The sequence below is a fragment of the Rhodobacteraceae bacterium S2214 genome (genome assembly GCA_025141675.1).
Taxonomy (GTDB): domain Bacteria; phylum Pseudomonadota; class Alphaproteobacteria; order Rhodobacterales; family Rhodobacteraceae; genus Yoonia.
In genome coordinates, this window is record CP081161.1 from 780001 (window position 1) to 895343 (window position 115343).

At 55.4% G+C, this 115343-nt stretch carries 110 protein-coding genes, 2 tRNA genes, 2 rRNA genes, 1 pseudogene and 1 riboswitch (2 of these 116 only partly in view); of the genes and pseudogenes, 65 read left to right on the forward strand and 50 right to left on the reverse strand.

Annotated features, from left to right (window positions below; all coding sequences use genetic code 11):
- From K3729_03795 to K3729_03825, 7 genes are all read left to right on the forward strand, one after another.
- Positions 1–2445: ribosomal RNA gene (locus K3729_03795) — 23S ribosomal RNA — on the forward strand; it begins 395 nt to the left of the window's first position.
- A gap of 129 nt (positions 2446–2574) precedes the next feature.
- A 5S ribosomal RNA gene (gene rrf / locus K3729_03800) occupies positions 2575–2689 on the forward strand.
- A gap of 778 nt (positions 2690–3467) precedes the next feature.
- Positions 3468–3544: transfer RNA gene (locus K3729_03805), tRNA-Arg, on the forward strand.
- Positions 3545–3702: 158 nt separating this feature from the next.
- Complete coding sequence (locus tag K3729_03810; GenBank protein UWQ99923.1) at positions 3703–5412, forward strand: hypothetical protein; 1710 nt, start codon at positions 3703–3705, stop codon at positions 5410–5412.
- A gap of 300 nt (positions 5413–5712) precedes the next feature.
- On the forward strand, positions 5713–7131 hold the full coding sequence (locus K3729_03815) for an alkaline phosphatase D family protein (protein ID UWR00930.1): 1419 nt from the start codon (positions 5713–5715) through the stop codon (positions 7129–7131).
- A 200-nt stretch (positions 7132–7331) separates the two neighbouring features.
- Complete coding sequence (locus K3729_03820) at positions 7332–7829, forward strand: CAP domain-containing protein (GenBank protein UWQ99924.1); 498 nt, start codon at positions 7332–7334, stop codon at positions 7827–7829.
- Positions 7830–7904: 75 nt separating this feature from the next.
- On the forward strand, positions 7905–8453 hold the full coding sequence (locus K3729_03825; protein ID UWQ99925.1) for a CAP domain-containing protein: 549 nt from the start codon (positions 7905–7907) through the stop codon (positions 8451–8453).
- A 4-nt stretch (positions 8454–8457) separates the two neighbouring features.
- Here K3729_03825 and K3729_03830 read toward each other — a convergent pair whose 3' ends face one another.
- The 12 genes from K3729_03830 to K3729_03885 form a co-directional block, all read right to left on the reverse strand.
- Entirely contained in the window at positions 8458–9402 is a 945-nt protein-coding gene (locus K3729_03830) for a phosphatidate cytidylyltransferase (GenBank protein UWR00931.1), read from the reverse strand.
- Positions 9403–9425: 23 nt separating this feature from the next.
- Positions 9426–10091, reverse strand: coding sequence for a 1-acyl-sn-glycerol-3-phosphate acyltransferase (locus K3729_03835; GenBank protein UWQ99926.1), 666 nt, complete (start codon positions 10089–10091; stop codon positions 9426–9428).
- A 76-nt stretch (positions 10092–10167) separates the two neighbouring features.
- Positions 10168–11394, reverse strand: a complete 1227-nt coding sequence (locus tag K3729_03840) for a mandelate racemase/muconate lactonizing enzyme family protein (protein ID UWQ99927.1) — start codon at positions 11392–11394, stop codon at positions 10168–10170.
- Between the two features lie 43 nt (positions 11395–11437).
- Positions 11438–12523: a Zn-dependent alcohol dehydrogenase gene (locus K3729_03845; GenBank protein UWQ99928.1), complete on the reverse strand. Its 1086-nt coding sequence runs from the start codon at positions 12521–12523 to the stop codon at positions 11438–11440.
- 58 nt (positions 12524–12581) lie between these two features.
- Positions 12582–13787: a TCR/Tet family MFS transporter gene (locus K3729_03850; protein ID UWQ99929.1), complete on the reverse strand. Its 1206-nt coding sequence runs from the start codon at positions 13785–13787 to the stop codon at positions 12582–12584.
- A gap of 22 nt (positions 13788–13809) precedes the next feature.
- On the reverse strand, positions 13810–14520 hold the full coding sequence (locus tag K3729_03855; GenBank protein UWQ99930.1) for a hypothetical protein: 711 nt from the start codon (positions 14518–14520) through the stop codon (positions 13810–13812).
- A 3-nt stretch (positions 14521–14523) separates the two neighbouring features.
- Positions 14524–15228, reverse strand: coding sequence for an alpha/beta fold hydrolase (locus K3729_03860; GenBank protein UWQ99931.1), 705 nt, complete (start codon positions 15226–15228; stop codon positions 14524–14526).
- Positions 15225–16022, reverse strand: a complete 798-nt coding sequence (gene pcaD / locus K3729_03865; protein UWR00932.1) for a 3-oxoadipate enol-lactonase — start codon at positions 16020–16022, stop codon at positions 15225–15227. The genes K3729_03860 and pcaD overlap by 4 nt, the downstream gene beginning before the upstream one ends.
- Before the next feature lie 261 nt (positions 16023–16283).
- The gene (locus K3729_03870) at positions 16284–17483 is read right to left on the reverse strand and encodes an endonuclease/exonuclease/phosphatase family protein (GenBank protein ID UWQ99932.1); all 1200 of its coding nucleotides are present in this window, start codon (positions 17481–17483) and stop codon (positions 16284–16286) included.
- A gap of 9 nt (positions 17484–17492) precedes the next feature.
- Positions 17493–18464, reverse strand: coding sequence for a threonine/serine dehydratase (locus K3729_03875; GenBank protein ID UWQ99933.1), 972 nt, complete (start codon positions 18462–18464; stop codon positions 17493–17495).
- Positions 18461–19291 carry an alpha/beta hydrolase gene (locus tag K3729_03880; GenBank protein UWQ99934.1) on the reverse strand — a complete coding sequence of 277 codons (831 nt, stop codon included), beginning with the start codon at positions 19289–19291 and terminating at the stop codon, positions 18461–18463. Before K3729_03880 ends, K3729_03875 begins: the two co-directional genes overlap by 4 nt.
- Position 19292: 1 nt before the next feature.
- On the reverse strand, positions 19293–19970 hold the full coding sequence (locus K3729_03885) for a haloacid dehalogenase type II (protein ID UWQ99935.1): 678 nt from the start codon (positions 19968–19970) through the stop codon (positions 19293–19295).
- Positions 19971–20097: 127 nt separating this feature from the next.
- On the opposite strand from K3729_03885, the gene K3729_03890 reads away from it, so the two are divergent.
- Positions 20098–20532 carry a peptidylprolyl isomerase gene (locus K3729_03890; GenBank protein ID UWQ99936.1) on the forward strand — a complete coding sequence of 145 codons (435 nt, stop codon included), beginning with the start codon at positions 20098–20100 and terminating at the stop codon, positions 20530–20532.
- A gap of 246 nt (positions 20533–20778) precedes the next feature.
- Here the strand turns inward: K3729_03890 and K3729_03895 are convergent, their stop codons facing one another.
- The gene (locus K3729_03895; protein UWQ99937.1) at positions 20779–21567 is read right to left on the reverse strand and encodes an enoyl-ACP reductase; all 789 of its coding nucleotides are present in this window, start codon (positions 21565–21567) and stop codon (positions 20779–20781) included.
- A gap of 432 nt (positions 21568–21999) precedes the next feature.
- Between K3729_03895 and K3729_03900 the strand changes: the two genes are divergently transcribed.
- Entirely contained in the window at positions 22000–23076 is a 1077-nt protein-coding gene (locus K3729_03900) for a LysM peptidoglycan-binding domain-containing protein (GenBank protein ID UWQ99938.1), read from the forward strand.
- An 84-nt stretch (positions 23077–23160) separates the two neighbouring features.
- Positions 23161–23799, forward strand: a complete 639-nt coding sequence (locus K3729_03905; protein ID UWQ99939.1) for a hypothetical protein — start codon at positions 23161–23163, stop codon at positions 23797–23799.
- A gap of 88 nt (positions 23800–23887) precedes the next feature.
- Here the strand turns inward: K3729_03905 and K3729_03910 are convergent, their stop codons facing one another.
- On the reverse strand, positions 23888–25117 hold the full coding sequence (locus tag K3729_03910) for a beta-ketoacyl-ACP synthase I (GenBank protein ID UWQ99940.1): 1230 nt from the start codon (positions 25115–25117) through the stop codon (positions 23888–23890).
- A 161-nt stretch (positions 25118–25278) separates the two neighbouring features.
- Here K3729_03910 and K3729_03915 point away from each other — a divergent pair, with 161 nt between their 5' ends.
- Both K3729_03915 and K3729_03920 read left to right on the forward strand, forming a co-directional pair.
- Entirely contained in the window at positions 25279–25911 is a 633-nt protein-coding gene (locus K3729_03915; GenBank protein UWQ99941.1) for a MarC family protein, read from the forward strand.
- 60 nt (positions 25912–25971) lie between these two features.
- Positions 25972–26724 carry an SDR family oxidoreductase gene (locus K3729_03920; protein ID UWQ99942.1) on the forward strand — a complete coding sequence of 251 codons (753 nt, stop codon included), beginning with the start codon at positions 25972–25974 and terminating at the stop codon, positions 26722–26724.
- 11 nt (positions 26725–26735) lie between these two features.
- On the opposite strand, the gene K3729_03925 is transcribed toward K3729_03920, so the two are convergent.
- Both K3729_03925 and fabA read right to left on the reverse strand, forming a co-directional pair.
- Complete coding sequence (locus tag K3729_03925; protein UWQ99943.1) at positions 26736–27089, reverse strand: hypothetical protein; 354 nt, start codon at positions 27087–27089, stop codon at positions 26736–26738.
- 5 nt (positions 27090–27094) lie between these two features.
- On the reverse strand, positions 27095–27604 hold the full coding sequence (fabA, locus tag K3729_03930; GenBank protein ID UWQ99944.1) for a bifunctional 3-hydroxydecanoyl-ACP dehydratase/trans-2-decenoyl-ACP isomerase: 510 nt from the start codon (positions 27602–27604) through the stop codon (positions 27095–27097).
- Between the two features lie 177 nt (positions 27605–27781).
- Between fabA and K3729_03935 the strand changes: the two genes are divergently transcribed.
- The 3 genes from K3729_03935 (at position 27782) to K3729_03945 (ending at position 29677) form a co-directional block, all read left to right on the forward strand.
- Positions 27782–28198 (forward strand): transcriptional repressor, encoded by a 417-nt coding sequence (locus K3729_03935; GenBank protein UWQ99945.1) that lies wholly within the window; start codon positions 27782–27784, stop codon positions 28196–28198.
- A gap of 116 nt (positions 28199–28314) precedes the next feature.
- Positions 28315–29073 (forward strand): hypothetical protein, encoded by a 759-nt coding sequence (locus tag K3729_03940; protein ID UWQ99946.1) that lies wholly within the window; start codon positions 28315–28317, stop codon positions 29071–29073.
- Positions 29074–29131: 58 nt separating this feature from the next.
- Positions 29132–29677, forward strand: a complete 546-nt coding sequence (locus tag K3729_03945) for a transposase (protein UWQ99947.1) — start codon at positions 29132–29134, stop codon at positions 29675–29677.
- On the opposite strand, the gene K3729_03950 is transcribed toward K3729_03945, so the two are convergent.
- Positions 29674–30534 (reverse strand): glycosyltransferase family 2 protein, encoded by an 861-nt coding sequence (locus K3729_03950; protein UWQ99948.1) that lies wholly within the window; start codon positions 30532–30534, stop codon positions 29674–29676. The genes K3729_03945 and K3729_03950 overlap by 4 nt on opposite strands.
- Before the next feature lie 127 nt (positions 30535–30661).
- On the opposite strand from K3729_03950, the gene miaB reads away from it, so the two are divergent.
- The 12 genes from miaB to K3729_04010 all read left to right on the forward strand — a co-directional run bounded on the left by miaB (position 30662) and on the right by K3729_04010 (position 41963).
- The gene (gene miaB, locus K3729_03955) at positions 30662–31990 is read left to right on the forward strand and encodes a tRNA (N6-isopentenyl adenosine(37)-C2)-methylthiotransferase MiaB (GenBank protein UWQ99949.1); all 1329 of its coding nucleotides are present in this window, start codon (positions 30662–30664) and stop codon (positions 31988–31990) included.
- A gap of 186 nt (positions 31991–32176) precedes the next feature.
- Positions 32177–32785, forward strand: a complete 609-nt coding sequence (locus K3729_03960) for an OmpA family protein (GenBank protein ID UWQ99950.1) — start codon at positions 32177–32179, stop codon at positions 32783–32785.
- Positions 32786–32796: 11 nt separating this feature from the next.
- Positions 32797–33129 carry a hypothetical protein gene (locus K3729_03965; protein ID UWR00933.1) on the forward strand — a complete coding sequence of 111 codons (333 nt, stop codon included), beginning with the start codon at positions 32797–32799 and terminating at the stop codon, positions 33127–33129.
- A gap of 154 nt (positions 33130–33283) precedes the next feature.
- On the forward strand, positions 33284–34312 hold the full coding sequence (locus K3729_03970) for a PhoH family protein (GenBank protein UWQ99951.1): 1029 nt from the start codon (positions 33284–33286) through the stop codon (positions 34310–34312).
- A 33-nt stretch (positions 34313–34345) separates the two neighbouring features.
- Positions 34346–34834: an rRNA maturation RNase YbeY gene (gene ybeY / locus K3729_03975; GenBank protein UWQ99952.1), complete on the forward strand. Its 489-nt coding sequence runs from the start codon at positions 34346–34348 to the stop codon at positions 34832–34834.
- Between the two features lie 34 nt (positions 34835–34868).
- Complete coding sequence (locus K3729_03980; protein ID UWQ99953.1) at positions 34869–35759, forward strand: hemolysin family protein; 891 nt, start codon at positions 34869–34871, stop codon at positions 35757–35759.
- A gap of 10 nt (positions 35760–35769) precedes the next feature.
- Entirely contained in the window at positions 35770–37251 is a 1482-nt protein-coding gene (gene lnt, locus K3729_03985; GenBank protein ID UWR00934.1) for an apolipoprotein N-acyltransferase, read from the forward strand.
- Positions 37252–37287: 36 nt separating this feature from the next.
- Positions 37288–37335, forward strand: a riboswitch (SAM riboswitch).
- A 7-nt stretch (positions 37336–37342) separates the two neighbouring features.
- On the forward strand, positions 37343–38524 hold the full coding sequence (gene metK / locus K3729_03990) for a methionine adenosyltransferase (protein UWQ99954.1): 1182 nt from the start codon (positions 37343–37345) through the stop codon (positions 38522–38524).
- 69 nt (positions 38525–38593) lie between these two features.
- Positions 38594–39307, forward strand: a complete 714-nt coding sequence (gene trmB, locus K3729_03995; protein ID UWQ99955.1) for a tRNA (guanosine(46)-N7)-methyltransferase TrmB — start codon at positions 38594–38596, stop codon at positions 39305–39307.
- A 107-nt stretch (positions 39308–39414) separates the two neighbouring features.
- The gene (gene aroA, locus K3729_04000; protein ID UWR00935.1) at positions 39415–40767 is read left to right on the forward strand and encodes a 3-phosphoshikimate 1-carboxyvinyltransferase; all 1353 of its coding nucleotides are present in this window, start codon (positions 39415–39417) and stop codon (positions 40765–40767) included.
- Complete coding sequence (locus tag K3729_04005) at positions 40764–41375, forward strand: cytidylate kinase (protein ID UWQ99956.1); 612 nt, start codon at positions 40764–40766, stop codon at positions 41373–41375. Before aroA ends, K3729_04005 begins: the two co-directional genes overlap by 4 nt.
- Before the next feature lie 69 nt (positions 41376–41444).
- Complete coding sequence (locus K3729_04010; protein ID UWQ99957.1) at positions 41445–41963, forward strand: hypothetical protein; 519 nt, start codon at positions 41445–41447, stop codon at positions 41961–41963.
- On the opposite strand, the gene K3729_04015 is transcribed toward K3729_04010, so the two are convergent.
- Complete coding sequence (locus K3729_04015) at positions 41960–42544, reverse strand: hypothetical protein (protein ID UWQ99958.1); 585 nt, start codon at positions 42542–42544, stop codon at positions 41960–41962. The two genes, K3729_04010 and K3729_04015, sit on opposite strands and share 4 nt — an antisense overlap.
- Positions 42541–42954, reverse strand: coding sequence for a hypothetical protein (locus K3729_04020; GenBank protein ID UWQ99959.1), 414 nt, complete (start codon positions 42952–42954; stop codon positions 42541–42543). Before K3729_04020 ends, K3729_04015 begins: the two co-directional genes overlap by 4 nt.
- Before the next feature lie 157 nt (positions 42955–43111).
- On the opposite strand from K3729_04020, the gene K3729_04025 reads away from it, so the two are divergent.
- Positions 43112–43420 (forward strand): hypothetical protein, encoded by a 309-nt coding sequence (locus K3729_04025; GenBank protein ID UWQ99960.1) that lies wholly within the window; start codon positions 43112–43114, stop codon positions 43418–43420.
- Positions 43421–43476: 56 nt separating this feature from the next.
- Here the strand turns inward: K3729_04025 and K3729_04030 are convergent, their stop codons facing one another.
- Positions 43477–44682 (reverse strand): hypothetical protein, encoded by a 1206-nt coding sequence (locus tag K3729_04030; GenBank protein ID UWQ99961.1) that lies wholly within the window; start codon positions 44680–44682, stop codon positions 43477–43479.
- Between the two features lie 204 nt (positions 44683–44886).
- On the opposite strand from K3729_04030, the gene K3729_04035 reads away from it, so the two are divergent.
- Positions 44887–45549 carry a hypothetical protein gene (locus K3729_04035; GenBank protein ID UWQ99962.1) on the forward strand — a complete coding sequence of 221 codons (663 nt, stop codon included), beginning with the start codon at positions 44887–44889 and terminating at the stop codon, positions 45547–45549.
- A 38-nt stretch (positions 45550–45587) separates the two neighbouring features.
- Here the strand turns inward: K3729_04035 and K3729_04040 are convergent, their stop codons facing one another.
- Complete coding sequence (locus K3729_04040; GenBank protein ID UWQ99963.1) at positions 45588–46808, reverse strand: hypothetical protein; 1221 nt, start codon at positions 46806–46808, stop codon at positions 45588–45590.
- A 338-nt stretch (positions 46809–47146) separates the two neighbouring features.
- Between K3729_04040 and rpsA the strand changes: the two genes are divergently transcribed.
- Positions 47147–48811, forward strand: coding sequence for a 30S ribosomal protein S1 (gene rpsA / locus K3729_04045; GenBank protein ID UWR00936.1), 1665 nt, complete (start codon positions 47147–47149; stop codon positions 48809–48811).
- Positions 48812–48949: 138 nt separating this feature from the next.
- On the forward strand, positions 48950–49993 hold the full coding sequence (locus tag K3729_04050; protein UWQ99964.1) for an alcohol dehydrogenase family protein: 1044 nt from the start codon (positions 48950–48952) through the stop codon (positions 49991–49993).
- Positions 49994–50032: 39 nt separating this feature from the next.
- On the opposite strand, the gene K3729_04055 is transcribed toward K3729_04050, so the two are convergent.
- Positions 50033–50293: a hypothetical protein gene (locus K3729_04055; protein UWQ99965.1), complete on the reverse strand. Its 261-nt coding sequence runs from the start codon at positions 50291–50293 to the stop codon at positions 50033–50035.
- A gap of 647 nt (positions 50294–50940) precedes the next feature.
- On the opposite strand from K3729_04055, the gene ihfB reads away from it, so the two are divergent.
- Genes ihfB through K3729_04070 form a run of 3 tightly spaced genes read left to right on the forward strand, consistent with a single transcriptional unit; the run spans position 50941 to position 52242 of the window.
- A complete protein-coding gene (gene ihfB, locus K3729_04060; protein UWQ99966.1) occupies positions 50941–51222 on the forward strand; it encodes an integration host factor subunit beta in 282 nt (93 codons plus the stop codon).
- A 13-nt stretch (positions 51223–51235) separates the two neighbouring features.
- Positions 51236–51598, forward strand: a complete 363-nt coding sequence (locus K3729_04065; GenBank protein ID UWQ99967.1) for a LapA family protein — start codon at positions 51236–51238, stop codon at positions 51596–51598.
- Positions 51598–52242, forward strand: a complete 645-nt coding sequence (locus K3729_04070; protein UWQ99968.1) for a phosphoribosylanthranilate isomerase — start codon at positions 51598–51600, stop codon at positions 52240–52242. Before K3729_04065 ends, K3729_04070 begins: the two co-directional genes overlap by 1 nt.
- Here K3729_04070 and K3729_04075 read toward each other — a convergent pair.
- From K3729_04075 to K3729_04090, 4 genes are all read right to left on the reverse strand, one after another.
- Entirely contained in the window at positions 52232–52615 is a 384-nt protein-coding gene (locus K3729_04075; protein ID UWQ99969.1) for a DUF2237 domain-containing protein, read from the reverse strand. The genes K3729_04070 and K3729_04075 overlap by 11 nt on opposite strands.
- A 1-nt stretch (position 52616) precedes the next feature.
- The gene (locus K3729_04080; GenBank protein ID UWQ99970.1) at positions 52617–53768 is read right to left on the reverse strand and encodes a beta-lactamase family protein; all 1152 of its coding nucleotides are present in this window, start codon (positions 53766–53768) and stop codon (positions 52617–52619) included.
- Positions 53765–54442 carry an aminoacyl-tRNA hydrolase gene (gene pth / locus K3729_04085; protein UWQ99971.1) on the reverse strand — a complete coding sequence of 226 codons (678 nt, stop codon included), beginning with the start codon at positions 54440–54442 and terminating at the stop codon, positions 53765–53767. Before pth ends, K3729_04080 begins: the two co-directional genes overlap by 4 nt.
- Positions 54443–54583: 141 nt before the next feature.
- The gene (locus tag K3729_04090) at positions 54584–55225 is read right to left on the reverse strand and encodes a 50S ribosomal protein L25/general stress protein Ctc (GenBank protein UWQ99972.1); all 642 of its coding nucleotides are present in this window, start codon (positions 55223–55225) and stop codon (positions 54584–54586) included.
- Between the two features lie 192 nt (positions 55226–55417).
- Between K3729_04090 and K3729_04095 the strand changes: the two genes are divergently transcribed.
- Complete coding sequence (locus K3729_04095; protein ID UWQ99973.1) at positions 55418–56569, forward strand: MFS transporter; 1152 nt, start codon at positions 55418–55420, stop codon at positions 56567–56569.
- Here the strand turns inward: K3729_04095 and K3729_04100 are convergent.
- Complete coding sequence (locus K3729_04100; GenBank protein ID UWQ99974.1) at positions 56566–57729, reverse strand: alpha-hydroxy-acid oxidizing protein; 1164 nt, start codon at positions 57727–57729, stop codon at positions 56566–56568. The two genes, K3729_04095 and K3729_04100, sit on opposite strands and share 4 nt — an antisense overlap.
- A 76-nt stretch (positions 57730–57805) precedes the next feature.
- Positions 57806–58213, reverse strand: coding sequence for a VOC family protein (locus K3729_04105; protein ID UWQ99975.1), 408 nt, complete (start codon positions 58211–58213; stop codon positions 57806–57808).
- 102 nt (positions 58214–58315) lie between these two features.
- On the opposite strand from K3729_04105, the gene ychF reads away from it, so the two are divergent.
- Entirely contained in the window at positions 58316–59413 is a 1098-nt protein-coding gene (gene ychF, locus K3729_04110) for a redox-regulated ATPase YchF (protein ID UWQ99976.1), read from the forward strand.
- A 6-nt stretch (positions 59414–59419) separates the two neighbouring features.
- Here the strand turns inward: ychF and K3729_04115 are convergent, their stop codons facing one another.
- Complete coding sequence (locus K3729_04115) at positions 59420–60901, reverse strand: UdgX family uracil-DNA binding protein (GenBank protein UWQ99977.1); 1482 nt, start codon at positions 60899–60901, stop codon at positions 59420–59422.
- On the reverse strand, positions 60901–62133 hold the full coding sequence (locus K3729_04120) for a putative DNA modification/repair radical SAM protein (protein ID UWQ99978.1): 1233 nt from the start codon (positions 62131–62133) through the stop codon (positions 60901–60903). Before K3729_04120 ends, K3729_04115 begins: the two co-directional genes overlap by 1 nt.
- A 1115-nt stretch (positions 62134–63248) precedes the next feature.
- Here K3729_04120 and K3729_04125 point away from each other — a divergent pair.
- Together K3729_04125 and K3729_04130 are read left to right on the forward strand one after the other, a co-directional pair.
- A complete protein-coding gene (locus tag K3729_04125; GenBank protein UWQ99979.1) occupies positions 63249–64067 on the forward strand; it encodes an HNH endonuclease in 819 nt (272 codons plus the stop codon).
- 210 nt (positions 64068–64277) lie between these two features.
- Positions 64278–65885 (forward strand): DUF2326 domain-containing protein, encoded by a 1608-nt coding sequence (locus tag K3729_04130; protein UWQ99980.1) that lies wholly within the window; start codon positions 64278–64280, stop codon positions 65883–65885.
- 94 nt (positions 65886–65979) lie between these two features.
- Here the strand turns inward: K3729_04130 and K3729_04135 are convergent, their stop codons facing one another.
- Positions 65980–66588 (reverse strand): hypothetical protein, encoded by a 609-nt coding sequence (locus K3729_04135; GenBank protein UWQ99981.1) that lies wholly within the window; start codon positions 66586–66588, stop codon positions 65980–65982.
- A gap of 216 nt (positions 66589–66804) precedes the next feature.
- On the reverse strand, positions 66805–67806 hold the full coding sequence (locus K3729_04140) for a tyrosine-type recombinase/integrase (GenBank protein UWQ99982.1): 1002 nt from the start codon (positions 67804–67806) through the stop codon (positions 66805–66807).
- Positions 67807–69359: 1553 nt separating this feature from the next.
- On the opposite strand from K3729_04140, the gene K3729_04145 reads away from it, so the two are divergent.
- Both K3729_04145 and K3729_04150 read left to right on the forward strand, forming a co-directional pair.
- Positions 69360–69449, forward strand: a tRNA-Ser gene (locus K3729_04145).
- A gap of 192 nt (positions 69450–69641) precedes the next feature.
- A pseudogene (locus K3729_04150) lies at positions 69642–71025 on the forward strand (IS3 family transposase).
- 420 nt (positions 71026–71445) lie between these two features.
- Here K3729_04150 and K3729_04155 read toward each other — a convergent pair.
- From K3729_04155 to K3729_04175, 5 genes are all read right to left on the reverse strand, one after another.
- Complete coding sequence (locus K3729_04155; protein ID UWQ99983.1) at positions 71446–71937, reverse strand: hypothetical protein; 492 nt, start codon at positions 71935–71937, stop codon at positions 71446–71448.
- Positions 71934–72101, reverse strand: a complete 168-nt coding sequence (locus K3729_04160; GenBank protein ID UWR00937.1) for a hemin uptake protein HemP — start codon at positions 72099–72101, stop codon at positions 71934–71936. The genes K3729_04155 and K3729_04160 overlap by 4 nt, the downstream gene beginning before the upstream one ends.
- A gap of 196 nt (positions 72102–72297) precedes the next feature.
- Positions 72298–73320: an AbrB family transcriptional regulator gene (locus K3729_04165; GenBank protein ID UWQ99984.1), complete on the reverse strand. Its 1023-nt coding sequence runs from the start codon at positions 73318–73320 to the stop codon at positions 72298–72300.
- Positions 73317–73967, reverse strand: a complete 651-nt coding sequence (locus K3729_04170; GenBank protein UWQ99985.1) for a GntR family transcriptional regulator — start codon at positions 73965–73967, stop codon at positions 73317–73319. The genes K3729_04165 and K3729_04170 overlap by 4 nt, the downstream gene beginning before the upstream one ends.
- A 65-nt stretch (positions 73968–74032) precedes the next feature.
- A complete protein-coding gene (locus tag K3729_04175; GenBank protein ID UWQ99986.1) occupies positions 74033–74986 on the reverse strand; it encodes an alpha/beta hydrolase in 954 nt (317 codons plus the stop codon).
- Between the two features lie 87 nt (positions 74987–75073).
- On the opposite strand from K3729_04175, the gene K3729_04180 reads away from it, so the two are divergent.
- On the forward strand, positions 75074–75793 hold the full coding sequence (locus K3729_04180; GenBank protein ID UWQ99987.1) for a WYL domain-containing protein: 720 nt from the start codon (positions 75074–75076) through the stop codon (positions 75791–75793).
- 6 nt (positions 75794–75799) lie between these two features.
- Here K3729_04180 and K3729_04185 read toward each other — a convergent pair whose 3' ends face one another.
- Entirely contained in the window at positions 75800–77035 is a 1236-nt protein-coding gene (locus K3729_04185) for a flavin-dependent oxidoreductase (protein ID UWR00938.1), read from the reverse strand.
- A gap of 666 nt (positions 77036–77701) precedes the next feature.
- On the opposite strand from K3729_04185, the gene K3729_04190 reads away from it, so the two are divergent.
- On the forward strand, positions 77702–78037 hold the full coding sequence (locus tag K3729_04190) for a helix-turn-helix transcriptional regulator (protein UWR00939.1): 336 nt from the start codon (positions 77702–77704) through the stop codon (positions 78035–78037).
- Between the two features lie 26 nt (positions 78038–78063).
- Here K3729_04190 and K3729_04195 read toward each other — a convergent pair whose 3' ends face one another.
- Complete coding sequence (locus K3729_04195) at positions 78064–78465, reverse strand: rhodanese-like domain-containing protein (GenBank protein ID UWQ99988.1); 402 nt, start codon at positions 78463–78465, stop codon at positions 78064–78066.
- Positions 78466–78725: 260 nt separating this feature from the next.
- Between K3729_04195 and cysE the strand changes: the two genes are divergently transcribed.
- The 7 genes from cysE to ugpC all read left to right on the forward strand — a co-directional run bounded on the left by cysE (position 78726) and on the right by ugpC (position 86601).
- On the forward strand, positions 78726–79523 hold the full coding sequence (cysE, locus tag K3729_04200) for a serine O-acetyltransferase (protein UWR00940.1): 798 nt from the start codon (positions 78726–78728) through the stop codon (positions 79521–79523).
- A 338-nt stretch (positions 79524–79861) separates the two neighbouring features.
- Entirely contained in the window at positions 79862–81157 is a 1296-nt protein-coding gene (locus tag K3729_04205) for a sugar ABC transporter substrate-binding protein (protein UWQ99989.1), read from the forward strand.
- Positions 81158–81475: 318 nt separating this feature from the next.
- The gene (locus tag K3729_04210; GenBank protein ID UWR00941.1) at positions 81476–82351 is read left to right on the forward strand and encodes a sugar ABC transporter permease; all 876 of its coding nucleotides are present in this window, start codon (positions 81476–81478) and stop codon (positions 82349–82351) included.
- Between the two features lie 11 nt (positions 82352–82362).
- The gene (locus tag K3729_04215) at positions 82363–83199 is read left to right on the forward strand and encodes a carbohydrate ABC transporter permease (GenBank protein ID UWQ99990.1); all 837 of its coding nucleotides are present in this window, start codon (positions 82363–82365) and stop codon (positions 83197–83199) included.
- 65 nt (positions 83200–83264) lie between these two features.
- A complete protein-coding gene (locus tag K3729_04220; protein ID UWQ99991.1) occupies positions 83265–84158 on the forward strand; it encodes an AraC family transcriptional regulator in 894 nt (297 codons plus the stop codon).
- Complete coding sequence (locus K3729_04225) at positions 84155–85576, forward strand: mannitol dehydrogenase family protein (GenBank protein ID UWQ99992.1); 1422 nt, start codon at positions 84155–84157, stop codon at positions 85574–85576. Before K3729_04220 ends, K3729_04225 begins: the two co-directional genes overlap by 4 nt.
- Positions 85564–86601, forward strand: a complete 1038-nt coding sequence (gene ugpC, locus K3729_04230; GenBank protein ID UWQ99993.1) for a sn-glycerol-3-phosphate ABC transporter ATP-binding protein UgpC — start codon at positions 85564–85566, stop codon at positions 86599–86601. The genes K3729_04225 and ugpC overlap by 13 nt, the downstream gene beginning before the upstream one ends.
- 29 nt (positions 86602–86630) lie before the next feature.
- On the opposite strand, the gene K3729_04235 is transcribed toward ugpC, so the two are convergent.
- The 3 genes from K3729_04235 to K3729_04245 all read right to left on the reverse strand — a co-directional run bounded on the left by K3729_04235 (position 86631) and on the right by K3729_04245 (position 90283).
- Positions 86631–88868 carry an aminomethyltransferase family protein gene (locus K3729_04235; GenBank protein UWQ99994.1) on the reverse strand — a complete coding sequence of 746 codons (2238 nt, stop codon included), beginning with the start codon at positions 88866–88868 and terminating at the stop codon, positions 86631–86633.
- 177 nt (positions 88869–89045) lie between these two features.
- Positions 89046–89339 (reverse strand): hypothetical protein, encoded by a 294-nt coding sequence (locus K3729_04240; GenBank protein ID UWQ99995.1) that lies wholly within the window; start codon positions 89337–89339, stop codon positions 89046–89048.
- Positions 89336–90283, reverse strand: a complete 948-nt coding sequence (locus K3729_04245) for an FAD/NAD(P)-binding protein (GenBank protein UWQ99996.1) — start codon at positions 90281–90283, stop codon at positions 89336–89338. The genes K3729_04240 and K3729_04245 overlap by 4 nt, the downstream gene beginning before the upstream one ends.
- Before the next feature lie 365 nt (positions 90284–90648).
- On the opposite strand from K3729_04245, the gene K3729_04250 reads away from it, so the two are divergent.
- The 5 genes from K3729_04250 to K3729_04270 all read left to right on the forward strand — a co-directional run bounded on the left by K3729_04250 (position 90649) and on the right by K3729_04270 (position 96870).
- Positions 90649–91983 (forward strand): insulinase family protein, encoded by a 1335-nt coding sequence (locus tag K3729_04250; protein UWQ99997.1) that lies wholly within the window; start codon positions 90649–90651, stop codon positions 91981–91983.
- Positions 91983–93293: an insulinase family protein gene (locus K3729_04255; protein UWQ99998.1), complete on the forward strand. Its 1311-nt coding sequence runs from the start codon at positions 91983–91985 to the stop codon at positions 93291–93293. The genes K3729_04250 and K3729_04255 overlap by 1 nt, the downstream gene beginning before the upstream one ends.
- A gap of 86 nt (positions 93294–93379) precedes the next feature.
- Entirely contained in the window at positions 93380–95209 is a 1830-nt protein-coding gene (mutL, locus tag K3729_04260; GenBank protein UWQ99999.1) for a DNA mismatch repair endonuclease MutL, read from the forward strand.
- On the forward strand, positions 95206–96444 hold the full coding sequence (rmuC, locus tag K3729_04265) for a DNA recombination protein RmuC (GenBank protein UWR00001.1): 1239 nt from the start codon (positions 95206–95208) through the stop codon (positions 96442–96444). Before mutL ends, rmuC begins: the two co-directional genes overlap by 4 nt.
- Positions 96445–96549: 105 nt before the next feature.
- Entirely contained in the window at positions 96550–96870 is a 321-nt protein-coding gene (locus tag K3729_04270; protein ID UWR00942.1) for a hypothetical protein, read from the forward strand.
- A gap of 3 nt (positions 96871–96873) precedes the next feature.
- Here K3729_04270 and K3729_04275 read toward each other — a convergent pair whose 3' ends face one another.
- Both K3729_04275 and K3729_04280 read right to left on the reverse strand, forming a co-directional pair.
- Positions 96874–97527 (reverse strand): ChrR family anti-sigma-E factor, encoded by a 654-nt coding sequence (locus K3729_04275; GenBank protein UWR00002.1) that lies wholly within the window; start codon positions 97525–97527, stop codon positions 96874–96876.
- An 11-nt stretch (positions 97528–97538) separates the two neighbouring features.
- Complete coding sequence (locus K3729_04280) at positions 97539–98192, reverse strand: sigma-70 family RNA polymerase sigma factor (GenBank protein ID UWR00003.1); 654 nt, start codon at positions 98190–98192, stop codon at positions 97539–97541.
- A gap of 203 nt (positions 98193–98395) precedes the next feature.
- Here K3729_04280 and K3729_04285 point away from each other — a divergent pair, with 203 nt between their 5' ends.
- The 6 genes from K3729_04285 to K3729_04310 all read left to right on the forward strand — a co-directional run bounded on the left by K3729_04285 (position 98396) and on the right by K3729_04310 (position 103353).
- Positions 98396–99694: an FAD-dependent oxidoreductase gene (locus K3729_04285; protein UWR00004.1), complete on the forward strand. Its 1299-nt coding sequence runs from the start codon at positions 98396–98398 to the stop codon at positions 99692–99694.
- Entirely contained in the window at positions 99691–100446 is a 756-nt protein-coding gene (locus tag K3729_04290; GenBank protein UWR00005.1) for a DUF1365 domain-containing protein, read from the forward strand. The genes K3729_04285 and K3729_04290 overlap by 4 nt, the downstream gene beginning before the upstream one ends.
- On the forward strand, positions 100443–101657 hold the full coding sequence (locus K3729_04295) for an MFS transporter (protein UWR00006.1): 1215 nt from the start codon (positions 100443–100445) through the stop codon (positions 101655–101657). The genes K3729_04290 and K3729_04295 overlap by 4 nt, the downstream gene beginning before the upstream one ends.
- A 3-nt stretch (positions 101658–101660) precedes the next feature.
- Positions 101661–102245 carry a DUF3833 domain-containing protein gene (locus K3729_04300; GenBank protein ID UWR00007.1) on the forward strand — a complete coding sequence of 195 codons (585 nt, stop codon included), beginning with the start codon at positions 101661–101663 and terminating at the stop codon, positions 102243–102245.
- A 3-nt stretch (positions 102246–102248) separates the two neighbouring features.
- Positions 102249–102986 (forward strand): SDR family NAD(P)-dependent oxidoreductase, encoded by a 738-nt coding sequence (locus tag K3729_04305; GenBank protein UWR00008.1) that lies wholly within the window; start codon positions 102249–102251, stop codon positions 102984–102986.
- Between the two features lie 94 nt (positions 102987–103080).
- Positions 103081–103353: a hypothetical protein gene (locus K3729_04310; GenBank protein ID UWR00009.1), complete on the forward strand. Its 273-nt coding sequence runs from the start codon at positions 103081–103083 to the stop codon at positions 103351–103353.
- A gap of 30 nt (positions 103354–103383) precedes the next feature.
- Here K3729_04310 and K3729_04315 read toward each other — a convergent pair whose 3' ends face one another.
- From K3729_04315 to yaaA, 4 genes are all read right to left on the reverse strand, one after another.
- Positions 103384–104424 carry a saccharopine dehydrogenase gene (locus K3729_04315; GenBank protein UWR00010.1) on the reverse strand — a complete coding sequence of 347 codons (1041 nt, stop codon included), beginning with the start codon at positions 104422–104424 and terminating at the stop codon, positions 103384–103386.
- Positions 104421–105029, reverse strand: a complete 609-nt coding sequence (locus tag K3729_04320; protein ID UWR00011.1) for a glutathione S-transferase family protein — start codon at positions 105027–105029, stop codon at positions 104421–104423. Before K3729_04320 ends, K3729_04315 begins: the two co-directional genes overlap by 4 nt.
- A gap of 11 nt (positions 105030–105040) precedes the next feature.
- On the reverse strand, positions 105041–105688 hold the full coding sequence (locus tag K3729_04325; protein UWR00012.1) for a histidine phosphatase family protein: 648 nt from the start codon (positions 105686–105688) through the stop codon (positions 105041–105043).
- 69 nt (positions 105689–105757) lie between these two features.
- Positions 105758–106537, reverse strand: coding sequence for a peroxide stress protein YaaA (gene yaaA / locus K3729_04330; protein UWR00013.1), 780 nt, complete (start codon positions 106535–106537; stop codon positions 105758–105760).
- Positions 106538–106729: 192 nt separating this feature from the next.
- Here yaaA and K3729_04335 point away from each other — a divergent pair, with 192 nt between their 5' ends.
- Complete coding sequence (locus tag K3729_04335; GenBank protein UWR00014.1) at positions 106730–107266, forward strand: sigma-70 family RNA polymerase sigma factor; 537 nt, start codon at positions 106730–106732, stop codon at positions 107264–107266.
- Complete coding sequence (locus K3729_04340) at positions 107266–107958, forward strand: anti-sigma factor (protein UWR00015.1); 693 nt, start codon at positions 107266–107268, stop codon at positions 107956–107958. The genes K3729_04335 and K3729_04340 overlap by 1 nt, the downstream gene beginning before the upstream one ends.
- 3 nt (positions 107959–107961) lie before the next feature.
- On the opposite strand, the gene recQ is transcribed toward K3729_04340, so the two are convergent.
- A complete protein-coding gene (gene recQ, locus K3729_04345; protein UWR00016.1) occupies positions 107962–109998 on the reverse strand; it encodes a DNA helicase RecQ in 2037 nt (678 codons plus the stop codon).
- 227 nt (positions 109999–110225) lie between these two features.
- Positions 110226–111401 (reverse strand): acetyl-CoA C-acyltransferase family protein, encoded by a 1176-nt coding sequence (locus tag K3729_04350; GenBank protein UWR00017.1) that lies wholly within the window; start codon positions 111399–111401, stop codon positions 110226–110228.
- A gap of 144 nt (positions 111402–111545) precedes the next feature.
- Between K3729_04350 and K3729_04355 the strand changes: the two genes are divergently transcribed.
- The 3 genes in view from K3729_04355 to K3729_04365 are tightly spaced (each overlapping or abutting the next) and all read left to right on the forward strand, a layout consistent with a single transcriptional unit that may run on beyond the window.
- Entirely contained in the window at positions 111546–112202 is a 657-nt protein-coding gene (locus K3729_04355) for an ABC transporter ATP-binding protein (GenBank protein UWR00018.1), read from the forward strand.
- A complete protein-coding gene (locus K3729_04360) occupies positions 112199–114589 on the forward strand; it encodes an FtsX-like permease family protein (GenBank protein UWR00019.1) in 2391 nt (796 codons plus the stop codon). The genes K3729_04355 and K3729_04360 overlap by 4 nt, the downstream gene beginning before the upstream one ends.
- Positions 114579–115343: the 5' portion of an iron ABC transporter permease gene (locus K3729_04365; protein UWR00020.1), read on the forward strand. The gene runs 270 nt beyond the window's last position; only the first 765 of its 1035 coding nucleotides appear in the window; its start codon is at positions 114579–114581; its stop codon lies beyond the right edge, outside the window. The genes K3729_04360 and K3729_04365 overlap by 11 nt, the downstream gene beginning before the upstream one ends.

The following is a 115343-nucleotide window of genomic DNA, read 5'->3' on the forward strand; positions in this document are numbered from 1 at the left end:
CGTATTAAGTAGGGCGGAACACGTGAAATTCTGTCTGAACATCGGAGGACCACCTTCGAAGGCTAAGTACTCCTTACTGACCGATAGCGAACCAGTACCGTGAGGGAAAGGTGAAAAGCACCCCGACGAGGGGAGTGAAACAGTACCTGAAACCGAACGCCTACAATCAGTTGGAGGGCCCATGCGGCCTGACAGCGTACCTTTTGTATAATGGGTCATCGACTTGGTCTATCTAGCAAGCTTAAGCCGTTAGGTGTAGGCGCAGCGAAAGCGAGTCTTAATAGGGCGCATGAGTTAGATGGATCAGACCCGAAACCGAGTGATCTAGGCATGTCCAGGATGAAGGTTAGGTAACACTAACTGGAGGTCCGAACCCACACCTGTTGAAAAAGGTCGGGATGAGGTGTGCCTAGGGGTAAAAGGCCAATCAAACTCGGAGATAGCTGGTTCTCTGCGAAATCTATTTAGGTAGAGCGTCGGACGAATACCCTCGGGGGTAGAGCACTGGATGGGTAATGGGGACTCACCGTCTTACTGATCCTAACCAAACTCCGAATACCGAGGAGTAATATCCGGCAGACACACAGCGGGTGCTAACGTCCGTTGTGGAGAGGGAAACAACCCTGACCTACGACTAAGGCCCCTAATTCATGGCTAAGTGGGAAAGCAGGTGGGACGACCAAAACAACCAGGAGGTTGGCTTAGAAGCAGCCATCCTTTAAAGATAGCGTAACAGCTCACTGGTCTAAATAAGTTGTCCTGCGGCGAAGATGTAACGGGGCTCAAGCCATGAGCCGAAGTCTAGGATGCACATAGTGCATGGTAGCAGAGCGTAGTGTGACATAGTACCTGACGATATCAGCACCTTTGGGTGTTGTGATCGTTATGGTGCTTTCTGTGAAGCCGGCCTGTGAGGGATCCGGTGGAGAGATCACTAGTGAGAATGATGACATGAGTAGCGACAAAGGGAGTGAGAGACTCCCTCGCCGAAAGTCCAAGGGTTCCTGCTTAAAGCTAATCTGAGCAGGGTAAGCCGACCCCTAAGGCGAGGCCGAAAGGCGTAGTCGATGGGAACCAGGTTAATATTCCTGGGCCAGGAGGATGTGACGGATCTCGAAGATTGTTTCCCCTTATCGGATTGGGGAGGCCGTTGAGAGGTTCCTGGAAATAGCCCTCCATGAGATCGTACCCTAAACCAACACAGGTGGACTGGTAGAGAATACCAAGGCGCTTGAGAGAACCACATTTAAGGAACTCGGCAAAATACCTCCGTAAGTTCGCGAGAAGGAGGCCCGGTGAGAACGCAAGTTTTTGCCGGGGGCACAAACCAGGGGGTGGCGACTGTTTACTAAAAACACAGGGCTCTGCGAAGTCGCAAGACGACGTATAGGGTCTGACGCCTGCCCGGTGCCTGAAGGTTAAAAGGAGGAGTGCAAGCTCCGAATTGAAGCCCAGGTAAACGGCGGCCGTAACTATAACGGTCCTAAGGTAGCGAAATTCCTTGTCGGGTAAGTTCCGACCTGCACGAATGGCGTAACGACTTCCCCGCTGTCTCAAATGTGGACTCAGCGAAATTGAATTGCCTGTCAAGATGCAGGCTCCCCGCGGTTAGACGGAAAGACCCCATGCACCTTTACTATAGCTTCGCATTGGCATCAGACACAGTATGTGCAGGATAGGTGGTAGGCTTTGAAACCGGGACGCTAGTCTCGGTGGAGCCTCCCTTGAGATACCACCCTTATTCTGTTTGATGTCTAACCGCGGTCCGTTATCCGGATCCGGGACCCTGCGTGGTGGGTAGTTTGACTGGGGCGGTCGCCTCCCAAATTGTAACGGAGGCGCGCGAAGGTTGGCTCAGAGCGGTCGGAAATCGCTCGTTGAGTGCAATGGCAGAAGCCAGCCTGACTGCGAGACTGACAAGTCGAGCAGAGTCGAAAGACGGCCATAGTGATCCGGTGGTCCCGAGTGGAAGGGCCATCGCTCAACGGATAAAAGGTACGCTGGGGATAACAGGCTGATGGTGCCCAAGAGTCCATATCGACGGCACCGTTTGGCACCTCGATGTCGGCTCATCTCATCCTGGGGCTGGAGCAGGTCCCAAGGGTACGGCTGTTCGCCGTTTAAAGAGGTACGTGAGCTGGGTTTAGAACGTCGTGAGACAGTTCGGTCCCTATCTTCCGTGGGTGTAGGATACTTGAGAGGAGTTGCCCCTAGTACGAGAGGACCGGGGTGAACGATCCACTGGTGGACCTGTTGTCGTGCCAACGGCAGTGCAGGGTAGCTATGATCGGACAGGATAACCGCTGAAGGCATCTAAGCGGGAAGCCCCCCTCAAAACAAGGTATCCCTGAGGACCGAGGTAGACCACCTCGTCGATAGGCCAGAGATGTAAGCGCAGCAATGCGTTCAGTTGACTGGTACTAATGGTCCGATAGGCTTGATTTGATCCAGTAATAGTCTGACTTTACTGAATTAAAATCATGATACATACACACACAACCATCAGTATATCTGATACGGAACAAGCAGAAATCCCGCATAGGATATCAGCCTGATCGTTGGCTTCTTTTTTGATTTGGTGGTCATAGCGCGAGCAAAACACCCGATCCCATCCCGAACTCGGCAGTTAAGTGCCGCTGCGCTGATGGTACTGCGTCTTAAGGCGTGGGAGAGTAAGTCACTGCCAAATCTAATAAGAAGCCAACCGTATCTCTCGACGATGAAACCACTCCCCCCAATAATCAAACCTGATAGCAAGCCAATCGGCATCACGTCCGAGTCGCACTCACCTTGCAAGCAAAACAAACTTGAGACGACTTCAAAAAACACAATGCTTTTTTGAAGGGGACTGAACACAAAATCCAATACCGAACGTGGGCCCAATAGAGGCGGCTGCGCTGATGATACGGCGTCTTAAGGCGTGGGAGAGTAAGTCACTGCCAAATCTAATGAGCAACGTCAAAAAAGTATCTCTCAACGATAAAAATACCAATCCAACAATCAAGCCCGAAAACATGGCAGTGGTCATAACGTCTGAGTAGCTGTCACTTTGCAAGCAAAGTAACCTTGCTACGCCTTCAAAAAACACAGTGGTTTTTTGAAAGGGACAAAACACCCGATCCCATCCCGAACGCGGAAGTTAAGTGCCGCTGCGCCCCCTTACGGCGTTTGGCAAGCAAACGCCTGTCGGTCGGCGGATAGTACTGCGTCTTAAGGCGTGGGAGAGTAAGTCACTGCCAAATCTAATAAGAAGCCAACCCTATCTCTCGACGATAAACACAAAAAATAGCAAATAAATACAGACGGCAAAGCCACAGCGTAAGCGCTGCATCGGATCCTCTATTGGGCAAACCTCAAAAGCGGCAGAACGCATAGGCTCTGTCTCCCAAAATATCCTCAAACAACAACCCGTGTAACAATCCCATACCATTGCACCCAACATGGTGAAGCGGTAGGAAAGCGAGAGTGGTCCCGTAGCTCAACTGGATAGAGCACCTGACTTCTAATCAGGATGTTGGGGGTTCGAGTCCTCCCGGGATCGCCACACTCTAATCAGATGCCAACCTGGCAAAAGTTTGCGTTCAATTCGGCCCTCTCACGTTCCAAAATCAACGGAATTGTCGGATTTCTGTCTTTTTGAAGCCATAGTTGTCTCGCAGAAGTTGCGTTACGACCTGTAACCTAATGAGAACGGTGACTAAAATGGCTCATGCGTTGAGTGCATCTATTCCGAACCAAGTGAAGCTTGTTGTTTGGGATCTAGACGAAACCCTTTGGAATGGTACGCTTTCCGAGGAAGGTATTTCATCCGTCGAGGCGCATTTGCAGATGGTCCGTGACCTCGTCGATCGCGGGATTATGTGTTCAATCTGTTCCAAGAACGATTTCGAAGATGCAAAGGCCGCGTTGGTAGATCTCGACATTTGGGATTATTTTGTTTTCCCACACATCGCATGGTCGCCGAAGGGCCAAGCGATCAAAGCCATGATTGCTGCGATGGGGTTGCGCGACGAAAACGTGCTCTTTCTCGATGATAATCACCTCAATTTAGAAGAAGCACAGTTCTTTAATCCGAACGTGATGGTCTTTGATGCCAATCAGGACATCCTGCCGTTAATGGATTTGCCTACACTGGCAGGCAAGGATGACAAGTCGCACAGCCGTCTTAAGCAATACAAAGTGATGGAAGAAAAGCAGGTCGAACAGGCTGAAACGGGTTTGTCGAATATCGACTTCCTTCGACAGTCCGAGATCAGGGTCAAGGTGATCACAGACGTTGAAGACCAGATGGACCGTGTCTATGAGATCCTGAACCGCACGAACCAGCTTAACTACACCAAAAAACGTGCGAACACCCCAGCTGAAAAGGCGCAGTTGCAAACGTTGCTAAACACTGCGGGCGTCCACGCGGGCCTGATCGAAGTGCAGGATCGTTATGGGGACTATGGCGTCGTGGGATTCTTTTGCGTCAGTGCCAAGTATTCCGGCAATGTGGTGCATCATCTCGCATTTTCATGCCGCACGTTAAACATGGGGGTCGAACAATGGGTTTGGCAGTTCCTTAACAAACCGGATTTCAAGACCGTTGGCGGAGTTGCCAACCCGATTGACGCACATGAAAATGTGGACTGGATCCAGGACGTCAAGGATTTCGATGCCCCCGAGACGGCAAGACAGCAGCAACATCTGTGTCTGGTCGGCGGGTGTGACTTGCTACAGGTGTCATTCTACTGTGGGACGGACCGTGATGAATTCGTCAACAAGCCGGACGACAACGGCATGTTGGTCCGTTTTGACGACGTGGGGTTCTTTCTGAATCAGCGTGATCCCGTTTTGAATCGCCTATTCACGCAGAAAAACTTTATCGGCTATGGCTCCGATGACATGGTGGCGCTGGACAAATCCTTGGCGTCATCCGATCTGATCTTGCTGTCGATGTATTTCTCTTTCGCCAACGATTTGTTGTTCCAATACCGTGGGAAAGAACCAGGCAGCGAATTTCTTGGCAGCGTTCCACCCCGCAGGTTTCAACAGCTGATGCGCGATCAAAAAACAGCGATGCGCTTTGCCAAATCAATGCAGCACCGCCCCTATGACATTCATGATCGTCTTGATCTGACACACCGATGCTTTCAGGTCGCGGATGTGCTGCGCCGGGCTGATGCGCCGATCTTTATTATCGGGACGACCGTCCGTCACGGACCTCAAGCAGAACGTAATCCGAAACCGCGCATTGCCTTTAATGACATGTGTAGAAAGTTCTGCGCAGAAACCCACAACGCACACTTCATCGATATCGACACATTGTTAACACCGGCCGAGTTCACAGACAGTGACCACTATAGCCGGACCGGGTACTTTAAGATTGCCGACTTCGTGAATTCGCACACAATGATGAAAATTGCGGCCTGACCCGCAGTGGTTGCTGATTTTGCGCGTTGAATAAGAGATACGCGAACAACCTGTTCGACCGATGCAGATCACGCAACTCGGCGCTTTTCGAAATTCGTGAATCTGTCACAGCACTGTCAGCAAGTTGATACGCGCGCGCCCCTAGTCTTGGATATCCAACTCATCAAGGAGCAGATATCCATGCCACGTATATCCTTTACACGCCGCCAAACGCTTCTGGGCACTGCCGCGTTGTCCGCAGCAGTCGCCATGCCTTCACTTTCACGGGCGCAATCACGCCCTTTGATCACCCACGGCATTATGTCAGGCGATGTCGCCCATGACGGTGCCGTTATCTGGAGCCGCGCTGACCGCGAGGCAAAGATGCTTGTCGAATGGGCAACCACCGAAAGCATGTCAGACGCGCGTGCGGTGCCAGCCTTGGCCGTAGGCACACCAACAGATTACACCGGAAAGCTGGCGTTAACTGGCCTGCCAAGCGACCAGGACATTTTCTATCGCGTCACAATGTCCGACCTAGCCGATGGCACGCCTTCAGAACCCGTTACAGGCACGTTCCGCACCGCCCCTATGGGCAGCCGCGATGTCAGCTTTGTTTGGTCAGGCGACACCGCCGGGCAGGGGTGGGGCATCGACGAAGATCGCGGCGGCATGACCACCTACGCCACGATGCAAGGCCATGCGCCCGACTTTTTCCTGCATTCAGGCGACACCGTCTATGCTGACGGCCCGCTTCAGGAAGAGGTCGCTTTGGATGATGGCACGGTTTGGAAAAACGTCGTCACACCGGCGAAAACCAAAGTTGCAGAAACACTGGACGAATTTCGCGGTCAGCATTTGTACAACTACATGGATAAGAACGTGCAGGCGTTTAATGCCGCCGTGCCAATGATCTCGCAGTGGGATGACCATGAGGTCACAAATAACTGGTACCCCAACGAAGTGCTGGCTAGTGACGATCGCTATACCGAGAAATCAATGCAGGTTCTTGCAGCTCGTGCGGCACATGCCTTCCACGAGATGATGCCGACACGGCAGGTTATGTCAGAACCTAATCGGGTCTATCGTAAAGTGTCTTATGGCCCGTTGCTGGATATATTTGTGATCGACATGCGCACATATCGTGGCGACAACACTGCCAATACCGAAACCGAAGGCACTCCGTTCCTTGGCGCCGAACAGCTGGCGTGGTTGAAGCGTGAGATGGTCAATTCGACGGCCACGTGGAAGGTCATCGCGTCTGACATGCCCATTGGCATGATGGTGCGCGACGGGGACACCAACATGGAAAACGGGGCGAACGGCGACGGACCTGTTCTTGGACGTGAAAAGGACATCGCTGCAGTGTTGTCGTTCATCAAGACCGCAGACATCACCAACACCGTCTGGTTGACAGCAGATGTGCACTATACCGCCGCACATCACTATTCTCCTGACCGCGCCGTATTCCAGGATTTTGATCCGTTCTGGGAATTCGTTTCCGGCCCATTGCATGCCGGTACTTTCGGGCCCTCGGCCTATGACAATACGTTTGGTCCCGAAGTCCGCTTTGCAAAGCATCCCGAAGAAGGCCAAGCCAACCTTCCGCCCAGCGACGGCCTGCAATTCTTCGGCAAGGTCGATATTGCGGCTGACACGGGTGTCATGACTGTCCGGCTGATGGATAGCGCAGATGTCGAACTTTGGTTAGTGGAACTCGAACCTAAATCGGTGACTTGATTTCATAGAACTGAGGTGGCCTGTCGCGGGCCGCCTCTTTCTCAGGCTCAGAAAACTTGGAACTAATCTGACGGGTTTTGCCTGACTTCCGTCCTAAATGCGCCCTACTTGCGGGCAACTATCAAACTCAACGCTGACCAATGTGTGAATCAGTGAAGGAGATGAGTTTGATGTTGCAGTGGAAAAGTCTTGGATTCGCAATGACCCTTCTTGCGGGCTGTGGTGGTGCCGGATTATCGGTCACATCCGGCCCCTCTGATATCGCGTCGACCGCTTATGGTCCGAATGAAGTCGGAATTGTAGGGCCCGCAACATCCATAGAGGATTCCAGCTTTGCCGAGATGCTAAATGGCATGCGGATCGCATCGGACCTCGCACCTGTCGCCTATGACGCACGCCTTGATGCCGCCGCGCAAAAGCACGCGCAGGACATGGCAGACAACAACTATTTTTCGCATACATCCTTAGATGGCAGCACCGTAATCGATCGCATTCGCGCGGAAGGATATGACGCCCGTGGCTGGGGGGAAAACATCGCGGGACGTCAACAGGATCAAGAAACCGCGTTCGACGGTTGGATGAATTCGCCGACGCATTACGACCTGATGGTCGCCGACGGTCTCGAAGATTTTGCCCTTGGTGTCGCCGGCGTTGGATCGCGCACAAGGTGGGTGCTGTTGATGGCCGTTGAGCGGTGATCTGCCGTGCCGATTTGTACAAACGACGGAATGCTTTAAATTTGTCATAGCCAGACACCCATAGGAGGTTCTTTGATGCATCGCTCTATTACCGCCGTCTTCGGATTGGTTGCTCTAGCGGCCTGTCAATCGACCATCTCGGGCGCCAAAGGCATTGTGGCTGATCCCGGTGTCGCAGAAGTCCCAGTTGCTAGCACTTTGATGGATACGCCACCGACAACGTCGACTGCTGATGTCGATTTTGGCGAACTCTTGAATGGTCTCAGGATTGATAACGGCCTGACGATGGTGACCTATGACGCGCGTCTCGATGCGGCGGCACAGAAACACGCGCAGGATATGCTCGACAACAACTACTTTTCGCACCTCTCGCAGGACGGTCGGACACCTTCGCAACGGATTGCCGCCGAAGGGTATGTCGCGGCCTATGCAGGCGAAAACATCGCGACTGGTCAGCAGAACAACGAAGATGTCCTTGATGCATGGTTGCGGTCTACTGATGGCCACAGAGAACTGATGCTGGATGAAAGCCTACCGAACCAAGTTGCAGAGGATTTCGCGCTAGGTGTCGCCGGACAAGGGCGCGATGCGCGGTGGGTTCTGCTGATGGCACGTGAACAGTAGACGTTCAGCTGCCCCAGAAGAACTGCGTCAAATGGTAGAAAATCGGTGCGGCAAACACCACGCTGTCCAGTTGGTCCACAAATCCACCTTGGCCCGGAATAAGGTGTGACCAATCTTTGACGCCGCGATCCCGTTTGATGGCCGCAAAGACCAAATTGCCGAACATCCCAACCAGTGACGCGATGCCTGCCATGGCCATTGCCCCAAACACACCGAAGGGCGTGATCCAGCTTAGCAAAGCACCGATCAGAACCGCGCTGCCAACCCCGCAGGCCAGCCCTTCCCATGTCTTTGGTGACAGACCCGGTGCGATCTTTGTTTTGCCAATTCGGCGACCAAAGAAGTATTCAAGAAGGTCCCCGAATTGCACGACGAGCACCAAGAAACCGATCAGCAGGACTGATCTGTCGTTCACCCCGTCGAATGAAATGGTCATCAACGCAGGCACATGGCTGAGGCAGAAAACACTGATCATCAGCGCCCATTGGGTTTCTGCGACGCGGATTAGGTAGCGGTTCGCGTCACCGCGCAGCGCTGAAACGATGGGCAGCAGCAAGAATGCGTAAACGGGGATAAAGACGGTAAACAAGCCTTCCCAACCCATCCACACGAACAGGTATTGCAGCGGTAAAACGGCAAAGAACGCCAAGGCCAGTGATTTGTGATCCGCTTGCCGTTTGGCTGTCAGGGTCAGGAATTCGCGCAGGGCCGCGAAGCTCGCGAAGAGAAACAATATGATGACCGCGACGCGCCCCGTGATCAAAGCGACCCCCACCAATAAGACGATGCCCCACCAGCTATGGACACGTGTCATATAGGTTTCGAGAACAGGGTTGTCTTCACCCATCCCTTGCCTTGCACGCAGGACTTCGCCCAATGTGGTCAGCGCCAACAAAATGGCCAGAACGCCAAGAAACAGAAGGACAAGGTCAGATGTTGTCGTGGTCATTTCGACCGGTAGGCTTGTCGGGTTCATGACGTCGCCTCCTGATCGTCGGGTTGGTTTGCATCAGGGCGCAAGTCCGACAATGCTTTGGCGGCACGGGCCAGAAACGCGTCTTTGCTTTCGCCTTCGTGGACCTTCACAGGGGTTCCAAATGTCACGGTGCAGATCAACGGCAACGGGATCACTTCGCCTTTCGGCATAATCGTATTCAGGTTCGCCACCCACGTCGGGACCAAGTCAACATCGGGACGCGCGACCCCCATGTTGTACAGGCCCGCCTTAAACGGCAGCAGCGGGTCTTCTGTCATGTTCCGATTGCCTTCAGGGAAGATGATCAACGACGATCCTTCGTCCAGCGCCTCTAGAATCTTGTCCATGGGTTTGTCGTTCACTTCAGGACGACGATCGACCAGCACGCAATTGAACACCTCTGGCCCAACAAAGGCGCGGATCGGGTTCTTGAGCCAATAATCGGCTGCGGCAACTGGACGGACGCTGCGCCGCAATGCAGATGGCAACACCGCCCAAATCATCGGCATATCGCCATTGGACGTGTGGTTCGCGTAATAGACCCGTTGGCGCGGAACCGGTTCAATGCCTTGCCAGTCGGCACGCACTGCGGTGATGAAACGGGCAAAAAGCCGTAAAGTGTGGCCGACGATTTTCGCGGCAAGAACGCGTAGAATATTCATCCTGCCACTGTGTCGCGATAAGTCGATCTTGGAAAGAGACTTGTCAGTTTTCGCGCACCTGAACGGGCGCGCCCGGTCACGTCTTGACTGGCGCACCACCCGCGAAAGTATTCACGCCGTGATACCCGATTGGATCTTCCTGCATTTGCAGATGCAATCCATCGTCCGTGTACGGATGTGCGCGGGCAAGGTCTTCGTCCACGTCGATTCCAAGTCCGGGGGCAGTCGGGGCTGGAATAAATCCGTTTTCTATTCTGATGCTGTTCTTGATCAGCGCATTGTGGAACGGCGTTTCAATCGTTTCAGCCATCAGGATATTCGGAATAGAAGCCGCCAATTGCACGTTAGCAGCCCATTCGATGGGCCCTGCATACAGATGCGGCGCGACCTGCGCGTTATAGGTTTCGGCAATCGCCGCGATCTTTTTCGTTTCCCAGATACCACCTGATCGCCCGAGCGCAGGCTGCAGAATGGACGCACCATTGCGCAAGGCATCCGCGAATTCGATCTTCGTCGACAGACGTTCGCCGACCGCAATGGGGATCGGAACTTGGGCTGCGATTTTGCTCAGCTCGGTTGGTGTGTCGGGTGGAATAGGTTCTTCATACCAAAGCGGGCTATAGGGCGCGATTGCGCTGCCAAGCCGGATAGCCCCAGCCGTCGTAAACTGACCATGTGTGCCAAACAGCAGATCAGCTTGATTGCCCACAGCATCACGGATCGTTTTGCAAAATGCGACAGACAGGCTGATGTCGTGCATCGCTGGCATATGTCCGCCGCGGATGGTGTAAGGACCGGCGGGATCAAATTTCACGGCAGTATAGCCCTGCGCGACCGCCTGAACCGCGCTTTCAGCCGCCATATCAGGGTCGGACCAAAAGGCGGGCAGGGCGTGGCCGGATTGCGGGTACAGGTATGTGTAGGCGCGAATGCGGTCGTTCATGCGTCCACCGATAAGCGCGTGAACTGGACGGTCGCGATCTTTGCCAAGAATGTCCCAACAGGCGATCTCTAACCCTGAAAACGCTCCGATAACGGTCAGGTCCGGACGTTGGGTGAAACCCGCCGAATAGGCACGGCGAAACATCAACTCGATGTTCTCCGGGTTTTCGCCCGCCATATGCCGGTCAAACACGTCGTGGATCACAGCCCGCATTGCATCGGGACCAACGGAGGACGCATAACATTCGCCCCAGCCCGTTATGCCTGTGTCGGTGGTCACCTTGACCAATATCCAATATCGTCCGCCCCATCCGGGGGCAGGGGGTGCGGTGATGATCACATCGAGGTCTTGCAGCTTCATGAACGTGGCACCTGTGGTTGTTGCGGACAAATCGAACGCGTCGTTAGTCGAAAATGATCACGTTGCGTTTTGCGCTGCCGGTTTTTGTGTCTGCAATGGCTTCGTTGATCTGGTCCAGCGCCCAACGGCCCGAAATCAACTCGTCCAGTTTCAGCCGTCCTTGATCGTACAGATCGGCCATCCAAGGGATGTCGCGTTTGATCACAACGTCTCCCATTTTCGATCCGATAAGGCTTTGCCCGACAGCCGCAAAGTTTGCGGGTTCGTATTGCGAAACGGCCCCCGTTGCGGGCATGCCGACCATGATCACCTTGCCACCATAGGCCAAATAACGCGGCGCCGTATCATAGACGGGTGCAGCGCCCACGGTTACAAACACAGCGTCCGCGCCGCGCCCCAAGGCTTCTTTGGCAGCTTTCCACGGTTTGTCCTGTGACGCCAAAACACCATGCGTCGCACCAAACTCTTTCGCGATGGCCAGTTTTTCTTCGGACATGTCCACAGCCACGATGCGCCGTGCACCAGCGATCCGCGCACCTTGGATCGCGTTCAGCCCAACACCGCCGGCGCCGATCACGACGGCGTCTTGGCCTGCTTTGAAATTCGCGGCGTTGACGACGGCCCCGACACCAGTGATCACGCCACATGCCAGCAACGAAGCCGCGTCCATCGGCATGTCAGCCGGAATTTTCACGACCTGACTTTGGTCCACAACGACCTTTTCAGCGAATGCGCCAGATGCCATCGCCTGATGCAACTTGCCCCCCTCCGCCGTTTTCAAAGGCCCGTGGTCCCCATCATAAGGCGTGCCGCAAATCGTGGGTTTGCCGGACGAACAAGACGGGCAGGTCCCGCAGGCGCGGATCAACGTCACGACAACAGCATCACCGACGTTCAGACCGGATACGTTGTCGCCCACGCCAGTGATCAGACCTGCAGCTTCATGGCCGTAGACCGCTGGCAGCGATCCGCCCCATGCGCCGTCAGCAAAGGAAATATCGGAATGGCAAATCGCGACAGCCTTGAGCGTGACTTCGATTTCGCCAGCTTGTGCCGCGCGCAAGTCAACGGTTTCTACGGTCAGCGGGTCGCCGAATGCATGACAGACGGCAGCTTTGATTGCGGGCATATCGGCTCCTTTGCGTTTGATTGCAGCAAAGAATGGGCGCGATTGATAAGCAAGCTTTTTATCGGGTCGTGGGCCGCGATCCGATAAACAGACCGATGCAACCTAAGGTCAAGATTGCGGACAATAAGAACGGTGCGCCTGGCAGGTAAAGTGCCGCATCGTTCCGTGTGAAGTAAAAGAAAGTTTGCGTCATGATCAGCGGTGCCGCGATCGTTGCGACAGCGTTGATTGATGCGATTGTGCCCTGCAGTTCGCCCTGTTGATCATCAGCGGCGGTGCGCGACATGATGCCTTGCAACGCCGGTCCGGCGATAGACCCAAGTGCGGTCAGCGGCGTCATGGCCAAGGCCACCCAACCGTTCGTGACGAACCCCAAGGCCACAAACGCCAACACATCGATCAGCAGGCCAAAGATCACCGCATTGCGTTCCCCGATTTTGGCAAGGATCGGACGGATCAACAGGCCTTGGACGACCGCGATACCGATCCCGAAAACGCCCAGTGAAATCCCGATCATGCCCGGCGACCAGCCGAATTGTAGCGCCCCGTAGTAGGCCCAAACGCCCGGATACACGAAGAACGCAATCGCATAGACGAACAGGATCACCATCATCGGGCGCAGACCTGGCAGGTTGCCGATGTGTTTGAACGCACCAAACGGGTTGGCCCTGCGCCATGCAAAGGGGCGTCTGATCCGATCTGTGACTGTTTCTGGCAGGACGAAGTAACCAAACGTGGCGTTACCTGCGGCCAGCGCCGCTGCCGCCCAGAACGGTGCGCGTGTCCCGTATTGCGCCAAAACGGCCCCGATCAACGGGCCAAGCACAAAACCAACCCCAAAGGCCGCACCGATCAGTCCGAAATTCGCGGCTTTTTCTTCGGGCTTGGAAATATCAGCCATGTAGGCGGCAGCAGTCGACTGTGTCGCGGCAGTGATACCGCCAATGATCCGCCCAATAATCAACAACCACATCGTCGTAGCCACCGCCATCAAGACGTAATCAAACGCCATGACGACCAGCGAAATCAACAGAATGGGGCGCCGTCCGTAACGGTCAGAAAGACTGCCGATGACGGGCCCAAAAAAGAACTGCATCACGGCGAAAATCGTCGCAAGAACCCCGCCCCAGACGGCGGCACTGCCGATATCGGTGCCTTCAATCTCGCGGATCAGATCAGGCATCACAGGCATAATCAGCCCGATCCCCATAGAGTCCATCACGACCGATAGCATGATGAAAGTGATCGCAAGGCGCTGGTTCATAAATCGGGCTTTCCGCAGAGAATTACTTTGGGGCGATCAAACGCCCTAAGCCTAACACCATTTGGGGTAACGTCATGGCCTGAACAAGAGGTGCTGTTTCTGGTGACGCTGATTGCAGGGCCGCATTCAGATGTGGCATCTGATGTTGGATCGCGGCATCAGCTGGCGTTTGCGTCTGCACCGCAGCGACAGCGTCGCTGATCCAATCCGCGATGGATTGAATGTCTTTCACAGGATCGGTGCCGTGACCGTCGCGCAAGCCCAACCCGCCAGCCAGCCCCTCGGAAATCGCGGCGTCTTGGTGGTAGGCTGAGAACGTTGGCGTTTCGTCTTGGCCCAGACGCGCCGCAATAATCTTGAACGATTGGCGCAGACGTAAAGACAGGCCTGTCGCTGCCGTCAACGCCGGATCGCTTTCGAAATGGATCCACTTTGCGTGTTCGGGCGCTTGCATCTCTTTGCCGAACTCGGCGACCAGCGCGGTCACGGGATCGCCTGTTTCTGCTGTCATGGCCGAAAGCGCTGCGGGATCAACCTGCACTTCCATACTGGCGCGCTGGATGGCTTGGGCTGATACGTCAGGGATCTGACTGGCTTTGGCTTGGGTAAGGGCAAGCGTGCCCATGACAAGCAACTTGGCCCGCAGTTCAGCGGTATCCGTAAACAGTGGGGACAGTTCAGTGTCGTGAAACACCCCGCGCCATGTGGGGCTGTCGTAAAGGCTGGCAGTCATCGTTTAGCTTTCTGCAATGCGGATCAGTTCAGCGGCCAATGCGGCAGGCGCTGATAGGAATGGGGAATGGGACGTCTGCATTTCGGACACAGTGCCGTCTGGCCAATCGGACGTCCGGTCGATCTGGTAGGCGGGCGGAATGGCACGGTCGTCAAGGCAACGGATGTAGTGGCGATTGTGGGTGCGTGTCCCGCCTGCATAGGCCGTCACCTGCGGGGCAATCGGTTGCGGGCACAACTGCGCAATCGCCCAGTCCGAAAGGCTGGGATCAACATCATGGTAGAACTTTTCATGTGCGAGGTCCGGATCAATCGTAACGGTTTTCCCGTCTTCGCTTTTGATCATCGCGTCCGCCAAAGGCTGCGTGTCGGCAAGCAGACGCATATCGGCGATGGACTTGCCCGCTTCCGGCACATGGGCACACAGATAGATCAGTTTATCAATCATATGCGGGGATTGGTCGGCGGCAACGGTGATCGGGTAACCGGCCATGGAATGACCCACCAGAACCGTTTTGCCATGCATCGCGGCCCTGATCTTGCCAGCGTACATATCAAGCGTGACCAAAGGGGTGGGGGTTTGGTCGTCGCCATGTGACGGCAGATCAATCGCGCGGGCGGTGTGGCCTGCGGAGGTCAGATGCGGGATCACATGATCCCAACACCACGCACCATGGGCAGAGCCGTGTATCAGTAGAAAATCAGTCATTCGTTCATGTGGCCGGTGGCAGCGATGAAATCAATCAGGATTTTAGCGTAAGCCTCTGGTGCTTCGACGCAGGGCAGGTGACCGACGCGCCGCATCAGCTCAAACTGTGACCCCGGGATCAGATCAACGGTTTCGCGGACCAGATCAGGCGGGGTGGCCCCGTCTTCGGATCCTGCGATACCAAGCGTAGGTATGCGCAAACCAGAGGTTGGCGTGTAAAAATCAGTGCCAGCAATCGCGGCACAAACGCCCGCATAGCCCGCGGCAGGCGTATCTGTTAGCATCTTACGCGATGCGGGCAGATCGGGCGACATCAGATAGTCGCGGCTAAACCAGCGGGCCATTGTGACATCGGCGATTGATCCAAGCCCCTTGTCCATCACCGCATTGATCCGGTCCTGCCACATCGGGCCATTTCCGATTTTCGCAGCCGTATTCGATAAAACCATGGCGCGGATCAGATCGGGGCGTTTGACGGCCAGACCCTGTGCAATCATGCCCCCAACCGACAAACCAACGAATAGCGCGTCCTTCACGTCGCAGGCATCACAGACGGCGGCGGCATCGGACACCAGCGCGCCCATTGTGTAAGGTGCGGCTGGCACGTCGCTTTGGCCATGCCCGCGTTTGTCGTAACGGATGATCCGTAATCCTGCGGGTAGAAGCGGGATGATCCCGTCCCACATATGCAAGGTCGTCCCAAGCGAATTGGCGAAAACAACCGTCGGCGCAGTCGCATCATCCACGCCGTCAATGCGCACGTGGAACCCCACACCTTTGCGGTCGACTTTCATTTCACGCATCGTGGAATCCTTCGTTCTGAATGCTTTGAAAAAGAATCAAGCCGCGCAATGAGGTCTCCCTCGCGCGGCTTGCTCCCGTTATCCAGCGACCCTGTAAACAGGGGTGAATAACCCTCCCGGGCGCAGAAGACGAAATTGTCAGAGAACTGTCAACTCTTGGGGCGATTATTTTATTTCCGAAACGGACAATCATTTTTGCTAAAATAACCCAAGGGTTGCATCGCGGCAATCGCCGGACATTTCCACCGATTTCTAGGTTTGACCGTCACGCAACCGCATATGCGCCATGATTTGTCCGTGATCGGAGGCAAGTTTGTTATACGGGGCTTCCGGATGGCTACCGTCAGTAAGATGATCGTTGAAGACGCTAAAATATTCCATGTCTCCAATGCGTTGATCGTAATCTGGCGCAAAATGACGGGACATCAATATCTGGTCGATGCTCTCGAAAACGCCGCCAAAGGCCGACGTGTAGACCATGTCGCGAGCCGACTTTCGCACGAACATCTTCTCTGCTGAATGCAGGCGTACCGCGTTAATCTGTTCCTGAATCGCGTCGTTTTCGTGATCTTTGTAGCGATCACCTTGGTGTTCCGCGTCGTGCCTGCGCATCCATGCGTAGTTTTTAAACGGCGTTTCACCGGTAATTATTTCGCTACTTACGGCATGTTCACTGTCGTTAAAGTCGCCCAAAACCATCACGGGGCGACCTTGCGTCAATTCATTAAGAATCGCCCGCCGCAGAATCCATGCTTCCGCCATCCGTCGCAGCCCTGCACGTAGTGACCCAAGAGCACGACCAGCGGGGTCATAGTTCACCAGATCGGCGGCAGGCGGGAAGGCGGCGCCAGCAGGTTTATCCAATTCACCCAGCTTCGATTTCAGATGGCAATTGAAGACGCTAACCACCTGATCGCCGACGGGAATGCGAACCTTTAAGATCGGACGGGACAGGCGGCTGATCTTATATGATCCACCATCGCCACCACCCAGATCACTGAACGGGATTTCGATCGGCTCGGGCAATTCCTGCAAAATCTGCGGGGCATCGGCAAAACCGAACCGCGACAGGATCGCGACGCCGGGCCGCCGTTCACCGGGACCGCCGTCGTTCACATTGGGTGCAAAGGCGAGTTCGGCCTGCGCGTAGGGCTTATAGGCCAACTTGCGGAAAATCGCCTTGCGCGCGTACCGCTTTGACGGGTCCGGCACAGAGGCTTCGTTCGCTTCGATCCCTGCGGCGTCGGCTTCGGCGATCACCGCTTGCAGTGCGGCTTCGTCGAAGATCTCTTGAAAGCAGACGATATCAGCAGACAGGCTCAGCAGTTGATCTGCGAGCCATGCCTGTTTCCACGCATGTTCTTCGACCGTGTATTTCTCATAGCGGTAGTATTCTTGCTCCGCCCCGATCAGGTTTTTGACGTTGAAACTGGCGATTGAAAATTCGGTCATGTCTTGTCCTTAAGTCAGGGTCGCAAGGGCGCGGGCGAACATCGGGGCATCTACATTGCCGCCAGAAATTACCGCAATCACTGTGTCGTGGTTCAATGCGTCGGGATGGAACAGGGCCGCTGCTAGTCCAACAGCACCACCGGGTTCTGCGACGACCTTCAGTCGTTCAAATGCATGGGCCATTGCTTGCAGCGCTTCTTCATCGGTGACGACAATCGCGGGGCCGCAAAGTTCTTTGATGATCGGGAACGTCAGATCGCCTGCCTGTTGGGTCAGTATCGCATCGCAGATTGATCCCGATTGCGATGGGTTCTTTTCGATCTGGCCTGACGCTTGAGACCGCGCCACGTCGTCAAATCCCGCAGGTTCAACCGGGCGCGTCACCATGTCGGGTGCATCAGCAGCCAATGCCGTGGCGATCCCCGATGTCAGCCCGCCGCCACCGCAGCAAACGGTGACGTCGGCATGGGTAATGCCGAGCGCCTTTGCATCTTCGGCAATTTCCAACCCGACGGTGCCTTGGCCCGCGATCACATCGGCATTGTCGAAAGGTTTGATCAACGTCAGACCACGGCTATCGGCGATCTCTGCGCCCAAGGCCTCGCGATTGGTATTTTCGCGGTCGTACAGGATAACCTCGGCGCCCAGCGCTTTGGTGTTTTCGATCTTCAGCGTCGGGGCGTCGTCCGGCATGATAATCACTGCCGTTGTGCCATGTGATGCGGCGGCAAGTGCGACGCCTTGGGCATGGTTCCCGCTGGAAAACGCGATAACGCCTGCTTTGCGGGCATTGTCACCTAAGTTCGATACAGCAGACCACGCGCCGCGAAACTTGAACGATCCAGTGTGTTGCAAGCATTCGGGTTTGATCAGCACACGCCGTCCGGCGATTTCGTCCAGAAACGGCGACGACAAAAGCGGGGTGCGCCGTGCTTGGCCGTCGATCCGTTTGGCAGCAGCGCGGATTGCGTCGATGTTCATTCCATATCCTCAAGCCATTCGTGCAGCGCGTCCAATGCCATTTCTTCATCTAGGAACGGCACATGACCACGTCCTTCAATATCAGCGCGGATCATGTCGATCCGACGGTCGAGCATCTTATCCGCCGTCGCCTCTGACAACAGATCAGAATTCTCGCCACGGATCAGGCAAAGCGGCAGACCAAGCATCGCGTCATACAGCGGCCAAAGATCCGGCATCGGCTGTGTACCAGCTTCAAGCACCGCATCGCGCAGTTTCGGATCGTACCGTAGGTCTAGGCCCGTGTCCGTTTCGATGTAGTGGTTTTCAACCTCGGTCAGCCAGCGCGCCATCGGCACGTCGCTAAAGTGGGACCACGATTTCGCACGGAACGCGGCGGCCTCTGCGTAGGTCTTTTGCGCTGGGCGGCGGCCGATGTAGTTTTCAATGACATCAAGGCCAGCTTTATCCAGTTCCGGCCCGATGTCGTTCAGCGCTACACCTAACAGGCGGTCCTTCGACGTGGCCGCGATGAACATCGCGATCAACCCGCCCCGCGATGTCCCCAGAATTGCAGCCTGTTCCAACCCGAGATGATCGAGCAGTGCCAGCGCATCTTCGGCCTCTTGCGGGATCGTGTATGTTTTGTAATCCGCCCAATCCGATTGTCCGCGTCCGCGGTAATCCATGCGGATCAGACGCACAGGCATCATCGTCGGCAGATGCGGGGCAACATGATCAAAATCGCGCCCGTTGCGGGTCAGTCCCGCAAGGCACAGGATCGGGATACCTTGACCTTCGTCAGTATAGTAAATGCGGGTGCCGTCTTTGGCGTGAAATTCAGGCATATCAGGTTAGGTCCGGAATTGTGGTCAGGTCAGACAGAACATGGTGCGGTTTCGCGTAAAGGCGATCCACAGGCTCACCCGCGCGGTTCACCCATGCGGTTTGGAACCCGTAGCCCGCAGCACCAGCAGCGTCCCATCCGTTAGACGAGACAAACAAAACTTCATCACGGGCGCAGCCGTAATGCGCCTCGACAAGGTCATAAACTTTCGCATGGGGTTTAAAGACGCCGACGCTTTCAACGGTCAGGTTCGCTGTGATGAATTCACCTAATCCGGCTGAATCGACCGCACCTGACAACATATCAGGCGATCCGTTGGATAGGATGCCGGTCTGAATGCCGCGGCTATTCAGCTCTGCCAGCATGTCTGGGACTTCGGCGTAGGCGGGCAGTTCCCAGTATAAGGCAAGCAGACGTTCGCGCAGAATAGGATCGTCAAGGCCAGCGGCCTCCATCGCCCAATCCAACCCGTCTTGCGTGACCTGCCAGAAATCACAGTGCTGATCAGCGACCGCACGCAGCCATGTGTATTGCAACTGTTTCAGCCGCCAATCGCGGGCAAGCTTGGGCCAGACGGCGGCCAATGCGTCTTGTCCGGGTTCATCTGCCGCCAAACGCGCAGCGGCGTTCACGTCAAACAAGGTCCCGTAAGCATCAAAGATGCAGGTGGTGATTGGCATTGTATCCCTCCGTCGCGTGTCCCGCCGCACGTTGGCATGCACAGGCGGGAACGAAAAGGGGCAAAGCGGTTTGCGACCTGCGGCGCGTGCCTGTAGGGTCCGGCGACTGAAAATTGAAAGGACGATTATGTCAGAGGCAAAACAGGGCGATACCGTCCAAATCCATTACAAAGGCACATTGGACGACGGGACTGTTTTTGACAGCTCTGAAGGTCGTGATCCGCTGGAATTCGCAGTTGGATCTGGCATGATTATTCCGGGCTTGGATAAAGCCATTCCGGGCATGAAAGTTGGCGACAAGAAAGTCGTGAATGTGCCTTGTGCAGAAGCCTACGGTGAAGTGAACCTTGAAAACCGGCAGGCTGTGCCGCGCGACCAGTTCCCAGACAACATCCCGATGGAAGTTGGGACACAGTTGCAGATGCAAGGCGAAGGCGGCCAGGTGATGGTCGTGACCATCGTCGAAGTAGCCGATACAGAGGTTACCCTTGATGCAAACCACGCGCTTGCGGGCAAGGACCTGACGTTTGCGATTGAAATGATCGCGATCCAGCCCGCCTAAAAAAATGCCCCGCAGGCCTGTTGTGTGCGGGGCATTGAAACAAAATAAAGTACTACTCGATAATGTTCACATCGCTAGATTGCGATGGTTAACAATCGGTTAACGTAAGAATTGCGCGTTTATGCGCGACGTGACTTGCCCAAAATGTTGCTTTTCGGTTTCAGTTCAGCGGTCCGACCGCGATGCTGAATTCCCCGATCGTTGCCAAGACGGAATGATGACGCCGGACATGCCGACGTCATATTCTTACAGGTTGTCGATCTGCGGCATACCAAGCACGTGATACCCACCATCGACGCGAATAATTTCGCCCGTTGTGCACGCACCCGCGTCAGAAGCCAGATAAACAGCTGTTCCGCCAACGGCTTCTAGCGTTGCATTGGCGCGCATTGGGGCGTTTTCGCCAGTGTGCTTGTACGTCCGACGCGCGCCACCAATGGCCGCACCAGCAAGCGTTTTCATCGGGCCGGGGCTGATCGCGTTCACGCGGATACCGTCAGGGCCAAGGTCATTGGCAAGGTAGCGGACAGCGCTTTCCAGCGCGGCCTTTGCCACACCCATCACGTTGTAGTTCGGGGTCACACGGTTCGCACCTTGGTAGGTCAATGTCATGATCGTGCCGCCGTTTGGCATCAGTTCGTGGGACCGGCGGGCAACGTCGATCAGCGAATAACAGGAAATCTCCATCGAACGACCAAAGTTCTCGCGGGACGTGTTCATGATCCGGCCGGTCAATTCGTCTTTGTTCGAAAACGCGATGGCGTGGACGACAAAATCAATCGTGCCCCATTTTTCTTTGATGCCTTGGAATGCGGTGTCCATTGACGCTTCATCCGTCACATCAACATCGACCATAAAGTCGGACCCGACAGATGCAGCCAGTGGTTCAAGACGTTTGCCGAATGCTTCGCCTTGATACGTGAACGCAAGCTCGGCACCGGCCTCTGCCAACGCCTTGGCAATGCCCCATGCAATAGAGCGTTCATTGGCTACGCCCATTACCAAGCCACGTTTGCCTTGCATCGAAAGTGTCATGTCATGTCCCCTTTGTTGGATTCTCATTGGCGGGTTTGACGGATGAGGTCAAGTTTTAGGGGTGTCGCTTGAATTGCAACAAGAACAGCAGATTCGCTAGCTGATAGAACCACAAGGAAACAAGGGCCTTATAGGTGCTGCGACAGCTTTACGAATGACCTTGCGTAAGTACCTGTTTACGTTGCGAAAAAAGGCGGAATGGTCATTTTTGCGTTGTTTGGGGCAACACTGTGGCTTTGATCAGCACATCTTGCTGCAATTGAGGTGACGAAAACCCCGCCGAGACCGCATTGTCGCCAATTACGAGACAAATTCGATCCATAACACTGCGGTGATTGAATAGGTCGCCTGATGCACTTTGCAAACCGCCCAACGAGGTCGGAACACAAGCAGCAGGCAGCCTATTTGTTGGGATCAATGAAGGGTGAACTAATGATCGGAACGAAATTGAAACTGGGTGTGGCTAGCTCCATTCTTGTGATGGCTGCTGGAGCAGCACAGGCGCAACAGGCGTGTGAATCTTATACTGTCCAGCCGGGCGATTCACTGAGCGGTATCGCGCGGTCTGCCTATGGCGACATCAACTTTCAGCAAATCTGGGATGCAAACCGTAGCAAAATCGGTCGCAACCCGAACTCTATTTCCGTAGGGATGCGTTTGGAACTGCCTTGTGCAGACGGCACGCTTGCCTCCGTTGCTGCCGCAGCACCAGCAGAAGACGCTGTTGAAGAAACCGTTGCGGCCCCAGCTGCCGCACCAGCGACAACGCTGAAAATCGGTCTTGTGACTGGCGACGACTACCCACCTTACACGGACGAAGACGCAAACGGCGGCGGTGTTGTGACACAGCTGGTGCGCGAAGCACTTGCAACGGTCGACACAGGCGTCGAAGCTGACATTACATTCATCAACGACTGGGGTTCGCACCTTGACGTGTTGGTGCCATCAGGCGCATTCGACGGCACATTCCCGTGGGTTGCACCTGATTGCGAAGCAGGCGGCCTGTCCGAAGACATGCAAGCGCGTTGCGACAATTTCCGCTTCGCCGACCCGGTCTACGAAATCGTAACTGGTCTGATTACATCTGCTGACAGCCCACTGGGTACAACCGAGACTTACGCAGATTTCGAAGGCAAAACGATCTGTATCCCTGAAGGCTATGGCGCATTCGTGATGTCCTCTGGTGGTGTCTCAGACGACGCGGTGACGTATGAAAAGCCAGCAACACCTGAAGCTTGTTTTGAGCAGTTGGTCGCCGGATCTGTCGATGCTGTTGAAATGGAACTGCGTCAGGCGGCTGATCTTCTGTCCAAATTGGACATCGAAGACGACGTTGCTGTGAACAATGCAGTGAACGCAGTCATCGCTTTGACGGTCTTTGTTTCACAAAACAACGAAGACGGTGATGCGATCTTGGAAGCGATCAATACTGGCCTCGAAAACATCCGCGGCAACGGTGTTTGGTTCCAAACCGTACAGTCCGGTTTCCAAGCCTACTACGGCGAGTAATCGGGTTTCATGCAGTCTTGTACGCCCAAAGAAACCGAAACCAAGGACAGCGCATTTGCGCTGTCTGCAAACCGGAATGGAAATATGTGCACTCAAATTAGTCCAAACTCCAAACCTATGGTCGCACGTCTCGGCGGGCTTTCACAGACGATCGCCTTGGCCACTGCTTTGTGTGGTGGCCTCGCGACTGCAGGCTTTGCGCAAACAGAAAATACAGTCACGCTGAAATACCAAGGCGGTGAAGATATCACGGGCGAATTCCTAGAAGTCGCCAATGGTATGGTCAAAATCGATTCAGCCATCGGCATGATCGCAATTCCGCTGGACGGTCTGTCCTGCGTTGGTGCGGCGTGTCCGGACGGCACCCATATTGAACTGGCGGGCGAACCTGTGACCCTGACGTCCAAAGTCGGTAATGTATCCCTGTCGGGTCACCTGATTGATATCGTCGATGGGCAATACGTCTTGGCGACGAACATCGGCGAAATCAAAATCGACACCGACACAGTCAACTGCGCAGGTGTTGATTGCTTGCCGCAAGAAGGTAACGACGAAGTTCCCTTTGCTTTTGGCGGTAAAGTCACCTTGGTCGGCGGTTCTGCGCGCTTGGAAGGCATCCTGACAGACTTTGTCGATGGTGCCTTTGTGGTCGAAACCGAAAACCTCGGTTTGGTCCGTGTTAGTTCCGACAGCTACACGTGCGAGGGCGAAGGTTGCCCGTAAAGGGCGCGCTCTTCTAACCCAGACCTAGAATGCGAAAAGGGGCACATCTTTGCAGATGTGCCCCTTTTGTGTCGTGTGATCGTTGGGCTTAGCCCTTGAATTTGCTCAGCAGCATCGACCCGTTTGTCCCGCCGAACCCGAATGAATTCGTCATGACGGTGTCCAGCCCTGCGTTCTCGACCACTTCGGTCGCGATTTCCTCGGCTTTCAATGCGGGGTCCAGATGTTCCACGTTGATTGACGGCGCGATAAAATCATTTTCCAACATCAACAGGCAGTAAACAGCCTCGGACGCACCAGTGGCCCCTTGGCTGTGACCTGTCATGGACTTTGTAGATGACACAGGTGGTGTGCTGCCTTCGCCAAATACACGACGAACGGCTTCGATTTCGCCAACATCACCCACGGGAGTCGATGTGCCATGTGCATTGATGTAGCTGACCTTGCGGCCTTCAGGCAGCGTTTTCAAAGCGCCGCGCATTGCACGTTCGCCGCCTTCACCGGATGGGGCAACCATGTCAGCACCGTCGGATGTGGCTGAGAAGCCAGTCACTTCGGCGTAGATTTTTGCACCACGTGCCTGTGCGGCCTCAAGGCTTTCCAGCACAACCATCGCGCCACCGCCTGCGATCACGAAACCATCGCGGCCTGCATCAAACGCACGGGACGCCTTTTCAGGGGTGTCGTTATATTTGGACGACATCGCGCCCATTGCGTCGAACAGGCAGGACAATGTCCAATCCAATTCCTCGCCACCGCCCGCAAACATCGTGTCTTGTGTGCCAAGCGCGATTTGCTGGGCTGCCATGCCGATGCAGTGCAGGGACGTGGAACAGGCCGACGTGATCGAAAAGTTCATGCCCTTGATCTGGAACGCCGTCGCGAGGTTTGCAGATACCGTGGACGACATCGTCTTTGGCACAGCAAATGGCCCGATGCGTTTTGTGGCACCGGTGTTTTCTACAACCTTGTGTGCGGCAAACATCGCAGATGTAGACGGACCACCAGAACCGGCAATCACACCCGTCATCGGGTTCACCACTTGGTCTTCTTCCAGACCGGCATCTTCAATCGCTTGCTTCATCGCGATGTAGGAATATGCCGCACCCGGCCCCATGAACCGCAACGTGCGTTTGTCCACGTGATCGGCCACGTTCAACTTCACAGTGCCCGCGACCTGGGACCGAAAGCCGTGTTCAACCATATCGGGGCTGGCTTCAATGCCGGATTTCCCGGCTTTCAAAGAGGCCAGAACCTCGTCTGCATTATTTCCGATAGGGGATACGATCCCCAAGCCTGTAACGACGACGCGACGCATGATCAGTCCTTTTTTAAGTCCATGCCTGTTTAGGCGACCCTGCCTGAGAGGCGCAAGAAGAAAGGGGCGCCCGTTCAGGTGCATTCGTATCTGTGACATGCTATTTCAGGATGAATTCAATTTGGGCCGGATTGTTGGTCCCTTCGGCAGATGAGGTGACTATGATCGACTGGGCTGGAATACTGCGCGAGCTCATCACGATCTTTGTTGTGATCGACCCAATTGGCAGTGTGCCGGTATTCTTGTTCGCGACTGCGGCGGTTCCGGTCGAATTGCACCGCAGATTTGCCGCGCGCGCGGTCCTGATCGCGACGCTGGTGCTGTTGGGGTTCCTTGTCGCAGGGCAATATGTGCTCGAATTACTTGGGCTGCGGTTGGGATCTTTTCAGGTGGCGGGCGGTGTGGTGCTGTTCCTGTTCGCGCTGTCGATGATCTTTGGTGATTCAAAACCAGCCGATGAAATCAATCAGGCCGAACGCGATCACTTGTCCGGTGCGGTCTTTCCGCTGGCGATGCCGTCAATCGCATCGCCCGGTGCGATGCTGGGGATCGTGGTCCTGACCGATAATCGTGGGAATACTGTGGCCGAACAGGCTGTTACCGCAGGGCTTCTGATCGCGGTGCTGCTGTTTACACTGCTGTTGCTGTTGGCCGCCGGACAGATTTTCAAAATTATCGGCAACACAGGGGCTAGCGTGATCAGTCGCGTGATGGGGATTATTCTGGCGACTATCGCGGTCGATTCCATCTTCAACGGGTTTGAGGTTCTCGGGATCATCAACGTCACTGGCTAAACAGGCCGCAATGTGATGCTATCCTTTTCGTCAAAAATATTGCGATCAGGAACGGTTAACATGTCAGACAAAGTAGCTTTGGTCACAGGGGCGGCGCGCGGTATCGGGCTTGCCACGACACAGTTGTTTATCGAAATGGGCTGGCGCGTCGCGATGGTGGATCAGGACGCCGACGAACTTGGAACAGTTGCCGCTGGCCTAAATGACGCGTCGCCCTTCGTGTGTGACGTGTCATCGCCCGATGACGTGGATGCGATGGTGTCCGACGTGACCCGCACATTTGGTCGGATCGACGCGGTGGTGAATAACGCAGGCGTGGCTGACTTTGGCCCGATTGAAGAAACCGACTTCGCACGCTGGCGGCGGGTGATGGACACCAATTTGGACGGTGTGTTCCTCGTGTCGCAGGCGACCATTTCGGCATTGCGCGAAACCAAGGGGGCGCTTTTGAACATCGCGTCCATCTCTGGCCTTCGGGCGTCCACGCTACGCGTGGCCTACGGCACGTCCAAAGCGGCCGTGATCCAACTGACGAAACAGCAAGCAGCGGAATTGGGCGAATACGGCATCCGTGCCAATTGCGTCTGCCCCGGACCCGTAAGGACCAAACTGGCCATGGCAGTACATTCGCCCGAAATCATCGCAGCCTACCACGACGCGCTGCCACTGAACCGCTACGGGACAGAACGCGAAATCGCAGAAGTAATCACGTTCCTCTGTTCAGAAAAAGCGAGCTTCGTGACAGGTCAGATCGTCGCAGCAGACGGCGGGTTTGAAAGCACAGGGGTGGGGTTGCCTGCGTTGCGGGACTAGCGGCGCGCGGCTTAGTTTTCGCAGGCCATTTTGCGAAATCCGATAACGGCTTCGGAAGGGATTGCATCGGGCGATACGACACCACCCGTAGCCAGCCATTTCGAATTTTGCGGCGTGTCGCAATCGACCGACAGTATCCCGTGAAAGTCGCCAGACTTGCCGTCGCCTACGACATAAAGATTTGCGCCAGAGCCGTTTCGATTTTCGACGGTCTGTGCGTACCAGCCTTGGGAATAAACGCCGCCGAGTTCTTCTTCAAAGACATGCGAAAGCGCGTTCGCGTCGTCCGCTAAGGCGGGGCAAGGTGCAATCGCCGTGAGACCGGCGATTGCAAGACGGTGAAATGTGAAAGGACTGCGCGTCAAGGGCTTTAGCTCTCGCTCAACGCGACTTTCATGTCTTTCACCTGATAAATCACTTCGCCGTCGGCTTCGACGATCCCGTCAGCGACACCCATCGTCAAACGACGTGTCTGGATCGCTTTGGTGAAATCAATTTTGTAGGTCAGCATCTTACGCTCTGGGCGGACCATGCCGGTCAGTTTCACTTCGCCTACGCCCAGCGCATAACCGCGCCCCTGCCAGCCGCGCCAGCCAAGGTTGAAACCGGTCAGTTGCCACAGACCGTCAAGACCCAAACAGCCCGGCATGATCGGGTTGCCGGGGAAATGGCATTCGAAGAACCACAGGTCTGGATTGATGTCGAATTCAGCGACAATATGACCTTTGCCATGCGCGCCGCCGTCTGCGGATACTTCGGTGATCCGGTCCATCATCAACATTGGCGGGGCAGGAAGCTGCGCGTTACCGGGACCAAACAGGTCGCCTGCTGCGCATTTCAAAAGGTCTTCTTTGCTAAAACTGCTCGGGAATTGTGACAATGGACTGGCTCTTTTATGGTTAGTTGCTTTGGCTCACCTGTATCATTTGCGGTAACTTAAGGGCAAGTGGTGTGCCCTTTGCCTGTCAGATCAGCCAAATCCGATGCAGAAAAAGTGTTTTCATTTGATCCTAGCGGTTTTTTACCCATATTAAGAGAGGCAAGGAGACGACCGTCGATGATCGAGACAGCAACAGACCGCGGCACATCATGGCTGGCAACAGCCGACGTGCGCCCAACACGCCAGCGTGTCACGCTTGCGACATTGCTTGTGGGCGATGGTCAGAACCGGCACGTCACAGCCGAAAGCCTGTTTGATGCGGCGTCCAAGCACGGTGAAAAGGTGTCACTAGCCACGGTTTACAACACGCTGCGTGCGTTTTGTGATGCAGGTCTGATGCGCGAGATTACCGTCGACGGGTCAAAAAGCTATTTTGACACCAACATCAGCGATCACCCGCATTTCTACTGGGAAGACGATCACAAGCTGACCGATGCAGCCGCTGAACAGTTGGAAATCGCAAAATTGCCCGACGTACCGGCTGGCGCTGAAATCGCATCTGTTGATGTCGTGATTCGGCTGCGCCGTACTTAAGATCAGGTCGGGTTTCGCTGACCTTGATTCAGTAGAAACACACTGTCAGTCTTATCGGCATTATACACCTGCTATTTCGCAGGAATTTCTTTAAGTCGATTTCGGGGGCAGTTTTCATGCCAGAACAACATCGGGCCGATCTGGTTCTGTCATTCACGCGCGTCCGCACGGCGCTGGGCATTCTTGGCATGTGTTTGCCGCTTGTCCTAGTGCTGGGTGGTCTACTTGATCATCCGCGTATCGACGCTGAAACGGGCCGGATTGAACCTACGATCAGCGATTTCTACCACACGACCTACCGCGACATTTTTGTGGGGACGTTGTGCGCCATTGGCGTGTTCCTGATTTCCTACCGTGGGTATCGCCGTGAAGCAGGGGAATGGATCGACGATGATTGGTTGGCGACCACCGCAGGGATCGGGGCCTTTGGCGTCGCGTTCTTCCCGAACGAAGGGGGCGGGGTGACGGTGACCAGCATGACCCAGAACATGCTCGGCGCGGAATTTACACCGATCATCCACTATCTGTCCGCGCTTGTTTTCTTTTCCAGTCTGGCTGCGTTCTGCTTCGTGAAATTTGCCCGCACCTGTTCGATGGGCCGCAGACGCGTCTACATCGCGTGCGGCTGGGGGATCGTTGCAGCACTTGTCCTGACGGCGGTTGCAGTCATCTTTAAGCGCTTTGTCGGGGGCGTCGGTCGGGAAATGGTCTTGGACTACAATCTGATCTTCTGGTTTGAAGCGATGGGCATCTGGGCTTTCGGGTTGTCATGGCTCACCAAAAGCAAGGCTGACCTCGCTTTGTTCAAACGCTTTGAAAAGCCTGCCGATGACCTACCGTCTCATAGTGGTTTGGACGAAGAACAAATCGGCTAATACGGACAGTGCGACAGCGATTCAGATTCTATTAACCAAGACATAGCTATCTTGGGGTATGACCAGTTTCATTCATCCCGCGCTCGCCACAAATGCCACGTTTTTCACAGTGCGTCTGCAAGATCCGCAGTCGCGTCTGCTTGTTGATCAAGTGGATATCTTACGCCAATCCTTTCGGGTTTGCCGAAAATCGATGCCGTTTCAAATCATGGCTGCCGTGGTCTTACCCGCGCGCCTACATATGATCTGGAGCTTGCCGGACAAGGACGACGATCATGCCGCGCGTTGGCGGATCGTCAAATCCACCTTTTCGCGGCATTGCCCTAAACCGGACACCGCTGATCTATCCCCCGCGATGATCCGCCGTCGGGAAAAAGGCATCTGGCAGCGCAGTTTTTGGCAACACGATATTCGCGATCAATCCGACTACGACCTGCACGAACACCTGATTATCCATGCGCCGGTGTCAGAAGGTCTGGTGCCGCGTCCCGGTGATTGGGCGTTGTCATCGCTCCATACGCGGGGGCAGGGTGTTAGGTTTGCACCGAAGGTCGCGATGCCTGCGACAACGATCTCAAGGCCAGTAGCAGACGCCTTATTCTAAAACCACTGACCCGGTTCCATCAGCCCAAGGTTCATCAACTGTGTCGATGACCATTCGAACGGTGTGGATGACCGCCATCTGAAATCCTGAATGGCATCGCGACTGCCGGGGTTCGATTTCAATGCTTTTGCCGTGCGGAACGAGCAAACCGTTGCCGTTAGGTTGTTATGCCATGGGCAGGCGTAGGTGTTGAATTCCGGTATGTTAAAGGTGTGATCGCCCTGCAATTCCAAACCGGGACGGGCGCGGAACAGGCTGACGCGATCGATCCGGCGACGCACCCAAGGCACATGTTCCTCAAACCGCCACCGCAAACCACCAAAGAAATCCAGCTGGCGATCTTCGTATTCCTGACCGTTCCACCGGGCCAGCGCATAATAACCGGACGTGTCCATATACGCATTTTCCAACGAAACGGCGTTCGGCGATTCCGTCAAATCCCCTGCATAAAGATCGACCGTAAAGGTCAGGATCGTCTCGCGCCGTTCTTCGGCGTTAAAGGCCAGCATTTCGCCGACCGTGCGGTCTTCGGAAAACGGGTAGTGCAGATATTCGCCGTTATAACAGTAGTATAACCATTTGCCGGGGGCTGCTGCGATAACGCTATTCACCGCCGTTTCCAACGCGCCGTCGTCTGACATATCGTGGCCGACCCAGTGGACGCAGTCGTCTAAACCGCCCAAGGGCGCGATTTCGTCGCTGGCAAAGACGACAAGCGATTGAAAACCGGCCCGCAGGTGGTGATCAATCGTCGATCTGATTTCGACGTTGTCTTCAACCATGATCAATCCGATAGGCCCCTTGGCAAGTGCGGCTTTGCCGGTGCGCAGGAAACTGGCTAAATCAGGATACGTCATGTCCGGGCCCATGTATGGATCAACTACTGCTCTTACGTCTCTTTTGCCGTGAAGTTTGCCTGCATTGCAAGCGCGGGCGGTGCAGGGTAGGACAGCGACTGATTTCGCACTCGCTAGGATGTCACAGATGTCAGACCGCACGCCCGCCCCGAAGAAGCTATATATCAAGACGTATGGATGTCAGATGAACGTCTATGACAGCGAACGCATGGCTGAAGCGCTGGGCGGCAAAGGGTATGTCGAAACCAAGTCACCCGAAGACGCAGACATGATCCTGCTTAACACCTGCCACATCCGCGAAAAGGCGGCTGAAAAGGTGTATTCGGAACTTGGCCGTATGAAAGCGTTGAAAGATGAAAAGCCTGATCTGAAATTTGGCGTAACCGGATGCGTGGCCCAAGCCGAAGGCGAAGAAATCATGCGCCGCCAGCCGATGGTCGATCTGGTCGTGGGGCCACAAAGCTACCACCGGTTGCCTGCGATGGATGAAGCCGTGCAAGCGGGCAAAAAGGCGCTCGATACCGATTTCCCTGATGACGACAAATTCGAGACGCTGACAAAGCGGTCCAAGGCAAAGCGCGGACCAACCGCGTTTTTGACCGTTCAGGAAGGTTGCGACAAATTCTGCGCGTTCTGCGTTGTGCCCTATACACGAGGTGCCGAAGTGTCGCGCCCTGCGGATCGTATCATTCGTGAAGCCAACGAACTGGTGGAAAGCGGCGTGCGCGAAATCACGTTGCTTGGTCAGAACGTTAACGCATACCACGGCCACGGCGGCGGCTTGGCGGGTCTGATTTGGGACTTGGACAAAGTCGACGGATTGGAACGCATCCGTTTTACGACGTCGCACCCGAACGACATGGATGACGCGTTGATCGACGCGCACGGCACCTGTTCGAAACTGATGCCGTACCTGCATTTGCCCGTTCAGGCAGGGTCAGATCGCATTTTGAAGGCTATGAACCGCAAACACACAGCCGAAAGCTACATTCGGTTGATCGAACGCATCCGCGGCGCACGCCCAGATCTGTTGCTTTCGGGTGACTTTATCGTCGGTTTCCCGGGCGAGACTGATCAGGATTTTGAAGATACGATGTCTTTGATCCGCGAAGTCCACTACGGGCAGGCTTACTCATTTAAGTACTCTACCCGCCCCGGCACACCAGCGGCAGAAAAGCCTCAGCTGCCAGAAGACGTGATGAACGAACGTTTGCAACGCCTGCAAAGTTTGTTGCGCGAACAACAGGTTGAGACACAGGAAAGCATGGTCGGTCGCGAAGTTTCGGTCCTGTTCGAAAAGGCGGGTCGTGAAGCGGGTCAGATGATCGGGAAATCCGAATATCTTCATGCCGTCTTCGCAGAAGCGCCCATGGACGTGATCGGTCAGGTTCGAAAAGTGAGAATCACCAGATCAGAAAGTAACTCTTTGGGCGGAATTTTGACGGACGCGCCATAATTGGGGCGGCATTTGTTGTTACGTTAACGTTAATGTTGGGTGTTAATAGTCACTGTTTCCGACGCGGACACAATATGTGGTTATTAGTTCTTTCAAAGTGACCCAATGCTGGTAGAACTATGTCCAATGTAAGGCGAGTAGACGGTAAAAGGTTCCGTCTTTGTTATAGAGACGCAAAACGAGGATATGGTCGTGGCGAAAAAGAATGTCATAAAATCATCGCGTGCGGTGAGTGCAATTGCAACGGCGGCATCCTTGTCGTTGATGATGATTGCCGCTCCCGTATCCGCACAAGAAGTTGTCGCAGAAGCTGCGAACGGGACACGCACAATTGTTGGTGAAGAATACACGCCAACAATCTGGGTTGATCCGGATGGGTGTGAACACTGGGTGTTCGACGACGGCTTCGAAGGCTTCATGTCACCACACCGTAACCGTGACGGCAGCCCAGTTTGCCGCCGCCAAGAAGTCTGCGGTGTTGTGCCATCCGACACATTGTTCGCCAACGACGAGCCTTGGATCCCTGAGGGCCGCAAGGCACAGCTGATGGATTACTTCGCGAACCTTGGCGTTTACGGTGTTCTGATCCACGGCCACACAGATGCAAACGCGTCAGACGAATACAACATGCGTCTTTCCCAGCGCCGCGCCGATATGGTTGCAGGCATTGCGCAAGACGCTGGTGTTAACGTTGTCGAATCCCGCGGGTTCGGTGAACGTCGCCCAGCACAGGCAGGTACATCTGCTGCTGCTTACGCCGCGAACCGTCGCGTCGAAATCATTTGTCTGAAGTAAGGAGCAGTATGATGAAAATGGTAAAAGTTTCCGCTCTGCTCGTTGCTAGCTTGTCCTTGTCAGGTTGCGTGGATTTGTTTGCAAGCCAGCTTGAAGGTGGCCAGCGTACAGGTCTGGAACGCACATTCGATGCGGGCCGTGACAGCAAATCCTTGTCCCAGCTTGTTGCTGGTATCTGGGTCGATCCAAACGGCTGTGATCACTGGATCATCGACGATGGCGTCGAAGGTTACCTGTCAGAGCGTCTGACACCAGATGGGCGCCCTGTGTGTTCCGGTGTAGCGCCGCCTGCGACAGCGACTGGCCCGTTCCGTGAAGGTACAGACATTCCTGATCCGCTCTAAATTCGGGCATTTCAGATTTTCCTAAAAGGTCGCGGTTCATTCCGCGGCCTTTTTTCATGTTTTAGACCCTTGTCGCATGCGGCACTTGCGCCTACCTGCGCATCTTGCAACGATACAAACACGAGTTTCAGAACCGCTTGATCAGGAGAGTTGATTGACCCCTAGCGACCAGACCACGAACAACGATGTTCACACCGGTGATGATGTGTCTGAATCATTGCTCGCATTCCCTGATAATTACCTGCTGATTGACCTGTGTGGTGAATTTGACCGCAATCTCGCGACCCTCGAAGATCGGCTATCTGTTCAGATTATCCGGCGTGGGAACGAACTTGCGGTGATCGGTGAAGAAGAACCGCGCAAGAATGCAATTGATGTGCTGAAATCGCTATACGGGCGGCTTGAAGCGGGTAAATCGTTGGAAGACGGCGACATTGACCGCGAATTGCGGATGGGTCCGGCAGAGGTGCGCGGCGCAGAACCAGGTGATCAGAAAGAACTGTTCAAAGGCGTCAGCGGGGCACGCGTCGAAATCAAGACGCGTAAGAAATTGGTCGAACCACGTACAGAAGCGCAAAAGGCCTATGTGCGGTCATTGTTCGACAAGGAACTGGCCTTCGGGATCGGGCCTGCGGGGACAGGTAAAACCTACCTCGCCGTGGCGGTTGCCGTGAACATGTACATCAACGGCGAAGTGGACCGGATCATCCTATCGCGGCCAGCGGTCGAAGCGGGCGAAAAGCTTGGGTATCTACCCGGCGACATGAAAGACAAAGTCGATCCGTACATGCAGCCGCTTTATGATGCGTTGAATGACTTCTTGCCGGGCAAACAAACCGCGAAGCTGATCGAAGAGAAACGGATCGAAATCGCACCTTTGGCGTTCATGCGGGGCCGGACGTTGTCGCGGGCATTTGTTGTGCTGGACGAAGCACAAAACGCGACGCCGATGCAGATGAAGATGTTCCTGACCCGCTTGGGTGAAGGGTCACGGATGGTGATCACTGGTGACCGGACCCAGATCGATTTGCCGCGTGGGGTGACGTCTGGCTTGTGGGATGCCGAACGGCTATTGAAAACAATCCCGAAGATCAGCTTCAACTACTTCACCTCAAAAGATGTCGTGCGCCACCCGCTGGTTGCAGCGATCATCGAAGCCTACGAAGCAGACGATCCCAAGTGAACCGGTTTTGCCGCGAAAATTCGAGGTACCGCTGTGACCGTTGATTGCATTATCGAAGATCCGCGCTGGGCGGATTTTGAAGCTGTGGCTGAATTGGCATCGAACGCGGCGCTTGCTCACTTGGGGCTCGATCCGTCCGCGTTTGAAATCAGCCTGCTTGCTTGCGACGATGCGCGTATCGCTGTGTTGAACGCAGACTTTCGTGAAAAGGCGAAACCCACGAACGTGCTCAGCTGGCCATCTGATGAACGCGCCGCTGAAGTGCAGGGTGAAATGCCAACGCTGCCGACCTCGGGACCTGATAGTGAATTGGGCGATATCGCGATTGCCTATGACACCTGCGCGCGCGAAGCCGATGAACAGGAAAAGCCATTCAAGGACCACGTGACCCATCTGATTGTTCACGGAACCCTACATCTTTTGGGTTTCGATCACGAAAATGAGCCGGATGCCGCCCTTATGGAAGGTTTAGAGACGGAAATCCTTGGCAATTTGGGGTTAGCTGACCCATATAGGGAATAACCCGCGTATTTGGGTGTGTTTAAGGCAAGGATGAATGGGCGACACAACGGACGGCTCCTCTAACGCGGCGCAACGCGCGCTGGGTGAGGAAAGTGAAGAAATGAACCGCGGCTTTATTGGCCGTTTCTTTGATGCCTTTAGTGGTCCGGGCGATGCGCCTGCGTCAGACACGGACAAGCCGCATCTGATATATCCACAACCGGCCATGCCTGGGATGCGAAACCTGCGGTCCATGCGGGTCGAAGATGTCGCAATTCCGAAGTCGGACATCGTGGCAGTACCAATCACGCATTCCCAAAGCGATCTGATGGACGTGTTCCGCGAAAGCGGCCTGACACGGTTGCCGGTCTTTGACGGCACCCTTGATACGCCGCTTGGCAACGTGAACATGAAAGACTTCGCGCTGGCCTATGGTTTCCAACAGGATGCCGGTGCATTTGATCTTCGCAAAATCCTGCGGCCATTGTTGTTCGTGCCGCCATCCATGCCGTTGGGCGTGTTGCTGCAGAAGATGCAGCAGGAACGCAAACACATGGCATTGGTGATTGATGAATACGGCGGGACCGACGGGCTTGTCACAATCGAAGACCTGATCGAACAGGTCGTTGGCGCGATTGAAGACGAACATGACCACGAGGAAGAAAAACAATGGGTGCAGGAAAGCCCCGGTGTTTATTCGGCTCTCGCCAAAACACAGCTTGAACCGTTTGAATCCGAGATCGGGATCGTTCTGACGGCCCACGACGAGATCGACGAAGAAGAAATCGACACGCTCGGCGGTTTGGTCTTTATGTTGTCCGGTCATGTACCAGCACGCGGTGAAATCGTAAGCCACCCCGACGGGATCGAATTCGAAGTTGTCGATGCAGACCCCCGCCGGATCAAACGGTTGCGCGTGCGATTGCCTGATGCCGTAGATGGCTAACGCGATGGCGATGCGCTTTGCCGGTCTTGGCTGGCGGTTGCGCGGGCTTTGTCTTGCATTGATTGGTGTTTTGATCGGCCTTGGTCACGCGCCTTTCGATCTTTGGTTCATCAGCGTCGCCGCTCTTGCGGTGGCCTTTGTACTAATGCGCAACGCGCCCGATGTACGGACAGCGCTTTGGCACGGCTGGGCGCTGGGCCTTGGCTATTTCGGCTTTTCATTGCGCTGGATCATCTCGCCGTTTCTGGTTCATGTGGAACGCGACGGCTGGATGGCGCCCTTTGCACTGATCCTGATGGCTGCAGGCTTTGCCTTGTTCTGGATGCTGGCGGCAGGGCTTAGTCGCAGGTTCTACCATGGCGGCATGATTAGCCTTGGTCTGTTGATCGTCGGGGTCGAAGCCTTGCGGTCCTTGATCCTGACCGGATTTCCGTGGGCGCTACTCGGCCATGTTTTGCTTGAAGTTCCCATGGTGTCCGAACTTGCCGCACTCGGTGGTCCACATTTGCTATCGCTGACGGTTGTTTCGTTTGCGTTGAGTTGCGCCGCCTTTGGGACAGGTCGTATCACTGCCGGGACCGTTGGGCTGGGCGCAATCGTTCTGCTGGTCGTTGGTTTCAGCATCACCCGCTCCAACACCGCCCCGCGCGACAGCAGCACTATCGTCCGCCTCATCCAGCCAAACGCCCCGCAAGACGAAAAATGGGACATCGACAAGCGCCACATCTTCTTTGAACGGATGATTGGATACACTGGCGAGGGCGACGTGCCTGATCTGATCGTATGGCCAGAAAGTTCAATACCGACGCTACTGAACTACGCGGATAGCGAACTCGAAGCGGTCGCAGATGCGGCGCGCGGTGCACCGTTGATTGTCGGTGTGAACAGGGCAGAAGGCGGTCTGTACCACAACAGTTTCATTCTGCTGGGGCGCGGCGGCGTGATTGACGCATTCTATGACAAACAGCACCTTGTGCCATTCGGCGAATATGTGCCCGGCGGTGATCTGCTACACGAATTGGGTGCTCAAGGGTTCGGGTCGTCCTACGGTGGTGGGTTCACCCCCGGACAAGGCCGCCGCACGATTGATGTGCCCGGCATCGGACCAATCCGGCCCCTGATCTGCTACGAAGGCATTTTTGCGGAAGAAGTCGGCGGAACGGACGTACGACCGCGCGCGCTCGTTCTCATCACCAATGATGCGTGGTTCGGCAAAGACGCAGGGCCTTTCCAACATCTCGCGCAGGCCCGTTTACGTGCGATTGAACAGGGTATCCCGATGATCCGCGTCGCAAACACAGGCGTCAGTGCGATGATTGATCCATACGGTCAGATCACGGCATCAATCCCGATGAATACAAAAGGTTTCCTTGATGTCGCTCTCCCCCATGTCCGCCCGCCGACCCCTTACAGCAGATATGGCGACTATCCGGTCTTGGTGTTGCTTTTTGCCGCTTTGTGCGCCCTGACTTTGCGTCGCCGACAATTTTAGTTGACCCTAGGGGGGGAGAGGCCTAGGTCCAATGCTAGCCTGCCACAACGGCTTCCTGACGTGGCAGATTGATTTAATGGAGCACTACCTCATGGCCAGACAAGACTATATTTTCACTTCGGAATCCGTTTCCGAAGGGCATCCTGACAAGGTTTGCGACCGTATTTCGGATTCCATTCTGGATGCGTTCCTTGCAGAAGAACCAGAGGCGCGGGTCGCCTGTGAGACATTCGCAACGACAAACCGTGTCGTTGTTGGCGGCGAGGTTGGCCTGTCCGATCAAAGCAAGCTGACAGAATACATGGGTCAGGTTGAAGGCATCGTGCGCGGCGCCATCAAAGACATCGGCTACGAGCAAGACAAATTCCACCACGCAACGTGCAAGGTCACAAACCTTTTGCACGAACAATCCGCGCATATCGCGCAGGGTGTTGATGCGGCAGTGGACAAAGAAGAAGGCGCTGGCGACCAAGGGATCATGTTTGGTTACGCCACAACTGAAACCGAAGAACTGATGCCAGCTCCGATCCAGTATTCCCACGCGATCCTGCGGCGTTTGGCCGAAGTGCGCAAAGACGGCACTGAACCAACATTGCGCCCTGACGCGAAAAGCCAGGTGTCCTTGCGCTACGCTGGCGGCAAGCCGGTTGAAGTCACATCCATCGTTCTGTCCACGCAGCACTCTGACGAAACGCAAACAAGCGACGACATCCGCGCGATCGTCGAGCCCTACATCCGCGACGTGCTGCCTGACGGTCTGATCACGCCAGAAACCAAATGGTGGGTGAACCCGACAGGTACTTTCGTCATCGGTGGTCCAGACGGTGATGCGGGTCTCACAGGTCGCAAAATCATCGTGGATACATACGGTGGTGCGGCCCCGCATGGTGGCGGCGCGTTTTCCGGCAAAGACCCGACCAAGGTTGACCGCTCTGCCGCCTACGTATCGCGCTATCTCGCGAAAAACGTTGTGGCTGCTGGTATGGCTGAAAAATGCACGATCCAGCTGTCCTATGCGATTGGTGTGGCCAAACCGCTGTCGATCTACGCGAACTTGCACGGCACCGGCGAAGTCCACGAGACCGAGATCGAAAAAGCCATCGCCGAAGTGATGGACCTGACACCACGCGGTATTCGCGAACACCTGCAACTGAACCGCCCGATCTACGCACGGACAGCCGCCTACGGTCACTTTGGCCGCGCGCCGGATGCAGATGGTGGGTTCTCTTGGGAAAAAACCGATCTGGTTGATGCCCTGAAAGCTGCCGTTTAAGCCGCAATTACACGAGACGAATATCAGGGCAGATTGCGCAAGCGGTCTGCCCTTGTTACATCGCAGCCCATGACACAAGACAAACACCCCTCCGGCGCCCCTTGGCGTAACTTTTATGGTCGCTTCAAAGGCAAAACCATGCGGTCGTCCCAGCAAGAATATCTTGATGAGGATCTCGCCGCATTGTCACCGGGTGCTGTTGACTGGGATGTAAACCCGGACCGGACCCCGATTGATCTGGACGCATTGTTTGGTGGCAAAGAAATCTGGCTCGAAATCGGCTTCGGCGGTGGTGAACATATGGTGCATATGGCCGCGACCTATCCGGATATCGGCTTGATCGGCTGTGAACCGTACCTGAACGGTGTGGCGATGCTGTTGGGTAAAATCCGCAAAGCTGGCGTGTCGAACCTCGCGGTGCATCCGGGTGATGCACGTGATCTGTTTGACGTGTTGCCGCCGGAATCGATTTCCAAGGTGTTCCTGAACTACCCTGATCCGTGGCCCAAAAAGCGTCACCACCGTCGGCGGTTCGTAACGCAAGAACATCTTGTACCCTTGCACGGTGTCCTGAAACCGGGCGCTGAATTCCGTGTGGCCACAGACATCAAAGACTACGTGCGCCAGACGATGGAAGAAGTGCCGAAGGCCGGTTTCACATGGACCGCTGAAGGTCCAGAAGACTGGCGCGTCGCTTGGGACGATTGGCATTCCACCCGTTACGAACAAAAAGCGATCCGCGAAGACCGGACGCCACACTATATGACGTTCCGCCGGGATTGATGGCGGGGGCCTCCGGCGGAGGTATTTACGACCAAAAGAAATAACGCGTTGTGGACCCAATGGGCGACCTAAGGTAGACGCGTTTGACACATAATACGGAGCGCAGCATGTCTGGCCACGGCACACCCATTCCAATGACTTCCCGCCCTTGTGGGCCTTTGACAGGCGAGGCCAATGTTCCGGGTGACAAGTCGATCTCGCATCGGTCGTTGATCTTGGGCGCATTGTCAGTCGGTGAAACCCGCATCACAGGGTTGCTGGAAGGCGAAGACGTCTTGGATACCGCGAAAGCCATGCGTGCCTTTGGTGCAGAGGTCACAGATCACGGTGGCGGCGAATGGTCCGTTCACGGCGTGGGCGTCGGCGGTTTTGCAGAACCTGAACAGGTGATTGACTGCGGGAATTCAGGCACTGGCGTTCGGCTGATCATGGGCGCGATGGCCACCAGCCCGATCACCGTAACATTCACGGGCGATGCGTCGCTGAACAGCCGCCCGATGGGCCGCGTCACCGATCCGCTAGCCCTGTTTGGCACGCAGACTGTTGGCCGCACCGGTGGCCGCTTGCCGATGACGTTGGTCGGTGCTGCTGATCCATTGCCTGTGCGGTACGTTGTGCCGGTGCCATCCGCCCAAGTAAAATCCGCCGTTCTGCTGGCGGGGCTCAATGCCCCCGGCGAAACTGTCGTGATCGAAAAAGAAGCAACCCGCGACCATACGGAACGGATGCTTGCAGGTTTTGGCGCTGAACTGACCGTCGAAGAAACGGATGAAGGGCGCGTGATCACGCTGACCGGCCAGCCGGAACTGAAACCACAGGATATCATCGTGCCGCGCGATCCGTCCTCTGCCGCGTTCCCTGTCTGTGCAGCGATCATCACGCCGGGGTCCGACGTGCTTGTCCCGAACATTGGACTGAACCCGACCCGTGCGGGCCTGTTCACCACGTTGCAGGAAATGGGCGCGGACCTGACTTATGAGAATATGCGCGAAGAAGGCGGCGAACCCGTTGCTGACCTACGCGCGAAGTTCTCGCCGAACCTGAAAGGGATCGCTGTGCCACCGGCACGTGCGGCCAGCATGATCGATGAATATCCGGTGTTGTCGGTCGTTGCATCCTTCGCGGAAGGTGTGACCGACATGCAAGGCGTCAAAGAATTGCGCGTCAAGGAAAGCGACCGGATCGACGCAATGGCCAAAGGCCTGCGTGCCGCTGGTGTCACCGTCGATGAAGGCGATGACTGGTGGAAAGTCACTGGTTTGGGCCACGGCAACGTGCCGGGTGGTGTCACGGTGGCCAGCGTGCTGGATCACCGGATCGCGATGGCGTTTATGGTCATGGGCATGGCGTCGAACAAGCCGATGACCGTGGATGACGGATCGCCAATCGCCACGTCCTTCCCGATTTTTGAAAGCCTCATGGGCGCGCTTGGCGCACAGCTGGTCCGGTCAAACGCATGACGTTTACGGTCGCGATTGATGGGCCTGCTGCAGCTGGCAAAGGCACGATTTCCAAGGCGGTTGCAGCCCATTTCGGATTTGCCCACTTGGACACTGGCCTGTTGTACCGCGCCGTCGGTGCAAAGGTAATCGCAGGGCTCGCACCGATAGACGCGGCCGAGACGCTTGATCCATCCGACCTAGAAAACGACAGCCTGCGCACCGCTGCTGTCGCACAAGCGGCAAGCGAAGTCGCCGTGATTCCGCAGGTTCGCGCCGCGTTGGTCGACTTCCAACGCACATTCGCTGCCCGCGATGGCGGGGCTGTCTTGGACGGTCGTGATATCGGCACCGTGATTTGCCCTGATGCGGATGTGAAACTGTTCGTCACGGCATCAGCAGCCTGTCGTGCTGAAAGGCGCTATAAAGAATTGGCTGGCAAAGGCCACGATGTGACGCTTGCAGGTGTGCTTGCCGATGTGCAGGAACGCGATAAGCGTGACAGCGAACGGGCCGCAGCACCGATGGTCGCGGCTGACGATGCGACTTTGATCGACACGTCCGATATGTCGATCGAACAGGCAGTTGCCGCCGCGATTTCGGCAGTGGACACAGCCCGTCACAATTGATCACAGTCATTTTGGTCGCCAGCGTGGCAATATCTGGCTAGCCTTTGGATAACCCGAAGGAGACCACCGATGTTTCGCGCCATGATCACAGCAGCACTGCTGACCGCCACGCCGCTTGCCGCCCAAGAGGCGGAACCGCATATGACGATGGAACGCTTGGCCGAAATTGTGCTGGTTCTGGACGAAGATGCGAATGTCACCCCCAATGGTCTGGAATTCGTCATTGATGATGTGCCTGTCCTGATCGTGGCCGACGTCCGCGCGAACCGGATGCGTGCAATGGTGCCGATTTCGTCTGTCGAAGGCATGACATCCGAAGAAATGGAACGCGTCTTGCAAGCCAATTTCGACAGTGCACTTGATGCCCGTTACGCGATTGCGATGGGACGGCTGTGGGGCGTCTTCATCCACCCCTTGCGTGAATTGGAACGTGATCAGCTGATTTCGGGTATCGCCCAGACCGTCAACGTGGCCCAGACCTACGGCAGTCTTTACACATCAGGTGCTGCGCAATTCGGGGCAGGGGATAGTTCTGGGCTTCAGGCGCAGCTGCTGGAAGAATTGCTCGAAAAAGGGCAGGATATTTAGCCGCGCCACCAGTGTTGCAGATGTAGCCAGCCTGTAAACGGAACGATGGCCCACAGCGTTACACCCGCAATATGATCGGCAAGATTGGCGTTGGCCTGAAACGTCGCGATAGCCTGCAAATGTGGCGTGTCGAACAGGCCGTCGACGACCCATTGCGATGGCAAGCCTTCAAAGATGAACTGATAAAAGGTGTAAAAGACCTGCGGCGATACCGTGAGGACCACACCAAAGACCAACATACCGATTGCAATATCGAACAAGGCCCATGCTGTGCCGGACACCTGCGTCTTTACGGACAATATGATCCGCGTCTTGACCGCAAACAGCCAAAACACGCCCGCCATCCCAAATAGACTAATGCCAAGAACGCCCGCGCGCCCCGCGATGCCAAGTGTCCAGTAACTGTCGTCTGGATAGCCCGCTGCGATCATGGGCCAAATCCCCGCAGTAGCAATGCCCACGCCAATAACGCAGGCAAACATCCCGATGAATAGCCGCCACAGGTTCGGCGCCTTGTCACGGGTCAGCAGCCAAAAGCCTGCAAACCAGATCAGCGCCAATCCTGTGGAAAAGGCGGTCACGCAGGGTCGTACATCACCAGTGGCATGGTGTTGCCCAAGAAATAACGGACCGCATCAACGTAATCGAAGACCAGCGAAATCCCGATAATGACAATCATGAAGGTCAGAATACGTTTCGGCCATGTCGGAAAATCCTCACGCCGATTTTGCATGATCAGGTAAACGATCAAAGGGGTCCACATGATGATATGCGGCAGACCAAGCAATTTCACATAGCCCATCTGCTTATACATGTAGTCGATGGCAAAGGCAGCGATCAGGCTGGCGACAATCGAAATGATCCCGATCATGCGGGTCTTGCTCCAGAAGATCAAAACCACTGGCGCAACGAACCCGCCCAGCATCAAAAGCGGCAACCAGACCCGCAACCACGAAGGTCCAAATTCGGCCATTGCTTCATTAAGTGTCATTGCGCTGCTCCTGATTTCCACGTGCACAATCACTGCTGGAATGTTGGGCGGCTTGCAAGTTTTTACGTAAACTTTTGTACGACCCACCATCGGTAGAGCCTTTGTTTACAGGTTGCTCGTAAGCCTACGTCGCAGTGAAAACAAAAGGATTATTGAAATGGCTTTTTCCAAAATGGGCAATGTCTTGACCAAAGCGACGGGTGCGGTCGCGATTGTCATGCTGGCGGGTTGCTTGGGCGGCTCCAACGGGGGCACGACGCGTCTACCGCAAGATATCGTGGATGATCTGCCTGACGAAATCATCCCAATCGTTATCGAAAATGAAGACGAAATTCGCGACATCATCGATACGGAATTGGACGGTGATCTACAGGAACAAGCGGACGAGATTGTTGATCTCATCGTCGCAGTGACGACCACGACTGTTGCAGTGACCAGCGTAACAACAGCTGCCGCAACGGATTAAGGCATCGGGCCTGTCACCGCGTCACATAAAGCGCGGTGGCAGGCGTCGTCACGATATCATGCAGCTTGTTCAGAGGCGTCGGGGTGTGTGACGTCAATCGAAAAGGCCGGCACCCAATCGTGCAATTCGCGGTCCGGCAAAATCAGCGACGCAACGCTTTGCGTCGTACGCAAACATCCCCGACCAAACGGGTAAAGCACGTCTTCTGTCGGGTCGTTATGCGAACGTCGGGAATATGCGTAGTTAAGCTGACATCCCGCAGGCACCGGACCAGCACAGGTCAATGTCAAATGACCATCTGCGGTTGGGGTGATTGATTGGACGAAATCGGCGGCTTGGCCAGTGACCTCAAATCCATCGGTAAATCGCGGTGCAGGGACGCATTCGCGGTCAATGACGGTCGTTGCAGGGGTGCGTAGCTGCACGTGAATAGAACATCCGTCGGTGGTCGCCGATATCGGCGCGATAGGCGCGGGTGGCATTTGCCCATTGTGAATGCGGGCGGCGCATCGACCAACTTGTTCGCCTGTAAGCACTTTGCCAGTTGCATCCAAATGCGCGGAATCGAAAAGCGGCATCGCATAATTGGCGTTGGCAAACGCGGCATTCGGACGAATATCAGCGATATCTTTGATACCTAACCGGTTTTCCCACGCGTTTCCGTTGTGCATTGGTGCGGTACCGGACGCTTGGGTCAAAAGCCATGTCGTTGGTATGCCAAGATCATTTGCCGCGCCGTCTATGATGTCCATCATCTGGGTCAGCAGCGCGATGTATTCCGCGCGGGGCGTGTTGCGATCGGCCTCGCCGTGGTAAAACGGGATGAACATATGATCAATGGGTTGTCCCATTTCGTCCGCGGCAGCGGCCATCTGTTGAATATCCTCGATCATGCTCAACATCAAAATGGATGCTGTACCGTCATGTTCGCGAAAGATGCCTTCGATAACGCGGTCACGGTGGATCCGGCCGACAAGGGGTCTGCCACCTTTTGCACCGCTACGGACGATGACTTGGCCGATGTTGGCGTCTTTCACGTCGTGCAGAAAACGGACTGCGGTCGCGACACCGCTGGACTGGCATTTGGGGTCAAATCCATAAGACGGCACAAACCCGTCGATCACTTTGGTACGGGGGCGTCCCATGACACCGCGAAACCCGAAACCGTCATTCGGCAACACAATCCGGGAGTCATCCAAGATCGGCTGGTCGAATGCGGGTCCTGCGTTGTGACAATCGGCGTTGGATTGTCCGAAGGACATGAAAAGTATGCTGTGCGTCATAGCGCGATGTTAGGCCTGACATTTGGGGCATGAGTTAGGCGAAGATTTGAAAAAATCGGATGCGGATGTGGGGCTGCGGTTCAATACAGTAACACTTTTTCACCTTTCAGTTGTGTTGTGACCCGCGAATGGATATCCGACATCTGTTTACAAGTATTAAACTAACTGAATTTGGAATGTGTTTTGTTGAAACCTACGTTGGCGGCTATCTGCTTTTTTGCCTTGATCAGCTGTGGTGGCGCGCAAACAAATCCGGTGATTGATGACGTCGATGTGCCGACCGTTATCCGCATCGATGATACCCACACTCCGATAAGCCCCGAAGAACCGAATGTTGGGCAATCTCAGCCCGATCCTGTTGATAGGGTTCCGCCCGAATTGCCTACATTGGGTCTCGTCGCGGACGAAGATACCTCCGATTATTATTATCCAGTAGATGTCGAACCGGTCGCCGATACTGGGATTAGCGCCATCGTCTTTTCTGAATCCGGATTGATTGTCCTGCCGAAGACTTTGATCAATAATTCCCTGAATAATCCAGGCGCTATTCAGGATCTTTTGCTGCGTGGCCTAGGTGAAAACTTCCCTCAGGCCGCGAACTGGACCTTCCGTGCGCTCAATAACTCCGATGAAATCTCGTGGGTTCTGTGGTGGCGCTACGGGTTCTATGTGCCAAGCTATTCCCCATACGGCGTCATTGTTGTCGGCGACGAAGATGCGTTCTTAGGCCAACTTTACGAAGCCATCTTTGGTGATCCACTGGAACCCGACACCGGTACTTACGACATGATCTCTGACATCGTGACGGCAAGCTCTTCAGTCACCACAACCAGCAGCAGCCATTAACGCAGGCTTTTGGCGGCGTGACAGATCAAGAGTAGCGATTAAGCTGCTTTTGACTTGGCCTCATTGCGGACACCAATCGTAAAGCCGGGCACCCACCGTAGTAACTGTTCGCCGGGTAGAACAAGCGACGCACCAATCCATGCTTCACGCAAACAGCCGCGCCCGAAGGGGTAGGATGTGTCTTCTGTCGGATCAGCATGGGTGCGCGACGCGAATGCGTAGTTCAGTGTAAACTGCGCAGGCAGCGGACCGGCACAGGTCAGACGAAGTGCGCCGTCTTCTGACACTTCGACGGCCTCCACGAAATCCACCGCTTGCCCCATCACCTGAAAGCCAAAGTTGCATCTAGGCTGCGGAAAACGGGTGCGGTCGATCTCTAATTTAGGTGCGCCGCGGAACGTGACGGTAATTGTGTTATCCGATGCAGTCACGTGATCCGGACGGATGTGCGGCACATATCGGCCATTGTCGATTGCAGCGGCCTGCATCCCGATCAATTCACCTGCCATGACCTTGCTGCGGGCATTTAGGTGGGCGGCGTCAGCCAATTCGTATCCGTAATTTGCAATCACGCAGGACGCGTTTTCGCGCGTATCCGCAATATCTTGGATAGCCATCCGGTTCTGCCAGGCGTTGCCGGCATGGGTTGGCGACGTACCAGACGGTTGGGCCATTAACCAATGAACGGGCAGGTCCATATCGGCAAATGCCTGATCGACGTAGTCCATCATCGCGGTCAATTCCGCGAGATAGACCGCGTAGGGGGTGCCTTTGTCTGCTTCGCCATGCAAAAACGGGATCATCACACGGGAAACAGGGCGGCGTTTGCGTGCCGCGATGTCAATAATATCGCGGGCCTGTGATAGATAACTGTCGAGGATAAATGAAATTTCACCGGTCGCACTGCGGAAAATACCATCAATATCGCGGTCGCCCTTCTTGACCCCCAATAAGGCGCGTCCACCTTTGGCTCCGCTGCGAATAATCACCTGTTCGATGTCATGATCACGGCGATGCTTCAAATACCGGACCGCGGCAGGCAAAGCTAACGACTGGATGCGCATGTCCCGACCGTAGGCTTTTTGAAAGCCGGTCATCGGGCGTTTGGGCGCACGTCCGTGCGTGCCGCGAAAGCCATGACCATCGTTCGGGATCACGACACGGTCGTCGTCCAGAAAATCGCTGGTAAAGGCAGGACCAGCATCATGGTGGTCCGCGTTCGATTGGCCGTAAGGCATCATTAGTAAACTACTCGTCATAGGTGTTCAGATAAGACGGAACACAGCCTAGGGAAATACTGCCCCGACGGAAATGAAACGGGCAGGGCGCGAAACCGGCGGAATGTGACCTGCATGCAACCCCTACGAATTTGCACCGCGGCCCTTGCTATTAACGCAAACTCGGCCTATACGCCGCCTTGTCTAAGCGTCGAAACAGGCGCGGATATGAGACTCGAGCAGGGTTGGTTTGCGCCAGCCCTGTTGTTTTATGTTCGAAACAAACGTTTGGACCAAACCGAAACCCAAGACCGGCGGACACAACCGCTTGGCCCACACAGTACTAAACGTTAGGAAAACGACGCCTCATGGCTAACACAATGGAAGAGTTTGAAGCACTCTTGAACGAAAGCTTCGAAATGGACACACCGAGCGAAGGCTCAGTTGTCAAAGGCAAGGTTATCGCGATCGAAGCGGGCCAAGCTATCATCGACGTCGGCTACAAAATGGAAGGCCGCGTTGATCTGAAAGAATTCGCAAACCCTGGTGAAGAAGCTGAACTGGCTGCTGGCGACACTGTTGAAGTGTTCCTGCGTCAAGTTGAGAACGCCCGTGGCGAAGCTGTTATCTCTCGTGAGATGGCGCGCCGCGAAGAAGCTTGGGATCGTCTGGAAAAAGCATATGCTGACGAAGAGCGCGTCGATGGCGCAATCTTTGGCCGCGTAAAAGGTGGTTTCACTGTAGATCTGGGCGGCGCTGTTGCGTTCCTTCCGGGTTCTCAGGTTGACGTACGCCCAGTACGCGATGCGGGCCCATTGATGGGTCTTAAGCAGCCATTCCAGATTCTGAAAATGGACCGTCGTCGTGGCAACATCGTTGTATCCCGTCGTGCCATCCTCGAAGAATCACGTGCTGAACAGCGCGCTGAAGTCATCGGCAACCTGACTGAAGGTCAGGAAGTTGACGGCGTGGTTAAGAACATCACTGAATACGGTGCGTTCGTTGACCTCGGCGGCGTTGACGGCTTGCTGCACGTGACAGACATGGCTTGGCGCCGTGTGAACCACCCATCCGAGATCCTCACAATCGGTGAGACAATCAAGGTTCAGGTGATCAAGATCAACAAAGAGACACACCGTATCTCCCTCGGCATGAAGCAGCTGCAGGACGATCCGTGGAACGCTGTTGAAGCCAAGTACACAATGGAATCTGTCCACACTGGTCGCGTGACCAACATCACTGATTACGGCGCATTCGTTGAGCTGGAACCAGGTGTTGAAGGTCTTGTGCACGTTTCTGAAATGTCTTGGACAAAGAAAAACGTACACCCAGGCAAAATCGTTTCTACTTCGCAAGAAGTCGAAGTCATGGTTCTGGAAATCGATTCAGCCAAGCGTCGCGTTTCCCTTGGTCTCAAGCAGACACAGCGCAACCCATGGGAAGTCTTCGCAGAACAGTTCCCTGAGGGCACTGAAGTTGAAGGCGAAGTCAAAAACATCACCGAATTCGGTCTGTTTGTTGGCCTCGAAGGCGACATCGACGGCATGGTTCACCTGTCCGACCTGACATGGGAAGGCCGCGGCGAAGACGTCATCGGCGATTTCCGCAAGGGCGACATCGTGAAAGCTAAGGTTGCTGAAGTTGACGTTGAGAAAGAGCGCATCTCGCTCTCCATCAAAGCGCTCGACGGCGATCCATTCGCTGAAACAATCGGCGGCACTAAGCGCGGTTCGATCATCACTGTTGAAGTGACTAAGATCGAAGAAGGCGGCATCGAAGTTGACTATGAAGGCATGAAATCCTTCATCCGTCGTTCCGATCTGTCCCGTGACCGTGCAGAGCAGCGTCCAGAGCGTTTCGGCGTTGGTGACAAGGTCGACGTTCGCGTCACCAACATCGACTCCAAGACACGCAAACTGGGTCTGTCCATCAAAGCACGTGAAATTGCTGAAGAAAAAGAAGCAGTTGAGCAGTTCGGTTCTTCCGACTCCGGCGCTTCCTTGGGCGATATCCTTGGTGCAGCATTGAAGGGCGGCGACGAGTAATCGTTACCCCTTAAGACTTGAAGAAGGCCTCGCAAGCAATTGCGGGGCCTTTTTTGTGCGTAGCGTCAGGCGCCGGAACAATTGACTGGCTGGCAATCGTTGTTAGGTGTCTTGTCTGTCACAAGATCGGGGACCCAGATGACTTTACCAGATACGATGTTCGGCGTTGTAATGACGGGGCATGGCGGTCCCGAAATGCTGGATTGGCGCGATGATCTGCCAACACCAAAACCGGCAGCGGGCGACGTAGTCATCCGCGTGGCGGCCGCTGGCGTGAATAACACCGACATCAACACGCGTATCGGCTGGTATGCAAAAGAAGGCGCAGATGACGCATCTTGGTCCGACACACCGCTTGGTTTTCCCCGCGTGCAGGGCGCAGACGTCTGCGGCGATATCGTTGCGGTCGGTGCGGATGTTGATCCAGCACGGATCGGCGAACGGGTCCTGATCGAACCTTGTATCCACGTGGCAAATGGCGAAACAAAATCGCCGCCATGGTACTTCGGGTCCGAATGTGACGGCGGGTTTGCTGAATTTACCAAGGTCGACGCCCGTTACGCTCATCCCGTGAAAACGGACATGACCGATATCGAACTGGCGTCCTTCCCATGTTCCTACTCGACAGCTGAAAACATGCTGACACGTGCGGCTGTGAAATCAGGCGATACCGTTCTCGTAACCGGTGCATCCGGCGGCGTCGGGTCCGCAGCTGTGCAATTGGCCAAGGCGCGCGGGGCAGAGGTGATCGCAATCACGTCTGCTGCGAAGGCAGATGCGCTGAAAGAACTGGGTGCCAAACAGACGTTGGACCGCAAGGACGACCTGATCGCGACACTTGGCAAAGATGCCGTCGACGTTGTGATCGACCTTGTTGCGGGGCCGTCGTGGCCTGCGTTGCTTGATGTGTTACGCCCCAAAGGCCGGTATGCGGTTTCGGGTGCTATCGCGGGACCCATGGTCACACTGGATGTGCGGACGCTCTACCTGAAAGACCTCAGTTTCTTTGGCTGTACCGTGATCGAACCAGAGGTATTCGGGAATTTGGTCAAGCGGATCGAAAACGGGGACATCGCGCCATTGGTCGCGCAAACTTACCCATTGCGTGACATCGGTCAGGCGCAGGAAGACTTCCAAGACAAAGGCCACATCGGCAAATTCGTTCTGAACGTTTCTGGCTAGGTGGATCGCGCCCCGCCCGCAAAGGCGAGGCGCTGTTTCTTAGAACTTCATGTGCCCCATGGTGATCAGGTCAATCTTGAACTGTTGCGCATGATCCTGAGGCGGCAGACCAATGTCCGCCCGCATCCGGTCGCTCAAACCGTCAACGCCGGGCTGCTTTTCAACTGCAAGGTCTGGTGGGCGGGTTCGCTTGAACAGCCTTGCGACAGTTGCCAGAACCACCTTTTTGATGCCGAATTCGGCAACCAGATCGTCGATGATCTCTTGTGGCGTTGGTGTTTTGATAGGAAGTGCATTCATTGTCGTCACGTTTTCCGGTCGCGCACGAGCGAAACCGTTCCTTTACTGATGAAGATCCGGTCGGCAAACGGCAGACAAACTGCGGCAGCCAATAAGGGGATCAAATTGTTAAGTTTTGGGATGGGATGGCACGAAATGCCGATGCGGCTTTAAGCGCGAGAACCTGCGCCTGACGGAGTCATAGCCACTGCAAAATTCGCCCAAAGGGTATGTAAGCGTTCGAAATTATACATGCGATACCCTCCTTAGGTTGTGTGGTTGCAGTGCGGTATGCGTAGTGGAGGAGCGGATTCGATCAAGGGTCTCAGTTCGATCAATCGCATGACCCATCCGTATTGTTGCCAAAATGCAACAATCCAGACATCCCAAAACCACGACGAAATCGGCAGGGGCATTCCCCGAAACACTGTTCCAGACCGGCGAATCGGGGACGTATGCGCCAACGTGACTTGCCTTATGATGCTCAAAACACCGGAAAATATTTTATTTGATGTGGCTCAGGCAGGGCTGAACCCGCCAATCAGGTGTATTTTCATACAATTTCCCCGCGTCGGTGTATTCCGTGAACAGAATTTTGCGGCTACAGTCATCGGAAAGCAGGAATAGACCTGCGGATACTGCCTGACTGCCTTTGGGGGGCCACTGCCATGATCCGATCCGAATTGATCCAAAAGATCGCTGACGAAAATCCGCATCTTTACCAACGTGATGTCGAAAAAATTGTGAATACAATTTTCGAAGAAATCACTGATGCGATGTCTAATGGCGATCGGGTCGAACTGCGCGGATTTGGCGCATTTTCGGTAAAGAAACGTGATCAGAGAATAGGCCGGAACCCTCGTACCGGTGAATCGGTTGAGGTAGAAGAAAAGCACGTGCCTTTCTTTAAGACCGGTAAACTCCTGCGCGACCGTCTCAACGGCGGCTGAAAGTAAACAACTGATGAAAACGATCCGTTATGCCTTTTGGGCACTCGTTGCCCTTGTTCTGATCCTTGTTGGGCTGGCCAACCGTGACTTTGTGACGGTCCGCGCGATGCCGCCAGCGCTGGCTGATATGTTGGCGATATCGCCAGACGTATCGCTGCCGATGTTCATCATCATTTTCGTCAGCGTCGGCGTTGGTCTTTTGATCGGTTTCTTCTGGGAATGGATCCGCGAACACCGCATTCGTGTCGAAGGCCGCAAGAAGGCCCGCGAAGTGCACCAGCTGAAGCGCGAAGTTGATACGCTGAAAACGGAAAAAGCGGGCGGCAATCAAGATGATGTGCTTGCTCTGCTCGAAGGTCCGACCGGCAAAGCCTGATGCCTACTGACACCCGTGTTAAGATTTGCGGCCTGCGCGATCAGGCCATGATGGATGCTGCCGTATCGGCAGGGGCCCATTACGTGGGGCTTGTTTTCTTTCCGAAATCGCCGCGCAACGTCAGCATCGCCCAAGCCGCACCATTAGCGCAATCCGCGCCCATCGGAATTGCGAAGGTGGGGTTGGTCGTGAACCCTGACAATGCCTTGCTCGATGCGATCCTTGCGGATGTGCCGCTTGATGTCCTGCAACTTCACGGGTCTGAAACGCCAGAACGTGTTGCAGAAGTGCGCGCGCGTTATGGTCTGCCAGTCATGAAAGCGGTTGGCGTTGCTGATGCTGACGATCTGCCTGCGCTCGATGATTACGCACTGGCCGCCGACATGTTGCTTGTCGATGCAAAGCCGCCGAAAAACTCTGATTTGCCGGGCGGTAATGGCCTGTCGTTTGACTGGACCCTAATTGCGAACCGCAGGTGGCCGACGCCATGGATGCTTGCTGGCGGGTTAACACCTGACAATGTGTCCGAAGCAGTGGCGCTGACCAAAGCGCCACAAGTTGATGTGTCATCGGGTGTGGAAACGGCACCGGGCGAAAAATCAGCCGACCTAATCAACGCATTTGTTGCAGCAGCTACTCGCTGATCTCGTCGACTGCATAATCACGCAAAACATCAATCGGCACGATTTCTAACGCACGCACGTGCGTCGCATGAAGGTTCACGCGCGGCGCGCAGCCTTCTTCGTGGGCTTGCAGGAAACGCGACGCACACAGGCACCAGCCATCTCCAGCCTTCAACCCTGCAAAGCCGAATTCAGGGCGCGGGGTGCTCAGGTCGTTGCCCACATATTTGGAAAACGCGAGAAATTCGTCGGTCATCACAGCGCAAACTGTGTGGCTGCCCTGATCTGCAGCGCAGGTGTCACAGGCGCCATTGCGAAAATAACCCGTCACGGGATCAAGCGAACAGGTCTGCAACGTGCTGCCAAGGACGTTGAATGACGGATCTTTTTCCATATCAGTCTAGGCTTTCTGCGATGGCGCGGAACATGTCTTCGTTTTGACGGTTCACGCCTGCGAAACGGAAATTGCGGTCACTGGCATTCAATACAATGACAACGTTCCTTGGTTGGTCGATGTAGATGTACTGACCGTAAATGCCACGCGCCATGAACTGGCCCGAGGTCGCGCCCACAGGAATCCACCACTGATAGCCATATCCGGTATTTCCGGGTGCGGTATTCGCAGATGGCACGGTAGAGGCGGCGATCCAGTCAGCAGGGACAATTTGCTGGCCCTGCCACTGACCATTCTGCGCAATCATTTGTCCAAAGCGGGCATAATCACGTGTCGTGATATTCAGGCCACCCAAGACAAATGCCACGTCGTAACCGTCGACCAGGTAAGTCGGCTCAGCCTCGAACCCAAGCGGCGCGATTATCTTTTCGCTCAACAGGTCAGGGATCGTGCGACCGGTGGCACCACGGATCACCATGCCCAAAATATGGGTATCAATCGACACATATTGCCATTGCTGACCTGCGGGCGCAAAGGTTTCGGTCAACCCCTCAGCAAACCCGTCCATCGATCCACCTAGCGCAAGGATACGCCCCATGCGGTTAATATCGCTGCTGAATTTCAGGTAATCTTCGTCAAAGGTGACGCCGGATGACATTTGCAAAACGTCTTTGATCGTCGCGCCGTCGTATGCTGAACCGATCAAGCTTGGCGCAAACTGGGTGACCGGCGCATCAATGGTTTCGATCGTGCCTTCATCCACCAACACGCCCATTAAAGCTGAAAGAAAGCTTTTTGCGACGGACCACGAAATCCGCAAATCGTTCGCATCGGTGTCTTGGTGGTAATCCTCGAACACCACTTGCCCGTTTTTGAGAACAAGCAGGGCGGTGACGTTGCGGTCTGTGATGAACGCATCGATTTCGGCAGGCAGCGTGGCTGTCGATCCTGTGGGCAGTTCACTGACAGGCCCTTCGCCGCGCGATACGGGCACTGTCAGAAATGCAGCGCCCATATTCGAGAAATTGTTGGTGATGTCGTCTTCTGAAAACAGACTTTGAACGGCCATCAAACGACCGATTTCTTCGTATTTTACGGCGCAGCCCGCCAATGCTGCCAGAACAACTGCGGCGGCGATGCGAGGATACGTCATTTGAAACGATCCATCAGCTTTTGCATTTGGGTGCGGGTGTCTTCGGGTTCCGGCGCGGGGGCGGGCTTGGCCTTCTCTGGCTTGGGTTTTGTTGTGGACGACCGCGGTGGGGCGACGCGCAAGGCAACCGCATTCAGGAACTTGCCACTGTCGCCCGCAACCAGATGATCAATACCGTCGGAAATGCCGCGCATTTCATCGTCCAACCAATCCTGATCAGCCTTGGCAAAGTCACGCAGCACAAAGCCGGGCACCGCGTCTTTATGACCCGGGTGCCCAACGCCAAGCCGAACACGGTCATAGTCAGGACCGATGTGGCTATGGATCGACCGCAATCCGTTATGGCCCGCGTGTCCACCACCCGTTTTGACGCGCACTTTTGCAGGGGCCAGATCAATTTCGTCGTGAAAGACGATCACATCCGCAGGGTCGAGCTTGTGAAACCGCATGGCTTCACCGACCGATTGACCGGACAGGTTCATAAAGGTTTCAGGCTTCAGCAGGATAACCTTGTCGCTTCCGAACCGCCCCTCAGAGACTTGACCCTGAAATTTCGACCGCCACGGGCTAAACCCGTGATCAGATGCAATGCGATCCAGCGCCATAAACCCGATGTTATGACGGTTGCCTGCGTATTTTGTGCCGGGATTACCAAGGCCTACGATAAGTTTCATGCAGGTATCCTAATGATGCAATGCGGGGGCCTCAAGCGACCTCTCACGTGACGCGGCGGCGGCGGGAATTTCGAAAACGCCAAAGAAACAAAAAGGGCGCCCGCATAGGGACGCCCTTTGAAATCGTAAAAGTCGGAAAGATTACTCTTCGCCGCCCTCAGCTGCTGCTTCTGGTGCTTCAGCTTCGCCTTCTTCTTCGTCGTCCGCGCTAACAGTCTTAGGCGCAGAAATCGCAGCGATTGTGAATTCACGGTCGATAACCGGCTTGGAACCTTCTGGCCAAGTCACGCTATCGGATGTGATCACGTCGCCGATGTTGGCTTCGGACAGATCGATGTCGATGCTTTCCGGAATGTTGTTGGCTGTCACGCGCAGCTCAATCTCAGTCCGGTTGATTGTCAGCATGCCGCCAGCAGGGGCGTAAGGTGCGTTTTCTGCGTTGATGAAGTTAACACCAACAAACAGGTTCACCTTAGATGTCTGACGCAGACGCATGAAATCAACGTGGATCGGCAGATCCTTAACAACGTCACGCTGAACGCCACGGCAGATGACGCGGACGTCTTCTTGACCTTCGACTTTCAGGTTGAACAAAGTCGCCAAGAAGCGACCTTTGCGCAGACGTGTCAGCAGTTTGTTGAAGTCGAGGTTGATCGCAACAGGATCAGCACCGCCACCATAAACAACACCAGGCACCATGCCTTCGCGACGTGCTGAGCGGGCGGCCCCCTTGCCTGTCCCCGCGCGAGCCGTAGCTTCGAGATCTGGAATGTTTCCAGCCATAAGAATTCTCCAAAGTAATAATGGGACCGCCCTCCAAGGGTGTGCGATCCGGTGAAGCCTGCCTATTAGGGGGGAATCGCCTGCTTGGGAAGGGGTTTTTGACCCAAAATGCAGAAGAATGGGTGTGGTGTCGCATATGCCCGCAGTCATTTCATCTTGATCATTGGGATGAGTGGTGCGAACGGTTCCGTTATGTCAATTTTGTCAGCCTTGCGTATCTCGCGCCGCCCTGCTGCGGCCTTTGTCATTGTCGGCCTCTTTTGGGGGTGTTTTGCGGCATATGTGCCTGTGTTGAAAGACCAGCTTGGCGCAAGTGACGGGTTGTTCGGGATACTTTTGTTAGGATCGGCGACTGGCCTTGTGTCATCCATGTGGATCGCGCCGCGTGCGGACCGCATTTTGGGATCGCGCAGTATGCAGGTCGGTGCGGTGATGCTGGCCTGTATCTGGTTGGTGCCGGGCGAAATCAGCACGCCAATCTATTTCGCCTTTGCATTGGGTTTTGTCGGGCTGGCATCGGGGTTGCTGGACGTGGTGATGAACGCGCGGGTGTCCGAATTGGAAGCCGCGCATAACAGGTCCTTGATGAACGCCAATCACGCAATGTTTTCGGTGGCATATGCGGTGTCGGCCGTCATCACCGGTATCGCCCGCGAAGCAGGCATGCCGCCCACACCCGTCTTTGCGGGTTTCGGGGTGGTGGCCATTCTGCTGGTGCCGATGTTGAACATGGAAATAGCCGACGTCGAAGCCGATGACGGCACCCAAGGCAAATACCCGCTTTGGCCTATCATGCTGTGCGGCGCGATTGTTTTGGTGGCCTTCATGTCCGAAGCCACAGTCGAAGCATGGTCCGCCCTGCACGTCGAACGCACGCTTGGTGGCGGTGCGGCCGAAGGCGCGCTTGGCCCCGCAATGCTTGGCATCACGATGGCCGTCGGTCGGTTCTCGGGGCAGGCGGTGTCGGAACGGTTCCGTGAAACGCAGGTCGTGCTCATCGCGTCTATGGTTTCCGCGGCAGGGGCGATCATCGCAGCAACCGCAGCGTCACCTTGGATGGCTTACGTGGGTTTTGGCACGCTAGGCCTTGGTGTGTCGGTGATCGGACCAATGGGGCTTGCCTTGATCGGCAAAGTCGTCCCGCCACACCTGCGGACCGAAGCGATCAGCCGCTGTGCGGTCATCGGCTTTTCAGGTTTCTTCTTTGCCCCGATGGTCATGGGGCTGATCTCGGAAAGCTACGGGCTGCGGGTCGCTTTCGCCTGCGTGGCGCTGCTGTTGATATCCGCAGCACCACTGGCGTTGTTGGCATCCCGCCTGCCAAAATATGCGAAAAAGACCTAAGTCCAGTCGCCTGCAAAATCCTTCGGGACAAGCAGTGTGTCACGATCAACTGTATTGATATCGCGGTGCCCGCATAGGGCCATTGTCAGGTCCAGTTCCTTGTGGATCACCTCAAGCGCCTTGGTCACACCAGCTTCGCCCATCGCGCCCAAACCATGCACAAAGGCACGGCCGATGTAGGTGCCCTTCGCGCCCAAAGCCATGGCTTTCAAAACGTCCTGACCCGACCGGATACCGCTATCGAGATGGACCTCAATCTTGTCGCCCACAGCGTCGACGATTTGTTCCAGCATCCGGATGGACGACAACGCACCGTCCAACTGCCGACCACCGTGGTTCGAGACGATGATCGCATCGGCGCCAATCTCAACGGCCTTCTTCGCGTCTTCAACGTCCAGAATACCTTTCAGGATCACAGGTCCGTCCCACATCTTACGCAGTTCCGCGACACGGGCCCAATCCAGCGACTGATCAAAGGAATCGGCGGTCCACGTGCTAAGCGACGACGGGTCTGTCACTTCCTTCGCGTGACCGACAATGTTGCCGAAGAAACGGCGCTTGGTCTGCAACATCTCGATCCCCCACGACCATTTCGTCGCGAGGTCCGCGATGGTCTTGGCCGTAAACTTTGGCGGGGCGGTCAGGCCGTTCTTCAGGTCTTTGTGGCGCTGGCCCAAAATTTGCAGATCGAGCGTGATCATGATGGCAGAACATTTTGCGTCCTTCGCGCGGGCCATCAAACGGGTCATGAAATCATCGTCTCTTAGGGTGTAGACTTGAAACCAGAACGGTTTTTCCGTGTTCTCGGCGACATCTTCAATCGAACAAATGGACATCGTCGACAGTGTGAACGGAACGCCGAACTTTTCAGCGGCCTTCGCGGCTTTGATTTCACCATCGGCGCATTGCATGCCAGTCAACCCGACAGGGGCAAGCCCCACAGGCATTGCAACATCCTGACCAATCATCGTGGTTTTCGTGGTCCGATCGGCCATATCGACAGCCACACGTTGACGCAGCCTGATCTTTTCGAAGTCGGTCGTATTTTCGCGGAACGTCTGTTCTGTCCAACTGCCGCTTTCGGCGTAATCATAGAACATCTTCGGGGTGCGACGTTTGTGCATACGCTTTAGGTCTTGGATGTTCGTAATCACGGGCATTGGGATATTCCTCAAATTGGTGCATATTTCTTACCAATCAGGCATGGTTCTGGCAATACCCCAAACCACAGCCCTGCTAGTCGCTGTTAAACATCCACCCAACGCCAAACCGATCCCGACAAATTCCAAACGCACTGGCCCAGAACGTTGGCGCGAGCGGCATGATCACCGCGCCACCCTCGGACAGAATTTCGAATGCGGTCTTCGCTTCTTCCAACGTGTCCCAATTTGTCTGAATGTTGAAACCGTGATGGCCCGGAAACGGATCGTTGCCCATCGTGTCGGACACCATAATGACCTGTCCGCCGAACCGGACTTGACCATGCGCCAGCCGCGCGCCGACCTCTGGCGGGAACTTTCCCTCGGATTCGGGCATCTCGTCGAACCGTTGGACTTCCGCCAATTCACCGCCCAAGGCGTGGGCATAAAGCGTCAAGGCGTCACGCGCGGTTCCGTCGAACGTCAGGTATGGGCACATTTTCATCGCTTTTCCTCCTGTAATGATGTGATCGTAACATAAGTCTGGCTTGCAGCGCACAGCGTTGCTGCCTAGAAGCGCGGGAACGCAAAACCGGAGAGTGCTGCAATGGGTTTCAAAATGGGTATCGTGGGTCTGCCAAACGTTGGCAAATCGACCCTGTTTAACGCGCTGACAAAAACAGCAGCGGCGCAGGCGGCGAACTTTCCGTTCTGCACAATCGAACCAAACGTCGGTGACGTGGCTGTGCCTGATGCGCGGCTCGACACGCTGGCAGGGATCGCAGGGTCCAAGCAAATCATCCCGACACGGATGACGTTTGTCGACATCGCAGGCCTCGTCAAAGGCGCGTCCAAAGGCGAAGGGTTGGGTAACCAGTTCCTCGCGAACATCCGTGAATGTGACGCAATCGCCCACGTGCTGCGCTGTTTTGAAGACGACGACATCACCCACGTCGAAGGCCGTGTTGATCCGGTCGAAGATGCGGACGTAATCGAAACCGAGCTGATGCTCGCCGATCTCGAAAGCATCGAAAAGCGTCTGCAAAACCTGACCCGCAAGGTACGCGGTGGCGACAAAGAAGCTGTCGATCAGGTGCGTCTGCTCGAACTCGCAAAAGCAGCGATTGAAGACGGCAAACCTGCGCGGACTGTGCAGATCGACGAAGACGACGCAAAGCAGTGGAAAATGCTACAACTGCTGACCACCAAGCCGGTTCTATACGTCTGCAACGTCGAAGAAGACAAAGCAGGCACAGGCAACAGCCAATCTGACCGCGTCGGCGAAATGGCCGCGAAGCAGGGCAATTCCCACGTCGTGATCTCTGCACGGATCGAAGAAGAGATTTCCCAGCTCGAAACTGACGAGGCAGAAATGTTCCTCGGCGAAATGGGTCTGGAAGAAGCCGGTCTCGACCGTCTGATCCGCGCAGGTTACGAATTGCTGCACCTTCAGACATACTTCACCGTCGGTCCGAAAGAAGCACGCGCATGGACCATCAAAGAAGGCACATCCGCACCGCAAGCCGCAGGTGTCATTCACGGTGATTTCGAACGTGGCTTTATCCGCGCTGAAACCATCGCCTACGACGACTTCGTGACATTGGGCGGCGAACAACCGTCAAAAGAAGCGGGCAAAATGCGGGCAGAGGGCAAAGGCTACATCGTCAAAGACGGCGACGTGCTGCACTTCTTGTTCAACACCTAAAACGGTCTATTCCGCTGCGATGTCGGACCCTTCGGCACGTATGGTTTCAGTGATATGCATGACAGACGGGGCGCTTTGCAAAAGGTGCCCCGTTGCTGTTTTCAGATCCGCGATAAACGCAGCTTCTGCTGTTTCCCGATCCGCATCTGGCAGGCGCAATAGGTGCGATGGGTGCACCGTCAGGAACACTGGCAGGCCATCGGTGCCCATCTCAACGGTACCGCGCCGCCGCGTGATGTCTTTCCCGTTGCCCGTCGTGGCCCGCGCGGCGGATGCCCCCATCGCAATGATCAGTTTAGGTTTCACCAACGCCACCTCTGACCGCAGCCACCACGCGCAATGGTCCACCTCTGACGTCGTGGGGTTCACGTGCAACCGACGTTTCGCGGTCGGTTTGAATTTGAAATGTTTGACAGCGTTCGTGATGTAAGCGGCGTCAGGATCAAGGCCCGCTTGCGCTGCCAAGCTGCGAAAGAGCTGGCCGGCAGGCCCCACAAACGGCAAACCTTGCATGTCTTCGTGATCACCGGGCTGTTCGCCGACAATCATCAGCGCAGCATCACGCGGACCGCTGCCTTTCACGACCTGCGTCGCAGGGGCATGCAGCGGGCAACGGGTGCAGCCGTTCAGATCGGCGTCCAACATATTCCAGCTTGCTGGCTGTGCGGATTGCATCAACTGTTCGCGGATCGCCGCCATCCGTTCAGGGGGCAGGGTCGGGGCCGCATCCTGCATCTTGCGCACCTTTTCTTCGGCGTCCGCGATCAGCCCAGGAATGAACTGCGTTTCCGGCATGTTCTTCCAGTATTTCTTGGGCATCTCAGACGTCATCGCGCTGATCTTGACGCGTGCGGGATTGAAGATGTTGCAGAAATAGGTGCCCCAAAGGTCCTCGGCACCATCCTCTGGCAGCTCGGGCTTTTCATCACCGGGGTGCAGCGTCAATTTACCGTTCGTGAACTTCGCGGTGACCGATGGCGTCACGATCATCCAGTCCATATCGCCAAAGCGGCGCACAAAAAACTGGGCGGTCGGTTCCATCGTGTGATGCGTGGGTTCAAACCACGCGCCAAAGCTGCGGCGCGGCCCATCGCTGCGCAGATCACGGAACCGCACGAAAGCCTTCATCTTATGCTGACACCGCCGCACGGCTTTTTCCATCTGGCGCAGTTTGGCCAGATCAGGATCGGCGCGATCCGCCATCAGACCAGGGGTATCCTTCAGCCGCCACAACAGCGCGTAAAGACGGGCAAACCGCTGCGGGTCCTTATGCCAGACGACAACATTGGCAAGCTCGACAAAGTCCTTCGACACTTTCACCGCGCGACGCGGCGCGGGCAGATCTGCCGTGCTTTCAAACAGTTGCGGCGCCTGCCCGTCGAAATCCCACAGCACGTCATCCGGTTTCACACGGGCCGCCAGCAACCGCCGCGCCGCATCGCGCCACGCGGTATCCGTGCCAATCATCGGGATCGAAATCGTATGCATTATAGTAACGTCAGTTGTTCCGGTGGCGGGGCGTAACGGGCGCGCAGGTTCGCCGCATCTGTCATCGCACCCGGTGTCCACCCCAATGCGGTGATGAATGGCTGCGCCTTTTTCACCGATGCGCCCAAACGCAACAGGTCTTCGTAGCGCAACGTCCGTTGGCGGCGGGTCTGCAGAATGCGGCCCACGGTTTTGGTCCCGAAACCCGGTACGCGCAACAACATCTCGCGGGATGTGGTATTCACGTCCACAGGAAACAAGGCGCGGTTTTGCAAGGCCCACGCCAGTTTCGGATCAATCTCAAGATCGAGGTTCCCATCACTGCGCGCCGCCGTAATCTCACCCACATCAAACCCGTAAAACCGCAGCAACCAATCCGCCTGATACAGCCTGTGTTCGCGGATCAACGGCGGTTTTACCAGGGGCAGTTTTGCGGTGGCATCAGGGATCGGGGAAAAAGCTGAATAATAGACGCGACGCAATTTGTAGCCCCGATACAGTGATGTCGATTGGCCCAAAATCGTCGCATCCGTCGATTGATCCGCCCCCACGATCATCTGCGTCGACTGACCGGCAGGCGCAAATTTTGTCGGACGTTTCCCGCGATAAGACCGATCCTTTTGCGCGGCCCGCTTGTCAGAAACCTTGCCCATCGCCCGCCGGATCGTCGCTGGTGATTTTTCTGGGGCATAGGCCTGCACGGCCCGATCCGTCGGCAGTTCCACATTGATCGACAAACGGTCCGCATAAAGCCCAGCCTGATCAATCAGCGCCTGATCGGCATCGGGGATCGTTTTAAGGTGAATATAGCCTTTAAACCCTTCGTCCTGACGCAGCCGTCGGGCAATTTCGACCATATCTTCCATCGTCTTATCGGGGTTCTGGATCACGCCAGACGACAAAAACAGTCCTTCGATGTAATTGCGCCGGTAGAACTCGATCGTCAGTTGGACGACTTCATCCGGCGTGAAACGGGCGCGCTGCACATTCGACGAAACACGGTTAATGCAATACGCACAATCGTAGATGCAGAAGTTCGTCATCAGGATTTTCAGCAGACTGATGCAGCGCCCATCAGGGGCATAAGAATGGCAAATGCCGGACCCTTCGGTAGAGCCAAGCCCGCCTTTCGTGCTGTCACGACGGGTCGTGCCGCTCGACGCACAAGACGCATCGTAACGGGCCGCATCGCTGAGAATCGCGAGTTTCTTTTGGAGATCAAGTTGCGCCATTTGTTCATGTTATGTTCTCGTCGCGTGGAGGGCAAGAACAAGAACGCAGGCGAGGCAATTTAGCACAGTCAATTCAAACGGATCTGGGTGGCTTGGCGGCCTGCGCCGCTGGCCGCCACGTTGCACAATTTGCTAACGGGCGTGCGCGTCATTCACACTGACTTCCCGACATCACCAGTGCACGGCTTGTGCATAGGTTGTGCACGCAAATCACACGCCAGATCGTGGCCGTTAACGGTTTAACATCACAACGAAGTATGCGGCGTCACACTTTCTTCCCAAAGCCCCTTGCCCCCTTCGATCCACGCAGCTAAACGGGTCAACGGAGACGTGGCCGAGTGGTCGAAGGCGCTCCCCTGCTAAGGAAGTAGGGCCGATCCTACCCCCTTGAAATCATTAACATAATCAGGGTTTTTAAAACCGTGTGTTCAAAATGTGAACGTTTTGAATGTGCGTTTTCCATTGTTTTCAATGACTTATCGATATGTGCCAGCTTAGCTGACACTTCATCGAAAAGCAATTTTTTCTAGATTTTTGGCCAGAAAGAATAGCATCGAAAGGGTTGAAAACTACTCCCTTAAACGGGCACATGAGGTCACAAAGAGTGACATCGAAAGGGTGCGAACTACTCCCTTGGTTAGGGAAATTTTCTCCATATTAAATACGTCTAAAGTTAATCTGAGTAGGGAGCCGGGGGCCCGATCTGTGGCTGCTTAAATACCTGCCTTTGCGGATACAATAGATCGTAAACCCCGTGCATTCATGCCGCACGCTGCGGTAAAGGTGAGGTCTGATATCGATCGTTTTGCCAGCGCTAGCATGACCTTCGCTACTCTTCGGCAAAGCTTGTAAAGATAGGCTAGTAGCCGAGTTGGGCGGACAGCAGACTTTCGCTGCGCATGAGCCGGTGAAGTGGTAACACTCGATAGCGGACATAGGAATGCTTTCTGGTTTTGCCTGATCGTAACAGACATGCAGCATTGGTTTTAATCCTCGGCCATGCACAGACACTGGTTCGATGCTCAAAAGTCGCTTGGAGCAGTTATTACAACAGAAACCATCGAAACAACCTTTGGGAGAATGTTGTGCGTGACTTTGATGGAAAATGAGGACTAGTGTCGCTGAAAAGCTATTTACGCAAAGCTAAACGACAATTTCAGGTGGTACAATTTTTGTCAAACGAACGAAAAAAGCTGTCACCCGCGCAGGAACTCGCTCTAATATCACAAGTTGATCGCGTGTGCCCACTGGACGCGGAGCCGCTCTTTCACAAGAAGGGTACACGTTCGTACAAGAGCTACGAAATCGCTCACATTTACCCACTAAACCCTACACCCGATGAAGAACGTCTTTTGCAAAATGAAGAGCGTCTTGGAATAGACCTCAATGATGAAGACAACCTTATCCCGCTTTGTACCATCTGCCATGGTAAGTTCGACAAGCCTAGGACGATTGAGGGATATCAGGAACTTGTTGCCATAAAAAAGAAGGCCATCGAACGAAGCGGTCAAGAGGAATTATGGAAAACGAACCCTATCAAGGAAAGCATACTAAAAATCGTTGATGCCATTTATGCCGATGCTGACGAAGGCATTGAAGCAGAAATTACCTTCACTTCCATGAAGGTTGACGAGAAACTCAACGACACTATTTCCAGGCCGACGCGGCGGAAAATCAAGAACAACGTAACCGACTACTACACGTTCATCAGAGAAAAATTGGTACTGCTAGACAAGGCGGGTGACTGCACTTCCGAAATAATTTCGAACCAAATAAAGGGTTTTTACCTCATTCAAAAAGGAGACGGTATCAGCCAGCAAGCTGCGTTTGACAACATTGTCAAATGGCTCAACGCCAAAACAAAGGCAGATTCCAATGATGCAGCGGAAATCATCACCTCATTCTTTATCCAAAATTGCGAAGTCTTCGAATGATTTGCCCTGATAAATTCACGTCCATAGATGACTCAGTATTAAGCAAATCTACAAAACTGCTTATGGAAGTTGGCACCCAAGTAACAGTTGGCCAGTTGCGCTCAGAAACAGAAAAGTACTTTCCTGACGTCGCGGACTTCATCTTAGCATTGGACACACTCTTTGCGCTTGGCAAAATCGACTTCAACGATAGTACGGGGATGATTACTTATGTTGACTGAGATTCACTGTAAGAAGTTTAAAACCGAAACCATCAAGTTTCATGCGGGTTTAAACGTAGTGCTAGGTGATCATGCCGCAACTAACTCTATCGGGAAGTCTAATCTATTGATGGTTCTCGATTTCGCCTTCGGAGGGGACAGTTTCCTCCAACATAACAGTGACGTACCCAAAGCGTTGGGGCATCATGATTACCAATTTCGGTTCAAGTTTGGAGCGAAGCATGTTCACTTTATCCGAAACACAGACACACCCGATCTGGTCCTCCAAATAGCTGAGGATTCGGAAGAAGAGACCCCTATATCAATTGAGGACTATCGAGCTTTCTTAAAGGCGGCATACTCTTTGGACGATGTGAAGCTGACCTTTAGGGCTATTACTTCTCTGTTTTCTCGAATATGGGGCAAAGACAATTTGGATGTTAAGCAACCGCTACATTCACATATTAAACAGACATCCGCCACTCGGATTGATTACCTAATAAAGCTCTACAATAAGTATGATGATATTGACGCTTTGTCAGATTCAGTAAAGACGCTGGCTGATAGGAAAAAGTCGGTCACAAGCGCGTACAAACAAAACCTAATCCCCAAAAGCACTACGAGAGAATACAAGGAAAACCTAAAATCGTTGTCGGAGATCGATACCGAAATAAAGGAAATCAAAAACAATTTGGCCAAATATGCGGTCAGCATTGGTGAAATCGTGAACCGTAAGGTCTTTGAGCTAAAGGAAACCAGAGATGTGCTGATAGGGGAAAGGGATAAAGTCTCCGTCAATCTCTCGAGGGTGAAACGAGACCTGAACAAAAACAAATATATAAAAAGTAAAGCGTTCAAGAATCTCGAAAAATTCTTCCCCGAAGCAGACTTCGATAGGTTTGGTCAAATCGAGCACTTCCACTCAAAGATTGCGAGCATCCTTCGAGACGAACTTAGGGCCAGCGAAAAAGAACTAACCATGTCTCTCCAAGAGTTGGAAAGTGCTGTTGGTTCCGTCGATCTGGAGATCAGTGACGCGCTTGGCGATATCGACGAACCGACGGCCATCGTAGACAGAGTCCACGAACTCGCGGTTCGGCGCAGTAACGCGAAGAGAAGGATCGACTATTTTGAAACTGATAAAGATGTAACTGGCAATTTGCGCGATGATCGATTGCGCCTAGCTGAACTCAGGAACTCAATCTCGGCGCATATCTCAAACATCATAAACAACAAGATTCGAAAACTGGTAGATGTTGTCTATGACGAGCACAGAACAAGTCCGAAGTTGGAAATAAATAATAATAGCTACAGCTTCTCGGCTGTTGAAGACACTGGAACGGGGAAAGCCTATTCCAACTTAGTCCTGCTGGATCTGGCAATTCTACAAACTACCGTGCTCCCCTTCGTAATCCATGACTCTGTGCTTTTTAAGAACATTGAGAACGAGGCAGTGGCCCAACTTATAAAGCTATACATGTCGTTTGACCGTCAGACATTTATTGCGATTGATGAGATACAAAAATACGGGGCAAATACTGAGAAAGTATTGATAAACCAAAGGGTTATTGAGCTTTCCAATGAAAACCAACTATACATAAAGGATTGGAGAGGTTAGCGACAATGCGTAGGCTATTTGAACGTCCCCTATGGCGGGTTGCACTGCGGTATTGATGACCCCACCGAGCGGCAGCTCTGGGCCGACTGCGCGGTTATCGAATTCGATGGGTTTCAAGAGCACGACCGGTGACATTCTGGTAGAAACTTTGAAGCGTTTTTTCGCAATCGGCGATCTCTTTTTTGGCGTGGTCCGCGAAGCCTTCGAGAAATCCTCGATCATTGTTTTTGGACAAAATCTCGATCATCGACGTGCACACGTGATCAAGCTCTTTGATCGCATCGTTTACGTTGAGTGCCTCGTCGAAGATCGCCTCATCGATCTCGCCGAGCACCAGCAAGTTTGCCGATAGTACTTCGGAGTACACCTTACCGATAGGAAATTGAGAAGCCATTTCGCCGTCTTCTTCACGCCGAACGTAACGTTCGCCAAGAGCGCTGACTTGGATTGAGATTTTTGAATTGGCCTCGACTAAATGCCGTTCGATTTGAAAAATGCCGTCCCGCAACCTCTTGATAGCCCAATTGTTCCGTTCAATCTCGTCGGCAATGAGCCGCCGGACCGCTTGCCGCTTTCTGGAATTTGCCTTCCGTCGTCGGTTGGCTTCGATTCCTTCCTTCACGCCGAACAGAATGATCGCAGCAACAACTGTAACTGGTAGTAAACGGCCAGCGCCGATTATGTGATCAAGTATCTGTTCCATGTTTTCCTATTTTCAGCTCTGGATGGACGCACGAGCATTTAGAAAACCCGCGGCCATGATGTTTGCTGTCGTCCAAGAAGAACTACGCCATTAGCGGTCTATAGCGAGCGTTGACGGCCTACGAAAGCTTAGACGCTCGCCTTTTGTTCGAACGGCTGCTTTGGTGAACCGCATTGCAGCATGCGAAGGGTGACATGAGTGACGGCTTTGGGCCGTTCACTCAGGATCGCTCAATCCTTTCAGCACTTCTTCAAGCGCACTCCTTATTAACTCAGCCGCTTCACGTCCTTTTTCATCGGCGTGAATGTAGACGTCCTGAACCATACGGGGGCTTTTCCATCGTCCCGCTCGCGCAATATCGTTTGATGTCCAGCCTGAATTGTTCAGCAGCGTCGCCATGCTATGCCGACCGGCTTGGTGCGGTGGAATGTACTCAATTCCCGCGTCATCGCAGATTTTCCGCCATATTCCGTGAACCCCGGAGTTGCCTTCGTACCCAAAAACATACGGACGTGCATGGTCCAAACGGGCAATTTCGCAGGTCAGCGCTTTTGAAATAAGTGCGCTTTGGTACTCGCCATTCTTAGTAATCCCAAGGTTGGCGACGCAGTGTTCAAAATCAAAGTCCGCCCGCTTTAGCCGCGTGACCTCTCCAAGGCGTGCGCCCGTTTCGACCAAGAATGCGCATAGCGCTGCTAAATGGGGCAAGCCGCGAGCATGAGATGCCTTTTGGAACTTGATAATCCATTCTGGTGACGCGGTCCTGCGTTGGGGCTTTTCGACAGAAAATTTCTGAATTCTGATGTGTCTGCTGCCCGTCAACATGGCAGCATGGTTTATAATCGCACTGGTGACGCCGAGAACCTGACGATTTTTGGTACTCGCCTTTCTTCCCGGTAAAAGCTCATCTGCAGCGTTCCGGACGCAAAGTGGTGTAAAATCTGCAAGTCGTTTGTCTTTAAAGTGTGCTACCAGAGGATCAACGAAGCGGGCATTCGGCTTATCTCTTAAATATAGTTCTGCGGCCTCGCGAAAGGTCATGCCACGCGTTTCGCCATCCATCATTTCTCTAAAGAGCTTCGCTTCAAGGTGTGCTCGTAGCTCTTTTGCGATTTTATTATTGTCAGTTCCTAGGCTTTTCCTGACCTTCCAACCGCCGACTGATCCGACGGCGTAGTAATTTTTCAAACCTTTGGGTTTGCAGAGCCTTAATCCCATCTTTTACAGCCTTCCTGAGTTACGTGTACCTGCGAGAGGTGCTGTAAGGATAAGAGGCAGTGCGGTGACAAGCTAGGTAAGAGTAAATGACAAATGTCAGTCTAACTAACTGAGATTGTTGTCTGTTTTTTGATGTGAGGCGGGTTATATGGTTTGTACAGCGCGCGGTTAAATCGCGGCAAAACCCCTTGCCAGCGCGGACCGGGATCTAACCTGTTTGTGTGCGAAATCTCAATGGAACTGCGCGCCACTTTGAATTTCACGAACCGATCAAAGTGGTCATCGGAGCAACCAGTGGCGAATGTCGGGTTCGAGCCCAATTTACCGGATGCTGCGCTGCACTCCAATGGCGGCTATCAGGATTGTGCCGCGAGGAAAGCCTCGTAGTCCTCAATCCAACGCCTCTCGCACCATGCCAGTTCTCCGTACTTGGAGATTTGGGACAATTCAGTGTTTTCAGTAATCGCGCCTACCCAAGGTAATATTCTTTTTTCGACCAATCTCGTCATCGTTCGAAGTCGCTTTCTCACTGCTTCACAAGACTGGTCCCCGAAGGCGAAGTCGCTTGTCAACCATCGACCGGAGTTTTCAGGGCGGTAGTTCAGTCTGGGTTTCAAAAAGCCATCGAAGTCTTCAAAAGTCAGTTTTCTTGGGAAGTCATCTACGACTAGATTTTCGCTGTCAGGGTCATCGCTGCTTACCGGCCTAAGAAATGAATGACGAAAACAAATAGCTGTTCGCGCGAGCCCCGGGTGAGGCCATTTTCCATCAATTCGCTTGATCCAAAGGTCTCGGGTGCCTTTCAAATACCGAAGAGATTTCGTCCTTCGAACAAAATCGAAGCCCATTTCGACCAATGGACGGGCGAACCCCTGATCAAACAACTCGTTAAACTCAATATGGTCCAAATGAATACCGTTTTGTGCTCCACACCCCGTCGAGCTTAGCAGACATTCAAGAACAGGCAACGAATGGCAACTAAGCCCGCGTTTCGGACGTGAACCCTCGAGCGAGCTAATGTCCGTTACTCCATAACTATAAAGTCTTAGTAGGACTCGGCGGCAGCTCTTTAGGGGTCGACTCATCAATTGGCTGGGAGTTTGCAGTCGCAACAATGGTCTGATTTGCGAAGGGTCCGGAGTGCGAATGACAAGAACTTTTTTATGGTGATTTGAGACGTCGACGGTAACTACCTTTGATTTCTGACCGATCTATAGTGGCGGAAGTCGGACGGTAGATTTCGTGAGCTGAGCAGTGTGTTGGGCCAGAACGATTGCGGCAAATTGAACTGGTTACATAGTCTCAAGCAGTAAAATCATGGGAAATTGCGCTAGTCTAGCTTACATCATCTTGTCAGCTTAGGTGACACTTTTCGCTGACATTCTGTCAGGCTACGTGACAACTTGTGCACGTTATGTGCACATTTTGTGTACACCTGTCTGCACCTGTGTGCACCTGTGTGCACCTCGGCTATTTTCGCTTACAAAATGTTATTCGTCTGGAGGGCGTTTTTTCTCTTGTAGATAAGGGACATGACAACTATCACCGCCCACGGAGACGTGGCCGAGTGGTCGAAGGCGCTCCCCTGCTAAGGGAGTAGGCCCGGAAGGGTCTCGAGGGTTCGAATCCCTTCGTCTCCGCCAGAAACCCCTGTTTTCTATGCCTTTTGTGCAGAAAACACGAGGTTTCCACGGTACCTAACGAAGCACAACATCTGGCCTCAATCCACCACAACAAGTTTGTAGGGTATGTCTGACGTCAGCTCTTATGGGGCCAAATAGGGCGGTTTGCTAAGAGAGGGTTTGTTGCTCATCGTAACTACTGAGGAGTGGACGATGAGAAAGACAACGAAGACACTCGGCGAGAAGATCGTCAAAGACATCAAACGCGCCACGCGCAAGCATTATTCATCCGAAGAGAAGATCAGGATCGTGCTGGATGGCCTGCGCGGCGAGGACAGCATTGCCGAGCTGTGTCGTCGCGAAGGCATATCGCAGGGCATCTATTACAAGTGGTCGAAAGACTTCATGGAGGCCGGTAAGAAGCGGCTGGCTGGGGACACGGCGCGTACGGCAAATACTGACGAGGTGAAGGAACTGCGTCGCGAGGCAAAGGACCTCAAAGAGGTGGTTGCGGAGCAAACGCTCGAACTCCGCTTGCTCAAAAAAAGCATGTTCGGGGATGGGGACGACCGCGAATGAGGTATGCTGCATCAGAGAAGTTGGAGATCATCCGTTTGGTCGAGGAAAGCCATCTGTCGGCCCGCAGGACATTGGCCAAGCTGGGTATCCCCCGGACCACATTCTATCGCTGGTACGACCGGTATCTGCAGCGTGGCGAAGCTGGGCTGCAGGATCGATCTCCCAAGCCACAACACGTCTGGAACCGCGTGCCCGATGAAGTGAAGCGCAAGGTTGTCGACTTCGCCCTGAAGGAGACGGAGCTGTCACCACGCGAGTTGGCGGTGTCGCTTACGGATCAAGAAAGGTATTTTGTCTCGGAATCCACGGTGTATCGCGTGCTGAAAGCCCATGATCTGATCACCAGCCCTGCATTTATCGTGCTCAAGGCAGCCAGCGAGTTCAAAGACAAAACAACTGCGATCAACCAGCTTTGGCAAACAGACTTCACCTACATCAAGGTATTGGGCTGGGGCTGGTTCTACCTCAGCACGGTCCTCGACGATTACAGCCGCTACATCGTCTCCACTGCCCGGCAGGGTATTGCGCAGCAATGTCCCGAGAGGGATGGAAGCTTTGCACGAACATGCGGGCTGAAGACGTGACGGATACACTGGACCTCGCATTGCAGGCATCCGGCTGCGATCAGGTTCACGTCGTTCACAAGCCACGGCTACTGAGTGACAATGGCTCAAGTTATGTCTCAGGTGATCTGGCTGAATGGCTGCAGGACAAGGGCATGAAGCACTCGCGCGGTGCGCCGTATCATCCGCAAACCCAAGGCAAAATCGAACGCTGGCACCAAACCCTCAAGAACCGCATCTTGCTGGAAAACTACTTCTTGCCCGGCGATCTCGAACGCCAAATCGAAGCCTTCGTCGAACACTACAATCACCAGCGCTATCACGAGAGCATCAACAACGTCACACCTGCCGACGTCTACTTTGGCCGTGACAAAGCCATTCTAAAACAAAGGGAAAGGATCAAACGAAAGACGCTCGAAACGCGGCGCTTGCATCACCGCCAGCATGCCGCATAATCAAACAAACCAGATGAGCCAAACTCTCTCTTAGATTAGGCCGCCATTGGTTCCAAAAACTCTGACGACGGACATTGGCAGCTTAATTTCTCTGCGATGTCCGCCCGTATCACATCCACAGGAAAGCCACCTCATCAATTAGTGGTAAATTTGTGGGTCTATTCTTGAAGTAAAGAGAATATTGATATACTATTCAGTATGTTATACTAGTTGTTCGCCAGACTTCGTCTCCGCCATCAACCTCGATTTTGCGTTTAGAACTGACGACCCCTTTTGGGGGCGACCGACGGCGTGTCGAGCGGGCTGGACGTCGTTTTCGTTGCGAAATTGCCTTGTCGAAGAGCCCTATCTCGCCGTGCGTCGCCTAAAGAGCGCGCCGAACAACCAGCCTCTCTGCAACGTGGCGGCTTACCGAAGCTGCTAGTGCAAGGTCGCTGGTTGTGCTTGGAAATGCTCTTGTTTGCCGCCCATGCGCGGAGGTCGCACAAGACACATCTGTTTCAGAGCGAGCCCAAATTCGGTCGCGAGGGACGTCAGCAGTGGGGCGACGTCAGGCCGGACCAGTAGCGTCGCGATCAGCATCGCGTCGTCCTTGTCACCCATAACGGCAGTTCCGATGAAATTGGCAAAACAGGATTCGTCGGACCCAAGGCATTTGCAATCGACGGCATGCCGCATCAGCGGTCTACGCCCATGTCGTGCGCACAGACTGCATAGGTCTTCAAACGATTTCAGCGCCTGACGTCCCCGATCTGGTCCAAGTCGGGACGCGAAATCGTGCCAAACATGCGCCTGACTGTCCGGACCATCGCACCATAGCCGCAGATACATTACGGATGCAGCTTCGATATCTTCAAGTTCCGTAATGAAACCGACAGCAGCGCCACCACGTTTTTCCTGCGCGCTTGTCATTTGGTCAGGATCAACTTGCCGGCCCGCGTGATCCGCAGGGTGTAGGTTTGATCCCCCAGGACGATGTGGGCTTGGCCGCCGCCCTTTGTCAGGTCTTCCGCCGCATATGTCGGTAAAGCGGTGGCGACGGGTGTGCCTGTTTCTTTTGCGATTGGAAGTGACATCATGACAAACTTCCTTTGGTTTCAGCTGCGGTCCATTTGCGATGTTTCATCAAGCCGTCCTCACATGGTTTACGTGTCGGGCTTCCCTGCAAAGGATTCGGGTGGCTTGACTAATACAATACCTGACTGAATCAGTAGGGTATGTCAATCCGAGAAAGTAAGACGGTGGCTGTGGTCGGCCAAGCCGACGTTGCGCTTACGATTTCGGGCTAAAAATCCGCGCGGCGAGAGGCGCGCCAAGGATCACAACAACAATCCGCAAAACATGATGGGCGATAACAAAAGCCATATCCGCGCCCGCGATCAAAGCTAACACTGTCATCTCCGCCTGACCGCCCGGTGCGAAGGCCAGCAGCGTTTCCATTGGGGGGGCGAGGTGAAAGATATGGATCGCTTCGACGAATAGTCCTGCGAGCACTAGCAAAATCACACAAAACCCAAGTGCGGCTAACACGTCGCGGCGCAGTTCTTCGCCGGTCACGCCTGCGTATTTTGTACCAACCGTCATCCCGATAAAGAATTGCGCCATCCAGATTGCCTCTGCTGGCGGGCGGAATTGCAAGATGCCGGATAGTGCAAGGATGGCCGCCAAGATCATTGGTCCAAGGATCGACGCACCAAACAGTCCAACGAATTTAGCAATTTGCCAGCCCGCAATGCCACAGACGGCCATCAAAACCATTTGCGACAGGGGTAGAGTTGTCGCCGAAACACCGGGCGGATTGTCAAAATCGACGCCCCAGTAGCCTTTCAGGATGAATGGCAGTGCAACCACGATGACCAGCACGCGTGTCGCGTGAATAAGGGACAAGGCGCGGACATCGCCGCCCGCTTCCTCGCCAAATAGCAGCATGTCTTGTAGGCCACCGGGCATGGCGCTGTAGTAGCTGGTTGCAAAATCAAAGCCCCACAGTTTCTGGAAATAGGGGACGCCAAGCAGCCCGATCATGAAGATCATAAATGGGACAAGGATCAGGGTGGTCCACATGCTGGCCATGCTTACGACCAGCGCCCATGTGAACGTGGCCCCAACAGCCACCCCCAGTATCGTGCGCATCAGGTTGTTCACCACCGGCATGCCGCGCATTTCGACGCCGATCAGGGCCGCGATCAAACAGGCAAATATCGGGCCAAGCAGCCAAGGGAGCGGTAGGTTCACGTACAATGACGCGGCCACGCCAGCCCCTGCAATCAGGTATGTGCGAAGAATTGCGATCATTGGTTCATCACCGCCAATCGATGACGCAGCGATGTTTGCAGATGTGCGGCCGCAGCGGCACCTGCGGCGTCGCTGTCGCCTTTGGAAATTGCTGTGATGATCTGGGTGTGTTGTTCGACGACGGTTTCGATCCGCGCCGCATCCGCCAGTGTTGTTGGACCCAACAACAAGAGCGCATTGTTCAAGGCGCGTGCGGATTCCAGCAAAAACCTGTTACGCGCTGACAAATAGATCGACTGGTGCAGGCGCTGGTTGATTGCCGCAGCTTTTGACGGATCTTTCACGGTTTCCCTCATCTGATCGTTCAACGCTGTCAACGCGTCGACCTCTGCTTCGATCGCATGTTTGGCCGCCAATTCTGCCGCGGTGCGTTCCAGCACCAGCCGCATTTCGTATAGTTCCACGACCTCTGTCTGCCCCAATTCACGTATGACGGCACCGACACGTGGGCGGTGTTCGATGATGCGTTCCGCCTCCAGACGCCGCAGCGCTTCGCGAACGGGCGTGCGTGACAACGAAAAACGGTCCGCGATTTCGACTTCGCGCAGCCTATCGCCGGGGCGATATTCACCCTGTTTGATCGCATCCATCAGTCGACTGAACGCGACGCTGCCTTGGGATTGGTCGGTAGTATCGGGAGAGGTCATTGGAAGCTCACGTATTGTATCCACGTGGATGCAATACGCGAAACCTACCTAAAATGTCAAAGCGATTATTGTCTGGCGTCGCCGTCGTGTTTTGCCAGCCACGCAAGTATTGCCTGATTGGTTTCATCCGGCATCTCTTGTTGAATCCAATGTCCGCAATCAAGGCTGATGACATCAACATTAGGCACGAACTTTGTCAGGCTTGGGGATTTTGGGATCATGTCGCGATCACCGTAGATCATCAGGGCGGGCAGGGTGATGATGGGATCTACCTCTGCCAGAATTTCCCAGTTGCGATCAAGATTTCTGTACCAATTGATGCTGCCCGTGAAACCGGATTGATCGAACGCAGACGCAAAAACGTCCAAATCTTGATCGGACATTACAGGTTCGCCAAGCGGCGCGTCTGCCTTGGCGAGATTGATCATCATCATGCCCGGTTCTGGCGGCGTTGCGGGTAGGTTTTTGCGGTACAGATTACGTAGGAACTGCCTTGGATTGGCATCCAACACGGCGTCAGCAACACTCGGTTGCCGATTGAAGTGCACGAAGTAATTGTCGGGTCCAAATATGTCCTCCATGAACGCAATCCACGGTTTTTCGGTGCGTTCTTGATAGGGCAATGCAAGGTTAATGATCTTGCGCACTCGTTTGGGGTGCAGCATGGCCAGCCCCCACACAACGTTTGCCCCCCAATCATGACCTACAAAGATCGCGTCGTCGTAGCCGTAGTGATCCAGCAGCGCCGTCAGATCGCTGGTCAAATGCGTTAGGTCGTAATCAGTGACAGTCTCTGGTCGGGATGAACGCCCGTAACCCCGTTGGTTGGGCACGATGACATGATAACCTGCCGCCACGAGGGCTGGAATTTGATGGCGCCACGAATACGCATGTTCGGGCCATCCATGACACAGTACAATCGGGCGACCAGCGTTTTCGTAGCCCGCTTCAAACACTTCAAGCGTGATTCCATTGACGTCGATCAAGGTAGGCTCTGGAAAGTTGGTAGCATCAAACACGGCGTATTCTCCTTTTTTACATGTTTGATCGGTCTCTAATCTGTAATGGTGCCAAAAAATGTCACCATTGTGCGTTAGGCTACCGAAATGAATTCACGTCAGAGACAAGCCGAGATTGTGCGCAGCCTACGGCGCAATGGAACGTCAACGATTGGCGATTTAGCCGCGCAAGTCGACGCCTCGCGTCGCACGATCCTGCGGGATATCTCAGCGCTACGCGACGAAGGATTTGTTATTCACTCTGAACCGGGGCGGGGCGGTGGTCTGCAACTTGACCCACAGTCGGTGCAAACCTCCGCGCGCTTATCGGTGGCAGAGGTTTTCGCGCTTCTGATCAGTGTTGCGTCAATGCGAGCTGCGGGGAACCTGCCGTTTGCCGGTTTGGCAGACGCGGGATTGGCGAAGATTGAAAAGGCGTTGCCATCCGAAAAAATCAAGGATCTCCGCAGGTTTCTGGACTGCCTGTACGTTGGTCAGCTGGCCCCGCAGGTCGATATATCTGACTTGGGCGCAATGGACGACGCCCTGCTGCCTGCATTTGAAACGGCTTTTCTTGAACTGCTGCATCTTCGGTTCGGGTACCGCGACGCAAAGGGCAACGTATCAACGCGCGCGGTTGAACCGCAAGCGATGTTGATCTTGTCGCCGGTCTGGTATTTGGTCGCGTGGGATCCCGCGCGTTCCGATTTCCGTCATTTTCGCATGGATCGCATCAGCCAGCCTCAGGTCGTTGAAGGCGCGACCTTCCGGCGCCGTCACGTGCCGTTCGATGACACTGTCCGTCCGGTCCAAAGCCATGGCGGCTAACGCGTTCTAACGGACTAAAATCGTCGGCGGTGCAGCGTTCAGCTGTTCAATAGCGAACCCTGCTGCGGCTTTGTATTTGGCCATGAAATCGGCCCGTTCCTGTTTCGGAATAACGGTATCGATATCGTCAAAAATGCCGCCGCACCGATCATTGAGGATGTTCAGCAATCCAAAAGGACCTGCGCCACGGTTGCGCAGAACCAGCTCGGATATCGGGCCACACAGTTGGTCGTCAAAGCTGGTCAGCGCGTCTGACGTCAAGCCGTGCTTTTGCAGCGCAGCCACAAGGACACGGGCATCCACGATGGCTTGGCTCGCGCCATTTGATCCGGTCGGATACATCGCGTGGGCGGCATCGCCAATCAACGCAACCGATCCATCAACCCAAGTCGCCACCGGGTCGCGGTCGATCATCGGGTTTTCATAGGCGCAGTCGGCCCGTGCAAGCATCGCAGGGACATCAAGCCAGTCATATCGGAATTCGTCAAAGTGATGAACAAAGTCGTCGACGCTGGCAGGACGGAACCAGTTTTGATGATGCCACCCACCATCGGTGTCCATCGTGACCTCTGCGATCCAGTTGATCAGGGCCAATCCATCGGCATCCGGTTTCGAAATCGGATACATCACCATGCGCTGACGATGTGTGCCTAGCCCGACAAAGGACGATCCAGTCCGCCAAGGTTTGGCGCGCACTGTGCCACGCCACATCACGGCACCGCCCCAATGGATCGGCGGCTGGTCAGGGTGCATCTGGGCGCGCACGGCCGAATGTATCCCGTCTGCACCAATAAGAAGCCGACCGTCTATGGTCGTGCCGTCAGACAAATGAACCGCGACACTGGCAGGTTTGTTGTCATAGCCGGTGACTTTTGTGCCCAGTATAACGGCATTCTCGCCGATCCGTTCGATGACTTTCTGGTACAACATCATGTGGAAAGCGCCGCGATGGACCGCATATTGCGGCCAAAGGTAACCGGCATCTGTTCCACGGGGTTCCGCGTAAACTTCTTTACCGTTCAGCCCGACCAGCGCCCATTCTTTGGCTGCGATACCGACGCCGTCCAGATCATCAGCCGTTATGCCAAGATCGGATAGTTCACGCACAGCATTGGGTTGAATGTTAATGCCAACACCCATCGGGCGCATTTCTTTTGCGGCTTCGATGATTGTGCAAGGAACACCGATCTGGTGCAGCGTTAACGCAAGCGCAAGCCCTCCAATTCCTGCGCCCGCGATCATCACGTGGTCTGACACTGCAATATTCCTCACCCTGACGCTGCGCAGCAAACGGCTCGCAGTTGTACAGTGCTGACATATCATCAGGTAAGCAAGATCGGGTCGTCAGATGCGGATGTCATCTTCGGTCATGGCAAGCGCACATGCAAAGGCATCATCCTTGTTTTCCCGAATGTCTTTTAAGAGCATTAACATTGATCGTATCCAAATGGTGACGGGTTTGGTTGTTGACAGGACGCCGGACAAAGGTATCCATACGTCGCTAACCCAAAGGGGGGACCTTTCGCTGTGGTCGAGAACGACGCGTTTGCGAATTTAAAGAGTGACGTTATCCTTACGGGCACGGTGCAGCAGTCGATTAAACGCCTGACCGGATTCTTCGAGGTTGATTTCGTCACGCTTCATTTGTTTCGTGGCGGTATTGATGCCACGAACAGCCCCTTCGTCCGGACCAATTATCCTGATGCTTGGGTCAGCCAGTATTTGCTGAACGACTACGTCCGTATTGATCCAGTCCTTCAGCATGCGCAAAACCACGAAGAACCGTTTTGCTGGTCTGAAATCGCCTTGGATGCCCAACAACTGCAAATGATGGAAAAGGCCATTGCGGCGGGCGTTGGCAAGACTGGTTTCACCGTCACGCATGTTGATAGTATCGGCCGTCGCAGCATGTTGTCGTTCAACGCAAAAGCGGCGAAAGGTGGCGAAACGTGGAAACCGTTCTTGGTGGAACACGGCGAACGCCTGCAAGGCCTTGCCGCAGACATACATCTGAAATCGCTGGCCGAACTTTACGGTGAAAACGAAGAACTGCCTCAACTGTCGCCGCGCGAAAGCGAATGCCTCAAATGGACCGCAGAGGGTAAAACCCACACAGAGATTGCGATCATTCTTGGCCTGTCCGACCATACCGTCCGCGGCTACCTGAAGGTTGCTCGCGTCAAATTGGACAGTGTTTCGCTGGCCCAAGCAGTCGCAAAAGCATCTTCCATGGGCTTGATCTAATCTAGGCATCAACGGCGCGGTGGTGATTAGGCGCAGCCACAGATGATGTCTGTGCCGGCACGGGCGTTTTCACCGACGGTGGCATAGCCGTCGCGTATCCACCAATCGAGCCCGCCCATCAGTTCTCTGACTTGGAAACCAAGTGTCAGAAGCTTCAGCGCGGTCTTGGTGGACGCGTTGCAGCCGATACCGTCGCAGTAGCAGACGTAGACTTTGGACTTGTCCAGATACGCCGTGGATTGGACACAGATTTCGCGGTGCGGCAGGTTGATTGCACCTGGAATGGCTTCTTTCGCGAAAGCCGCCGCAGACCGACCATCAACAACCATAAGGTTGGTGTCCACATCTTGTAGGGCTTCATAGGTATCCCAAGAATCGAACTCGTAAGAGAGCTTCTTTTGGTAGTGAAGCAGTTGATCCATATCCATGTCGTGTTCCTTTGTTTCTGTCTGGTGCCGAAATGGGCATTGACCGTGTTGCCCTTAAGCTAAGGGAATCTGCGTCTTCCATATATTCACCCGAAATGGACGGCCGATCGTAGCCCCCCAATTGAGGGGGGTGGCCCTCAGGAACCTGTCACATAAGGTAGGACACGCGAAAGAGCTGGAAAATGCCCCGTAATTGGGCAATCTTGAAACTGTTCTGACCTCAAAGAGCACTGATTGATCGAAAGACACAGACTATGAGTATGACACTTGCATCCTCTCCTGTACCTGTTCATCCTGATTGGACCGCATTGACGACCGAAGCCGCGGCTTTAATCGCAAGCGAACCCGCATTGGCCAAACTTGTCCGGTCCTATTTCCCCGAAGACGGCACATTTTCGTTGGCGCTATGCAGTTTGCTAGCCGATAGTTTGCAGGCCCCGTCGGTTGGAAAGGACGTCTTGGAGAGCCTCTTTCAAGATGTTCTCGCAGCAGACGCCGGAATCGCACAGGCCGCATTGGTGGATCTCCAAGCGATCCGCAGTCGCGACCCGTCTTGCCCGTCCTACCTTCACGCATTTCTGAACCTGAAAGGGTTTCAAGCCCTACAGGCCCACCGGATCGCGCATCACTTTTGGGCTGTTGATCGGAACGAAATGGCGGTTTGGCTGTCCAATCGCGTATCTGTCGTGACTGGGGCTGACATTCACCCTGCAGCGAATATCGGCGAAGGCGTGATGTTTGACCATGGATCGGGCGTTGTGATCGGTGAAACGGCAGTCGTCGAAGATAACGTTTCTATTCTCCAAAACGTCACGCTCGGCGGGACTGGCAAAGTTGGCGGCGATCGTCATCCCAAAGTGCGCTTTGGCGTGATGATCGGGGCAGGGGCCAAGATCATAGGAAACATCGAAATTGGCGCGAATAGTAAAGTCGCAGCTGGCAGCGTCGTATTGAAAGATGTCCCGCCCAATTGCACGGTTGCGGGTATCCCTGCGCAGGTCGTACGCATCCATGATGCACGAACAGTGCCGTCCGAGACGATGGATCAATCGCTGTAGCAATTGCGCCTAATGCGATTTTATCAGCGCCGACATCAGATGATGCAGGCGTTTTTCGATCAAGTAGTCAATTTTTTATAAGCGCTAGAGATGGGCGGCATGCAGCATGTGAACACGCCACATGTCCCGAATCGACTTGTTATTATGGGGTGAACGGCGGGCCCTTTGTGATGGAAAATGTGTCTGCCTAAGATGTCCGCACATCGCGAACATCATAAAACTGTCTAGTTTGTCGATTTCGTATGAGTGATTGCAGGAATAATATTTGGGCGGCGGACGTAGCGTATGCAAACGTTAGGGACGGATAAAATCCAAACTGTGATTTCTGGGAGGAACACATGAAATCTTTGATGAATACGGCTTTAGGGCTGTCTTTGGTTGTTGCGACGTCATCTGTTGCGGTTGCTGATGGGCACGCGCAGGAATTGACGATTGCGATTGTGAACAACGGTCACATGATCAACATGCAGAAGGTTGCGGAAGCTTACACTGAGGAAACTGGTGTTGCTTTGAACTGGGTGTCTTTGGAAGAAGGCGTTCTGCGCGAGCAGGTGACTTCTGATACGGCAACTGGTGGTGGTCAGTACGACATCATCAACATCGGCATGCAGGAAGCGCCGATTTGGGGTGCTGCTGGTTGGATCGAACCGCTTGAGTTCGGCGCTGACTACGACGTTGACGACATGCTGCCAGCGATGCGCAATGGTCTGTCTGCGGACGGCACATTGTATGCGGCACCGTTCTACGGTGAATCTTCTATGGTGATGTACCGTAAAGACCTGACAGACGCTGCTGGCGTAACAATCGCTGACAACGACAGCTGGGACAACGTGAAGGCGGCTGCTGCTGCGATGCACGATCCAGACAACGGCGTTTACGGTGCATGTTTGCGCGGTAAGCCGGGTTGGGGCGACAACATGGCGTTCGTCACAACAATGGTGAACTCTTTCGGTGGTGCATGGTTCGACGCGGACATGAAGCCAGCGCTTGATTCCGACGAATGGAATGCAGCTGTCAACTTCTACGTTGATCTGCTGGGTACATACGGCCCTCCAGGTTCTGAAGGGAACTCCTTCAACGAGATCCTCGCTTTGTACAACGAAGGCAAGTGTGGTCTGTGGATTGACGCGACGATCGCTGCTTCTTTCCTTGAAGTAGACGGTGTTGCTTACGCGCAGTCTCCGAATGCTGGTAACCCAGTGGGCGCGAACTGGTTGTGGGCATGGGCGATGGCTGTACCTGCGGGCACAGAAAACGCGGATGAAGCCAAAGCATTCATCGAATGGGCGACATCAAAAGCGTACATCGAAGCTGTCGGTAACCACCCAGACTTTGGTTGGGGTTCTGTTCCAACAGGCACACGTACATCCACATATGCGATCCCTGAGTTCCAGGCAGCTGCTGCATTTGCAGACGCTGAATTGGCAGCGATCAACTCTGCGGCGCCAGAAGCCACAGACATCAAGCCATATGTTGGTGTCCAGTTTGCAGCGATCCCTGAGTTCCCAGAAGTGGGTACAGCAGTTGCACAAGAAATCGCAGCGGCCCTGTCTGGTGCGAAATCTGTAGAAGAAGCGCTGGAAGCGGCACAGTCTGCAGCAGACGCAATCATGTCTGAAGCGGGTTACTACTAACCCTTTCGGCTGAAATAGGATGGGCCCGGCTGAGGTCGGGCCCAGACCTTAAGAGACGTTTACCACCCGTATTTATTGACCATTTTGCTTTGATGCGACGCCCGCGTATGCTGTGGCGCTGCGCGCTCAATGATCATCTGTTTTTGCGAATTGCCCCGACCTGCCTGCATCGATCTGCCCATCTGTCGCTGTCCGTCCCGATCTGCTTGCACTGTCTTGATTGAAACCCTGCCCCAAAAGGTGACCCGAGCTATGTCTACCAAAAGAACGCTCCCCCGGATCTTACAAACGCCAGCTGTTTTGCTGTTGCTGGTGTGGATGTTGGTCCCGCTGAGCATGACGCTTTACTTCTCGTTTATCCGGTATGTGCTGAACTCGACGATCCGGCCGGAATGGACGACACCGGCGCTCAGCAACTGGCGGGGCTTCGGGAACTATCAGTATGTTCTGAATGCCAAGGATTTTTGGTTTGCGATCCAGAACTCTGTGCTGATCGTGTCCAGCATTTTGGTGCTGACGGTTGTTTTGGGTCTTGGGATTGCGGTTTTGGTGAATCGGAACTTCCCGGGGCGTGGGATTGTCCGTGTTTTGCTGATCTCGCCGTTCTTTGTGATGCCAGCGGTGAACGGGGTGTTGTGGATCAACATGATTTTGGACCCTGTGTTGGGTTTGCAGGGGATTGCTGTTGGCGGGATCAACAACATGATCGACGGGTTGCGTGACTTCCCGGTGTTGGGTTGGTTCTTTAACCTGTGGCCTGTGTTGGAACCGATCTCTTTCCGCGCCACACAGACCTCTGCTTATGCGGTCATTATGATGGTGACGTGGCAGTGGACTCCGTTTGCGGTGTTGATCTTTATGACGTCGCTGCAGTCCGAGGATGAAAGCCAGAAAGAAGCGGCGACGCTTGATGGGGCGTCTGCGTGGTCGCAGTTCATCAACCTGACGGTGCCGCATCTGGGGCGTCCGATTGCGATTGTTGTGATGATCCAGTCGATCTTCCACCTGTCCTTGTATGCGGAAATCGAGATTGTCAGCCGCGGGAACGGCAACAAAAACCTGCCTTATCTGATCGGTGAGTTCACCTCGAACAACATCGGTGCGGCAAGTGCGACAGGTATCTTCGCGGTCATTCTGGCCAATATTATCGCCATCTTCTTGCTGCGCATGGTCGGCAAGACGTTGATGGACTAGGAGAAAAGACAATGGCTACCGTTTCTCAGACCTCGAAATTTAGCAAGATCGCATGGCCTGTTGTGGCTTGGATCGTGGCGCTGATCTTCTTCTTCCCGATTTTTTGGTTGGTGTTCACCAGCTTTAAGACGGACGCGGATGCAGTGAAGCCTGAATTCCTGTTCAAGTTTACGCCGACGTTGGAAAACTACACCAACATGACGGAGAACTATGATTACTGGCGCTTTGCGACCAATTCGGTGATCACGTCGACCTTTGCGACTTTGTTTGCGCTGGTGGTGGGTGTGCCTGCGGCCTATGCGATGGCGTTTGATCCAAGCCGTCACACCAAGGACATTCTGATGTGGATGTTGTCGACAAAGATGTTGCCAGCGGCGGCTGTTTTGTATCCGATGACCTTCCTGACGAAGAACATGCTGGGCATCTTTGACACGCACTTCCTTGTCATCCTGGTGTTGTGCCTGATCAACCTGCCGATCGTGATCTGGATGTTGTTCACCTACTTCAAGGAAATCCCGAAAGAGATCATTGAAGCGGGCAAGATGGACGGCGTGAGCACATGGGGCGAAATCAAGGATATCCTTATTCCGCTGGCATGGGGTGGCATTGCGTCCACGGCGCTTTTGACCTTCATCTTCTGCTGGAACGAAGCCTATTGGACGGTCCGTTTGACCACGATTGATGCGGCGACCTTGTCGAAGCTGATTGAAGGCAACCGCGCACCAGAGGGTCTGTTCTTTGGACGTCTGTCGGCAGTATCGACAGCGGCTGTGGCCCCGATCATTGTGTTGGGCTGGTTCTGTCAGAAACAGCTGGTGCAGGGTCTGACCTTTGGTGCGGTGAAGTAAGGCTGTGGGCGGCGTCTGATCGCAAGATGCCGCCACGCGACGGGGCTGGAAAAAAGAGATAAATCATGTCGATAATGGTTCCAAAAATTGAGTTAGTAGATCGGACCACACGGTCGATCCGCTATCTTGAACATGGATGGCCTACGGATTTGTGTCGGTGGCATGCCCATGAAGAATACGAATTGCATCTGGTTGTGGCGACACGCGGCAAGGCGTTTGTGGGCGATTACATCGGCGATTTTGAAGCGGGTGATCTGTTCCTGACGGGGCCGAACCTGCCGCATAACTGGATCACGGATAAGGTTTGGACCGAACCTGTGGCGACCCGCGATATGCTGGTGCAGTTCAGCCATGAAAGCTTTGAAAAGCTGGCCGAAGGGTTCCCCGAATTTGGCGAGGTCCGCAAGATGCTGACGCTGGCCCAGTCTGGCGTGCAATTTGAAGGGTTCAATCCGACCTTTGCGCGCGGTCACATGGAATCGATCCGTAATAACGAAGGTCCTGAACGTATTCTGGCGTTCATCCGGTTCCTTGTGCGTTTGAATGAGCATGCGGAAAAGAAGGTCCTGTCGGTGTCCAAATTGGTGCAGGTTCAGGGCGGCAGTAAACACGCGCGGATCGGGGCTGTGGTGGATCACATCGTGGCCAACTTCAAAGACGATTTTAGCGTGGGGGATGCGGCTGAAATGGCGGGGATGACCCAAGCCACCTTCGCGCGCAATTTTACATCTGTGACGGGCCACAAGTTCGTTGAATTCCTGACGTCTGTGCGCGTGGGCCAAGCCTGCAGCATGCTGTACGCGTCGGATGCGACGATCTCGGATATCAGCTTTGATGCGGGGTTCCGCAATCTGGCGAACTTCAACCGTCACTTTCTAAAGATGAAGGGCATGACCCCTTCAGAGTACCGCGATACAGCGCGCAAAGACTTGTCTAAACCAATGGAGACCACATCATGAATAGCGCAGTTCTGCACCCAATCGGGGCGACGGGATATGACCGCGCAGCCTGTGCTGTGGGTGTCGTGCATTTGGGGTTCGGGGCGTTCCATCGGGCGCATCAGGCGATGTATATTGATGATTACATGGACAAATCCGGTGATCTGAACTGGGGTATTGCGGCTGTGAACCTGCGCGGTGCGGAAGCCGGGTCTTTTGCGGCGGCCGCAGATGATGTGGCGCGCCACGACGGGTACTTTTTGAAATCCTATTCGCCGGACGGGCAGGTGGCGTTGCGCCGTGTGCGGTCGCATGTGCATTTTGCAGACTGGAGCGCGGACCGGACAGCATCCGAGGCGTTGCTGGCGCGGGGTAGCGTGCATCTGGTGACGATTACGGTCACCGAAAGCGGCTATTACACCGATCCGAATGGTAATCTGAACCGCGCTGATCCGGTCATTGCAGCTGAAATGGCGGGTGATCAGACGCAAAGCGTTTACGGGTATCTGCGGGCTGGTTTGCAGGCGCGGATGGATGCGGGCGGTGCCCCTTTGACCATCGCGTGTTGTGATAACATCCGTCAGAACGGCAAGATGTTGCACCGCAATCTGCTGGCTTATCTTGAGGCCTGCGGCGATGCGGTGTTGCACGCTTGGGTCGCAGACAACGTGGCGTTCCCCTGTTCGATGGTGGACCGGATCACGCCGCGCAGCACGGTTGAATTGGGCGTGGAACTGACCCAGTTGATCGGGTCAGAGGTCGCGTCACCGATCATGGCCGAAGATTTTATCCAGTGGGTTTTGCAAGACAAAGCCGCAGGGCCGATGCCTGATCTGGCGCAGGCGGGTGTGACCGTGACGCCGGATGTGGATCCTTACGAGGAAACCAAAATCCGTGTGCTGAATGGCGGCCATACGGCCTTGTGTTATCTGGCTGCGTTGGAAGGTGTTGAAACCTTTGATGCGGCGATGCGGGTGCCGCATTTGCACCGCCACTTCCGTGCCTTTGAAGCAGACGAAGTGCTGCCCGCGATCACCATTGATCTGCCGTTCTCGAAGGCGGATTATCTGGACCAGATCGACGCGCGGTTTAGCAACCAGGCGATTGGCGATACGGTCGCGCGGATCTGTGCGGATGGCATGGTGAAGTTCCCGATCTTTATCCGCCCCACGCTGGAAGGCTGCCTGAAACAGGGCATCTTGCCGAAAAACGCGATCCGTTCGATTGCCAGCTGGCATGTGTTTGCAACCCATGTGGCGGCGGGCAAAATCCCGTTCAAATATGTGGAACCCAGCTGGGACGATCTGTCTGCCATGTTGGGCACGGACGCCTTTATCACATCGCGCCAACTCTGGGGCGATCTTCCTGAAACTTACCCTGAATTTGCCGAAACCCTTCGGCACGACATCTCTGAATTGGAGCAAAAATGGCCGGTTTGACACTGCGCGACGTGCGTAAAAGCTATGGTGCCACGCAAGTAATGCATGGCGTTGATCTGGATATCGACCACGGCGAATTTGTCGTGTTTGTGGGTCCATCGGGCTGCGGGAAATCCACGCTGTTGCGGATGATCGCGGGTCTTGAGGAAATCACATCCGGGTCGGTGAAGATCGGTGATGTGGAAGTCAACGATGTGGCCGCGTCCAAGCGTGGCGTGGCGATGGTGTTCCAGACCTATGCGCTTTACCCGCATATGAGCGTGTATAAGAACATGGCCTTTGGTCTGAAGCAGGCCAAGACCGATCCGGCCGAAATCGACCGCCGCGTGAAAGCTGCCGCAGAAATCCTGCAGCTAGGTGATTATCTGGACCGGAGCCCGCGCAACCTGTCGGGTGGTCAGCGTCAGCGTGTGGCCATTGGTCGTGCGATTGTGCGTGATCCGGAGGTGTTCTTGTTCGACGAACCGCTGTCCAACCTTGATGCGGCCCTGCGCGTGCAAACCCGTCTGGAAATTGCGCGTCTGCATGAACGCCTTGGCAACACGATGATCTACGTGACCCACGATCAGGTCGAAGCCATGACACTGGCCGACAAAATCGTTGTGCTGCGCGATGGCCGGATCGAACAGGTCGGATCACCGATTGATCTGTACGAACGCCCCGACAACGCCTTTGTGGCGCAGTTCATCGGTAGCCCGAAAATGAACTTCTTCGATGGCGCGGAACTGACCGACGGGGCAGCAGCCCATCTCGGCAAACCGGCTGATGCCAACGTACAAGTCGGCCTGCGCCCCGAACACCTGACACCATCCGCAGAGAACGTCGTGGTCGAAGGCAAACTCGAACTGGTCGAAAACCTGGGCGAATACGCGCTCGTCCACCTGATCACGGCCCAAGGCACAGAGTTCATCGCCAAAACCGAAAAACCACCACACCAAGCCAAAGGCGAAACCATCGGCTTCACAATCAAACCAAACCTCGCACACGCATTCGATAAAGCAACAGGGTTGCGAATTGCGGGGTAACCCGATTTGGGGCCGGTAAAAGCCGGCCCCTACGCTCTTGCGCGTTCCCTGCGTGGATCAACAAAGGGGACGTCGAACACGGTTCCGGTCAGCCGTTTCATATGACCGCCCATTTGACCAATCTCGAGCGGCGTTCCGTTTTCTGCGTGCCCGGCGGAAATGCGGACCATTGCGATACCGGCTTCTAGCGTCGGGGAATGGGTCGCCGATGTCACGACCCCGATCTGGCGTTCGCCCGCATAAATAGGTGCGCCATGTGGCGGCACATCGCGGCTGTCTAGGATCATGCCTTTCAGGACACGGCGCGGATTTTCGGCATTTCGGGCTAGCACGTCCCTACCAATGAAATCGTCCTTCTTCAGATCAACAGCAAAGCCCAATCCAGCCTCAAACGCATCGACGTCTGGTGCGAATTCCGCACCTGCGGCCGCAAGCCCCGCTTCAATCCGGATGATTTCAAGCGCATCACCGCCCATCGGTTTGATCCCATGTGCTTGTCCAGCCGCCATCACCGCATCCCACAAAGCGGGCGCATCCTTGGCGTCGCAGAACATCTCGTAGCCCAATTCACCAGTGTAGCCAGAGCGCGACAGCATAAACGGTATCCCTTCGCGATCATGCAAGCGGGCCATGGTCACGCCGAACCATTTCACGTCATCAAGCGCGGGGACTTGGGGTTGGGTAAAGACGATGTCGCGTAACACATCGCGGGACTTTGGTCCCTGCAGCGCGAGGTTGGGTAGCGATGACTGCATATCGTGAATACGCACATCTAGGTCTTTGGCCTGTTCCAGCAAATGCCGTGCAGATTCTTCGTGGCCGCAACACCACCTGAAGGTTTGCGGTCCGATCCGGAACAGCGTGCCGTCATCAATAACCGCACCCTGTGCGTCACACATCAACGCGTAAGTGCCGCGCCAAAGTGCCAGCTTTGCGATGTTGCGGGTCATGCAGCGTTGCAAAAGCAGTTCGGCATCGGGCCCGAGGATATCGTATTTGCGCAGCCCGCTCATGTCTTGCAGCGTGCAGGCCTCGCGGCAGGCCCAATATTCGCCAATGGTGCCTATGCTGGGGTAGCTTTGCGGCAGCCACAGGTTACGTGCAGGCGCATAGTTTTGGGTCAGTTTCGAGGTCGCCGGATGAAAAGCCGAATTCTGGCTTAGGGACATGCGTGCGTCTTCCTTTTCGCGGTGGGCAATGGCGCGTGGGATGGACGCGTCGGGTTCATAAATGCGGACATGAATATCCGTCGGGTTCCAGCCGTTGATGGGGTCGACGTCATCGGGACAGGCTGTGGTGACACAAACCAGATCGTCCATCGCTTGCATCGCGACATAATCACCGGGACGCGACCAGGATTCTTCTGACTGAAACAGGTTGTCGCCGTGGTCGATCCACGAATTGAAGAAGAAATTGATCGCAGGCCACGCGCTACGCCGTTCGACACCGTAAGGGTCCATGGCATCCGCGATGTTGTCGCTGCAATTCACATGACCGGGGAATCCGCGTTCCTCATATCCACGTGCAGTGCAGGCCAAACCAAATGTGTCGTGCCGCCCAACGGTATCTTGGACGACATTCAACAGCGGACGCATGTCGCTATCGTAGAATTTGTCGAACAAGCCGGGACCGGGGTAGGCGCTATGCACCATCGACCGCGTGACGGTGCTGTCGATTCGCTGTTCGACACCGCGATCAAGACCCGCAGTCCGGAAGGCCATGAAATCGGAACATTGCTGGCCATCCACGTCGATGATCTGCACCGTTTCGCCCTTGTTCAAGCGATACGCTTGGGCGGTGGCGCGCGAGACCGTGAATTCATCACGAATTTTGCCAAGCGGGTCCGGCAGCAACATATTCGGCGCAGCGGCTTGTTTCAGGTTCACGCGAAACGCGCCGGTACCCGCGCCTGTGACATGGTCATCGCTAGTCGTCGGGTTGATCAGCCAAAGGGTGCAAGCCGCGCAGGCAGATAGCACGAGCAGCGGTTCATCGGATTGTATGGTGCAGGCGGGCAGGTCTTCGGCGTGTCCACCGTATGATGCGGCCCAACCCACAAACGGGGCAGAGGCAAAATCCGCCAAACCAACCGACCCGTTCTTTGAAAGCCCTAGCGCTGGTAGCGCGTCGTCTCCTGCGTCATCCACCGCGACCAGCCGCACGATAGATGCGTTCTGCACCGATATTGTGTCACCAGCTTTGACTGTAATTTTTGTGGCACCGCGCGGATGAACCGTCCAATTCAGCGCAGGGTGTGGTGCGGACATGCCCGGAAATCGGCGCCCTTTGGGGGTCGATATTCCGTTCTGAAAAGACGTGAGAAGGTTCACCAGAAACCCTGCCTCTTGGTCTGTTGCGCATAATGTGCGTAGGTCAGATGTAAGCGGCAGCAACTGGCCTTAGTCAAGTCACATTGATGGGTCCAGTTTGTGAACGCGGTCCGGTCAGGTGGATTTCGCCGCCCATGTTCTAAGAAAATGCGCGTCATACAGCGGCATCGGCATGACTTCGTCGCCGATGATCGTCGTCGCGGGTGATAAATGTCGCACGTTGCTTAATTGCGTCGCACATTTTTCACCTACGCCCAGTCCACCCGTGACAGGGCAACGCGCAATGGTGTCGTCTGCAATCATCTGTTCAGTAAGCGGATCAAAGGTCGAATTTCGGCCGGACCCCGCGCAATTGATCACAAAGCCTGTGTCATAGCTGGACACATTGCCAGCGCGGTCCGTCGTCAAAACGCGCGCGCCATTCTCGGTCGTCTCAATCGCGCTGACACGCCCGCTGATCGTGCGCGTAACGCCTTGATCCAGGAGGCGTTGAAAATCGAGGATCGTGTCACGCGTCCCGCCTCTGAACCAATGAAACAAGGTGCGCGGCACGAGGCGGGCTTCGTCGATGTCGGGTAGGAAAGTCGATAACGGATTGTCGATGAAATAGGCGCGGAACCCCCCCGAATTTCGCGCATCTGATCACCTGCCGCGCGGGCCGTTTGCATGGCCTGCCAAACGTCATCCAAGAAATCCTGCGCGGTTTTGTGTCCCGACTTTAGTTTCGGTTGCGTCAAATAACGCGGCATGCGGGGGATCAAGGGGGCGGGAATAGAACCGTCTGATGAACAGGCGACAAACCGAAATTTGTCTTCAGCGACAACGGATTGGCACAACCGTAACGCATCCAGCATTGTGGCATTTGACCCGACGCAGAAAATCTCGGCACCTGCTTTGATGTGCTCTGCAATGCGGGCTTCGTTCCCGAAAAGGCGAGGGGCGCTGAACGGCCCATCGTCCCCTTGCAGCCGTTGTGTTGATGGGCCGCCGGGTGCGATATCGACATAATCGGCTGTATATTCTGCGCCAGAATCGGTTGTGATAGTGATGGCGCTATCCACTTCGGCAATCGACACAGCTGTTTCTGCGACGAAATTGATGGTCACATCTTTGGCGCGTAAATCCGCGAAAACACGCGCCACGCGCTGTTCCATGTAATCGCCGTAAAAAGCCCGCGGAATATTCAAGCCGAAGGTGTCGCCGCTTGCCAACAACGGTGCTGCGGCCGCTATCCAATCCGGACGGCGTCCTTCCATTTTGCCGCGGATCACGTCCCAATTCTGCGTGATCCATGCCGCAAAATCCGGATCAATGTCGTCTGCAGGGAATTCAGCAGGTAGGCATAACGCCACGGTGTCTCTGCATCGTCTGCAGCATAAGCTACACCGCGTCCAAAGGCATGCACGTTCGGGCTGATGATGGTCAGGATGGATCCGTTGGGAAGGTCACTCGTTTCAACAAACGCAGCTGCCGTAATACCATCACTCACAACAATCCGGTGAGAGGGACGGGTCAAAGGCGCGACGTCGTTCATGTGGTGATGTCTCCGGTAAGCAGGCCGTGTATGTGCACGAATATGGGCCGAAAGGCCACCCAAAAGACGCCACTTGGTCGCACACACCGCCAATCACATCCACGTCATGCAGCCCTTGCATGCGCGGGGGGATGGCATAGGTTTCACAGCACACCGATACAGGCCACAAACCCAAGGATCACCATGACCCGATTGTTCGCCACTGCATTTGCGCTTTTGCTACCACTTGCCGCGACGGCCGAAGAAGCCGTCACCACGTTTACCCTTGATAATGGGATGGATGTTGTTGTGATCGAAGACCACCGCGCCCCTGTTGTCACCCATATGGTGTGGTACAAAACCGGATCGGCAGATGAACCCGTCGGCGCATCCGGCGTGGCACATTTCTTGGAACATCTGCTCTTTAAAGGCACAGACGTGCTGGAACCGGGTGAATTTTCGGCGACTGTTGCGGCCAATGGCGGCACGGATAATGCTTTCACCAGCTATGACTACACCGCTTATTTCCAACGCATCGCCGCTGATCGGTTAGAGCTGATGATGCAGATGGAAAGCAACCGGATGAATAATCTGCGCATCACCGAAGCCGATATCGAAACCGAACGGCAGGTCGTGCTGGAAGAACGGAACCAGCGGACTGAAAACAGTGCGGGTGCCTTGGCCCGCGAACAATTCACCGCCGCTTTGTATCAAAACCACCGTTACGGCGTGCCGATCATCGGGTGGAAACACGAAATGGAAGACTTGTCGCTGCAAGACGCGCTCGACTTTTATGACCTCTATTATTCCCCGAACAACGCGATCCTGATCGTCGCTGGCGACGTTTATCCGGACGACGTTCGCGCATTGGCCGAAACCTATTACGGTGTGATCCCGGCTGAACCTGACCTGCCGGAACGCATTCGTCCCGAAGAACCACCGCAGCGCGCCGAACGCCGGATCACCTATGTCGATCCGCGTGTTTCGCAGCCCTATCTCGCACGCAGCTATCTGGCCCCCGAACGCGACGCGGGCGCACAAGAAGAAGCCGCCGCCTTGGTCTATCTGTCTGAATTGCTTGGCGGATCGTCATTTACATCCGTGCTGGGCACAGCCCTGCAGTTTGAAACGCAAAAAGCCGTTTACACAGGCACAGGTTACAGCGGATCGTCGCTGGACGACACGTCGTTCGGCATCTCAGTCGCCCCTGCAGAGGGCGTCAGCCTGTCAGAAGTCGAAGCCGCAATGGACGACGCTATCGCTGCATTCCTAGACGCCCCGATTAGCGAAGATCGCATGGAAAGCATCCGCACACAGTTGCGCGCGTCAGAGATTTACGCGCTTGATGACGTCGGCGGCATTGCGCGGCGCTACGGCGCGGGTCTGACACAGGGCCTTACCGTACAAGACATTCAAGACTGGCCTGAAATCCTGCAAAACGTGACCGCAGAAGACGTCAAAGCGGTCGCTGCAAAAGTCCTGAATCGTGATCAAGCCGTGACCGGTTGGGTCGTGTCCAACCAAGAGGAGGCGCGCTAATGTTCCGCTTTATTATCACCGCGGTCTTTGCCGTCACTGCGTCTGTCGCCACCGCCGCCGTGGATATCAAAACCATCACGTCAGACGGCGGGATCAATGCGTGGGTTGTCGAAGAACCGTCAATCCCGTTTGTCGCGCTGGAAATCCGTATCCGTGGTGGTGCATCGCTCGACGCCGAAGGGAAACGCGGCGCTGTGAACCTGATGATGGGCCTGCTGGAAGAAGGGTCAGGCGACATGACCGCGCAGGAATTCCAAGCGAAACGCGAAAGCCTCGCGGCATCGTTTGGCTACCGCGCCTATGACGACACGATTTCGCTTTCCGCTAAATTCCTGACCGAAAATCAGGATGACGCTCTGGCCCTGTTCAAGCAATCATTGGTCAGCCCGACTTTTGACCAAGACGCCATTGATCGTGTGCGCGCACAGGTCATTTCCGGCATCAACAGCGATGCCAAAAACCCGAACCGTATCGCGGGGGCTTTCTTTGACGAAGCCGCTTTTGGCGACCATCCGTATGGCAGCAGCATGGACGGCACCATTGAAAGCGTGACCGCGCTGACCCGTGACGACATGTTCGACGCCCACCGCAATGTCCTGACCCGTGACCGGTTGTTCGTATCGGTCGTGGGCGATGTGACAGCAGACGCGGTTGGTCCAATGCTTGACGATTTGCTGGGGTCTCTGCCTGACGAAGGGCCGGCGTTACCCGACGACGTCGATTTTGGTCTCGCGGGTGGTGTCACTGTGATCGACTATGAAACTCCGCAATCCGTGGCCCTGTTTGGCCACGCAGGTATCGAACGAGACGACGACGATTTCTTTGCCGCATACATCATGAACCAGATTCTTGGTGCGGGCGGTTTTGAATCGCGTCTGATGAACGAAGTCCGCGAAAAACGCGGCCTGACTTACGGGATCAGCACGTTCCTCGTGCCGAAATTCCACGCTGAAATGATGTTGGGGCAGGTGGCCTCTGCAAATGAAACCATCGCAGAGGCAATCGCAGTCACGCGCATTGAATGGGCGCGCATGGCGAACGAAGGCGTCACAGCGGAGGAACTGGAAACCGCGAAAACCTTCCTGACGGGCGAATACCCGCTGCGGTTCGACGGTAACGGTGAAATCGCCGACATCATGGTTGGTATGCAAATGATCGGACTACCGCCCGAGTATGTCATCAACCGCAACGATTACATCGAAGCCGTGACATTGGACGACATCAACCGTGTCGCGGGCGAATTGCTTGATCCAGAAGCGCTTCATTTTGTTGTCGTGGGCCAACCCGAAGGCCTAACAACAACCGAATAAACGCCATTTACCTTCGCGGATTTTTCCGTGGATAACTCTGGCGGGCACCTCGCAGAATCAACGTGGGCCATGCTACACCTTGTGGCATGGCCCATATTGACCCCCAGATAAAGCCGCAGCCCGTTATCCGACAGCTGGATGATGCTGCAATCAACCGCATCGCCGCAGGCGAGGTGCTGGAACGTCCCGCCTCTGCCGTGAAAGAACTGGTTGAAAACGCTGTTGATGCGGGTGCCACGCGCATTGAGGTCGTGATCGCCGATGGTGGCAAAACCCTGATCCGCGTCACCGACGACGGCTGCGGGATCGCGGCACATGATCTACCGCTTGCTTTATCGCGTCATGCCACGTCGAAAATCGACGGCTCCGATCTGCTGAACATTCATTCCTTCGGGTTCCGGGGCGAGGCATTGCCGTCGCTTGGCGCGGTTGGCCGTCTGACCATCACATCCCGCGTGCCGCCTGAAACCGCAGCCCGCATCGCGGTGGCTGGCGGCGTGACAGAACCAGTCGCTCCCGCCGCGCTGAACAACGGCACCGTCGTTGAATTGCGCGACATGTTCTATGCAACGCCCGCCCGCCTGAAATTCCTTCGGACCGATAGGGCAGAGGCGCAAGCCGTCGGCGACGTCATCAAACGTCTCGCAATGTCCGAACCGTTCATCACGTTTATCCTGCGGGATGCGTCCGGCGGTGATCAACGCACCACATTCCGCGCTGATGCGGAAACAGGCGATCTGTTCGACGCGCTGCATGGACGGCTTCGGTCCGTCCTTGGCCGCGAATTTGCCGAAAACGCCATTGCGATTGATGCGGAACGCGACGGTTTCCACCTGACGGGTTACGCCGCACTGCCGACCTATTCGCGTGGCGCGGCCATTGCGCAATTCCTGTTCGTCAACGGGCGTCCCGTGCGGGATAAAATGCTGCTTGGTGCGTTGCGTGCCGCCTATATGGACGTGCTATCGCGTGACCGTCATCCGGTCGCCGCGTTGTTCGTCGATTGCGACCCGACGCTCGTCGACGTCAACGTGCACCCCGCGAAATCAGAGGTCCGTTTCCGCGATCCCGGTGCAGTACGCGGCTTGATTGTGTCTGGCCTACGTCACGCGCTCGCGGGGGCAGGGCATCGCGCGTCGACCACGGTCGCAGGTGCCACGTTAGGCGCAATGCAGCCCGAACAGGTCGCACCCCGCGTCTACCAAATGGACCGCCCGTCTTTCAGCGCGCGATCCATGACGTTCCAAGCGCAAGCCCCACAACCGATGGCAGGGTTCGCCGAACCATCCGCGCGGTTTGAACCAGTGGAAGAGGTCGCGACACCAGTTCGCCAAGACCTACCGCTTGGCGCTGCGCGCGCGCAGGTCCACGAAAACTACATCATCGCGCAGACTGAAACTGGCATGGTCATCGTCGATCAACACGCTGCCCACGAACGGTTGGTCTATGAAAAACTGAAGACGCAAATGGCGGAAAACGGGGTCGCGGCGCAGGCGCTTCTGATCCCCGAGATTATCGAATTTTCAGACAACGAAGTCGCGACCCTACTGGGCTTTGCCGAAGAGCTGACAAAAATGGGTCTCACTATTGAGGCTTTCGGCGGCAACGCCATCGCCGTGCGCGAAACGCCCGCAATCTTAGGCGAAATCAACGCAGGCAAACTGCTGCGCGATATCTTGGACGAACTGACCGATCAGGGCGACAGCACGCAGCTCAAATCGCGTATTGATGCCATCCTGTCTCGTGTGTCATGTCACGGGTCTATCCGGTCGGGCCGCCGTATGCAGGCCGATGAAATGAACGCCCTGCTGCGCGAAATGGAAGCGACGCCTATGTCGGGGCAATGCAACCACGGCAGACCGACCTATGTGGAGTTAAAGCTCAGTGATATTGAACGTCTGTTTGGTCGCACATGATTGAAATCGCAGGACAAAGTTACGCATTTGATGACCCACGGTTGATCGCTGCGATCATTGGTATATTGATCATCGTTGCCGTGCTGTGGTTGCTGATTTCCTCAGCACGTAAGGCCACGCAATCCACGTTGCTTGTGCAAGATGTTGCGGCCCACATCGGGCGTTTGTCCTATGATGTGAACGCGCTGGCGCAGGGGCAAAGCCAGCTGTCCGGCAATATCCAAACCGTCAGCGATGCACAGGCAAACGCGCAGGTCCGTGTGATCCAAACGATGGAAACGCGGCTGGCAGAGGTGCAAACGCAGGTCGCTGATCGTTTGGCCGAAAATGCGCGGCGCTCCGCGATGAGCCTCTCCGAAATGCAGGAACGGATGAAAGAATCCCTTGCCGGATCATCCGAAAAAACCACCGAAAATCTTGCGAAACTCCAAGAACGGCTCGCGACAATCGATAAGGCCCAGACCAATATCGAAAAACTGTCTGGCGATGTTTTGTCGTTGCAAGATATCCTGTCGAACAAACAACGGCGCGGCATGTTTGGCGAAATCCAACTGACCGACATCGTGTCAAAGGCGCTGCCGTCCGACGCCTACGCGCTGCAAGCGACGCTATCCAACGGGAAACGCGCCGATTGTCTTGTGCATCTGCCGAACCCACCGGGCCCCATCGTCATCGACGCGAAATTCCCGTTTGAAGCCTACGAAGCCTACGCCGCCGCCGAAACCAAACCGCAACAGGACGCAGCGCTGCGCGACCTCGGCAACGCGGTGAAGGTGCACATCAAAGCGATCTCGGAAAAGTACATCATCGAAGGCGAAACCGCCGACGGCGCGATTATGTTTCTCCCGTCCGAGGCAGTCTATGCCGAATTGCACGCGCGTCTGCCGCAGGTCGTGCGCGAAGGCTTCAACGCCCGCGTCTGGATCGTGTCGCCGACGACCTGTATGGCGACGCTGAACACGATGCGGGCGATCCTGAAAGATGCGCGGATGCGCGAACAGGCAGGCGAAATCCGTAAGGCACTGCGTCACCTGCACCGCGATGTGGAAATCATCGGCGAAAAGGCAAGCAAGCTGGAAACCCATCTGCGCCAAGCGGGCGACGACGTGGCTGGCGTGCTGACGGCCGCGACCCGTGCTGGTAAACGTGCGGACAGGTTGGACAACTTTGACTTCGAAGAATTGGCACCAGACGCTGATCCAAAGGTGGTTCCTCTTGCGCCGCCTGATCCCTAGGGTCATTGTGCACGTAACGCATGTAAAGGAACAGCTGCTATGATCCGTTTGATGTCCGCCGCATTGGCAACCGCGACGCTTGTCGCATGCACAGATGGGCAGGCTTTGCCGGAACGGATTGATGTGCCGGCCCAAGCCAGCCGCACCTACGCAGAGCTTTTCCAAGACCAGCCATTTGACACCGCATCTATCAGCGTAGTCGCGACAGAACGAGGCCGATTTGGCCGCGATATCCTGCGGACGTTCGAATTGCGGCCTTGTCAGAACGGCGCACACGTCTGCGGCACACGCACGGGATCGGTGCAACAAACACCGGATTACTACGTGGTCACTGGGGCTTACCCGGGCCGCACATTCCATCTGTCACCGGGCGGTGACGGATATATGCAATCAGCGGCAGGCACTGCTGTTGTTGCTTGGAACTAAGGCTTAGATACCAACGAACCGCTGGGCCAGCCGTGGCAGGAAACCGTTAAATTTCAACGGTGCGTCGCTTGCGGCAAGGCAGATGCAATCCATTCCGTCTTCGGCAACAGGCGTGTGATGCAGGTCTTCGTTCGCGACCTCGATATCACCTTTGCCAAAGCGGTCATGTTCGTCTTTGAACGCGCCCTGCAAAACAAGCGTCAGCTCCGTGCCACGATGCCCATGATCCGGAACAGCGGTGCCCGCAGGAATGCGCAGCAACCGGACCGATGCGTCTTTGGATGTCTTCAAAACAGCCTGACTGACGCCGCCGCCAATTTTGCGCCATTTCACGTCGTCGATATTGCCCGATATGTATTCTTGCAGCGGCGTTGGGAAAATGCTGCTGGTCCGCGGGGTAGGCACGTTAACGGGCGCGTCTGGTTTAGCGCTTATCTTTGCCATGACCGCAGCAAGGCTGTCTTCCGCCATGTCCACAGCATCCACGCTCTCCACCACAGCGCCACCCACAGCATCAAAGCTGGCAAGACGCGCGCGGCATTCGTCGCAAAGTGAGATATGCGTCGCCACCACCACGTTGAAGGCTTCTGGCAAAGCACCAGCAGAATAACCCATCAACAGGTCATCCGTGAGGTGATGTTTAATCGTCGTCGTCATTACGTGTCCGTTCATCCTATGGCGTGGCGCAGGCGGTCCAGCGCTAGCCGTATACGTGATTTGATAGTGCCCAAAGGCAAGCCGGTTTGGGCGGCAATTTCGCTATGCGTCAATTCGCCATAGTAAGCTTTTTCGATCAAAAGCCGTTGTTTGTCTGGCAGGTCCGCGATGGCCTTGCCTAAAATCTCTGTTTCTTGCTGAAGCGCGATGGCGTCAGCCTGATCAGGGTCCGCTTCGGGCCCCCATGGGAGGTCTTCGGGTTCAACCCGCCGCTGTTTGCGCAACAGGTCGATTTTGCGGTTCCGCGCGATCGTAAAGATCCACGTCGACACGCTGGCCTTGGCTGGATCAAACAAATGCGCTTTGCGCCAAAGTGTGACCATGACTTCCTGTGCGCATTCTTCGGCCATGTCCGCGCTGGCGCCCGACTTCATCAAGAAGGATTTCACCCGCGGGCCAAAATGGGCAAACAATTCGGCAAATGCCGCTTTGTCTTGTTGATCACGCACTGCGGTCAATTGCGGCACCCAAGCTGCGCGTTTTGCGGCCTTTTCGTCTTGCACTTGTCTCGCTTTCGTCCTGATCGTCCGCGCAGAAACGACGGGCGTCGCCGCCGCAATAACTGCATCGTCAGGTTTGGCCGAGGGGGTGATCGTGGTCAACATATGATTATTACGACGGCGCGTTCAGTTTGGATCACAGGTCGGGACAATTTTTTCGCAGTCTCTTTTGGACAGTATAATTGGACCGTCTTTGCGTTATGGTCGTCCGAAGTCGCACGAAAGTCTGCGGGTCAACTGAAACTCATCCAGTTGCGCATTCGTGTCGTACTAAGACAAAGAAAACCCGCCGGGAGCACTATACACCAATGCCATTTGAAACTTCGACGACCACGCCACGGAAAATTGCCGTCATCGGCGCTGGCATTTCCGGAATGGGCGCGGCCCATGCGCTTGCGAAAAATCATCAAGTTGTCTTGCTCGAAGCGGAAAACCGGCTTGGCGGGCATGCGCGATCCAAAATGGCTGGCAGGCAGGGGGATCAGGCCGTTGATACGGGCTTCATCGTGTTCAACTACGCCAATTACCCAAATCTGACCGCGCTGTTTGACCACCTTGAAGTGCCCGTTGTGAAGAGCAACATGAGCTTCGGCGCGTCCTTTGGTGGCGGGCGCATGGAATACGGGCTGGCCAGCGCCAACGCGTTATTCGCCACGCGATCCAACATCGTGAACCCGAAATTCCTGCGCATGGTGCGCGACATCCTAAAGTTCAACAAAGACGGGCTTGAGGCATCAAAAGAAGAGGGCCTAACCATCGGCGGTCTTCTCGTGAAGCTTGGTTTGTCCGACTATTTCGCCGACCATTATCTGCTGCCATTTTCAGGCGCAATTTGGTCGACACCCAAAGAAAAGATCATGGATTTTCCTGCGAAAACGATGATCCAGTTTTTCGACAACCACGCATTGATGTCCGCCAATGGGCAGCATCAATGGTACACGGTTGAAGGCGGCAGTCAGGAATATGTGCGTCGTTTGGGGGCGTCTATGTTTTCGCGCGGCGTGGAAGTCCGCCTTGCATCGCCGATGCACGCTGTTCGCCGTACGCCCGTAGGCGTCGATGTGAAGGTCGTGGGTGGCGACTGGGAACACTTTGACGAAGTCGTCTTTGCCACACATTCCGACGACACGCTCGCGATGCTGTCAGACGCGACAGAGATGGAACAAAAAACGCTTGGTGCGGTGAAGTACCAGCCGAACAAGGTCGTTTTGCATTCAGATACAAACATCATGCCAAAGCGCCGCCAGACGTGGTCGTCGTGGATTTATTCCGAAGAAGCCGGTAAAACATCCGACCAGATCGACCTGACCTATTGGATGAATTCGCTGCAACCGTGGCTGACTGAGGATCCGCTTATGGTGACGTTGAATACAACCCGTCAGATTGACGAAAGCCTGATCTGGGACGAGGTCACATTGCGTCATCCGGTCTATGATCTGGCCGCTATCGAAGCACAGAAACAAGCCGCCGCAATGAATGGATCGAACCGCACATGGTTCTGTGGGGCATGGATGAAAAACGGGTTCCACGAAGACGGGCTTGCCTCGGCTTACGACGTCGTCACAGCGCTGAACGCGATTGACCGCGCTCAGATCGCAGCAGAGTGACACGTATCGATCATATCGCAGGCGAAACCTACCATGGCAGGCGGGGCGCAGTGAAAAATGCGTTTCGCTATTCCATCGACTACGTGCTGATGGATGCCGACGCGGCGGTGAAAGGCCCTGCGCTGTTTGCACGCAATGGCGCGAACCTGATGTCGTTGCAAGACAGCGACCATGGCGGAAAACCCAAGGCAGGGATTGGCGCAGATTGGGTACGTGATGTGTTGGCGGCGCATAAGATTGAACTGACCGGACGCATTGACCTGCTCGCGCAGCCACGGCTGTTGGGGCATGTGTTTAATCCGGTGTCATTTTGGCTGTGCTACGACACTACAGGCACCTTGCGAGTCGTTATCGCGGAAGTGTCCAACACCTTTGGCCAGCGACATTCCTACCTGTGCCATCACGACGACATGCGTGAAATCACGAAGAACGAAACGCTGTCAGCGACCAAGATTTTCCACGTGTCCCCGTTTCAGCCAATTGAAGGCGGCTACACCTTCCGGTTCGATATTACCGATGATCACGTCCATATCGTCATCGACTATACGCGGGGCAACGGCGGGTTGATCGCAACGCTCAAAGGCGATCGCAAACCGCTGACCAATGCATCCATCCTGAAATCTGCCATCCGTCGTCCGTTTGGGTCGCGCCGCGTGCTGGCGCTAATCCATTGGCAAGCGATCAAACTGTGGTGGAAAAAAGCGACGTTTCGACCTTGCCCCGAACCGCTCGACCACGACGTCAGCCAATGACCCGTCTACCCGCCTACAGCCTGTTTGCCGCCGTAATCAACGCGGCTGGCCTGCCGATCTATATCTACGCACCGAAGCTTTACGTTGATAACTACGGCGTAACGCTGGCTGCCCTTGGCACGATGCTATTCGCGCTGCGCCTGTTCGACGTGATCCAAGATCCAGTGCTGGGCTGGATCAGCGAACGCCTTGGCCGTGCCCGCCCCATCGCCGTGGGCTTGGCAGGGGCTGTCCTTGCGATTTCGATGATCGGGCTGTTCGCTGTCAAACCACCGATTGCGCCGCTCTATTGGTTCGGCCTCACACTGCTTGGGCTGTTCTCTGCCTTTTCTTTCCTCACCATAAATTTCTACTCGCAAGGCATCGCGAAGGCAGGCGATGATCCCAAAGGCCACGTCAAACTCGCGGCGTGGCGGGAAACGGGGGCGTTGCTAGGTATCTGCGTCGCAGCCGTCGCACCAACGGTTCTGATGGGCTACAGCTTCGATGCCTTCACGGCATTTGCTTGGGGTTTTGCAGCCGCGACGGTCGCCGCGATCTTGTGGATGTGGCCCGAATGGTCAGGACGTGTGCAAACAGAACCCACGCCGATCCGTACGATCTGGAACGATGCACAGGCGCGGCGCCTACTCCTGCTCGCGCTGGTCAACGCAACGCCGCTTGCGGTCTCGTCCACGCTCTTTCTGTTCTATGTGGAAAGCGCGCTGGGCGCTGTCGGCTGGGAGGGCGCGCTGCTTGTCCTGTTCTTCCTTGCCGCTGCTTGTTCATCGCCGCTGTGTTCAAAACTGGCGGGGCGATATGGTGAAAAGCCTGTTCTGCTGGCGGCAATGACCCTCGCAATCATCTCTTTTGGATATACTTACACTTTAAGCACCGGCGATGTGATCCCTTTCGCGATTGTCTGCGTACTATCAGGAGCGACCATAGGTGCGGACCTCACATTGCTCCCTGCCATGTTCGCAAAACGAATGAGTGTGATCGCCCCGAACGGCGGCCAGGGCTTTGGGCTGTGGTCGTTGGTCAGCAAATTTACGTTGGCTTTCGCAGCAGTGGTTCTGCTGCCGTTGTTGGAAGGTGCGGGGTTCCAATCGGGTGGGCAAAACCAACCTGACGCGGCGATCAAGACGCTAGTGGTGCTTTATGCGCTGGTGCCGTCTACATTGAAACTGGTGGCAATCGCCTTGTTGGCGGCCACCAAACTGGAGGATTAAACGATGTCGTTTCTTCCCTACGTTCTAATCGGTGCGGGCCTCGTGTTGGCGGCCATGGTCCTGAAATCGCGCTACGTTTCATTTTGGGCGCAAAAGCCCGAAGACTATGCTGGTCATGGACCACAATTCGACATTCGCGAAACCCTGAACGGGCCAATCGTCTGCGAAGGCATGATTTACGGGCCAACGGGCAAGGTCACGTCACGTTTCACTGCGGACTTTGTCGCGTCTTGGGACGGCAATGTGGGCGTGATGAAAGAGGTGTTTCATTACGACAGCGGCAACGTCCAGAACCGTGAATGGAAATTGACCTTGGGCAACGACGGCGCGATCAAGGCGGAAGCCCCTGATCTTGTGGGTGCCGGACACGGGCAACAAAAGGGATCGGCGGTTTTGCTCAACTACCGGATCAAACTGTCCGAAGAGGCTGGCGGTCATGTTTTAGATACGACAGACTGGATGTATCTGATGGCGAACGGATCAATAATGAACCGGTCCCAGTTTCGTAAGTTTGGCATAAAGGTCGCGGAACTTGTCGCGACGATGCGTCCCGCAGATGGCGCACGACCAATGATTGCAGGAGAATAAGACGTGAGTGAGTGGCAGGGAAAACGGTATTGGCTGGTTGGCGCAAGCGAAGGGCTCGGACGGGCCGTCGCACATAAATTAAGTGCAGCGGGCGCCGAGGTCATCGTCTCTGCCAGATCCGAAGATCGGCTAAAGTCACTTGTCGAAGAACTGCCTAGCAAAGCGTCCTATGTCACCGTCGACGTGTCAGACCGCGATGCCGTTGAAGCGGCGGCAAATCAGATCGGCGATATCGACGGCGTTGTCTATTTGGCTGGCGTTTATTGGCCGATGAAATCCAGCGAATGGGACAACGAAAAAGCCGACATGATGGGCGAAATCAACTACCTCGGCGCATCACGCGTCGTAGGCTCGGTTGTGAAGAACATGATGGCACGTGGGGCAGGCCATATCGTGCTGACGGGGTCTTTGTCAGGCTTTCGTGGTCAAGCAGGTGCAATCGGTTATTCCCCGTCAAAAGCGGGCGTTATGGCGTTGGCTGAAAGCATGCATGCCGATCTGCACAAAACAGGTGTGCGGGTCCAGCTTGTGAACCCCGGTTTCATCAAAACGCGTTTGACGGAAAAGAACGACTTCCACATGCCGTTTATCATGACGCCGGAAGAAGCCGCAGACGAAGTCTTCGATCACATGAACACCGACGGGTTCAAGAAAAGCTTCCCGCTCCTGTTTTCATGGATCTTCCGCGGGTCACAGTTCCTACCCGATTGGATATATTATCGTCTCTTTGGAGCGAAATAGGGCAAAAGATCACGAAACTAGCCATAATCGCGTCTTATTTACGGATCATTAACTAAGGGTGACGATTCTCGTCGCTGCATTGGGGATTGATGACATGACGCTACTTCGCAAGATTTCGAACGCCATTGGCTGTGCTGCAATTGCTTTGGCTCTGCCGATGTATGCAGGTGCGACCGGGCCGGTCGACGCGATTGTGGCTACAGATTTCGTAAGCTCCGGACGTGTCGTAAATCACGTGCCTGACATGTCAAAGGCGGACCAAGCCCAAGGGCGCGCCGCGATATGGGCGCTGACAACGCAAAGCCATGCGCCTGCATGTGCGGACGATGATGCGTGTTTCGGCACATTCCAGACGGGCGCGCAGTAACGCGCGACACCCGTCGGCGTTTCCATCAGCTTAGCTGATGTTTTCGTCAAACGTGGCTTTCGCACGTCCCCAAACACCCTGACCCAAATCATCCAGCCCCATCAGGTGCGGCAACAGCTGCCCTGCGAAATCTTCGCTACTTTCGCGCGGTAGCAGCGACGGCAGGTTATCAATCGCCATCACGTCCAACGGTGGATCGTCGTGCACACGCAGGTTCGGCGCAGCCCAAGTCGTCGCTTGGTCATAGACCTTGATCGGTGAAAAATCGCTGTCCGGATCACAGGCAATATCGCCAATCACTGTCAGTTTACGTTCATCCGTCGGGGTGGTCGCTGGTACAAACACGGGTGTGCCGGGGCGGGCCAAAATGCAATTCAGGAAAATGTCGTGCTGGAGGACTTCTGGGAACGGCCCGCCGCTGGCCGTTTCGGCCATGTCCCAACCGACAACACGCAGGCCCAACGCATGACACAAATCGGCAGCACCTGTGCCGACACGCCCCAGCGCCCCAATGATCAACGTTGATGGGGTGTGACCCGCAAGGGCCGTCTTGATCCGGTCCTGTAAATCTAGCGCATCCTTGACACCCTGCACATCAACCTGAACGCCGCCAACTTGTTGCGCGGCCCATGCCAGCAACGACATCGCAGCACCCGCATAGCCTGCCCAATACCCAAACGCGGCGATCCGGCGACCGTCGGGATCAACAAGATATTCCAGATCAAAAAGCGTACCACCACCCGCCTGAAACCGATCAAGCAGAACGCGACCGCTTGGCTGACCCTTATAGGCATGACCAAACATAATGTGGCGATGACGCAGGGGCGTGCCGTCTTCGGGCAATTCTTTCAGACCAAAGATGATCGCGTCATCAGGCGCGTCTGGCCAACTGCCTGCGGCGGCGGTCGCGCACCCTGCGGTCACATATTCAGCCGTAGGGATGCAGCGATCATCGCTGTCCTCGACCGTAATTTGATATCCCGCCGCAATCATCTGGGCAGCACCATCGGGCGTCAGCCCAACGCGCGTTTCATGGGCACGTGGTTCTGCGCGTAGCCAAATATGGGTCATAACATGCCTTTCGCGATGACGGCCTGAACGGACGGGCGGGTTTTCATCATATCGACGAAGGCGGACAGCTTTGGATAGGCTGCAAGATCAACACCGTCACCAGGCACCCAAGACAGCACCATAAACAGATAAGGATCAGCAAGGCTAAAGTCCTTGGTCACAAAAGGATCAAGCGCCAGCATCTCTTCAAGATATGCGCATGACGCGGCCATGGTTTCAGAGACCTTTGCGGTCATATCATCAAAACTGGACTGTTGATCGGCCCAGCGATGCCCCCGCATTTTATGGGCGTGGTTCACATGCATCGTTGACGCCAGATAGAACATCGCTTCGCGCATACGCGCTGTCGCCATCGGGGTATCAGGGATCAACTGACCGCTTGTTTCCGCGATGAATTCAAGGATCGCACCTGTTTCGGTCAAGGTACCTGCAGCCGTGACCAAGGCCGGCACACGGCCTTTAGGGTTCACGCTCAGATACGGTTCTTTCGCCTGCGCGCCGCTTGCGAAATCGACGGCAACCGCGTCGTAGGCAAGACCCACTTCCTCAAGCGTAATTGCCACAGCGATTGATATCGTTTTGGGGGCGTAGTGTAGCGTCAACATGGGCGGTCCAATCAATAATGGGTGCGGGCGGTCAGTCGGTCAGCGTGGTCCAAATGCGGTGAACTGTTAAAGGTGGATACCAACGGCCCATGATCCGTCACATGAATGCGGTGCACAGATGTGTTCAGGATCGGCAGTGCGATACGGGCCATTTGCGGAATATCCAGACCAAGGATGCGGGACACCGACTGGGCAATGATCCCGCCAGACGTGACACACAAAATCCGACGACCGGGTTGTGCGGCCATATCCATCACGGCCTGCACACGATCGGTAAAATCTTGATAAGTCTCGGTTCCCTTGATGTGGCCGTCTTTCCACGCAGACAGTGTCGCAGGGAAATGGGTCACGAAATCCTCGGGCGATGTGCGGGTGGTTTCGGGTTGATGGGCGGCCATTTCGTCGGTCAGATCGTAATAGGCGATCTCGTTCAACCGCTCGTCTACGGTCACGTCAGTAAACCCCATACCGGCGGCTGTTTCTTTCTGACGGCGCAGCGATCCGCTGAAGATGGCGTCAAAGGGGCCATCATGTGCGTGGATCCATTCACCCAGCCATTTGGCCTGCTGGTGACCCAATTCCGACAGTTTATCGTAGTCGATTTCATTGTCCGCAGCAGAGTTCGCCTGCCCGTGCCGCACCAGTGTAATTTCGCCCATAACAATCCCTTTTTGTCGCAAGGCCAGAGGTAGGGGGTCTGACTCAACTTGGCAATGTGTGTGGTGATCTTAGGCTTTGGTGTCAGGGTAGGGGCGCACGAAAACCCATTTGTCGCCCTCAGACAGGTCCGGATCAAAGGCATATCCGCCCGTCGTGAAATCCTTCACTTGTTCGGCATCGGTTGCGCGTTCTTCGGTCAGAAAACGGGCCATGGCACCGCGTGCGCGTTTTGCAAAGAACGACACGATGCGGGGCTTGTCGTCTTTCACTTCCATAAATTGGGGGGTGATGACGCGCAGCTTCAGCGCCTTGCGGTCCGCAGCCCCGAAATATTCCTGCGATGCGCAATTGACCAAGGTGTCGGTGTCCAACGCATCCGCCTGTGCATTCAGCGCCTTTGCGATGTCGTCACCCCAGTAGTCGTACAAAGACTTGCCGCGCCGCGTTTTCAAACGGCTACCCATTTCCAGACGGTAAGGCTGGATCGCATCCAGTGGGCGCAACAATCCGTACAGACCGGACAAAATCCGCAAATGATCTTGGGCCCAATTCAGATCGTCGGGTTCCAGCGTCTTCGCCTCTAACCCCTGATATGTATCGCCGTTGAACGCCAATGCAGCAGGCTTTGTCATGTCCGGCGTAGGCTCTGCTGCGAAGGCGCGAAAACGGTCGCGATTCAGGCGCGCCAAGTCGTCAGAGATGCTCATCAGATCGCGCAAACCGCCCAATGTCAGGTTCTTGGCGGTCTTTGACAACCGCACGGCGTCCGCCTGAAAATCCGGTTGCGTGACCGTAATGTCGACGGGATCCATGTCCAGTGATTTGGCGGGCGAAATGACGGTCAACATGGCGCATGTTCCTCTGGCAGCGGGCGTTGGCGTAGATGTATCACGCAGGTTCGCGTTGACCAGTCCAGCGGTTCAATTCGGCCAGCGTTTCAATTTACGTTTAGGTCACATTTGTTAATGCGGGTGCGATAGAACTGCGGTATCCCTAAGGTCTGTACCCTGCAGCCGAAGCGACCAAAGGCCCGCAACCCTATGAACCGATTAGAAATTGAAACCCTGATCAGCAGCGTCGCCCTTGGCGATCGTAAAGCATTTAATGCGCTTTATGATGCCACTAGCGCGAAACTTTTGGGGGTGTGCCTGCGTATCTTACATGACCGCGCCGCAGCAGAGGACGCCATGCAGGACACGTTTATCAAAGTCTGGAAAAATGCCGACCGCTTTGCGGTAAACGGCTATAGCCCGATGACGTGGTTGATCACGATTGCGCGCAATACGGCCATTGACCGGTTGCGGGCGAACAAACCATCTGTCGACATCGAAGATTATACAGACACGATCGCAGCATCTGGCCCAACCGCCGAAGGACAAGTGATCGCATCGGCAGAGGCACGGCGCATCACCAAATGCTTTGGCGAATTGGAACCAACACGCAGCGCGGCCATCAAAGCAGCCTACCTAGACGGTTTGCCATATGCCGACCTTGCCACGAAATTTAACGTACCTCTGAACACAATGCGCACTTGGTTACGGCGCGGCCTTATCGCACTGCGGGAGTGTATGTCGTAATGAGCAAACAAGCAGACATGACCCCCGACGACACCGAATTTGCAGCCGAATACGTTTTGCGCGTGTTGCCTGACGACGCCCATCGGGCAGCGGCGGCGCGTGCCGCGTCTGATCCTGAATTCGCAGCACAAGTGCGCGAATGGGAAGACCGGCTTGCACCGCTGACTGACGAAATCATGCCCGTGACCCCGTCCGGCATCGCAAAATCCGACCTGATGGAACGCCTGTTTGGTGTCGATCCGGCTCCGGGCCTTCTGGGACGGGTCGGGTTCTGGAAAGGTCTGACCGTCGTCTTGTCGGGTGCGGCAATCGCGTCAACGCTGATCTTGTTTGGGCCAACCGAACCTGTTGCCGTAGGGCCGACATATGTGTCCGAACTGGCCGCCGAAAACGATGATCTGCGTATCTTGGCAGTTTACGATGTCGGTGCTGAAAATATCCAAATCACACGGACATCAGGTGCCGCGAACGATGGTCGTAGCTTACAGCTTTGGTGTCTTGTCGATGGTGTCGAACCGCGCCCTGTGGGTGTTTTGACCGATGATCCGACCGCAACGATCCGCTTGCCCGCCGCGTGGTTCGATGGCGTCGATAACTGGAGCCTTGCCGTTAGTGACGAACCGCTAGGTGGATCGCCGACCGGTCTGCCAACTGGTGACGTCTTGGCTGTCGCGGAAATGACGCGTCTGTAACGCTTAAGCGCTTTCGAGCACCTCAAGGAACGCATCGCCAAAGCGTTCGGCGTATTTTTCGCCGATCAGCCTTTCGATCATCGTGCTATCCGCGCCGCGCAGTTGTGCGACTTTGGCCAGCAACGACGCATTCAGGCTCATCGGTTTATCCGCACCATGCGGGCCGCGTTGTAGGTCGGTCTGGACAGCCAGCAACCGATCATAAACGTCGCCTTCATTGCGACCAGCCAGCTTGCGGCGCTGCGGATGCAGCTGTTCTGCCTCGCCTGCGATCACCTCAAGAAACGCATTGCCGTAGCTTTCCAGTTTCTTCGCGCCGACACCGCCAATACGGGCCATATCGTCCAGCGTCATGGGACGCTTTTCGGCCATTTCGATCAACGTACGGTCGTTGAAAATGATATAGGCAGGGGCGTTTGCCTGTTCGGCCAGATAACGGCGCTTTGCTTTGAGCGCGGACAGCAGCGGCGCGTCTTCTTCGCTCACCATCTGGCGGACTTTCGGGCTCGTACCTTTTGCCGCGCGGATCGTATCACGGCGCAGTTCAATCGACGCTTCGCCCTTCAAAATCGGAATCGCCCCGTCCGTCATGCGCAGCGCACCATGCCGCGCAGGATCAGGCCGCATCAGATCATGACCCATCATCTGCCGGAAAATCGCCTGCCATTGGCGGCGGTCGTATTCCTTCCCGACACCATAAGTCGGCAGGCTGTCATGACCACGCTGGCGGATTTTGTCCGTATTTGCGCCAAGCAGAATGTCGATCAGATGACCCGACCCGAACCATTCTTCTGTCCGCAACGCGGCTGACAAGGCCATGCGCACAGGCGTGGTCGCATCGAAAATCTCGGCGGGTTTATCGCACAGATCACATTTGCCGCACGGCTCTGGATTTTCGCCAAAGTAACGCAGCAGATTTACGCGCCGACATCGCAGCGCCTCTGCCAACCCTAGCAACGCATTCAAACGCCCATGATCAGCAGCACGCCTTTCGGGTGGCGCAATCCCTTCGTCGATCTGCTGGCGGCGATACCGGATATCGTCGGGGCCAAACAACGTCAGCGTCTCAGCAGGATCACCATCCCGACCGGCACGACCGATTTCTTGGTAATACGCTTCAATGGATTTCGGCAGATCAGCATGCGCGACCCAGCGGATGTCAGGCTTATCGATCCCCATTCCGAAGGCCACGGTCGCAACCACGATCAACCCGTCTTCCTGCTGAAAGCGGCGTTCCACATCGCGACGTTCTTCGGCGTCCATCCCGCCGTGGTAATAACAGGCGGAATGTCCGACCTCGCGCAGCGCACCCGCCAGCGTTTCGGTTTTTGCACGCGTGCCGCAATAGACAATGCCGGACTGGCCTTTGCGCGCACTTGCAAAGTTCAGGATTTGGGCGCGGGGCCCGTCCTTCACTTGAAACGCGAGGTGGATATTCGGGCGGTCAAAACCATACAAAAACGTCGCAGGCTTTTCACCGTCGAACAGTTTGCGAATGATCTCTTCTTGGGTCTCGGCATCTGCCGTGGCGGTAAATGCGGCCAATGGCACATCCAGCGTCGCCCGCAGTTCACCGATCCGCAGGTAATCTGGACGGAAATCATGGCCCCATTGGGAAACACAATGCGCCTCGTCGACAGCAATCATGCTGACACCCGCACGGCGCAGCATATTAATCGTCCCGCTCGATGACAGACGTTCAGGGGCCATATACAGCAGCTTCAGCGTACCGGCTTCAAGCCCGCGCCAGACGGCGTCGGTTTCTTCATCCGTATTGCCGGACGTTAGCGCACCGGCCTCGACCCCCGCTTCGCGCAGGCCCCGCACCTGATCGCGCATCAACGCAATCAGCGGGGAAATCACGACAGTGACACCATCGCGGACCAATGCTGGCAATTGAAAACATAAGGATTTGCCGCCACCCGTTGGCATGATCGCCAGCGTATTGCGCCCATCAACAACAGCTTCGACAATGTCTTGTTGGCCGGGCCGGAAGGCATCGAATCCAAACACATCACGAAGTAGCGTGGTAGCGCCCATCGGGGAAATCCTGTTGTTTTTTGTTATCTGCTCGTTTGCCTAACAGTCTCATATGAATGCCCTCTAAACAAGGGCGAAGGATGCGGTGATACGCCGCCGCACCGCTTCTTTTGGTCATAAATACCTGCGCCGCAGGCATCGCATTTTCTAGAAAATGCGACTAGCGGGGGCTGGCCCCCGCGCGCGACATTTGCGGAGGCCAGTCCAGTTATTACGGACAGATGAAATCAGAGCCGCTCAATCGCAAGCGCGATGCCCTGACCGCCACCGATGCACATCGTGATCAAAGCGCGTTTGCCGCTGATGCGTTCCAGTTCATACATCGCCTTCACCGTGATGATCGCACCTGTCGCGCCAACCGGATGGCCAAGCGCAATCGCACCACCATTCGGGTTGACCTTCGTGGGGTCCAGTTCAAGGGCGCGATTAACTGCGATGGCCTGCGCGGCAAAGGCTTCGTTGGATTCGATCACATCGAAATCAGACGCCTTTAGGCCGGTTTTCTTCAACAGATTTTGCACAGCAGGCACAGGCCCGATGCCCATAACTTCTGGCCGTACACCTGCGTGGGCGTAGCCCAAAACGCGGAACGCTGGCGTCAGGCCAGCCGCGACCGCTGCCGCTTCCGTTGCCATAACAATCGCAGCAGCCCCGTCGTTCAGGCCTGATGCGTTGCCAGCCGTGACGCTGCCGTCTTTCTGGAATGCAGGACGCAGGCCTGCGAGTGCATCCAGTGTTGTGGCCTTTGGATGTTCATCCGTGGCAAATTCAACAGTGTCGCGGCGTTTGCGTACTTCGACCGGAACGATCTGATCGTCAAACCGACCTGCTGCAATCGCGGCGGCCGCACGTGTCTGGCTTTCCATCGCAAAGGCGTCTTGGTCTTCGCGTGTGATGCTGTGTTCACCCGCCACGTTTTCTGCCGTCACGCCCATATGGCCTGTCCCGAACGGACAGTTCAACGCGCCGAGCATCATGTCCTGGGACTTGATATCACCCATCTTCGCGCCCCAACGGGCGTCGGTCATGATGTAAGGCGACCGCGACATGTTTTCAGTCCCGCCCGCCAACGCGAAATCGGCGTCACCCAGCGACAGCGCTTGGAACATCGACACAATCGCTTGCACACCAGACCCGCATAAACGGTTCACGTTCATCGCAGGCACGGTATCCGGCACGCCCGCTTGCATCGCGGCGACGCGGCTGACGTACATGTCTTTGGGCTCTGTGTTGATCACGTGCCCGAATGCGACTTGGCCGATTTGATCCGCTGCAATGCCCGCACGGCTGATCGCCGCCTGCGCGACGGTCGTGCCAAGCGTGATCGGCGTCGTTCCCGCCAATGACCCGCCAAAGCCGCCGATCGCTGTCCGCGCGCCACCCAAAATTACGATATCCGTCATAGTAAATCCTCCCGTTTCGCCCTGCTTATCGCAAACACAGGCCAGCGCGAGGTAGGACGTTGGGTCATAAATCTTCACAACGCCCGCGACCTGCGCTTTCCTCTCGCCTCTGGCGTGTTAGGTCTGGGGCAAAGGAAGATGCCGATGCTGCTGAACGCGACCAATATTCACAAGACATTTCACACCGCTGATGGGCCGTTCGCGGTGCTGCGCGGTGTCGACCTGACATTAGACGCTGGCGAAAGCCTCGCGTTAACCGGTGAAAGCGGCAGTGGCAAAAGCACGCTGCTTCATCTGATTGGCGGTCTTGATACGCCAGATCAGGGGCAGATCATGATTGATGGCGTGGACATTGCCGCGATGGATGACACGGGTCGTGCGACGCTGCGGCGTGGCACCGTTGGCGTCGTCTTTCAGCAGTTCAACCTGATCCCAAGCCTGCGGGTCGCGGACAATATCGCGTTTCAGGCCCGTCTTGCGGGCACGAACGACACTGCATGGAACGCACACCTTGCTGATAGCATGGGCCTGACCCCGCATCTGCGCAAATATCCGGAACAACTGTCTGGTGGGCAACAACAGCGCGTGGCGATTGCCCGCACGCTGGCCCCGCGCCCCAAGCTGGTGCTGGCGGATGAACCTACTGGTAATCTGGACGAGGCGACAGCGGACGACGTCATGTCCCTGATGCTGGCGCTGGTTGCCGATACGGGGGCTGGCCTGTTGATGGTCACGCATTCCGACGCGCTAGCGGGGCGTCTCGCGCGGCGCGTTCATCTGCGGGCAGGGCAGGTCGCGTGACGCGGGCCGCCCTTTCTGCACTCCTGTCGCACTGGCGGCGCAATCCCTTGCAATTGTTCACTTTGCTGGCCGGATTGGCGCTGGCGACCGCATTGTGGTCCGGCGTGCAGGCCGTGAACGCAGAAGCGCGCGCCAGCTACGACAATGCCGCCGCGACCTTGGGCGAAGCCAGTTTTGATCAACTCGTGTCCAGCGAGGACGCACCGATTGCCCAAACCGATTATGTCGCACTGCGCCGCGCGGGCTGGCTGGTCAGTCCCGTTGTCGAAGGGCAGATCAACGGCGTTCGTCTGATCGGGATCGATCCGCTGACTGCGCCGGGTGGTCTTGGTCCCGTTGATCTTGTGGCAGGTGCGGACATTGGCGCATTTCTGTCGAGCAACGGCCAAATCTTCGGCACAGCTGACACAATTGCGGCCTTGGGCGCGTTGGACGTGGACGGCGTTATCACACCGGAAACCGCCCCGAATGTCGCCTATACTGACATCGGCGTCGCGCAGCGTCTTCTTAATCGTTCCGATCAAATTGATCTGCTTGTCGTTGCGGCTGACCAGCCCATCGTGCAAACACCACTGACAGAGATCGCCCCGAACCTGATCCGTCGTACCGCCCAAGCTGGATCTGATGTGGCGAAGCTCACCGATAGTTTTCATCTTAATCTCACCGCATTTGGACTGCTGTCCTTTGCCGTCGGCATTTTCATCGTGAACGGGGCGATTGGTCTCGCGTTTGAACAGCGCAGGCCCGTCGTTCGCACGTTGCGGGCGCTGGGCGTGCCGTTGAACCGTTTGATCGGGCTGATCGCGGTCGAACTTATGCTCATGGCGCTCGTTGCGGGCATCATCGGGGTGGCGCTTGGGTACGTCATCGCGGGGCTTTTACTGCCGGGGGTCGCCGCGACGTTGAACGGACTTTACGGGGCAGAGGTGGCTGGCACCCTGCAACTGCGCCCCAGTTGGTGGCTGTCAGGTCTGGCGATTGCGCTGGGCGGCACAGCCGTCGCAGCGGCAGGGGCACTATGGAAACTCAGCCGGATGCCATTGCTCGCCGCGGCACAACCCCGCGCCATGGCGATGGCGGCAGGACGCCGCGCGCAGGTGCAAGGCATATTGGCGGCGGTTCTAATCGGCACGGCAGTCATCTTGGCACTGACTGCACAGGGACTGGTCGCAGGTTTCGCCATGCTCGCGGCCCTTTTGATTGGCGCGGCGCTTGGTCTGCCTGTGATCCTTAGCGTTTGTTTGGCTTTCGGGGCGAACCGCGCCAAAGGCGTCATCGCGCAATGGTTTTGGGCGGACACGCGGCAGCAACTACCGGGTCTATCGCTCGCGCTCATGGCCTTGTTGCTTGCGATGGCGGCAAACGTGGGCGTGTCGACGATGGTCAGCAGTTTTCGCCTGACCTTCGTCGGTTTCCTTGATCAACGCCTCGCGTCGGAACTGTACGTCACGGCCACCGACACAGTGCAAGCCGACGCCATTATCGACCGGATCGCACCCGAAGTGGACATCGTCCTGCCCATCATGGCGGCCACAATCCCGCTGGAAGGCATCCAGACCGAAGTCTACGGCACCCGCATCCACAGCACCTATCGCGACAACTGGATCTTGCTGGAAAGCGGTGACGCGCCGTGGGACCGCGTTGAGGCAGGCGAGGCAATCTTGATCAACGAACAATTGTTCCGGCGGGCGGATTTGCGGGTCGGTGATACGCTGGACGTCGACGGCGAACCGCTGGTGATCGCGGGCGTTTATGGGGATTACGGCAACCCGATCGGGCAGGCTGTGATCGGCGAAGATATCTTCGCACGGATGTACCCCGACATCAGCCCGCTGCGGTTTGGCCTACGGATCACCGACGGCGATGTGGGTCGCGTGCGGATGATCCTAAACGAAGAGGTCGGCATCCCAGAGGCGAACATGATCAACCAAGCGGGGATCAAAGCGTTTTCGCTCGACGTCTTTGATCGCACCTTCATCGTCACAACAGCATTGAATGTGCTGACACTCGCCGTCGCTGGTTTCGCGATTCTGATGAGCTTGCTGACATTGGCCACGATGCGCGTCCCACAGCTTGCCCCTGCTTGGGCGGTGGGCGTGACGCGCAAACAACTCGGGCGGCTCGAAGTATTGCGTGCAATCTTGCTTGCGTTGCTTACTGCAGTCATCGCCTTGCCGCTGGGCCTTGGGCTAGCGTGGGCACTACTAGCGGTCGTGAACGTCGCGGCCTTCGGGTGGGAACTGCCGATGTATTTCTTCCCGTGGGATTACGTGAGGCTGTTCGGTTTCGCGGTTCTCGCAGCCGCTGTCGCCGCCCTTTGGCCCGCCATCAGGCTGGCCCGCACCCCGCCTGCTGATCTGCTCAAGGTGTTTTCCCATGAACGTTAAAACTATCTTCTTGGCGCTATGCCCGATCATGGCACAAGCCCAAGGGTTTGCCGGCCTCGGCGGTGACGCGGACGGGTTCAGCGTACCGACGCCGGATCCTGTGTTTGATTTCCCCACAGACCACGGTCCGCACAACGACTACCGCATCGAATGGTGGTATCTGACGGCGAACCTGCAAGCCGAAGACGGCACCGACTACGGCCTGCAATGGACGTTGTTCCGGTCCGCTTTGGCCCCCGAAGCAGGCGCAGGTTGGACCGCCCCACAACTGTGGATGGGGCACGCGGCTGTCACCACGCCAACCGACCACTACGTCACCGAACGGATCGGGCGCGGCGGGATCGGGCAGGCGGGTGTGACAGCGGACCCGTTTGAAGCATGGATCGACGATTGGACTTTGGTAGGGAATTGGACGACGCTGGACATGACCGCCAGTGGCCCTGATTTCGCCTACGACATGGACCTGACCGCGCAAGGCCCGCTGATCTTTCACGGCGACGCTGGCTATTCTGTGAAATCGGCGGGGGGGCAGGCGTCCTATTACTATTCTCAACCCTATTTCGACATCGCAGGTACGCTTACCTTGCCTGACGGGCAGGTCGCAGTCACGGGCAGCGCATGGCTCGACCGCGAATGGTCATCGCAACCGTTGGCCGCGGATCAAACTGGCTGGGACTGGTTTTCGCTCTCGTTCGATGACGGGACCAAGATGATGGGCTTCCTGCTGCGTCAATCCGACGGCAGTGCCTATTCG

Coding starts and splice junctions, on each gene's coding strand:
- K3729_03810 (UWQ99923.1), top strand. CDS start 3,703: ATGGCTCATGCGTTGAGTGCATCTATTCCGAACCAAGTGAAGCTTGTT.
- K3729_03815 (UWR00930.1), top strand. CDS start 5,713: ATGTCAGGCGATGTCGCCCATGACGGTGCCGTTATCTGGAGCCGCGCT.
- K3729_03820 (UWQ99924.1), top strand. CDS start 7,332: ATGACCCTTCTTGCGGGCTGTGGTGGTGCCGGATTATCGGTCACATCC.
- K3729_03825 (UWQ99925.1), top strand. CDS start 7,905: ATGCATCGCTCTATTACCGCCGTCTTCGGATTGGTTGCTCTAGCGGCC.
- K3729_03830 (UWR00931.1), bottom strand. CDS start 9,402: ATGACCACGACAACATCTGACCTTGTCCTTCTGTTTCTTGGCGTTCTG.
- K3729_03835 (UWQ99926.1), bottom strand. CDS start 10,091: ATGAATATTCTACGCGTTCTTGCCGCGAAAATCGTCGGCCACACTTTA.
- K3729_03840 (UWQ99927.1), bottom strand. CDS start 11,394: ATGAAGCTGCAAGACCTCGATGTGATCATCACCGCACCCCCTGCCCCC.
- K3729_03845 (UWQ99928.1), bottom strand. CDS start 12,523: ATGCCCGCAATCAAAGCTGCCGTCTGTCATGCATTCGGCGACCCGCTG.
- K3729_03850 (UWQ99929.1), bottom strand. CDS start 13,787: ATGAACCAGCGCCTTGCGATCACTTTCATCATGCTATCGGTCGTGATG.
- K3729_03855 (UWQ99930.1), bottom strand. CDS start 14,520: ATGACTGCCAGCCTTTACGACAGCCCCACATGGCGCGGGGTGTTTCAC.
- K3729_03860 (UWQ99931.1), bottom strand. CDS start 15,228: ATGACTGATTTTCTACTGATACACGGCTCTGCCCATGGTGCGTGGTGT.
- pcaD (UWR00932.1), bottom strand. CDS start 16,022: ATGAAAGTCGACCGCAAAGGTGTGGGGTTCCACGTGCGCATTGACGGC.
- K3729_03870 (UWQ99932.1), bottom strand. CDS start 17,483: ATGACCGAATTTTCAATCGCCAGTTTCAACGTCAAAAACCTGATCGGG.
- K3729_03875 (UWQ99933.1), bottom strand. CDS start 18,464: ATGAACATCGACGCAATCCGCGCTGCTGCCAAACGGATCGACGGCCAA.
- K3729_03880 (UWQ99934.1), bottom strand. CDS start 19,291: ATGCCTGAATTTCACGCCAAAGACGGCACCCGCATTTACTATACTGAC.
- K3729_03885 (UWQ99935.1), bottom strand. CDS start 19,970: ATGCCAATCACCACCTGCATCTTTGATGCTTACGGGACCTTGTTTGAC.
- K3729_03890 (UWQ99936.1), top strand. CDS start 20,098: ATGTCAGAGGCAAAACAGGGCGATACCGTCCAAATCCATTACAAAGGC.
- K3729_03895 (UWQ99937.1), bottom strand. CDS start 21,567: ATGACACTTTCGATGCAAGGCAAACGTGGCTTGGTAATGGGCGTAGCC.
- K3729_03900 (UWQ99938.1), top strand. CDS start 22,000: ATGATCGGAACGAAATTGAAACTGGGTGTGGCTAGCTCCATTCTTGTG.
- K3729_03905 (UWQ99939.1), top strand. CDS start 23,161: ATGTGCACTCAAATTAGTCCAAACTCCAAACCTATGGTCGCACGTCTC.
- K3729_03910 (UWQ99940.1), bottom strand. CDS start 25,117: ATGCGTCGCGTCGTCGTTACAGGCTTGGGGATCGTATCCCCTATCGGA.
- K3729_03915 (UWQ99941.1), top strand. CDS start 25,279: ATGATCGACTGGGCTGGAATACTGCGCGAGCTCATCACGATCTTTGTT.
- K3729_03920 (UWQ99942.1), top strand. CDS start 25,972: ATGTCAGACAAAGTAGCTTTGGTCACAGGGGCGGCGCGCGGTATCGGG.
- K3729_03935 (UWQ99945.1), top strand. CDS start 27,782: ATGATCGAGACAGCAACAGACCGCGGCACATCATGGCTGGCAACAGCC.
- K3729_03940 (UWQ99946.1), top strand. CDS start 28,315: ATGCCAGAACAACATCGGGCCGATCTGGTTCTGTCATTCACGCGCGTC.
- K3729_03945 (UWQ99947.1), top strand. CDS start 29,132: ATGACCAGTTTCATTCATCCCGCGCTCGCCACAAATGCCACGTTTTTC.
- K3729_03950 (UWQ99948.1), bottom strand. CDS start 30,534: ATGACGTATCCTGATTTAGCCAGTTTCCTGCGCACCGGCAAAGCCGCA.
- miaB (UWQ99949.1), top strand. CDS start 30,662: ATGTCAGACCGCACGCCCGCCCCGAAGAAGCTATATATCAAGACGTAT.
- K3729_03960 (UWQ99950.1), top strand. CDS start 32,177: ATGGTCGTGGCGAAAAAGAATGTCATAAAATCATCGCGTGCGGTGAGT.
- K3729_03965 (UWR00933.1), top strand. CDS start 32,797: ATGAAAATGGTAAAAGTTTCCGCTCTGCTCGTTGCTAGCTTGTCCTTG.
- K3729_03980 (UWQ99953.1), top strand. CDS start 34,869: ATGGGCGACACAACGGACGGCTCCTCTAACGCGGCGCAACGCGCGCTG.
- lnt (UWR00934.1), top strand. CDS start 35,770: ATGCGCTTTGCCGGTCTTGGCTGGCGGTTGCGCGGGCTTTGTCTTGCA.
- metK (UWQ99954.1), top strand. CDS start 37,343: ATGGCCAGACAAGACTATATTTTCACTTCGGAATCCGTTTCCGAAGGG.
- trmB (UWQ99955.1), top strand. CDS start 38,594: ATGACACAAGACAAACACCCCTCCGGCGCCCCTTGGCGTAACTTTTAT.
- aroA (UWR00935.1), top strand. CDS start 39,415: ATGTCTGGCCACGGCACACCCATTCCAATGACTTCCCGCCCTTGTGGG.
- K3729_04005 (UWQ99956.1), top strand. CDS start 40,764: ATGACGTTTACGGTCGCGATTGATGGGCCTGCTGCAGCTGGCAAAGGC.
- K3729_04010 (UWQ99957.1), top strand. CDS start 41,445: ATGTTTCGCGCCATGATCACAGCAGCACTGCTGACCGCCACGCCGCTT.
- K3729_04020 (UWQ99959.1), bottom strand. CDS start 42,954: ATGACACTTAATGAAGCAATGGCCGAATTTGGACCTTCGTGGTTGCGG.
- K3729_04025 (UWQ99960.1), top strand. CDS start 43,112: ATGGCTTTTTCCAAAATGGGCAATGTCTTGACCAAAGCGACGGGTGCG.
- K3729_04030 (UWQ99961.1), bottom strand. CDS start 44,682: ATGTCCTTCGGACAATCCAACGCCGATTGTCACAACGCAGGACCCGCA.
- K3729_04040 (UWQ99963.1), bottom strand. CDS start 46,808: ATGACGAGTAGTTTACTAATGATGCCTTACGGCCAATCGAACGCGGAC.
- rpsA (UWR00936.1), top strand. CDS start 47,147: ATGGAAGAGTTTGAAGCACTCTTGAACGAAAGCTTCGAAATGGACACA.
- K3729_04050 (UWQ99964.1), top strand. CDS start 48,950: ATGACTTTACCAGATACGATGTTCGGCGTTGTAATGACGGGGCATGGC.
- K3729_04055 (UWQ99965.1), bottom strand. CDS start 50,293: ATGAATGCACTTCCTATCAAAACACCAACGCCACAAGAGATCATCGAC.
- ihfB (UWQ99966.1), top strand. CDS start 50,941: ATGATCCGATCCGAATTGATCCAAAAGATCGCTGACGAAAATCCGCAT.
- K3729_04065 (UWQ99967.1), top strand. CDS start 51,236: ATGAAAACGATCCGTTATGCCTTTTGGGCACTCGTTGCCCTTGTTCTG.
- K3729_04070 (UWQ99968.1), top strand. CDS start 51,598: ATGCCTACTGACACCCGTGTTAAGATTTGCGGCCTGCGCGATCAGGCC.
- K3729_04075 (UWQ99969.1), bottom strand. CDS start 52,615: ATGGAAAAAGATCCGTCATTCAACGTCCTTGGCAGCACGTTGCAGACC.
- K3729_04080 (UWQ99970.1), bottom strand. CDS start 53,768: ATGACGTATCCTCGCATCGCCGCCGCAGTTGTTCTGGCAGCATTGGCG.
- pth (UWQ99971.1), bottom strand. CDS start 54,442: ATGAAACTTATCGTAGGCCTTGGTAATCCCGGCACAAAATACGCAGGC.
- K3729_04090 (UWQ99972.1), bottom strand. CDS start 55,225: ATGGCTGGAAACATTCCAGATCTCGAAGCTACGGCTCGCGCGGGGACA.
- K3729_04095 (UWQ99973.1), top strand. CDS start 55,418: ATGTCAATTTTGTCAGCCTTGCGTATCTCGCGCCGCCCTGCTGCGGCC.
- K3729_04100 (UWQ99974.1), bottom strand. CDS start 57,729: ATGCCCGTGATTACGAACATCCAAGACCTAAAGCGTATGCACAAACGT.
- K3729_04105 (UWQ99975.1), bottom strand. CDS start 58,213: ATGAAAATGTGCCCATACCTGACGTTCGACGGAACCGCGCGTGACGCC.
- ychF (UWQ99976.1), top strand. CDS start 58,316: ATGGGTTTCAAAATGGGTATCGTGGGTCTGCCAAACGTTGGCAAATCG.
- K3729_04115 (UWQ99977.1), bottom strand. CDS start 60,901: ATGCATACGATTTCGATCCCGATGATTGGCACGGATACCGCGTGGCGC.
- K3729_04120 (UWQ99978.1), bottom strand. CDS start 62,133: ATGGCGCAACTTGATCTCCAAAAGAAACTCGCGATTCTCAGCGATGCG.
- K3729_04130 (UWQ99980.1), top strand. CDS start 64,278: ATGTTGACTGAGATTCACTGTAAGAAGTTTAAAACCGAAACCATCAAG.
- K3729_04135 (UWQ99981.1), bottom strand. CDS start 66,588: ATGGAACAGATACTTGATCACATAATCGGCGCTGGCCGTTTACTACCA.
- K3729_04140 (UWQ99982.1), bottom strand. CDS start 67,806: ATGGGATTAAGGCTCTGCAAACCCAAAGGTTTGAAAAATTACTACGCC.
- K3729_04155 (UWQ99983.1), bottom strand. CDS start 71,937: ATGACAAGCGCGCAGGAAAAACGTGGTGGCGCTGCTGTCGGTTTCATT.
- K3729_04160 (UWR00937.1), bottom strand. CDS start 72,101: ATGTCACTTCCAATCGCAAAAGAAACAGGCACACCCGTCGCCACCGCT.
- K3729_04165 (UWQ99984.1), bottom strand. CDS start 73,320: ATGATCGCAATTCTTCGCACATACCTGATTGCAGGGGCTGGCGTGGCC.
- K3729_04170 (UWQ99985.1), bottom strand. CDS start 73,967: ATGACCTCTCCCGATACTACCGACCAATCCCAAGGCAGCGTCGCGTTC.
- K3729_04180 (UWQ99987.1), top strand. CDS start 75,074: ATGAATTCACGTCAGAGACAAGCCGAGATTGTGCGCAGCCTACGGCGC.
- K3729_04185 (UWR00938.1), bottom strand. CDS start 77,035: ATGATCGCGGGCGCAGGAATTGGAGGGCTTGCGCTTGCGTTAACGCTG.
- K3729_04190 (UWR00939.1), top strand. CDS start 77,702: ATGTTGTCGTTCAACGCAAAAGCGGCGAAAGGTGGCGAAACGTGGAAA.
- K3729_04195 (UWQ99988.1), bottom strand. CDS start 78,465: ATGGATATGGATCAACTGCTTCACTACCAAAAGAAGCTCTCTTACGAG.
- cysE (UWR00940.1), top strand. CDS start 78,726: ATGACACTTGCATCCTCTCCTGTACCTGTTCATCCTGATTGGACCGCA.
- K3729_04205 (UWQ99989.1), top strand. CDS start 79,862: ATGAAATCTTTGATGAATACGGCTTTAGGGCTGTCTTTGGTTGTTGCG.
- K3729_04210 (UWR00941.1), top strand. CDS start 81,476: ATGTTGGTCCCGCTGAGCATGACGCTTTACTTCTCGTTTATCCGGTAT.
- K3729_04215 (UWQ99990.1), top strand. CDS start 82,363: ATGGCTACCGTTTCTCAGACCTCGAAATTTAGCAAGATCGCATGGCCT.
- K3729_04220 (UWQ99991.1), top strand. CDS start 83,265: ATGTCGATAATGGTTCCAAAAATTGAGTTAGTAGATCGGACCACACGG.
- K3729_04225 (UWQ99992.1), top strand. CDS start 84,155: ATGAATAGCGCAGTTCTGCACCCAATCGGGGCGACGGGATATGACCGC.
- ugpC (UWQ99993.1), top strand. CDS start 85,564: ATGGCCGGTTTGACACTGCGCGACGTGCGTAAAAGCTATGGTGCCACG.
- K3729_04235 (UWQ99994.1), bottom strand. CDS start 88,868: ATGTCCGCACCACACCCTGCGCTGAATTGGACGGTTCATCCGCGCGGT.
- K3729_04250 (UWQ99997.1), top strand. CDS start 90,649: ATGACCCGATTGTTCGCCACTGCATTTGCGCTTTTGCTACCACTTGCC.
- K3729_04255 (UWQ99998.1), top strand. CDS start 91,983: ATGTTCCGCTTTATTATCACCGCGGTCTTTGCCGTCACTGCGTCTGTC.
- mutL (UWQ99999.1), top strand. CDS start 93,380: ATGGCCCATATTGACCCCCAGATAAAGCCGCAGCCCGTTATCCGACAG.
- rmuC (UWR00001.1), top strand. CDS start 95,206: ATGATTGAAATCGCAGGACAAAGTTACGCATTTGATGACCCACGGTTG.
- K3729_04275 (UWR00002.1), bottom strand. CDS start 97,527: ATGACGACGACGATTAAACATCACCTCACGGATGACCTGTTGATGGGT.
- K3729_04280 (UWR00003.1), bottom strand. CDS start 98,192: ATGTTGACCACGATCACCCCCTCGGCCAAACCTGACGATGCAGTTATT.
- K3729_04285 (UWR00004.1), top strand. CDS start 98,396: ATGCCATTTGAAACTTCGACGACCACGCCACGGAAAATTGCCGTCATC.
- K3729_04295 (UWR00006.1), top strand. CDS start 100,443: ATGACCCGTCTACCCGCCTACAGCCTGTTTGCCGCCGTAATCAACGCG.
- K3729_04300 (UWR00007.1), top strand. CDS start 101,661: ATGTCGTTTCTTCCCTACGTTCTAATCGGTGCGGGCCTCGTGTTGGCG.
- K3729_04310 (UWR00009.1), top strand. CDS start 103,081: ATGACGCTACTTCGCAAGATTTCGAACGCCATTGGCTGTGCTGCAATT.
- K3729_04315 (UWR00010.1), bottom strand. CDS start 104,424: ATGACCCATATTTGGCTACGCGCAGAACCACGTGCCCATGAAACGCGC.
- K3729_04320 (UWR00011.1), bottom strand. CDS start 105,029: ATGTTGACGCTACACTACGCCCCCAAAACGATATCAATCGCTGTGGCA.
- K3729_04325 (UWR00012.1), bottom strand. CDS start 105,688: ATGGGCGAAATTACACTGGTGCGGCACGGGCAGGCGAACTCTGCTGCG.
- yaaA (UWR00013.1), bottom strand. CDS start 106,537: ATGTTGACCGTCATTTCGCCCGCCAAATCACTGGACATGGATCCCGTC.
- K3729_04335 (UWR00014.1), top strand. CDS start 106,730: ATGAACCGATTAGAAATTGAAACCCTGATCAGCAGCGTCGCCCTTGGC.
- K3729_04340 (UWR00015.1), top strand. CDS start 107,266: ATGAGCAAACAAGCAGACATGACCCCCGACGACACCGAATTTGCAGCC.
- recQ (UWR00016.1), bottom strand. CDS start 109,998: ATGGGCGCTACCACGCTACTTCGTGATGTGTTTGGATTCGATGCCTTC.
- K3729_04350 (UWR00017.1), bottom strand. CDS start 111,401: ATGACGGATATCGTAATTTTGGGTGGCGCGCGGACAGCGATCGGCGGC.
- K3729_04355 (UWR00018.1), top strand. CDS start 111,546: ATGCTGCTGAACGCGACCAATATTCACAAGACATTTCACACCGCTGAT.